General features: G+C 42.3%; 101 protein-coding genes (2 of these 101 cut by a window edge). 36 read left to right on the top strand and 65 right to left on the bottom strand.

The annotated features are described in order from the left end of the window. The 13 genes from AC4IFT_RS07765 to AC4IFT_RS07705 all read right to left on the bottom strand — a co-directional run. On the bottom strand, nucleotides 1–356 hold the 5' portion of the coding sequence (locus AC4IFT_RS07765; protein ID WP_490736315.1) for a phosphate propanoyltransferase. The gene continues 289 nt to the left of window position 1, outside the view; the window shows 356 of its 645 coding nt (coding positions 1–356); its start codon is at nucleotides 354–356; the stop codon falls past the left edge of the window. Further along, nucleotides 353–769: a BMC domain-containing protein gene (locus AC4IFT_RS07760; RefSeq protein WP_490751013.1), complete on the bottom strand. Its 417-nt coding sequence runs from the start codon at nucleotides 767–769 to the stop codon at nucleotides 353–355. Before AC4IFT_RS07760 ends, AC4IFT_RS07765 begins: the two co-directional genes overlap by 4 nt. 13 nt (nucleotides 770–782) lie before the next feature. Beyond that, a complete protein-coding gene (cutD, locus tag AC4IFT_RS07755; protein ID WP_219244683.1) occupies nucleotides 783–1,733 on the bottom strand; it encodes a choline TMA-lyase-activating enzyme in 951 nt (316 codons plus the stop codon). A gap of 77 nt (nucleotides 1,734–1,810) precedes the next feature. Then, nucleotides 1,811–5,242: a choline trimethylamine-lyase gene (cutC, locus tag AC4IFT_RS07750; protein ID WP_490751012.1), complete on the bottom strand. Its 3,432-nt coding sequence runs from the start codon at nucleotides 5,240–5,242 to the stop codon at nucleotides 1,811–1,813. Nucleotides 5,243–5,301: 59 nt separating this feature from the next. Next, complete coding sequence (locus AC4IFT_RS07745) at nucleotides 5,302–6,432, bottom strand: 1-propanol dehydrogenase PduQ (protein ID WP_490736307.1); 1,131 nt, start codon at nucleotides 6,430–6,432, stop codon at nucleotides 5,302–5,304. 8 nt (nucleotides 6,433–6,440) lie between these two features. Then, on the bottom strand, nucleotides 6,441–6,698 hold the full coding sequence (locus AC4IFT_RS07740) for a EutN/CcmL family microcompartment protein (RefSeq protein WP_490751011.1): 258 nt from the start codon (nucleotides 6,696–6,698) through the stop codon (nucleotides 6,441–6,443). 26 nt (nucleotides 6,699–6,724) lie between these two features. Further along, entirely contained in the window at nucleotides 6,725–8,338 is a 1,614-nt protein-coding gene (locus tag AC4IFT_RS07735; RefSeq protein ID WP_490736305.1) for an acetaldehyde dehydrogenase (acetylating), read from the bottom strand. Between the two features lie 69 nt (nucleotides 8,339–8,407). Continuing rightward, nucleotides 8,408–8,686, bottom strand: a complete 279-nt coding sequence (locus AC4IFT_RS07730) for a BMC domain-containing protein (protein ID WP_006658501.1) — start codon at nucleotides 8,684–8,686, stop codon at nucleotides 8,408–8,410. Nucleotides 8,687–8,700: 14 nt separating this feature from the next. Then, complete coding sequence (locus tag AC4IFT_RS07725; RefSeq protein WP_042845468.1) at nucleotides 8,701–8,985, bottom strand: BMC domain-containing protein; 285 nt, start codon at nucleotides 8,983–8,985, stop codon at nucleotides 8,701–8,703. 20 nt (nucleotides 8,986–9,005) lie between these two features. Further along, nucleotides 9,006–9,284, bottom strand: coding sequence for a BMC domain-containing protein (locus AC4IFT_RS07720; protein ID WP_004249182.1), 279 nt, complete (start codon nucleotides 9,282–9,284; stop codon nucleotides 9,006–9,008). Between the two features lie 604 nt (nucleotides 9,285–9,888). Beyond that, nucleotides 9,889–10,407 (bottom strand): FidL-like protein, encoded by a 519-nt coding sequence (locus AC4IFT_RS07715; protein ID WP_219244687.1) that lies wholly within the window; start codon nucleotides 10,405–10,407, stop codon nucleotides 9,889–9,891. Beyond that, nucleotides 10,404–11,261 (bottom strand): winged helix-turn-helix domain-containing protein, encoded by an 858-nt coding sequence (locus AC4IFT_RS07710; RefSeq protein WP_490751010.1) that lies wholly within the window; start codon nucleotides 11,259–11,261, stop codon nucleotides 10,404–10,406. Before AC4IFT_RS07710 ends, AC4IFT_RS07715 begins: the two co-directional genes overlap by 4 nt. A 58-nt stretch (nucleotides 11,262–11,319) precedes the next feature. Further along, nucleotides 11,320–11,892, bottom strand: a complete 573-nt coding sequence (locus AC4IFT_RS07705) for a TetR/AcrR family transcriptional regulator (RefSeq protein WP_273802833.1) — start codon at nucleotides 11,890–11,892, stop codon at nucleotides 11,320–11,322. 314 nt (nucleotides 11,893–12,206) lie between these two features. Between AC4IFT_RS07705 and AC4IFT_RS07700 the strand changes: the two genes are divergently transcribed. After that, a complete protein-coding gene (locus AC4IFT_RS07700) occupies nucleotides 12,207–12,767 on the top strand; it encodes an NADPH-dependent FMN reductase (RefSeq protein ID WP_490736297.1) in 561 nt (186 codons plus the stop codon). Between the two features lie 190 nt (nucleotides 12,768–12,957). Here the strand turns inward: AC4IFT_RS07700 and AC4IFT_RS07695 are convergent, their stop codons facing one another. From AC4IFT_RS07695 to potA, 8 genes are all read right to left on the bottom strand, one after another. Continuing rightward, nucleotides 12,958–14,043, bottom strand: a complete 1,086-nt coding sequence (locus AC4IFT_RS07695; RefSeq protein ID WP_490751009.1) for a T6SS immunity protein Tli4 family protein — start codon at nucleotides 14,041–14,043, stop codon at nucleotides 12,958–12,960. Beyond that, nucleotides 14,036–15,718: an esterase/lipase family protein gene (locus AC4IFT_RS07690; protein WP_490751008.1), complete on the bottom strand. Its 1,683-nt coding sequence runs from the start codon at nucleotides 15,716–15,718 to the stop codon at nucleotides 14,036–14,038. The genes AC4IFT_RS07695 and AC4IFT_RS07690 overlap by 8 nt, the downstream gene beginning before the upstream one ends. 164 nt (nucleotides 15,719–15,882) lie before the next feature. Further along, entirely contained in the window at nucleotides 15,883–16,935 is a 1,053-nt protein-coding gene (locus tag AC4IFT_RS07685; RefSeq protein WP_490751063.1) for a T6SS immunity protein Tli4 family protein, read from the bottom strand. Nucleotides 16,936–16,981: 46 nt separating this feature from the next. Then, the gene (locus tag AC4IFT_RS07680) at nucleotides 16,982–18,745 is read right to left on the bottom strand and encodes a lipase family alpha/beta hydrolase (RefSeq protein ID WP_490751007.1); all 1,764 of its coding nucleotides are present in this window, start codon (nucleotides 18,743–18,745) and stop codon (nucleotides 16,982–16,984) included. Between the two features lie 302 nt (nucleotides 18,746–19,047). Beyond that, nucleotides 19,048–20,097: a spermidine/putrescine ABC transporter substrate-binding protein PotD gene (gene potD, locus AC4IFT_RS07675; RefSeq protein ID WP_206083434.1), complete on the bottom strand. Its 1,050-nt coding sequence runs from the start codon at nucleotides 20,095–20,097 to the stop codon at nucleotides 19,048–19,050. Nucleotides 20,098–20,260: 163 nt separating this feature from the next. After that, nucleotides 20,261–21,046 (bottom strand): spermidine/putrescine ABC transporter permease PotC, encoded by a 786-nt coding sequence (gene potC, locus AC4IFT_RS07670; RefSeq protein ID WP_219244692.1) that lies wholly within the window; start codon nucleotides 21,044–21,046, stop codon nucleotides 20,261–20,263. Beyond that, nucleotides 21,043–21,906 carry a spermidine/putrescine ABC transporter permease PotB gene (gene potB, locus AC4IFT_RS07665; RefSeq protein ID WP_490734360.1) on the bottom strand — a complete coding sequence of 288 codons (864 nt, stop codon included), beginning with the start codon at nucleotides 21,904–21,906 and terminating at the stop codon, nucleotides 21,043–21,045. The genes potC and potB overlap by 4 nt, the downstream gene beginning before the upstream one ends. Next, nucleotides 21,893–23,002 (bottom strand): spermidine/putrescine ABC transporter ATP-binding protein PotA, encoded by a 1,110-nt coding sequence (gene potA, locus AC4IFT_RS07660; protein WP_490734358.1) that lies wholly within the window; start codon nucleotides 23,000–23,002, stop codon nucleotides 21,893–21,895. Before potA ends, potB begins: the two co-directional genes overlap by 14 nt. Nucleotides 23,003–23,895: 893 nt before the next feature. On the opposite strand from potA, the gene AC4IFT_RS07655 reads away from it, so the two are divergent. Beyond that, nucleotides 23,896–25,542, top strand: coding sequence for a fumarate hydratase (locus AC4IFT_RS07655; RefSeq protein WP_490751006.1), 1,647 nt, complete (start codon nucleotides 23,896–23,898; stop codon nucleotides 25,540–25,542). 114 nt (nucleotides 25,543–25,656) lie between these two features. Here AC4IFT_RS07655 and AC4IFT_RS07650 read toward each other — a convergent pair whose 3' ends face one another. The 6 genes from AC4IFT_RS07650 to AC4IFT_RS07625 form a co-directional block, all read right to left on the bottom strand. Next, on the bottom strand, nucleotides 25,657–26,622 hold the full coding sequence (locus AC4IFT_RS07650; protein WP_490734354.1) for a fimbrial protein: 966 nt from the start codon (nucleotides 26,620–26,622) through the stop codon (nucleotides 25,657–25,659). A 13-nt stretch (nucleotides 26,623–26,635) separates the two neighbouring features. Continuing rightward, entirely contained in the window at nucleotides 26,636–27,187 is a 552-nt protein-coding gene (locus tag AC4IFT_RS07645) for a fimbrial protein (protein ID WP_490734352.1), read from the bottom strand. 10 nt (nucleotides 27,188–27,197) lie between these two features. Then, nucleotides 27,198–27,926, bottom strand: coding sequence for a fimbrial biogenesis chaperone (locus AC4IFT_RS07640; protein WP_490734350.1), 729 nt, complete (start codon nucleotides 27,924–27,926; stop codon nucleotides 27,198–27,200). Between the two features lie 10 nt (nucleotides 27,927–27,936). Next, nucleotides 27,937–30,432 (bottom strand): fimbria/pilus outer membrane usher protein, encoded by a 2,496-nt coding sequence (locus AC4IFT_RS07635; protein WP_490751005.1) that lies wholly within the window; start codon nucleotides 30,430–30,432, stop codon nucleotides 27,937–27,939. A gap of 82 nt (nucleotides 30,433–30,514) precedes the next feature. Continuing rightward, nucleotides 30,515–31,072 (bottom strand): fimbrial protein, encoded by a 558-nt coding sequence (locus AC4IFT_RS07630; RefSeq protein ID WP_490734345.1) that lies wholly within the window; start codon nucleotides 31,070–31,072, stop codon nucleotides 30,515–30,517. A 204-nt stretch (nucleotides 31,073–31,276) separates the two neighbouring features. Further along, nucleotides 31,277–31,513 (bottom strand): helix-turn-helix domain-containing protein, encoded by a 237-nt coding sequence (locus tag AC4IFT_RS07625; protein ID WP_490734343.1) that lies wholly within the window; start codon nucleotides 31,511–31,513, stop codon nucleotides 31,277–31,279. A gap of 1,291 nt (nucleotides 31,514–32,804) precedes the next feature. Between AC4IFT_RS07625 and AC4IFT_RS07620 the strand changes: the two genes are divergently transcribed. The 9 genes from AC4IFT_RS07620 to AC4IFT_RS07580 all read left to right on the top strand — a co-directional run bounded on the left by AC4IFT_RS07620 (nucleotide 32,805) and on the right by AC4IFT_RS07580 (nucleotide 41,751). Then, nucleotides 32,805–33,794 (top strand): nitrilase family protein, encoded by a 990-nt coding sequence (locus tag AC4IFT_RS07620; protein WP_490751004.1) that lies wholly within the window; start codon nucleotides 32,805–32,807, stop codon nucleotides 33,792–33,794. A gap of 88 nt (nucleotides 33,795–33,882) precedes the next feature. Further along, nucleotides 33,883–34,758: a LysR family transcriptional regulator gene (locus AC4IFT_RS07615; RefSeq protein WP_490751003.1), complete on the top strand. Its 876-nt coding sequence runs from the start codon at nucleotides 33,883–33,885 to the stop codon at nucleotides 34,756–34,758. 97 nt (nucleotides 34,759–34,855) lie between these two features. Continuing rightward, nucleotides 34,856–35,854, top strand: a complete 999-nt coding sequence (locus AC4IFT_RS07610; RefSeq protein ID WP_490751002.1) for a 3-oxoacyl-[acyl-carrier-protein] synthase III C-terminal domain-containing protein — start codon at nucleotides 34,856–34,858, stop codon at nucleotides 35,852–35,854. Next, nucleotides 35,851–36,852, top strand: a complete 1,002-nt coding sequence (locus tag AC4IFT_RS07605) for an NAD-dependent epimerase/dehydratase family protein (RefSeq protein WP_490734335.1) — start codon at nucleotides 35,851–35,853, stop codon at nucleotides 36,850–36,852. Before AC4IFT_RS07610 ends, AC4IFT_RS07605 begins: the two co-directional genes overlap by 4 nt. Next, nucleotides 36,852–37,655: an MBL fold metallo-hydrolase gene (locus AC4IFT_RS07600; protein WP_490734333.1), complete on the top strand. Its 804-nt coding sequence runs from the start codon at nucleotides 36,852–36,854 to the stop codon at nucleotides 37,653–37,655. The genes AC4IFT_RS07605 and AC4IFT_RS07600 overlap by 1 nt, the downstream gene beginning before the upstream one ends. A gap of 8 nt (nucleotides 37,656–37,663) precedes the next feature. Then, complete coding sequence (locus tag AC4IFT_RS07595) at nucleotides 37,664–38,929, top strand: F390 synthetase-related protein (protein WP_490751062.1); 1,266 nt, start codon at nucleotides 37,664–37,666, stop codon at nucleotides 38,927–38,929. Further along, a complete protein-coding gene (locus tag AC4IFT_RS07590; protein WP_490751001.1) occupies nucleotides 38,926–39,537 on the top strand; it encodes a phosphatase PAP2 family protein in 612 nt (203 codons plus the stop codon). The genes AC4IFT_RS07595 and AC4IFT_RS07590 overlap by 4 nt, the downstream gene beginning before the upstream one ends. Next, on the top strand, nucleotides 39,534–40,658 hold the full coding sequence (locus AC4IFT_RS07585; protein ID WP_490751000.1) for a sterol desaturase family protein: 1,125 nt from the start codon (nucleotides 39,534–39,536) through the stop codon (nucleotides 40,656–40,658). The genes AC4IFT_RS07590 and AC4IFT_RS07585 overlap by 4 nt, the downstream gene beginning before the upstream one ends. After that, nucleotides 40,648–41,751 (top strand): fatty acid desaturase family protein, encoded by a 1,104-nt coding sequence (locus AC4IFT_RS07580; protein WP_490750999.1) that lies wholly within the window; start codon nucleotides 40,648–40,650, stop codon nucleotides 41,749–41,751. The genes AC4IFT_RS07585 and AC4IFT_RS07580 overlap by 11 nt, the downstream gene beginning before the upstream one ends. A gap of 39 nt (nucleotides 41,752–41,790) precedes the next feature. Here the strand turns inward: AC4IFT_RS07580 and AC4IFT_RS07575 are convergent, their stop codons facing one another. Further along, on the bottom strand, nucleotides 41,791–43,107 hold the full coding sequence (locus tag AC4IFT_RS07575; protein ID WP_490750998.1) for a polysaccharide deacetylase family protein: 1,317 nt from the start codon (nucleotides 43,105–43,107) through the stop codon (nucleotides 41,791–41,793). 342 nt (nucleotides 43,108–43,449) lie between these two features. On the opposite strand from AC4IFT_RS07575, the gene AC4IFT_RS07570 reads away from it, so the two are divergent. The 3 genes from AC4IFT_RS07570 (at nucleotide 43,450) to AC4IFT_RS07560 (ending at nucleotide 46,958) form a co-directional block, all read left to right on the top strand. Next, nucleotides 43,450–44,562, top strand: coding sequence for a mandelate racemase/muconate lactonizing enzyme family protein (locus tag AC4IFT_RS07570; protein WP_353242648.1), 1,113 nt, complete (start codon nucleotides 43,450–43,452; stop codon nucleotides 44,560–44,562). Nucleotides 44,563–44,753: 191 nt separating this feature from the next. After that, nucleotides 44,754–46,064: an MFS transporter gene (locus tag AC4IFT_RS07565; protein ID WP_490734323.1), complete on the top strand. Its 1,311-nt coding sequence runs from the start codon at nucleotides 44,754–44,756 to the stop codon at nucleotides 46,062–46,064. A gap of 159 nt (nucleotides 46,065–46,223) precedes the next feature. Continuing rightward, nucleotides 46,224–46,958 carry a Crp/Fnr family transcriptional regulator gene (locus tag AC4IFT_RS07560; protein WP_490734321.1) on the top strand — a complete coding sequence of 245 codons (735 nt, stop codon included), beginning with the start codon at nucleotides 46,224–46,226 and terminating at the stop codon, nucleotides 46,956–46,958. On the opposite strand, the gene exuR is transcribed toward AC4IFT_RS07560, so the two are convergent. Beyond that, nucleotides 46,959–47,720 (bottom strand): transcriptional regulator ExuR, encoded by a 762-nt coding sequence (gene exuR, locus AC4IFT_RS07555; protein WP_490734319.1) that lies wholly within the window; start codon nucleotides 47,718–47,720, stop codon nucleotides 46,959–46,961. It lies immediately after the preceding gene. Between the two features lie 239 nt (nucleotides 47,721–47,959). On the opposite strand from exuR, the gene AC4IFT_RS07550 reads away from it, so the two are divergent. Beyond that, entirely contained in the window at nucleotides 47,960–49,453 is a 1,494-nt protein-coding gene (locus tag AC4IFT_RS07550; RefSeq protein WP_490750997.1) for a UxaA family hydrolase, read from the top strand. Nucleotides 49,454–49,655: 202 nt separating this feature from the next. Here the strand turns inward: AC4IFT_RS07550 and araD are convergent, their stop codons facing one another. Further along, nucleotides 49,656–50,354, bottom strand: a complete 699-nt coding sequence (gene araD, locus AC4IFT_RS07545) for an L-ribulose-5-phosphate 4-epimerase (protein WP_353242658.1) — start codon at nucleotides 50,352–50,354, stop codon at nucleotides 49,656–49,658. Nucleotides 50,355–50,808: 454 nt separating this feature from the next. Here araD and AC4IFT_RS07540 point away from each other — a divergent pair, with 454 nt between their 5' ends. The 7 genes from AC4IFT_RS07540 (at nucleotide 50,809) to AC4IFT_RS07510 (ending at nucleotide 58,902) form a co-directional block, all read left to right on the top strand. Further along, nucleotides 50,809–51,621: a DeoR/GlpR family DNA-binding transcription regulator gene (locus AC4IFT_RS07540; RefSeq protein WP_490750996.1), complete on the top strand. Its 813-nt coding sequence runs from the start codon at nucleotides 50,809–50,811 to the stop codon at nucleotides 51,619–51,621. A gap of 213 nt (nucleotides 51,622–51,834) precedes the next feature. Then, nucleotides 51,835–52,827, top strand: a complete 993-nt coding sequence (locus AC4IFT_RS07535) for a substrate-binding domain-containing protein (RefSeq protein WP_219249519.1) — start codon at nucleotides 51,835–51,837, stop codon at nucleotides 52,825–52,827. A gap of 157 nt (nucleotides 52,828–52,984) precedes the next feature. Beyond that, nucleotides 52,985–54,502 (top strand): sugar ABC transporter ATP-binding protein, encoded by a 1,518-nt coding sequence (locus AC4IFT_RS07530; protein WP_273826821.1) that lies wholly within the window; start codon nucleotides 52,985–52,987, stop codon nucleotides 54,500–54,502. Then, a complete protein-coding gene (locus AC4IFT_RS07525; RefSeq protein WP_490734312.1) occupies nucleotides 54,495–55,484 on the top strand; it encodes an ABC transporter permease in 990 nt (329 codons plus the stop codon). The genes AC4IFT_RS07530 and AC4IFT_RS07525 overlap by 8 nt, the downstream gene beginning before the upstream one ends. 13 nt (nucleotides 55,485–55,497) lie before the next feature. Beyond that, a complete protein-coding gene (locus tag AC4IFT_RS07520; RefSeq protein WP_490750995.1) occupies nucleotides 55,498–56,532 on the top strand; it encodes an ABC transporter permease in 1,035 nt (344 codons plus the stop codon). Between the two features lie 19 nt (nucleotides 56,533–56,551). Beyond that, on the top strand, nucleotides 56,552–57,415 hold the full coding sequence (locus AC4IFT_RS07515; protein WP_490750994.1) for an L-ribulose-5-phosphate 3-epimerase: 864 nt from the start codon (nucleotides 56,552–56,554) through the stop codon (nucleotides 57,413–57,415). Nucleotides 57,416–57,426: 11 nt separating this feature from the next. Continuing rightward, the gene (locus tag AC4IFT_RS07510) at nucleotides 57,427–58,902 is read left to right on the top strand and encodes an FGGY-family carbohydrate kinase (RefSeq protein WP_490750993.1); all 1,476 of its coding nucleotides are present in this window, start codon (nucleotides 57,427–57,429) and stop codon (nucleotides 58,900–58,902) included. Between the two features lie 55 nt (nucleotides 58,903–58,957). Here the strand turns inward: AC4IFT_RS07510 and AC4IFT_RS07505 are convergent, their stop codons facing one another. Further along, nucleotides 58,958–60,301 carry a phosphoethanolamine transferase gene (locus AC4IFT_RS07505; protein ID WP_490750992.1) on the bottom strand — a complete coding sequence of 448 codons (1,344 nt, stop codon included), beginning with the start codon at nucleotides 60,299–60,301 and terminating at the stop codon, nucleotides 58,958–58,960. A gap of 513 nt (nucleotides 60,302–60,814) precedes the next feature. Between AC4IFT_RS07505 and AC4IFT_RS07500 the strand changes: the two genes are divergently transcribed. Genes AC4IFT_RS07500 through AC4IFT_RS07485 form a run of 4 tightly spaced genes read left to right on the top strand, consistent with a single transcriptional unit; the run spans nucleotide 60,815 to nucleotide 64,841 of the window. After that, nucleotides 60,815–61,567 carry a sugar phosphate isomerase/epimerase family protein gene (locus AC4IFT_RS07500; protein ID WP_490750991.1) on the top strand — a complete coding sequence of 251 codons (753 nt, stop codon included), beginning with the start codon at nucleotides 60,815–60,817 and terminating at the stop codon, nucleotides 61,565–61,567. Between the two features lie 3 nt (nucleotides 61,568–61,570). Then, nucleotides 61,571–62,554 carry a sugar kinase gene (locus AC4IFT_RS07495; RefSeq protein WP_490750990.1) on the top strand — a complete coding sequence of 328 codons (984 nt, stop codon included), beginning with the start codon at nucleotides 61,571–61,573 and terminating at the stop codon, nucleotides 62,552–62,554. Nucleotides 62,555–62,567: 13 nt separating this feature from the next. Next, entirely contained in the window at nucleotides 62,568–63,848 is a 1,281-nt protein-coding gene (locus tag AC4IFT_RS07490) for an MFS transporter (protein WP_490750989.1), read from the top strand. A gap of 12 nt (nucleotides 63,849–63,860) precedes the next feature. Beyond that, nucleotides 63,861–64,841 carry an NAD(P)-dependent oxidoreductase gene (locus AC4IFT_RS07485; protein ID WP_490734299.1) on the top strand — a complete coding sequence of 327 codons (981 nt, stop codon included), beginning with the start codon at nucleotides 63,861–63,863 and terminating at the stop codon, nucleotides 64,839–64,841. Between the two features lie 58 nt (nucleotides 64,842–64,899). Here AC4IFT_RS07485 and AC4IFT_RS07480 read toward each other — a convergent pair whose 3' ends face one another. Together AC4IFT_RS07480 and dsdC are read right to left on the bottom strand one after the other, a co-directional pair. Further along, nucleotides 64,900–65,922, bottom strand: a complete 1,023-nt coding sequence (locus tag AC4IFT_RS07480; RefSeq protein WP_490734297.1) for a LacI family DNA-binding transcriptional regulator — start codon at nucleotides 65,920–65,922, stop codon at nucleotides 64,900–64,902. An 80-nt stretch (nucleotides 65,923–66,002) separates the two neighbouring features. Then, nucleotides 66,003–66,956: a DNA-binding transcriptional regulator DsdC gene (dsdC, locus tag AC4IFT_RS07475; RefSeq protein WP_490734295.1), complete on the bottom strand. Its 954-nt coding sequence runs from the start codon at nucleotides 66,954–66,956 to the stop codon at nucleotides 66,003–66,005. Nucleotides 66,957–67,165: 209 nt separating this feature from the next. On the opposite strand from dsdC, the gene dsdX reads away from it, so the two are divergent. From dsdX to AC4IFT_RS07450, 5 genes are all read left to right on the top strand, one after another. Beyond that, nucleotides 67,166–68,503, top strand: a complete 1,338-nt coding sequence (gene dsdX, locus AC4IFT_RS07470; protein ID WP_490750988.1) for a D-serine transporter DsdX — start codon at nucleotides 67,166–67,168, stop codon at nucleotides 68,501–68,503. Between the two features lie 12 nt (nucleotides 68,504–68,515). Beyond that, nucleotides 68,516–69,850, top strand: a complete 1,335-nt coding sequence (gene dsdA, locus AC4IFT_RS07465) for a D-serine ammonia-lyase (RefSeq protein ID WP_490750987.1) — start codon at nucleotides 68,516–68,518, stop codon at nucleotides 69,848–69,850. A 1,080-nt stretch (nucleotides 69,851–70,930) separates the two neighbouring features. After that, on the top strand, nucleotides 70,931–72,349 hold the full coding sequence (locus AC4IFT_RS07460) for an NAD(P)/FAD-dependent oxidoreductase (RefSeq protein WP_490734289.1): 1,419 nt from the start codon (nucleotides 70,931–70,933) through the stop codon (nucleotides 72,347–72,349). A 124-nt stretch (nucleotides 72,350–72,473) separates the two neighbouring features. Next, entirely contained in the window at nucleotides 72,474–72,974 is a 501-nt protein-coding gene (locus AC4IFT_RS07455; RefSeq protein ID WP_206083380.1) for a RidA family protein, read from the top strand. A gap of 211 nt (nucleotides 72,975–73,185) precedes the next feature. After that, nucleotides 73,186–74,646 (top strand): hypothetical protein, encoded by a 1,461-nt coding sequence (locus AC4IFT_RS07450; protein WP_490750986.1) that lies wholly within the window; start codon nucleotides 73,186–73,188, stop codon nucleotides 74,644–74,646. A gap of 66 nt (nucleotides 74,647–74,712) precedes the next feature. Here the strand turns inward: AC4IFT_RS07450 and AC4IFT_RS07445 are convergent, their stop codons facing one another. The 14 genes from AC4IFT_RS07445 to AC4IFT_RS07380 all read right to left on the bottom strand — a co-directional run bounded on the left by AC4IFT_RS07445 (nucleotide 74,713) and on the right by AC4IFT_RS07380 (nucleotide 86,714). After that, on the bottom strand, nucleotides 74,713–75,471 hold the full coding sequence (locus tag AC4IFT_RS07445; RefSeq protein WP_490734284.1) for an iron ABC transporter ATP-binding protein: 759 nt from the start codon (nucleotides 75,469–75,471) through the stop codon (nucleotides 74,713–74,715). 1 nt (nucleotide 75,472) lies between these two features. Next, nucleotides 75,473–76,462: an iron chelate uptake ABC transporter family permease subunit gene (locus AC4IFT_RS07440; protein ID WP_490750985.1), complete on the bottom strand. Its 990-nt coding sequence runs from the start codon at nucleotides 76,460–76,462 to the stop codon at nucleotides 75,473–75,475. Further along, on the bottom strand, nucleotides 76,449–77,411 hold the full coding sequence (locus AC4IFT_RS07435) for an ABC transporter permease (protein ID WP_219244742.1): 963 nt from the start codon (nucleotides 77,409–77,411) through the stop codon (nucleotides 76,449–76,451). Before AC4IFT_RS07435 ends, AC4IFT_RS07440 begins: the two co-directional genes overlap by 14 nt. 3 nt (nucleotides 77,412–77,414) lie before the next feature. Then, on the bottom strand, nucleotides 77,415–78,383 hold the full coding sequence (locus AC4IFT_RS07430; RefSeq protein ID WP_490734281.1) for a siderophore ABC transporter substrate-binding protein: 969 nt from the start codon (nucleotides 78,381–78,383) through the stop codon (nucleotides 77,415–77,417). A gap of 356 nt (nucleotides 78,384–78,739) precedes the next feature. Next, nucleotides 78,740–79,012 carry a helix-turn-helix domain-containing protein gene (locus AC4IFT_RS07425; protein ID WP_219244744.1) on the bottom strand — a complete coding sequence of 91 codons (273 nt, stop codon included), beginning with the start codon at nucleotides 79,010–79,012 and terminating at the stop codon, nucleotides 78,740–78,742. Between the two features lie 14 nt (nucleotides 79,013–79,026). Next, complete coding sequence (locus AC4IFT_RS07420) at nucleotides 79,027–79,854, bottom strand: MrpH family fimbial adhesin (RefSeq protein ID WP_490734278.1); 828 nt, start codon at nucleotides 79,852–79,854, stop codon at nucleotides 79,027–79,029. 17 nt (nucleotides 79,855–79,871) lie between these two features. After that, the gene (locus AC4IFT_RS07415) at nucleotides 79,872–80,402 is read right to left on the bottom strand and encodes a fimbrial protein (RefSeq protein ID WP_490734276.1); all 531 of its coding nucleotides are present in this window, start codon (nucleotides 80,400–80,402) and stop codon (nucleotides 79,872–79,874) included. After that, a complete protein-coding gene (locus tag AC4IFT_RS07410; RefSeq protein WP_490734274.1) occupies nucleotides 80,402–80,890 on the bottom strand; it encodes a fimbrial protein in 489 nt (162 codons plus the stop codon). Before AC4IFT_RS07410 ends, AC4IFT_RS07415 begins: the two co-directional genes overlap by 1 nt. A gap of 11 nt (nucleotides 80,891–80,901) precedes the next feature. Next, complete coding sequence (locus AC4IFT_RS07405; RefSeq protein ID WP_490750984.1) at nucleotides 80,902–81,453, bottom strand: fimbrial protein; 552 nt, start codon at nucleotides 81,451–81,453, stop codon at nucleotides 80,902–80,904. After that, entirely contained in the window at nucleotides 81,446–82,027 is a 582-nt protein-coding gene (locus AC4IFT_RS07400) for a fimbrial protein (protein ID WP_490734270.1), read from the bottom strand. The genes AC4IFT_RS07405 and AC4IFT_RS07400 overlap by 8 nt, the downstream gene beginning before the upstream one ends. 16 nt (nucleotides 82,028–82,043) lie before the next feature. After that, nucleotides 82,044–82,796: a fimbria/pilus periplasmic chaperone gene (locus AC4IFT_RS07395; protein WP_490751061.1), complete on the bottom strand. Its 753-nt coding sequence runs from the start codon at nucleotides 82,794–82,796 to the stop codon at nucleotides 82,044–82,046. Nucleotides 82,797–82,826: 30 nt separating this feature from the next. Then, nucleotides 82,827–85,517, bottom strand: a complete 2,691-nt coding sequence (locus tag AC4IFT_RS07390; protein WP_490750983.1) for an outer membrane usher protein — start codon at nucleotides 85,515–85,517, stop codon at nucleotides 82,827–82,829. Nucleotides 85,518–85,537: 20 nt separating this feature from the next. Further along, on the bottom strand, nucleotides 85,538–86,089 hold the full coding sequence (locus AC4IFT_RS07385) for a fimbrial protein (RefSeq protein WP_490734264.1): 552 nt from the start codon (nucleotides 86,087–86,089) through the stop codon (nucleotides 85,538–85,540). 97 nt (nucleotides 86,090–86,186) lie between these two features. Beyond that, nucleotides 86,187–86,714, bottom strand: a complete 528-nt coding sequence (locus tag AC4IFT_RS07380) for a fimbrial protein (protein ID WP_490734262.1) — start codon at nucleotides 86,712–86,714, stop codon at nucleotides 86,187–86,189. Nucleotides 86,715–88,025: 1,311 nt separating this feature from the next. Here AC4IFT_RS07380 and AC4IFT_RS07375 point away from each other — a divergent pair. Continuing rightward, complete coding sequence (locus AC4IFT_RS07375; RefSeq protein WP_490734260.1) at nucleotides 88,026–88,682, top strand: 3-oxoacid CoA-transferase subunit A; 657 nt, start codon at nucleotides 88,026–88,028, stop codon at nucleotides 88,680–88,682. Then, nucleotides 88,682–89,329, top strand: coding sequence for a 3-oxoacid CoA-transferase subunit B (locus AC4IFT_RS07370; RefSeq protein WP_490734258.1), 648 nt, complete (start codon nucleotides 88,682–88,684; stop codon nucleotides 89,327–89,329). The genes AC4IFT_RS07375 and AC4IFT_RS07370 overlap by 1 nt, the downstream gene beginning before the upstream one ends. A 64-nt stretch (nucleotides 89,330–89,393) precedes the next feature. Here the strand turns inward: AC4IFT_RS07370 and AC4IFT_RS07365 are convergent, their stop codons facing one another. From AC4IFT_RS07365 to AC4IFT_RS07340, 6 genes are read right to left on the bottom strand one after another with little or no spacing between them, the layout of a single operon-like run. Then, the gene (locus AC4IFT_RS07365; protein ID WP_490750982.1) at nucleotides 89,394–90,650 is read right to left on the bottom strand and encodes an amino acid deaminase; all 1,257 of its coding nucleotides are present in this window, start codon (nucleotides 90,648–90,650) and stop codon (nucleotides 89,394–89,396) included. Nucleotides 90,651–90,672: 22 nt separating this feature from the next. Then, a complete protein-coding gene (locus AC4IFT_RS07360) occupies nucleotides 90,673–92,124 on the bottom strand; it encodes a sodium:solute symporter family protein (protein WP_490734254.1) in 1,452 nt (483 codons plus the stop codon). Between the two features lie 24 nt (nucleotides 92,125–92,148). Then, a complete protein-coding gene (locus AC4IFT_RS07355; RefSeq protein WP_206083793.1) occupies nucleotides 92,149–92,544 on the bottom strand; it encodes a RidA family protein in 396 nt (131 codons plus the stop codon). Between the two features lie 12 nt (nucleotides 92,545–92,556). Beyond that, complete coding sequence (locus AC4IFT_RS07350; protein ID WP_490734252.1) at nucleotides 92,557–93,993, bottom strand: N-acyl-D-amino-acid deacylase family protein; 1,437 nt, start codon at nucleotides 93,991–93,993, stop codon at nucleotides 92,557–92,559. 18 nt (nucleotides 93,994–94,011) lie between these two features. Continuing rightward, entirely contained in the window at nucleotides 94,012–94,638 is a 627-nt protein-coding gene (locus AC4IFT_RS07345) for a 2-dehydro-3-deoxy-6-phosphogalactonate aldolase (RefSeq protein WP_490750981.1), read from the bottom strand. Between the two features lie 32 nt (nucleotides 94,639–94,670). Continuing rightward, nucleotides 94,671–95,666: a 2-dehydro-3-deoxygalactonokinase gene (locus AC4IFT_RS07340; RefSeq protein ID WP_490734248.1), complete on the bottom strand. Its 996-nt coding sequence runs from the start codon at nucleotides 95,664–95,666 to the stop codon at nucleotides 94,671–94,673. Nucleotides 95,667–95,918: 252 nt separating this feature from the next. On the opposite strand from AC4IFT_RS07340, the gene AC4IFT_RS07335 reads away from it, so the two are divergent. Beyond that, a complete protein-coding gene (locus AC4IFT_RS07335; protein ID WP_225820483.1) occupies nucleotides 95,919–96,701 on the top strand; it encodes an IclR family transcriptional regulator in 783 nt (260 codons plus the stop codon). A 120-nt stretch (nucleotides 96,702–96,821) separates the two neighbouring features. On the opposite strand, the gene narI is transcribed toward AC4IFT_RS07335, so the two are convergent. From narI to AC4IFT_RS07310, 5 genes are all read right to left on the bottom strand, one after another. Continuing rightward, nucleotides 96,822–97,499, bottom strand: coding sequence for a respiratory nitrate reductase subunit gamma (gene narI, locus AC4IFT_RS07330; protein ID WP_206083360.1), 678 nt, complete (start codon nucleotides 97,497–97,499; stop codon nucleotides 96,822–96,824). After that, nucleotides 97,496–98,218 carry a nitrate reductase molybdenum cofactor assembly chaperone gene (gene narJ / locus AC4IFT_RS07325; RefSeq protein ID WP_490734245.1) on the bottom strand — a complete coding sequence of 241 codons (723 nt, stop codon included), beginning with the start codon at nucleotides 98,216–98,218 and terminating at the stop codon, nucleotides 97,496–97,498. Before narJ ends, narI begins: the two co-directional genes overlap by 4 nt. Then, the gene (narH, locus tag AC4IFT_RS07320) at nucleotides 98,215–99,756 is read right to left on the bottom strand and encodes a nitrate reductase subunit beta (RefSeq protein ID WP_490750980.1); all 1,542 of its coding nucleotides are present in this window, start codon (nucleotides 99,754–99,756) and stop codon (nucleotides 98,215–98,217) included. Before narH ends, narJ begins: the two co-directional genes overlap by 4 nt. Next, entirely contained in the window at nucleotides 99,756–103,517 is a 3,762-nt protein-coding gene (locus tag AC4IFT_RS07315) for a nitrate reductase subunit alpha (RefSeq protein ID WP_490750979.1), read from the bottom strand. Before AC4IFT_RS07315 ends, narH begins: the two co-directional genes overlap by 1 nt. Nucleotides 103,518–103,586: 69 nt before the next feature. Continuing rightward, complete coding sequence (locus AC4IFT_RS07310) at nucleotides 103,587–104,984, bottom strand: NarK family nitrate/nitrite MFS transporter (RefSeq protein WP_490734239.1); 1,398 nt, start codon at nucleotides 104,982–104,984, stop codon at nucleotides 103,587–103,589. A gap of 334 nt (nucleotides 104,985–105,318) precedes the next feature. On the opposite strand from AC4IFT_RS07310, the gene narX reads away from it, so the two are divergent. Together narX and narL are read left to right on the top strand one after the other, a co-directional pair. After that, nucleotides 105,319–107,046 carry a nitrate/nitrite two-component system sensor histidine kinase NarX gene (narX, locus tag AC4IFT_RS07305; protein ID WP_490750978.1) on the top strand — a complete coding sequence of 576 codons (1,728 nt, stop codon included), beginning with the start codon at nucleotides 105,319–105,321 and terminating at the stop codon, nucleotides 107,044–107,046. Between the two features lie 21 nt (nucleotides 107,047–107,067). After that, nucleotides 107,068–107,724 (top strand): two-component system response regulator NarL, encoded by a 657-nt coding sequence (narL, locus tag AC4IFT_RS07300; RefSeq protein WP_273838406.1) that lies wholly within the window; start codon nucleotides 107,068–107,070, stop codon nucleotides 107,722–107,724. Between the two features lie 12 nt (nucleotides 107,725–107,736). Here narL and AC4IFT_RS07295 read toward each other — a convergent pair whose 3' ends face one another. From AC4IFT_RS07295 to AC4IFT_RS07265, 7 genes are all read right to left on the bottom strand, one after another. Beyond that, nucleotides 107,737–108,891 (bottom strand): CdaR family transcriptional regulator, encoded by a 1,155-nt coding sequence (locus AC4IFT_RS07295; RefSeq protein WP_490734235.1) that lies wholly within the window; start codon nucleotides 108,889–108,891, stop codon nucleotides 107,737–107,739. A 14-nt stretch (nucleotides 108,892–108,905) separates the two neighbouring features. After that, nucleotides 108,906–110,069, bottom strand: coding sequence for a glycerate kinase (locus AC4IFT_RS07290; RefSeq protein WP_490750977.1), 1,164 nt, complete (start codon nucleotides 110,067–110,069; stop codon nucleotides 108,906–108,908). 33 nt (nucleotides 110,070–110,102) lie between these two features. Further along, on the bottom strand, nucleotides 110,103–111,443 hold the full coding sequence (locus AC4IFT_RS07285; RefSeq protein WP_490750976.1) for an MFS transporter: 1,341 nt from the start codon (nucleotides 111,441–111,443) through the stop codon (nucleotides 110,103–110,105). A 121-nt stretch (nucleotides 111,444–111,564) separates the two neighbouring features. After that, nucleotides 111,565–112,749 (bottom strand): thiolase family protein, encoded by a 1,185-nt coding sequence (locus AC4IFT_RS07280; protein ID WP_219244771.1) that lies wholly within the window; start codon nucleotides 112,747–112,749, stop codon nucleotides 111,565–111,567. Between the two features lie 9 nt (nucleotides 112,750–112,758). Then, entirely contained in the window at nucleotides 112,759–113,496 is a 738-nt protein-coding gene (gene fabG / locus AC4IFT_RS07275; protein WP_206083349.1) for a 3-oxoacyl-ACP reductase FabG, read from the bottom strand. 26 nt (nucleotides 113,497–113,522) lie between these two features. Continuing rightward, complete coding sequence (locus AC4IFT_RS07270; protein ID WP_490750975.1) at nucleotides 113,523–115,091, bottom strand: acyl CoA:acetate/3-ketoacid CoA transferase; 1,569 nt, start codon at nucleotides 115,089–115,091, stop codon at nucleotides 113,523–113,525. 67 nt (nucleotides 115,092–115,158) lie between these two features. Then, nucleotides 115,159–115,343, bottom strand: the 3' end of a protein-coding gene (locus AC4IFT_RS07265) for a class I adenylate-forming enzyme family protein (RefSeq protein WP_490750974.1). 1,333 nt of this gene lie beyond the right edge of the window; only the last 185 of its 1,518 coding nucleotides appear in the window; its start codon lies off the right edge, out of view; its stop codon occupies nucleotides 115,159–115,161.

The following is a 115,343-nucleotide window of genomic DNA, read 5'->3' as shown; positions in this document are numbered from 1 at the left end:
AAATCACCAGACTCCCTCACTGGCGCTTTAATCCCTAAGGCAAAGCAATCCGCTTTTGAGACCTCTAACTGGCTTTTTGGGCGTACAGGACCTAAAACTCTAACCTTACTGATTGAGCCTTTTGGCCCAACCACCATCACGCACTCCTTCGCCGCAAACTGCCCAGGCTGCTTGAGATCCTTAAACGGTGTGAGTTGATAACCTTGACCAAATAAGGCTTCGACATCCTGTTGCGAAAGGTGTACATGGCGGTTAGAAACGCCCACAGGGATCGCAATCGCAGGTTGCATTCCACTTGCAGGGTTGTAAGTTGAAAGGCGAGATAAAATTTTGCCCATCAATTGCTCATTCATCATGATTTTTTACCTTTACGCAGGTCATTTTTGGGCTCTTTAACGCTATTTTCCGTCACTTCTGGTTCAGCCTTTTCCTCGGTAACCAAATTTTCTTTTGGTTTTTCAGCTTGTTCGACGCTTTTTACTAACTCGCCTTTTTTGCTTTTTACTGTTAATAATTTTGTAATCACACTTTCTTCAGGGCGCGCAATCACCAGTGAGCCTACGCATAATTGGCTATTGCTAATTACCGCAATACCGTGGTCGACGGCGGTACGTACTGCACTGATTTCCCCTTGAAAACAAACAGAAACCAGGCCAGAACCAATTTTCCGATAACCGACAATCTCAACACTCGCCGCTTTACACGCCGCATCCGCAGCCTGTATTGCGGATGTCAGTCCCCGAGTTTCAATCACACCTAAACTTTTCATCTGTCTCTCCTACTTAGTGACGAACCAGTCGAATATCAAAATCAAACTGTTTAAAGAACGCTTCTAATTGGTCAAGCTCTTCTGCGCTATAGGTTGGGTCTTGCTTCACTGGGTAAATCATGTCCAGTTTGTCGTATTTACCGCGTCCCAACTGGTGATAAGGTAGAATATCGATACGTTTTACATTGCCGCGTTTGGCTAATTCCATCGCGTATTCAATGGCACCCGTGATGGCATCGTACGAATCGTTATACCCACGAACCAAAGGCATCCGCACCACCACGTTTGCACCTAATTCAATAAGTCTTTCAAGGTTTTGGCGTACATTTTCGTTACCAATACCAAAGATACTTTTATGCTGTGCGCTATCGATATGTTTGATGTCATACAAAAACAAATCAACAACTTGGGCGAGCTTTTCATAGTTGGCTAATGATGTTGTCCCTTGGGTTTCTACCGCGGTATTAATCATCATTTTTTTGCATTCACGCAGTAGCTCAACCGCAAAATCAGTTTGCAGACTCATTTCCCCGCCACCAATCGTGACGCCACCACCAGAAGAAATATAAAAATCATAATCTTGCATAATGATTTCCATCATTTCCGCGACCGTGACATCTTTGCCCATAATGTCTAACGCACCGCCAATGCACACCTCTTCACACTTACGGCAGCCAATACAATCAATGCTGCGATTTACACGGTGAATTTGTTCACCCTGCTCATTGGTTGTTTTGTAATGAATACCGGTAGGGCAAACATCCACACACTTACCGCAATTGACGCATTTATCGTGGGAAAACATCACTTGAAATTGGCTACTTAACCCTTCAGGGTTCGCACACCATGGACAACGAATATTGCACCCTTTAAGGAAGATCAGCGTGCGAATACCATCGCCGTCATAAATGGAATATTTTTGGATATTAAATATCCGACCTTTAATATCTGCCGCGCTCATCATTGCACCTCAAAATATGACAAAACTTATTGTTTTTATTCTGAAATGGCAGGTATGTCACCATACCTGCCGATATCGATTTAGAACTTCTCAATCACGGTACGGCTAATAATTTCATCTTGAACTTCTTTACAGAGTTCGACGAAGTAAGCACTGTAACCTGCAACTCGAACGATTAAATCACGATATTTTTCAGGTTCTTGCTGTGCTTTTTTCAGCATTTCATTGTCGACATAACTAAATTGCATTTGGCCATTACCTAAAATAGAAGCGGTTCTGAGTAAGGTAATTAAGCCGTGGCGACCTTCTGGTGTATCCAACAAGCCTTTTAAGAACTTGAAGTTATGCACCATACCGATGTTCATTGTTTCCACATTCATTTTACTGATGGATTTTATGATGGCGGTTGGGCCTTGTTTGTCTGCACCTTGTGTTGGGCTGATACCGTCTGATAATGGCATCCACGCCAAGCGTCCATTGGCACTCGCGGCAGTCAATTCCCCGATTGGGGTATTATTCGAAATCGACAAAGTCCCGTGGCTGAATGTGGAGTACAACATGTCGTATTTACGGCACTCACGCTCTGTCCACTCCGTAATATCCAGCGCATATTGGTCAACATAGTTGTCATCGTTACCAAATTTCGGCGCATTTAAGCAATCGCGACGCAATTCGTCATAGCCTTCAAAGTTAGCTAAGAGACCATCGCGTACTTGCTCAAGGGTGTAACGTTTATCTTCATAAACCAGTTTACGAATGGCGGCGAGGGAATCGACGTAAGTCGCAAGACCAGAGAAAATCAAACCCGGGCCGTGGTTAACCATCGCACCACCTGCCGCAACGTCTTTACCTTTTTCCATACAGCCTTCCACCAGCAAGGACATTAATGGTTTTGGCGCAACATCACGGTGTACACGCTGGCTAATCACCGTACCGACAGCGGATAAACGGACAATATGGGCGATTTGTTGTTTCACCGCACGGTCAAAGTCTTCGAAAGTTCTCAAATCACGCAGGTCACCGGTATCTAAGCCTTGGTAACTATCAAACAACACCATACGACCACGGTTTAGTACAAACTCAATGGCGATTGGCCACTGGGTATAACCTGTTGATGTCCATTGATAAATTCGGCCTGATTTTTGTGGTTCAACGCAGCCCATCAAGCAGTAGTCACGCGCATCTTCAAAATCAAAACCTTTGCGCAGCATCATTTTGATGTGGGAATCATCGAAGTGGCAGGCAGGGAAGCCCATACCGGCTTTAACCACATCGACAATTTTTTCCATGTATTTCTGTGGTGATTGGTTATGGATACGGCAAGCCAGTGATGGCTGGTACACTTTAACAAAGCGCACTGCGTCCATAATTAAGTAGGTCAGGTCATTACACGCATCACCGCCTGAGCGTTTTTGCCCGCCCACGGTTAAGTTGATAAACGGCTGGTAACCCGCAAAATATTTCGCCCCTAACTCACTGGACATCCACATTAATTCAGCACATTTGATGATAAACGCCTGCATCATTTCCAGTGCTTGGTCTTGTGTTAAGCGGCCTGTTTTGATGTCGTTTTCATACATCGGCAAGCAATATTGGTCGAGGCGCCCTAAAGACAGACCCGTTTGGTTTTCTTCGATTTCAAACAAGGATTCCACCGTCCAAATGCTTTGTAATGCTTCTTGCAAGGTCACTGGTGGGTTAGCCGGTACGTTTTCATTCACTTGCGCGATAGTCAGTAACTCTTCACGACGTTTTGCGTCTGTTTCTTTTGCGGCTAATTCACGTGCATGCTCTGCGATACGGTGTGCGTAAGCCACAACGCCTTCACAAGTTTCAATAGACGCTTTGTAGAAATAGATACGGTCGATATCGTCTGGGTTTTCCATGCTGAGCTCGGCCAGTTTCGCCTGTGCATCTGCCTTAATCCCATTCATACCTTTAGTGAATAATAAGACATCGTAGCCTGGGCAAGTATCGCCCCCACCGTTGATTTGGTGATAGGACAAATCACTGACGAATGTTTCGCCACTAAACTCCCACACACCTGCCTCGCGGTATTGCGCTTCACAGATTTCATCTAATGAGCGGCCTTCCCAGAACGGTGCGATATCTTCACGAATGACTTTTTTGTCTTCTTCAGAGATAACAAATGGGTCTTGTGGGCGCGTGCTCATGGTGTCGAGTTCTTCGACCACCCAGCGCCATGCGATATCTGGGGAGAATGCACCTGCACGCGGTTTTCCACATGGATGCCCAACAATTAACTCTTCTGGTTGAATTAAGATTGGTGCGGTTTCACATGCGCGGCGAAACGCTTTTGCGCGCAGTAAAATCGGCGGTAAACCTGGGTTATTTTTGACAACGTCAGTAAAGGCTAAAGCGCGGTAGATAGAGACGCTTGGACGCGCTTCCAAGTAGCGATTACGCAGGCGTTGTAAACGTGGGGTCAGCCCTTCCATGACTTTAAATTCTGTCTCAGCTTGTGCAAACGGTGCAACATAGCTGGCATTCGGTGCAGAATATTGTGGTTGCGTGCTTACTTGGCCACAATATAAGCGAACTTTTAACCCATTATTGACGGCCATGATATTTTCATGAGCCGATAACATCATAGCGGATAATTCGTTAATGCATACGCGAGGGTCGGTTAAATATACACCGCCTTTTAATGCATCAAACATTGGGTAACCATCCACCACTTTTGTCGAGCGCACTTCAGAAAGCTCCGCCAATTTCAGCCATAAACTTTCAACCACTTCATACGCTTGGGCTGGTGTTAAACGGCCTTGCTCGATGTCTCGTTGGTAGAATGGGTAAACCGCTTTGTCGAAGCCCATTGGGTTAACTGCATAGCTGCCATTTTCCAGATGCAAAATAAGCTGCAACAAATAGAACGCTTGGCAAGCCTCTTTAAAGGTTTGTGCTGGTTTAGCTGGGACATTACGTAAAATCGCTGCGCTTTCTTGCAGTTCTAAACGGCGGTATTGGTTTGATTCCACCGCAGCCATGCTTTCCGCTTTCGATGCAAGGGATTGCGCAAAATGAATAGCCGCATCACAGGCATAAATTGCGGCACGGCAGTTATTTGCCTCATCAATACTATTGCGGCTGACCGCGCTACCAATATTTCTGACGCGGTTTTCTAATTGAGATTTAATTTCTAAAAAACCGATGTTCAGTACCGCTAAATAGTCAGGGGCATCAACGGTGCTGTCCCCCGCTAAGAAGGTGTAAATGCTGTTGCTGTGAATTTCGTTTTCAGTGAAGAAAATCGCGCCACGTGGTGTGGAGGATTGGCTACCAATAATCAATTCATCTTGCGCGATAAACGCAGGGAAATGGCGAATAAATTCATAAAAACGTTGAGCAGGTTTAATTGCCTGCGGCGCACCCGAAAGTTGGTTTTCCAGTGCTTCTAAAATGTTGGCACGTTCAGTAATAATTGAGCTATTGCGGGCACTTAAGCGTTCAGCCAGCATTTTTACGCGTGGGGTCAGAGCATATTTAGTCATGTTAGCCTATCCTGATGTTCGTTTTAGTTTGTTGTTCATCACCTAACAGCTTATTGCTGTTAAAAAGATTGCCGATATAGCGTTTCAAGTTGCACTTGGTTCACATCCCGTGGATTGGTCGGAGTGCAACTATCACGCAGTGCTTGCCCCACCATTTCCCCTAAACGGGCGTTAAAATCGGTTTCATTAATGCCTGTTGCTTGAATGCCTTTTGGCATATTCATTTCATCTTTCAATACGTTGATTGCCATAATCAGGCTTTCAACGCCTTCACGTACGTTAGAAGCAGGTAAATTCAAATTCTTCGCAAGGTGCGCATAGCGCTTCGCCGCATCGGTATCACAACGCCCTTCTAATTCGGCATTAAATGCCACTACGTGCGCCATCAATAGTGCATTGGCACGGCCGTGTGGAATGTGAAACACGCCGCCTAATGCGTGAGCTAAACTGTGCGTGATCCCTAAAGAAGCATTGGTAAATGCCATTCCTGCAATACAAGAAGCGTTATGCATTTTTTCGCGAGCAAGCAAGTTGCCCCCTTCGCGGTAGCAGTCAATCAAATGACCGAAAACCAGTTGTACGGCTTTTTCCGCTAGCGCATCAGAGAAATCAGATGCGGTATTGGAAACATAGGCTTCTAATGCATGGCAAAGCACATCCATACCGGTATCTGCGGTAATCGATGCGGGGACGGATTTCACTAAAACAGGGTCGAGGATCGCCACATCGGGCAACATAAACTCATCCACTAACACCAGTTTTTCAGAGTGAGACTTAATCACTGAAAAACTGGTCACTTCAGAGCCTGTTCCGCTAGTTGTTGGGATGGCAATAAACTGCGGTTTTGCCCGATTGGCGTCATTTTTCGTGTGCCATAAGGAGTAAATAATCGCTTTCGCCGCATCAATCACAGAGCCGCCACCCAGCGCAATCACCACATCGGGATATTGCACATCCATGACTTTCATGCCTTTTACGATGGCTGAAATATCAGGGTCTGGCAGGACATCGTCATACATTGAAAACGCAATGCCTGAGTGTGTTAACCGACGAGTGACTTCCTCTGCTAAGCCAAACTTCACCATGGCTTTATCGGTCACGATAAAGGCCTGCTGAGCTTGCATCGTTGAGATGAAATCCAGTGCGTTAGCACCAAATTGCACTCGCGGTTTAATGAGAAACTGGTTCATGCTGTTGTTTACTCCTTGGTATAAACCTTTTCGACAATGGCAACCACTGACATGGCTTTGTATTTGTCTTTGTTCAACGCGAAGTACGCTTCGGCTAACACAATGTCGTTGATACCAGCGCCAACGCTGTCTACCGCCACATACGTTCGGTCTTTCAACGGTTCAAGGTCATCCCCTAGCGCAGCAACCATCAATAAATTACTTCCGCTAAGTTCTTGGCATTTTTGCGTTGCGACAACATGTCCGATTACTCTTGCCAAAATCATGGTTTATACCGCCTTATTTCAATGAGTTACTTATTTAGGCGACCGAGAACGGCCTTGATGATTTGCTCAACATTTTCCTCAGTGATATCACCTTGGGAAACCACCGCTTCCGTGATGGCCGCCGTGCTAAAACGGTTGTCTGCTGTGTTAGAAACAGGTGCAGAAGCCGTCACTGGCTGGCGAAAACGGTCATCATCTAAAATGCTAATTTGCGATTGATTCACTGCTGTTGAAACCGCAGGCTGAGCAACTGAGCACGGTTGTGCTGGCTGTCTTAAATCATCAATAGAACGCACGCCATAACCTACTTTACGAATGTTCAGCAAGTTCATTGGCCCAACGTTATCTGAGCTCGAACCGCCGCCCACTGCACCGCAACCTAAGGTTAATGCAGGTGTAATATTAGTCGTAGCCCCAATGCCACCCAGTGCCGCAGGGGTATTAATTAAAATACGGTTAACCGGTTTTTCGAGGGAGAACTGGCGGATCACATCTTCGTTTTGCGTGTGGATCACCAGTGTGTGGCCTAAACCTTCGTTGGTCAGTAAATCCACCACACGATGGCAGGCTGATTGCCAATCCTCTTCGATATACATCCCTAAGATTGGACACAATTTTTCACGCGAATAGGGGTTTTTCGGTGAAACGGTATCTTGTAACGCAATGAGCACACGAGTATTTGCAGGTACGCTAAACCCTGCGCGTTGGCTTAAAGTAATGGCATCTTTCCCAACCACTTCAGGGTTGATGGTGCCATTTGCCCGCAATAACATTGACGCCATGCGCTTCGCTTCGTCTTCATTCATAAAGTAAGCGCCTTGCGCTAACAGCTCACGGTGCACTTCGTTATAAATACAACGTTCGACGATAATTGATTGCTCAGACGCACAAATCACCCCGTTATCAAACGTTTTACTGGTGATAATGTCATTCACGGCTTGTTTGATATTGGCACTGCGCTCAATAAAGGCAGGGCCATTACCCGGACCGCCACTGATTGTTGGCGTACCCGATGCATAGGCTGCACGCACCATGCCCTCCCCGCCAGTCGCTAAAATTAAGGAAACATCTTTGCTGTGCATCAGCTCTTTGGTCGCTTCAAGGGTCAACATCGTGACGCCATCAACGATCCCGGCGGGTGCGCCAGCTTCTAATGCCGCTTTTTTAACGATGTCTAATGTGCGGAAACTACAGGCTTTGGCATTAGGATGCGGGGAGAAGACAATGGCGTTACCTGCTTTTAAGGCAATCAACGTTTTGTAGATGATGGTCGATGTCGGGTTTGTCGATGGCACCAGTGCCGTGATCACCCCTAATGGAACGCCTACATCCATGACTTTGTTGATTTTGTCATCATTAATGATGCCAACGGTTTTGAGATCTTTGATGTGTTCATAGACACGCATTGAAGCGAAGGTGTTTTTCAGGACTTTATCTTGCCACTTACCAAAACCTGTCTCTTCATTGGCCATTTTCGCCAGCTCTTCAGCGTGAAGGGCCGATTCAATAGCAATGTGTTTCACGATACTGTCGATTTTTTCCTGCGAAAATGTCGCAAAAACTTTCTGCGCTTGTTTCGCGTTTCTAACTAGCTCTCTTGCCAGTTGTCTGGATTGCAGATCTTTATCTAATGCAACCATGTCTTCCCCCGTATCGGAGTCAAAATTAACTAATTAACTTGTTGTTTTATTTACTTATCAGCCAACAACTTAGGCTTTGTGTTGCTGTGCAATTTTGCCGATATCGTTATGCGGCCTTGCGATCACGCGTGATGTCACCACGGTGCCAACACGTTTTGCGGCTTCAACACCCGACTCAACAGCTGCGTTAACCGCACCGACGTCGCCTTTCACCATCGCAGTCACCAGCCCTGAGCCGACATTTTCATAGCCAATCAGTTCGACATTAGCGGCTTTACACATGGCATCAGCGGCTTCAATACAGGCCACTAAACCTTTGGTTTCGATTAATCCAAGCGCTTCTTTCATAAGTAATTTCCTTTTTATTCCGTGACTTTATACTGGGCGACGATTTTCTGAATATCGCTGTGAGGACGTGCAATCACCAGAGATGTCACAACAGTGCCAACGCGAGAAGCCGATTCAACACCTGAATCAACTGCCGCTTTGACTGCACCAACATCCCCTTTCACCATTGCCGTCACTAAACCTGACCCAACATTTTCATAACCAATCAGCACAACATTTGCGGCTTTACACATTGAGTCAGCCGCTTCAATACATGCCACTAACCCTTGAGTTTCGATAAGACCTAATGCGTCACCCATGTTTTTTCCTCCGGAAAAAGTTATGCCTTATGTTTAATCACGATTTTGTTGATATCGTTATGTGGACGCGCAATGACTAGCGATGTCACGACTTCGCCAACACGCTGAGCAGATTCAACACCTGAATCAACCGCTGCTTTGACTGCGCCAACATCCCCTTTAACCATTGCGGTTACGAGGCCTGAACCGACATTTTCATAACCGATTAGCTCAACGTTTGCGGCTTTACACATCGCATCAGCCGCTTCGATGCAAGCTACCAGACCTTTAGTTTCGATAAGACCTAATGCATCACCCATTGTTGTTTCCTCCGAGAAGCCTTCTTCATTTTTCTTTACCGCGCTCTTTAAGTTGATGTGTCCGAATACATGTTTCTTGCAGAACCGAGGTAATCATTTACGCCAACAGTGTCTGCGCGGTGATTAATTGAACGCAGCCTTTGGCTTCAAATTCACTATAGAGGCGAAAAATAAAAACAAAATATAAATCCACAACAAGGAGATACTTAGAATATTTGACTAGTAATTAGATTTGATAAGTCTTTAATTCACATAACTGTGCTGAAAAAACCAAAAATTCACGCATCCGTCTGGTGAATAAAAAATAGTAAAAATAGATTACGGATTAATCGAGGGAGATTGTTAACAGGATATTATTAAGCTGATACCAAGGGGTAATTTACGCAATGATAATTGTGGGGCGGCTCACTGGCTTATAAGCTTTGCTCGCAAATAAAGATAGCCTTTTACATTACGGTACTTAGGCACTGAGCCAAGAAACTCACACTAAGATAGCCTGCCAATAACACGAAAGGTGCTTATCATTTCAATGGAAGTTAAAGGCAACTAGAAGGGAAAGAGATACAACAATAGGACGACTTTAATACTCTCGACAGGCATGTTGCTAATCAAATTTACTGCCAGGCTTTAATGTGCAGATATAGAGTGGGGAGTTAATTGAACTTAATAACAGCGCTTTGTCATTGAGCTTTTGGGCGTTAAGAAATAAGCCATCATGGCTATCAGACATTTCCCGCATAAAGTAGTCAAAAATCACATCGGGGGATTCATCAATGGAAGAGGCACTCGATTCCCATTGACTAATATTATAATGGCGCTCCGTTGGTGACACGCGTTTGGTCGTATAATTAAATTTCACATAGCGCTGTAAATATAACCATCCTGCTTTAGAGTCTGTATAACCCTCAACAACAATAGACCCTTTTCCATTCGCCCCAAAATTAAAGTGAATATTGCCATTGACGTTTTCGTCTTTCATATTTTCAAAACGCATAATCCCTTTGGTAGAACAAACCATTAAGCCATCTTGCTTATTAGCAAATAAAACGGATTGCGTATAAATCACCACTACAATAAAAAGCAAAGCACTCAGTAAACATAATACTTTCCCAGATATTTTCATGATGGCTTCCAAGAATAATAAAAATAGTTATCACAGTAGCTAAAAGGATTATCTTCATTTACTGCGCAATGGGCTAAAAACACACGTCCTAATCCGTTGGTTTGTAATTTATCCCCATAGAAGAAAACAAATCGCTCTTTTTCTACACAGGCAAGATTTAGGTTATTTCTCACCTTGTCAAAGTTTTGTACATAATTTTGCGCGACAGTGCCGTTAATCATTTTTTCATTTGAAAGCACATCGCAACCAGCATGTTCCAGCACCGTCATATTAATCGGTTGGGATGGCTGATTCGATAAATAAGCCATAACTAATAATAAGATAGAGCACAGCAAAAATGCACCACTGGCAAAATACCAGCACATTTCTCTTTTTGCTTTGGTGAATGGCTTGGGGGACTTAGGGGGTAGCGCAGCGTTGTTTTCTGGTTCAATTAACGGTGGCTCAATAACAGGCGATAATACAACTTCGGCGGCATCTATCTCACTCAAGCTTTTAATAAATTCTGCGGGGTGCATTTTGGCATCATTCAAACGCTCTAACGTTACCTCTGAATTAAATTCCAATCGCCCTCTTGCCACCGTAATAATAATATTTTCAATACCATATTGGCGAAATGCTTTTCTTAATAAGCTCAAATATTGGTTTAGATTACTGTTGGATGAAACTAACCCATTATCATCCCACACAGCTTTTAATACATCGTCACGGGATACCACGCCCCTATTTTGGATAAAATAATAGAGCAATGCATTGGCGGTAATAGACAATTGCGTATCCACCTCGTCGTCTTTCAAAGACAAAGTGCCATCAACTGCATCATATATAATGAAGGCATTGATTTTATATTTCACTGTCGCCCCATGTTTTTATTATATTAATGACGGTATTTTCGGTGTTTACTTATCCATATTAAGGCAGCTTTTCAAACGATATTTCTGTTAACCGACTGACAATAGCATCACGCTCTTGTTGTGATAGCGTTTCTCCCTCCGTTAACGATGACAACCACAAACCATCCGCACCATAACGCACTAGCGCCCCTAAATAGCTGTTATCGAACTCATCACCTTTAGCTAAGTGGCCCAGCACCCAATCACGCCAGCATTTACGCAATACAGGCTCATTTGGCATGGCCAAAGACAATAACGCGAGCTGGAAACTTTCATCTGACTCTTTTAGCTCGCCAATATAGTGTAAATACGCGCGAGAAAAGCGCCCATATGTATTGGTATCATTTTCCATGATGAGGCTAATTCGCTCATCCATAATGCCCAGCAATTGCAGAAATAGCGCATGGATAAGCTCTTGTTTGCTCGGGAAATGGTGCATCAGCCCCCCTTTGCTGACACCCGCTTCCCGCGCGACCGCATTAAGCGATAAGGCAGAAATACCTTCCCTGCCCGCGATAATACGAGCCGCTTTCAGTAGCTCCACTTGGAGTTTGATAGGGTCTTTTTTTCTGTGCTGCGCTGTTTTGTTCATGCAATGGATGATACCGACCAGTCGGTATGTTTCATTTTGACCAAAATCAAGTAACCCTGTTTTGTTCAAGGTTAAATCAAAATAGTGGAATGGGACTCACAATATCCATTTTAGATAAGCCATATACCCATAATTAATTGATAATTTAAAATTATTTTGTGTTTTGATTTTATTGTTTTGGCTGACTTTATATTTAACTTAGTTTTGCACCGATTCGAGTTATGATGTTTAATAATAGATGCGAAATAAAATTCTGACAAAGTGCAAATTATTTGTCACATTCGTCATCAACCGTCGATAGAAGAGGTTTTACCATGTCAAAACAATATAATATTGGTGTTATTGTGGGTAGCTTGCGTGCGGATTCTTACAACCTAATCGTCGCTAAAGCCATGACTAAGCTGTTCCCTGCAAATTTTTCATTCAAATTTATCAACATTGGCGACCTTCCTCTCTACAATCAAGATGCTGACCAAAATGTGCCTCCTGTCGTTGCCAATTTTAAATCCCAAATTAAAGCCTGTGATGGCATTATTTTTGCCACTCCTGAATATAACCGCTCTATTCCCGGTGTATTAAAAAATGCCATTGACCAAGGCTCTCGCCCTTGGGGTGATAACTCGTGGAATGCAATTCCTGCGGGGGTTTTAGGTGTATCCATCGGTAATATCAGTACGGCAATTGCCCAACAACACCTGCGCAACAGCCTTGCCTTTTTGAATATGCCAACGATGAACCAACCTGAATGTTACCTGAAATGGTATGACGGTATGGTGGATGAGCAAGGCCATATTTCACCGAAAAGCAAAGATTTCTTGCAACCGTGGGCGGATACTTTTGCTCAGTTTGTGAAACATAATGCTGTGAGTAAATAAGTTTATAGTGCCTCCCCGCTGGGTTGTAGAGCTTGGCGGGGGTTTTGGATGAAACTCGCTATTTTTTTCGAGATGAGATTACATCCAAAAGCCCTATTCCCCGTTGTAGTACGTCAGAAGACTTATTAGAAATAACCGCATTTGTATAAGCTTTTTTGCTCACTGCATGATGGTTGCCGTACAAGGCACATCAAAATGCATTCGATTTATAACGCAAAGTGCCTACAATTCGATCCCAAATTTCGACTAATTGCCATTGGCTATATTGCGTGTTTTTATCTGCATTATTTAACCCAATGTATAACAAAGGTTTCTTCGGGTCAGCAATCATTTCATTTGAATACATAATAAACTCAAGAAAATCAGTATTTTCTTGCTTATTCTGTTTTCCTATCATTAACCATTCAAGAGATGGGATCCCATTAGGTGATAGCTTTTCTTTTTTAATAGTACTTTTCTTTGATAATGACATAGCCTTATTGATTTGAGGACTCCGATTAAACAAGGTGTCATTAGAACCAATAGCCGTATTATCGGATCTAAACCCTATAATAAAATCATTATTTTCATACGTAAATGAGATGATTTCTTTATGTTTATTTCCATCATCCGCAATAAATCCATTCGGAATGCAAACACCGTTATCGATAGGAATATCTTCGTTTTTTCGTCCAGATAATCGAGATATGAGGGATTGTATAGCTGCTAATTTAGTTGGCTTCTCATTCATATCATATTCAGAGAACCCTGCATTTTCATACGTTTTCTTTCTATTCAAATACTTTGGATTAGATAAATCCAATATATCAACAGTTATAATAAAGGCTATATGATTGACATATACATGAGCCTCAAGGGTACGACTAAGATCATCTTGCCCTGAATTATTTCTATCGAAAATAACACCTTTACCACCAGGTAGTTGGATAATTTCTTTTAATACTGGGGCGTTTTTTTCACTCGTTTTTCCATTACGAAGTTCTTGCTCTCGTAACTCAATTCGTTGCTTAAACGCAGGAGGGTAGATGAATTTACTTTCAATTTTAAAATCATCAATAAAGACTTGATTATCATTCATATTGTTAAATGGAATAGGAATAGGAATATCAACGACAAATCGTCCAATACACTGTGGTTTTGCATTTTCAAAAAATGAATCTATCAAAATATAATCCTTTTCAGTTAAGCGACTTTTTTTGTCATACACAGCCAAACCTAAAAAAATAAGTGAAAAAACAAACACCCCAAGAAGTGGTCCTAAATACTTATTAATCATTTAATGGCACATCCATAACCATTTGAATAATTGCTCTTAGCGTAAATTGAATTGCTGGTCTGTTTTTTATGTCAGCAATATCATCGACCTTGTAAGCATCTTGATGATCAACATTCGTAGCTAAAATACTTTTGATTGATTGATTAGAATAAATAGCGGAAAACGACTCGACAGGCACGGTGCCATCACCAGCAGTTTTGGACGAAATAAGTTTAAACTCTTTCGCTAATTGACCTTTCTCTCGTTTTTGGCGATGTGTTGGTGGTAAATGAGGTTCTCCTTGAGAGAGCACATATGGGCTAACAGTTAACTTCGTTGGTTCCCAGCCAAGGGAGCCATCCGACTCAACTTGCTCACCATAAAAAACATAAGTATTTGGATGATATAATTTACTTTCTTGGTGATACATAAATTGACGAACTTTAATTTCCATCAGCTTTACATAGTTTTTCCAATTATTATCTACTACCATTTCGTCCTTATCTAAAATGTCCGGTCTATAAAGTTTCCACCAAACATCATTTCTAAGATAGATATCATTGAATGGATCACACTTTCCTGTTTTAGGGTCTTTTGTTTGGGGGTAACTTCCTTCCTCAGGGATAAATAGCCATGGTGACTTATAAGATGGATAAGGAAGTAATTGTAAAGGTGCTGGTGATTGAGCGAGAACAGGCATTAATTCTTTAGCTGACCACCCTAAAATTCGTCCTGCTGTATAGCCTTCTTCGCTCGCCCCTGTCCCCATCCGTCTATAGGCCGCAGGAGATCCTAAGTCAGGAATCACGCCGTGAACAACGCCTAACACTTTACTTTGGCACCCCTCAAATTCAGATTCAGGGGTAGGGTTCATCGCATATCGAGCCACTAACCCCCCCATGGAATGAGTTACTAAAATGACTTTTTCAACTGCTAAGCCATATCCATGGCACCGGTATAAATTAATAACGTTATCGATATACTCCACAAGTTTAGATGCGGACTCTGCATTATCAGCAAGCCAGTTATAGCCAAAGACATGCAGTGGAAATAAAAAACGATTAAAATGGTCGAGTTCTTTTTGGGTTAATGTCTGCTCATTCTCTTTTTCTTCCGTTCCAAATGGTTTCTCGACAAATTCATTAAGAATACTGGCATAGGGTAAATTAATATCACCTTTACTTAAAAGCTCGAAATTAAGGACATTGCTCTGCCAGTCATGAATTAATGCAGCCTGAAAAACACTCAGAAAACGCCCATAACTATAATTAAGTGCTTCCCCCCAACCTCTATCACAACGTTTGGAAAATAAATGTCCATCATCAGAAAAAGCTGTATATACCTCTTTATCTACTAAACCCCTATTATCAACTCTTGTTGTTTCAGGGTTTAATATGTTTTTTCTTTCATGGCCTGTCCTCTGCGCCCATTGTAGAAAAATTTCATACCCTGCATCCCCTCGCCACATTTCTTTTTTATCATCACCCTTCGACATTAAATTCGTTCCCATAATCCCAGGAATAAAAATAACGGGAATAACTTTGGTTGGTGGTTTAATACAGTGGGCTTCCGCATTGAGCGATTTATGTTGTGCGGTGACATCATCCCAAATAACTTCGCCATTTTTTGTCCATTTGGGTAAATGGTAGGAGATATTCTGGCATTCCCCCATATCTGGATTATCTTTATTTGACATTATGCTAATCCTTTTGACTAATCCTTAAAGAAAATAGAATAGCGTCATTTAGGTATTTGCTAAAAAGTAACATTACTAAATTGGAGCTACCGCGGCGGGGCTCTTAAGCACCCTTGTGTTAAATCAAAGCGATAACAATACAATCATTATCGCTTTGAGAAAAACTAGAATGCATTCGGTTTATAACGCAGAGAACCAACAATTCGATCCCAAATTTCGACCATTTCAGCATCACTGTATGGCGTGAATTGATCTTGGTTATGCATAAGAATGTGTAATTGAGGGACAGTTAAAGAACTAGTGGCTTCATTCGCGTAAAACGTAAAGAAATAATATGGTAAATTGGGGAGCCTTTTATTTTCCTCTTCTGAATAAACTTCTTGCTCACCTTTTATGAGCCACTCTTGAGATGGAATATGATTAGGTAATAGCTCACCGTTTTTGATTGTTTTTCGACTGTGTTGCCTTATCGCCTCATTGATCCCCGCACTTCTGCCCAATAACGTATCACTAGAATCGGCAATACTATTATCTGACTCAACCGAAAATGTGAACTCCTTCAATTCGTAAAGAAAAGCGACATCCTGCGTCAGCATTTCGTTACCATCTAAAATAAAACCATTGGGGATACAAACGCCTTTCTCTGTCGGAATTTCATGATCTAAACGCCCTTGCAATCGAGAAATTAACGATTTCATAGCTGCTAATTTTGAGGGTTTGTCATTCATTTCCGATTCTGAAAAACCTGCATTTTCATATGTTTTTTTTCTATTTAAATATTTAGGATCTGATAGGTCTAATATTTCTATAGTAATAATAAATGCGACATGACCTGTATAAACATGAGCTTCTAAAATACGACTTAAATCACTTACACCTGGAACATTTCTATCAAAAATAACCCCTTTCCCATCGGGTAATTGAATTATTTCTTTTAGCATCGGGGCATTTTCAGCACTGGTTTTCCATTCCCGTAATTCCGCTTCACGTAATGTAATGCGCTGTTTGAAAGCGGGTGCGTAGGTAAACAAACTTTCCAGTTTAAAATCACCGATAGAAATACTATCCCTAAGTTTATTATTGAATGATTCAGGTACATCAATGATATAGCGCCCAATACACTGAGGTTTCGTTTTTTCAAATAATGTTGCTATCACAGTATTTTCCTTGTCTGTAAATTCTGTCTGTGCAAGCGTTTTTTTAAAACTCCCACCAATACACAGCACTATCCCAATAAAAACAATAAAACTTCGCGTATAACGATTAATCAGCAGCACGAGTATCGACCTCTTGTACCATTTTCACTATTGCTCTTAGGCTAAATCGAATCGCATCCCGATTTCTAATATCAGGGAGGCTATCAACAGCATACGCATTTTGATGGTCGACGTTGGTTGCTAAACTACTTTTGACTGACGGGCTACTGATGATATCAACCAGTGATTCAACAGGGACAGTACCATCTCCCGCACCTTGAGAAGAAACCAATCGAAATTGGGTGTATTGATAAGAACTACTATCCCATAACCCTAAGGTATTATTTACTTCCCTCCCTCCGGAATACACAATTCGTTGGTTATTTTTGGGATTAAAAACTAAAGGGCGCTTAGGACTCACTATCAATGGAACAATTTTTTCCACGTCCCACTGGAGCGTATTATCCGATCCCACTTCGGTACCATAAAAAACGTAAGAATTAGGGTGGTATCGCTTTTTCTCTTGATGATTCATGAAATCTCTAATTTTAGTGTCCATCAATTTAGTATATTTACCCCAATTATTTTCAATAATTGAGGGCTCCTTATCTAAAATATTTGGCTCGTATAAACGCCACCACACATCTTTGCGTAAATAAATCTCGTTAAAGGGGTCGAATGTCCCTGTATTTGTATCAACCATCGAAGGATAGCTTCCCCCGCCTTCAATAGACAGCCATGATGAGTGATATCGAGGGTATGGTAGAAGTTGCAGGGGGGCTGGGGCAGCAGCAAGTACAGACATAAGTTCTTCTGCGGTCGCACCTAAGACTTTCCCTGCCATTCCTTCTTGTGCCGCCCCCACTTTCATGCGTCGATACGCGGCGGGTGACCCTAAATCAGGGATAACACCATGCACCACACCCAAGACTTTATCTTGACACCCTTGAAATGCGCCTTCTGGGGGATTCATCGCATAACGGGCAATCAATCCCCCCATGGAATGGGTCAAAATAATGACTTTTTCAATGGCTAAACCATATCCATGTCTATGCTTATAAGTCTCTAAGACCTCATCTATATATTTCGTAAGATTAGCGGCAGAGATGGCATTATCTTCAAGCCAGTTATAACCAAAAACATGAACCGAAAATAAAAACCGTTCAAAATGTATTAATTCTTGTTCAGTTAATAATGATTCATTGGTTCCGCCAATGGGCTTATTAACAAGTTGTCTTAATACTCCTGTAGACTTATCACCTTTAAATTGAATAGATTTGGTTTTATCTCTTCTCTTGATGTTAAATATATCTTGCTGCCAATCATCAAGCAAAGCCGATTGCAGAACATCCAGAAACGTCCCATAACTTAAAAAAAGCGCTTCTCCCCAGCCTCGTTCTTTTCTCTTAGGTAACATAAATCCATCATCACTAAATACCGCGTTGTCTTTGCGGTAATCAACAAATGATGAGTTATCGCTTTGAATATACTTACCGCGATTATCAACAGCTGTAGAATCAACATTCAGTATTTTTCGCCGTTCTTTTCCGCCTAAAGAAGTTAGATAAAGCGTATCCATTCCCATGTATTTATCCGCTCGCCAAACGGGATCTCCACTTTTTTTATTTTTAAGGTTAGTTCCCATAATCCCAGGAATAAAAATAACGGGAATAACTTTGGTGGGTGGTTTAATACAGTGGGCTTCCGCATTGAGCGATTTATGTTGTGCGGTGACATCATCCCAGATAACTTCGCCATTTTTTGTCCATTTGGGTAAATGGTAGGAGATATTCTGGCATTCCCTCATATCTGGATTATCTTTATTTGACATTATGCTAATCCTTTTTTGTCACACTTAAGGTAAATAACATAATGTAATTTACCTTAAGATTCTGTGCGTTCTTTCTTATTTTTAATTTCTATTACCTTATAAAATTAACATTTTTAGATTTTATATCTAAAAAAACAAAAATAAATTAATATAAAATATATATAAATTAAATAATAATTTATATTGACTGGAAGAGTCATCTAAAAACCAATTGAAATTCACTGACTAGCCAAGTCATAAAACTGCCCATAAAAAAGGGCACTTCAATAAGTGCCCTTTTATCAAAAAAAATCACCAAACCATTAACGGCCGGCTTTTAGCTTTTGGAAATACTCTTCGTACAGAATATTGGTATTCCCAACATCGCTTTGCCACTCGCCTTTTTTCAATACCTCTTCACTTGGGTAAAGGGATGGGTCATTGGCAATCTCCGCGGGTAACATCTTTTTAGCGGCTAAATTGGGTGTTGGATAACCAATGGATTCAGCAACTTGTGCTGCAATTTCAGGGCGTAATAAGAAGTTAATCAGTTTATGAGCACCTTCAACGTTTTTCGCATTTGCAGGGATCGCTAAACTGTCCATCCAGAAGATACCGCCTTCTTTTGGCCACACCACTTCAATCGGTAAGCCCGCTTGCCTTGCAACGAATGCGGAGCCATTCCACAGCATCCCAACATCCACTTCCCCTTCAATAAACGGTGTGGCGGGGTTATCCGAGTTAAAGGCTAAGATATTCGGACGCAGCTTTTGCAGCTCTTGATAGGCTTCTTCTATTTCTTTCGGGTCAGTGGTATTGCCTGAATAACCCAGTTTGTTTAATGCGACTTGGAATACTTCCCGTGCATCATCCATCATCAATAGGCTATTTTTATACTCAGGCTTCCAAAAATCTGCCCATGATGTGACGGAGCTTGGGTCAACGGCTTCACCATTAATACCAATCCCTGTTGCGCCCCAAATATAAGGCACAGAATAGTCATTATTGGGGTCAAATTCTTTGTGAATTAAATTCGGATCGAGGTTTTTAAAGTTGGTTAATTTACTTTGATCAATCTTTTGCAGCATCCCCTCTTTGCTCATTTTGGCAATAAAGTAAGTGGATGGCACCACCAAATCGTAAGCCCCGTCTTTATAGGTCTTCAATTTGGTGTACATACTTTCGTTGGATTCATAGGTGGAGTAAATCACCTTGATGCCCGTTTCTTTGGTAAATTGCTCTAATAAACCGGGGGGAACATATTCTGTCCAGTTATAGAAATACAGTACGTCTTTGTTATCGTCAGCGGCAGTCGCCGTACCAATACTTGCAGCCATTAAGCCTGCCGCCAGTAGATAGGACCATTTTTTCATGACTGAGTTTCCCTCAACAACGTGTTTTTATCCCTGCCTGCACCAAGCCGCAACTTGAATGATTTAGGGGTGATATCTTATAGGCTCAATTGGAGCCCACCCTCTCGCCTTATGGCATTTAAAAAGCACGCTAAAACAGTAATACCGTGCCATCCTATTATTTTTACTGCGCTTTTTTACCGTATTTATCCCGCATTACCCATTGGCTTAAGCAAACAAGCACCAGCGACATAATCAGTAGTACCGTTGCCAACGCATTCACTTCAGGTGAAACGCCAACCTTGACCATTGAGTAGATTTTTAACGGTAAAATTTCATAACTTGGCCCCGTCACAAATGATGACACCACGACATCGTCCATCGACAATGTGAAGCTGAGCAGCCAGCCCGCCACTATCGCAGGTAGCGCTAATGGCAGAATAATTTTACGCAAAATAGTAAATTCACCCGCCCCGAGATCCCGCGCGGCTTCCAACATTTTCACATCAAAGTCTTTTAACCTTGCATATACCGTTACCACCACAAAAGGCAGGCAGAAGGTAATGTGCGAAAACAGCAACGACCAAAAACCCAGTGAAACGCCCAAGATCATAAACAGCACTAATAACGATATTGCCATCACGATATCGGGGGACATCATCACCACAAACAACATCCCGCCCACAAAGGGCTTGCCGCGAAAACGGTAACGAAACAGTGCAACTGCAGTTAATGTGCCAATCACCGTGGCAAATGTGGCGGATAACACCGCCATGGTTAATGAATGCCCCGCCGCTTCTAATAAACTGTCATTATTACTCAGCAGTTCATACCATTTTGTTGAAAACCCTTGCCACTGAATACCAAAACGCGATTCATTGAAGGAGTTAACAATCAAAATGATGATTGGAATATAAAGATACGCATAGACGATGGCCATAAAGCCACCCCGCAAAGTACGCCCGATCATTCTTCATACGCCTTTTTATTCAGAAGCTTAGCCGCTCGGTAATACACATACAGCAACAGCCCCATCATCACGGTGAGGAAAATACTGGTTGCTGCACCAAATGGCCAATCGCGAATATTGAGGAACTGGCTTTTTATCACATTTCCAATTAACAGGTTCTTCGCGCCGCCCATTAAATCGGCGACATAGAATAAGCCCATCGCAGGTAACAGAACCAATAAACACCCAGCAATAATACCCGGCATCGTTAATGGAATAATGATTTTCACAAAGGTCTGAAATTTATTAGCACCAAGGTCTCTGGCCGCTTCTAAATATGACTTATCCAATTTTTCAATACTGGAGTACAGTGGCATTACCATAAAAGGCAATAGGATATAAATCAGCCCAAGCACTACCGCTTCAGGGGTGTACATGAGCCGCATGGGTTTATCGATAATGCCAATCCAAAGCAAAAAATCATTCAAATAGCCTTTGGTACTCAAAAACACTTTCAAGCCATAGATACGGATCAGCGAATTTGTCCAGAATGGTACAATCAATAAAAACAGCATCAATGGCTGAATACGTTTAGGTAACTTCGCCAAAATAAAGGCAAATGGATAGCCGATCACAAGGCAAAAGAAAGTAGCGATCAGCGCCATATTCAGTGAATGCAGCATCACTTCCGCGTACATGGGGTCGGACAAACGAACGTAGTTATCCCATGTGAAGATCAAATCCACTAGGTTGGTATCGCTGCGAGTTAGGAAGCTTGCCCCGATGATCATGATATTTGGCAAGAAAACGAACAAGACCAGCCAAGCGACAATCCCAGTGATGATCACATTTTGCAGGATCTTGTGTTTACGAATGATCATCCAGAACGACCTCCCAGCTTTCCACCCAAGTTACAGCAACTTTTTGATTCAAGGAGTGGTCAACATCGGGGTCGTCTTCGTTAAAGAATTCGCTCACCATGACAATTTTGCCGTCTTCCATCTCAACCACAGAGTCCAAAGTCATGCCTTTGTAGTTACGTTCACGTACGTAACCAATCAGCCCTGGATGATTTTCTGCATCATTCACTTCTTCAACGCGTAAGTCTTCAGGGCGCAAAAGCACATTAAGATGCTGCCCTTCTTTGACGGAGAGCTCAGTGAATATATCGCATTCATGGCCTTCAACATTGGCACGAATACGTTTTTCATCAATGCGATACAATACTTTCGCATCAAAAATATTAATTTCACCGATAAACTGAGCAACAAACAGGTTTTTAGGCTCCTCATAAATTTCACGAGGTGTGCCATCTTGCTCAATTTTCCCTTCACGCATGACGATGATCCTGTCAGACATCGCTAAAGCTTCTTCTTGGTCGTGGGTAACAAAAATAAAGGTAATCCCCAGCTTCCGTTGAAGGGCTTTTAGCTCATTCTGCATTTGCTTACGCAGTTTGTAATCCAGCGCAGACAATGATTCATCCAGTAATAAGACTTTAGGGCGATTCACTACGGCACGAGCGATTGCCACGCGCTGCTGCTGCCCGCCAGAGAGTTGATTAGGCCTTCGCTGCGCAAAATCTTCCAATTGCACCATACGCAGTGCCTGATCAACTCGCTTTTGAATATCAGCGGCTGGCGTTTTTTGCATGCGCAAGCCAAAAGCGACGTTGTCATAGACCGTCATATGAGGAAAAAGAGCATAGCTTTGGAATACGGTATTCACGAAGCGTTGTTCCGCTGGAATATCCGTAATATCTTGACCATCAAGAATAATTTGACCTTCATCGACATCTTCAAGCCCAGCAATAAGACGTAAAACCGTCGTTTTACCGCAACCAGAAGGCCCCAGAATAGTCAAAAACTCACCATTTCGAATGGTTAAGTCAAGTTCAGAAATAATTTGTTTGCCATCAAAACCTTTATTTAAAGATTTTAATTCGACGAGTGGTGTCAGAGAGGTTGTCTCAGTCATTTATAATACACTCTATCCCTAGGAATAATGCAGATAGAACCGCCACCGTTAAAGACTGTATAAGCTTGTCGGAGATGTACTCTTCATCCTTCCCCAGCAAAGCCCAAAACCAGTAGCGCCATTTTTCAAATTTTCAAATTCATTTTTTCAAATTCATTGAGCCCTGCATGATAAACACAGTTTTTATAAATTGAAAGCCATTTTCGACACTTCGTTTGCCTTTCATTATGAATTCACAATAAATAAAACTGTTTTTTGATAAAAATAAGCAACATAGCGATATATATTGTTACTCCACCGTTATCTATAGGTTTCACTTATACATCTAAAAACCAATCTTAAGCTAAATAGCTTGCAATTCATAAAGTTAGCCTGCCTTAGATTAATAATTAACTTTAATCTAAAAATTAATTATTTATTAAATTAAGATATGAAAAATATATCTGACCACTCGCCCATCAAATACCCCTCTGATTAAGATACAATCATCAAAAACTGAATCGTTTAAACTTACTCAAATAGCTTAAAAAGCAATTTATCGTCATGAGATACTTAAAAAGTAAATAGTTCATAATTACAATGGCAAAAATAAAAACATCATTAAATATAATTTTATGTGATTTGCATCTAATTTTTATCGTGAAGTAGTTTTTCTCTCGATAACTTTAACCAACATCATATTATCGATCGCATCCCTTTGAATATAATGGTCAAATTGGTATAATTTCAGCCTAAATTGTTACTTTTCGTGATTTCTTTTGTAGTTTTTGTTTCATTATTACACTTATAAATTTTACTTTGTTCCTTTGTACTGAATTTATTAAAGAATAAGCATAAGCCTACGGGTGATTATTTTTGGATATTCCACTGAAATTAATATGTGAGTGAGCAAAATGGCTAATAAAGAGTTTTTTTATCAAGAACCTTATCCTCTATCTGAGGATAAAACTGAATATACCCACGTTTCTAATAAATATGTTTCTGTCGAGCAATTCGCAGGAAAACCAATTTTAAAAGTTGAACCCGAAGCATTAACACTGCTTGCCGAGCGTGCAATTTATGAATCACAGTTTTTCTTAAGAGCCGCACACCAAAAACAAGTTGCGGCTATCTTGCATGACCCAGAAGCCAGCGAAAATGATAAATACGTGGCACTTCAGTTGTTACGTAATGCTGAAATTTCGGCAAAAGGCATTTTACCAAATTGCCAAGATACCGGAACCGTTGCGGTAGTTGGGAAAAAAGGTCAACAAGTTTGGACAGATTGTGATGACGAAGAGTACCTTTCTCGCGGAATTTATAACGTCTTCCAACACGAAAACCTGCGTTTTTCTCAAAATGCCCCGTTAGATATGTTTAACGAAGTGAATACGGGCACTAACCTACCAGCACAGTTTGATATTTTTGCCACCAAAGGCGATGAATATCATTTCCTGTTCGTCAATAAAGGCGGCGGTTCTGCGAATAAATCCGCGCTTTATCAAGAAACAAAAGCGACGTTAACCCCAGCTAAATTGAAAAATTTCTTAATTGAGAAAATGCGCAATCTGGGAACAACGGCTTGTCCGCCTTATCATATTGCTTTTGTTATTGGTGGAACTTCAGCGGAAACAACGTTGAAAACAGCAAAACTAGCCTCAGCTAAATACTACGATAATTTACCAACTACTGGTAATGAATATGGCCGGGCTTTCCGTGATATCGAGCTAGAAAATGAGTTATTAGAAGCTTCACGTCATCTTGGCTTTGGTGCGCAGTTTGGTGGTAAATATTTTGCTCACGATGTCCGCGTTGTACGCTTACCTCGCCATGGCGCATCTTGCCCTATCGGTTTAGCTATTTCGTGTTCTGCTGACCGTAATATCAAGGCCAAAATCACCAAAGAGGGTTTATGGCTGGAGAAAATGGAGCATAATCCAGCGCAATATATCCCTGAATCTATGCGTACCCAAGCTGAAGGCAAAGTGGTTCATATTGACCTCAACCGCCCGATGAAAGATGTTTTGGCTGAGCTGAGCAAACACCCAGTGTCGACTCGTGTTTCCCTCAGTGGCCCACTGATTATCGCCCGTGATATTGCACACACCAAGCTCAAAGAGCGTTTAGATAACGGCGAAGAATTACCACAATACTTCAAAGACCATATGGTGTATTACGCAGGACCGGCCAAGAAGCCTGAAGATATGGTATCTGGCTCGTTAGGCCCAACAACGGGTAACCGTATGGACCCTTACGTTGATCTGTTCCAATCCCACGGCGGTAGCATGATAATGCTCGCTAAAGGGAACCGTACTCAAGCAGTGACCGACGCGTGTAAAAAACACGGTGGTTTCTATTTAGGGAGCATCGGGGGCTCGGCGGCAATTTTAGCACAAGAGTATGTTAAGAGTTTGAATTGTTTAGAATATCCAGAATTGGGTATGGAAGCGATTTGGAAAATGGAAGTTGAAGGCCTACCTGCCTTTATCCTTGTTGATGACAAAGGAAATAATTTCTTTGAACAAGTTCAGAATACAAACTGCCAAAAGTGTGTAAAATAGACTCGTCGCACTATGCCAACGGAATGCGCTAACCTCGGTTAGCTTGTGTCGTCAATAAGTAGTGTAAGTAAAAGAGCAGGCAATATGCCTGCTCTTTTTTATTCACCAGTTTTATCAATAATAGTTAATTCGAACAATTGTTGAGGCATTAAAACCACCCGTTTTTACTGAGCCTGTTTTCTTCACTGTTGCACTGTAATCACGCGTTACTGATGTACTTCCTTGCGGTAAACTACCGAAAAACTGGAAGTAATTAAACTTCATATTATTACTTTTATCGTCTTTGATCGTCAGGTTCATACCATTTTTTAAATCAATCGCATACTCACCATTTAATGGATCCGTTGTTTCAAAATTGATATTCATTGAGAAATTATCCAAGCAGCCTCTTTTTACAGCTTGAATTTGAAAGTCTTTTTTAAATTCTTTGCCTTGGTTAAGATCTGTGATCATCAATTGACCAAAGTCTATTTGTTGAGATTCAGGGAAAACCTTGATGTCCGCACCGCATTTTAAAAAGCGGATCCCTTGAAGCCCTGAAATAGAGTAACGTAGGTTTTTAGCTCCTGGCGTGGTATTAATCCCCCCGCTCCCATCAAATTGGAAAACGGTAAATTGATTATCGCCCAAATAGTTACCCGAAGGTGGAACCACCCCTGTCACTTTAATGTATAAATTAAACGTCACAGTCACGGTCACATTTTGCTTACCGCTAATCGGGGGCGTGCCTAAATTCACTTTTTGCTGGTTGCGTTCAAGTTGTTCACCTTGATAATTCGCACCAAGTAGCAAGCCGGTCCCTAATTTTTGTGACGTCGGGTTAAAATACATATGAACAACGTCCACCATATTTCCCAATACGTTATCGCAATATACTGTTACGGTCATCGGGTCTGATTGCCAAATAATGGTTCCTGCTGGGGTATCCGCGGGTATAGCAAGTTGCCCAACTGGAACAGGAGGTTTAATCACAACTCCCGTCCCCTTTTCAACGCAATCTAATGCAAAAGTCTTTGGGCTGATAAAAATAAATAAGAATAAAAAGTAGAACCCATACTGCTTAATAAATTTGTGTATCATGGTTTATACACCTTTATATATAGGTAATATTTAAGGTAATTTGCGTTTTAATATTACCCACGGTTAATTCACTTCTTGCACGATAACTTTCCAACATGGAGTAGATCACAATCTGTTGATTATCATCGAAATAAACGGGGTAGTTACGGTACTCACCATTCGGTATCGTATTGCCTTGTTTATCCAATAAGCGAATGCCATAACCATTTAAAATCGTTTTTCCACCAAATAAATTACGATCTGTGCTCGCCGTTGGTTCTGAAATAAACATGATCCTAACGACAGGATCGCGGTCATCACGATCGCGTTTTGGGAAAATACAGTCATCAAATTTCAGTTTGATCTCATGTTTAGGGCTTCTATCCCCGATCTCATTGAAATAATTAAGAGAAATTGGCCCCAATTCAATATTTTGATCAATCGAGGAAAGCGTGATTTTACAAGGCAAAGCTACTACGTTGCCGGTAAAATTGAGATCGCCTCGCATCATGCTACTGTCTGCATATGCATGACTCCCAAGCAGGGATAGCATGAAAAAACCGATTGAAAAGCAACAATTTCTCATCTCTAAAATCCTATTGGTTTTCTTTTGATAGCTGGCATATCGATGCAGCGCACTGATAAGTCAACATTTTCATTCCGCCGTAGTCATCCATATATCCGGCGTAAAGCTGGCTAAAACTGGCACTTGGTACAGAAACACTTTCTTTTGATAATGGCGCTACCATGACACTCTCAAAACCTGGAAAGTTATTCTTATTGTTGTTACTTAAATAACCCAATGTAACGTAGTATTTCGTTGGGTTTTCAATCAATAACTGACCGCCAGAATGCGTAAACTTCAACTCTTTCGCCCACACTTTATCGCTGTTATTTTCAATTTGAGCTGGGCGATAAAACATTTTTAAACGGCTCTGAATCGCAATTTGCACCACATTTTCTTTATCTGAAACAGGGGGTATTTCACGTACATTTAGGTAAAACAACGATTCTCTGTCTTGGGGCAGTGCATCAATCCCTTCAGTTTTAATGATTTTAATTTGATTTTTTGCATTCGGCTCAACACGTTGCATTGGGGGCAGAACGGTAAAAGGTTCTGAAACCTTGTTCCCCTTAGCATCTTCCATCCATGATTGCGCTAAATACGGCATGGTTTTACTTTGGTTATTAATCACTAAGCTAATGGATTTATCTTTGCCCGGAAAAATAATACGGGTGCGGTCAATATTGATTGCTGCAGTGGCAACTTGTATGCCGCCAAAGATTAATGAAAGCCCGAGAGCAACTACATACTTTTTACTCATACATCATTCCTTATTGGCAAGGGATCAAGACTTTACCTTGATTTTTTTCAGTCATATTCGGTAAGTTCAAGCGACATTGATTTGCACCACTTGCCCACTTAACAATGTAGTTTTCATCTGGATCCACCCCAGTCAAATAAACAACACCACTGTCCGCGATAATGCCGACCTCCCTACCGGTATTCACTTCGATGACACTCGTTCCCAGAGGAGGATAATTACCATTACTCAAACGAATTACAGCTAAAATACGTTTTCCTTGGTTCGCTTTTATTTTTTGGTAACCAATTGAACCTTCCGTTAACGTTTTCCCTATAATGTTGTCATTCACATCAACATCATCAGGCAGCGTATTCATATCAATGTACACATCTGAATTTGAAAAACTGTTCAGGCTTGTTGCCACACCAATACCGAAGCGGTTAGTGACAGACTCACCATTATCAATCGAAATACCCGCAACGTTATCGCTATCAATCATGACGCGCGGTTCATTATTTGTGCCGTTGCGGTGAATCGCAGCGCCATATTTAGTGGCTGTCATAGAGCCATACCAGCTACCACCAAATGCACGATAATTATTCACATTTTCCGTTGCATTAACGTTTAATACGCCATACGCAGATGAACGTTGATAGCTACCACTAATATTGGGTTCTGCACGGCCAAGCTCATGCTGATCCCCCCCTACACGCATACTCCAGTAATTGTTTTGCTCATTCGGGCTGTAATAGGCGACGGATTGCCCGAAGTTATGGTCGTTATCTGCATATTGGGCGTCATAGCTTACTGACCCGCCATTTTCTAATGGAATTGAGAATGACAGATAAATTTGGTTGTCATCTGTTTCTTCGTATTTAATTTTATTGAGAGACAATGTCCCTGAGATATTTTTAAGCCGCCCAACACTAAACAATTTACTCAGGCTCATGCCAAAGTTGGTTGTCGACTCGCTGTTCCAAAATTGGTGGTGAGAAGCATTAAAATAAACAGTTAAATCCAATGGGCTGATGTATTGATTAAAAGAGGCGGTATACACGTTCTTATCACGCCTAAAATCAAGAATCCCATTGGCAGCATCAATATATTGCGGCATGGTTAAGAATTCTTTTTCAGAGAATTTATAGCCCGCAAAAGTAACTTGTGAATTCGTGGATTCGAAACGTTTCGAATAATTCAGACGATAACTGTTCCCTGAATAAGAACCAAAATGATCTAAATCTGCATGGGTACGTGTAATATCCAGCGATATTGCCCCAAACACATTCATATTTTGCCCAATTCCCAGGTTGACGGCTTGATAATTATTATTGTCGACAGTGGCAATTAACCCGCCAAAAATGGAGGTATTGCCAAATAACCCATAAGATAATTCACCCGCAATAAACCGTGGTTCGACTTTCTGAGAACGCCCAAACGGGTCCGACTGCCCCATCGTTAATTTATAAAGGAGCTGACCTTGGCGTGTTAAAAATGGCAACGAGGCCGCCGTTACTTGGTAAGTCGTTTTTGAGCCATCTTCTTCCTCGATGGTAACGTCTAACGTACCTTGCACCGCCTCTGTAATATCTTGAATATTAAAGGGACCCGGTGCCACTTTAGCTTGTTTAATCACACGCCCATTTTGGGAAATAATCACCATCGCATTAGTTTTGGCAATCCCTGTCACCTGTGGTGCATAACCACGTAATGAGGGAGGAAGCATGCGATTATCACTAAATAATGATGCCCCAATAAAACGGAAACTATCAAACAAATCTGTTTTTAAATAAGATTCACCAAATAAAACTTTAGCGCCCATTTCAGGTAATGCGCGAAATGCATAAAGCTGAGTCCAATCAAACCGCTCATTTGTTTTTCCTTGAGAACGATTGTATTGATACTGATAATCCGCACGGAAACGCCAAGCCCCTAAGTTCACGCCTGCCGTACCATTACTGCTACCACTGAACGTTTCACTGGTATTTTTAGGAGAGGTGTAATTTAAAAACAGGTTGTAGTCGAGAAATGCGCCTGCAATTCCATTTTCCCATTGGGATGGTGGAACCCAGTACGGATCGTCATATTCTAACCAAGCTTGAGGAATAGAAAATAAGATATTCTGATTCTCTTTATCGAATCGATAGTGAATATCTAATTTTTTAGATAGTTCAACACACTGGTTATTATTATTTTGCAGAAGTTCTTCCTGAACTTTCTTTTTTAATGCAAAAAGCGTGACCATCTCTGGCGTAACACAGAGTGTTGAATTATCTTTACTCTCTTCAATAAATTTAATTAAATGTTGACCCGCTAATTTTCTACCATTCAGTGTAATATCGGTAAGATATTCGCCCGCAGGGATAAAATCAGGATTTGAAAACTGACTTAAATCAATATTATCTCTGTCCTTTGCATCAATAATATTCATATTAAATTCGACTGCATTGGTCATTCCTGAAAAAGAGAATGCCAAAACAATAGAAAATAATATTTTATTCATTTTAAACTGAGGCAATAAAGACATGGTATTCCCTGTCAAAAAGATAAAAAATCAAAATAAAAGGGGAAATAACAGGCAATAACATGCCTGTTATTTAAGGTGTAGATTAGAGGTAATTTAAAGCGTAAGTCGCTTGAGAAATAATGCTACCAGTTTCTACTTTGTTACCATTTGCTTCTACACGTGCACTGAATGCTAATTTATTAGGGCCGTCAGCTAATGGCATTTCAACGCTTGTATCACCAACTTTCATTGTTGCGCCATCAGCATTGATCAAACGAACACCAACACCTTTAGAAGTACCTGTGTTTGCTAACAGTTCTTTTGCAGTTGTATCTGGCGTACCTGTGAAAGTCACTTTAACTTTGCTAACTGCTGGGAAAATAACTGTGTCTGAAGCATCTTTAACTTCACCTAAATCACAGTTTTCTAATTGGATATTATATTGAACGCTTTGGCTAAATTTATTACCCGTTTCTAATACTTTATTAGCAACTTGGCCGAGGTCAACGTTAATTGTACCATCACCTGGAAGTGTGCAAGGTGCATTGATAACTTTACCAGTAAAGTTGATAACACCACTACCTTGGTCTACAGGTGCTGCATGTGCAATACCAAATGAAGACGCGATAATTGTAGCTAATGCAATTTTAGTTAATTTCATTTATATTTTCCTATAAAAAGACGACAGATGTACCAATCACTTAATAATTAATATAATTATTAAGTTGATATTTTTTGCTGATAATGTAATAAAAACAGCCATTCTATTATTTAAAATAAATAGCTATTTAATTTTTTATTTCATTTATTATATTAATGAATTGATTTTTACATTGGTAATTAGATTATTCTTAATAGTTTTATTTTAAATATTTTCTTTACTTAAGAATACATCATCAATAAAAAAGCAAACCATTTCTGTTTCTAGTGCATTAGCTAGAACATGTAAATTTTCGATATTAATATTGCACTCGCCTCTTTCATAACGAGAGATCTGTTGCTGACTCACTCCAACAAGATTCGCGAGTTCAATACCTGAAAGCCCTAAATGCTTTCTTCTTTTCCTTATTTCTCTACCTACGATACGATTTACATTTATCATCAACTATAGCCCAAAAAAAACGTAAAATGTTAAACGGCTAAACTATATAACAGATCAAAAACCTTTAGCATATCAAAATTTATCTTTCCGAATGAAAATTAAAATATAGCTAATCAATGAAAACACGAAATTTGAGTTAATTATAATTTTCAAGATATAAAAGTAAAACTGTTTCTAACGATCAATAAAATAGATTAAAGTCAACCAAACCTATCAAAATTAAAGCAATTCAGTTTTAATTAGTTAATAACTCAAAACCATCAAATTAAATTGTAATTTAAATTATTATCGACAGCATGAAATAATAACTAACTGTTTGATTCATTTTAAATAAACCTATATTACCACTATTGATGGTAATATAGATAAATGGCAATCTATTTATATTTAACGCAATTAGCTTCCAATTATTTATTATCTATTATTGAGGTATTGATTAATAAGCATTTTTACAAAAAATATGCGTAAATTAATTTTTTATTTACATTATTTTATTATATACCAAAAAAACCACTTAGAATGGTTTTTTCGTTTTTAAGAGTTACTCATAAGGTAGGTATAAGAATTTTTATTAACACATTAAACGAGTGCGATATATATGAAATTGATATCAGAACCAGCAAACTAACTTAAAATGTGTAAAAATAGCATATTATCGTCTTTTTAGATGGCAATGTTAACGATATCATTAAATAGGCAACTTATATCAAAATTAGTCACGCAGAGAAATTAATATATCCCTTAAATAACATACAGTTGTATTTGTTACTAAATGTAACGATTGCATAAATATTATTAATGAAATTAAGAAAAAAATAATTCTTAACAAAAATAAAACACAATAATTATGTAAAGATAATACAAATCACGTGTAAAATAGTTACTTATACTTACGTTTAGACCAATTTGCAGGTAAAAACACTCCCCTCAATAGAACATAAGACTCACCTGTCCCTTTCAGTTTAGCGGAGATTTAAGTATTCAATCGCGCAAATACAACGTTCTTTTTCGGCCTATTATGCTATTTTGAGGTTTTTTAGTTAAAAAATTAAGTATTAATCAATAGGTTACTTTTTTCACCTTTCGATTATATAAGAAGATTTCACCTATTAAGAGGTTTTTTTTCGAAGAATATAATGCATCTCAACTTTTTTTTTATCTGAAATCATCAATTGCAGTCCATTTTTTCTCTGAAACACACTTTGATAACCAATGGTTATTGAAAAGAAAAATAACTCATTATTTTTTATCTAAGCAACATGTTCTTATTTCTCCTAACTAAGGAGATATGATGAAAACACAACCATTACTTCGTGTTGCCACAGTACAATTCCAACATAAGGCGGGAGATAAAAATAATAACCTAGCCTGCATCCACAACTTCATTACCAAAGCTGCGCAGCAGAATGTAAAAATACTCGTCTTACCCGAAATGTGTATTACGGGATATTGGCATGTCCCTAAACTCCCTGCAGAAGAAGTCTATCAGCTCAGCGAAACCTTACACGATAGCCCCTCATTAACACCTATTCGCCAACGTGCCACTGAATTAGACATGATTATCGGGGTTGGGTTAATCGAAAAAGGGTTAGATGGTAAATGCTATAATACTTGGGTGGCTTGCATGCCTGATGGGCAGTTACATGCTCATAGAAAGCTGCACGCTTTTGAACACCCAGTCATTCACAGTGGCGATAGTTACACTGTATTTGATACTTCTTGGGGTGTAAAAGTCGGCATATTGATTTGTTGGGATAATAATTTAATTGAGAATCCACGAGCTACCGCATTGCTTGGTGCAGATATCATTCTTGCTCCCCATCAAACTGGCGGAACAAACTCCAGTAGCCCATATGGTATGAAACGAATACCTCTAAATTTATGGGAAAACAGGCAACGAGATCCTCAAGCGTTAATTGATGCTTTTCAAGGGGAAAATGGTCGTAACTGGTTATTACGTTGGCTACCATCTCGAGCTCATGATAACGGTGTTTTTTATGTGTTTAGTAATGGTGTTGGTCGAGATGATGATGAGATTCGAACCGGAAATGCCATGATAATTGACCCTTATGGTCGAGTTATACAAGAAACAGCTGCAATTGAAGATGATATCATCGTCGCTGATTTAGACCTTAGCTTGCTCCCTGATTCCAATGGGCGACGCTGGCTAAGGGGGCGGCGCCCTGAACTCTACCAGATACTAAACACCGCTCTGGGTTACGAAACAGATATTCATCAGGTTCGTTTCGCATCTCAATCAACCCCTTTTATCAAAAAATAGATTAGACGCCAGTGAAATAGTGAATGCTATAGTGATTTATTCATTGTATAGATACTATAGCGTTTATCATTTTATGTAAGAGGTAAACATGGATACTCGACTTTTACGTGCCTTTATCGCCCTTGCAAAAACGAAAAACTACCGAGAAGCCTCAATCCATTTATGCATTAGTCAGCCTGCCTTGACTAAGCAAATTAAGCTGTTAGAAAATCAATTAGATTTAAGGTTATTTGAACGAGGACGCCATGGTGCAGAGCTCACGGAGCAAGGCCTAGCCTTATTACCGAGTGCAAAACACGTTTTAAATGATGTGGAGGAGTTACTAAACCAAGCCTCATCGCTCAATGAAAAGCCCCCTCAGGTTCTAAATGTCGGCTTTGGTATTTCGACTTTTCAAGAAGCCTCTCTATTTGTTGCCCACTTACGCGAGAAACTCCCAAATGTTTCCATTGTGTTGGACGACATGCCCTCACATTCGATGCGAGAAAAGCTAAAAGAACATAAACTTGATATCGCTTTTGCCCGTCATGACAGCCAATCTACAACCGAAAATCTGTTTAGCCTGCCTTTAAAAAATGAGGTACTCGCTCTCGCGATTTCGAATGACTATCCAAAAAATCATTCCATTCAGGATTATTTAACGCAATATCCACTACTCATGTTACGTGCAGAACGTGGCCTTGGTCTTTATCAACAAATTCAACATTACCTACAATCAGAAGACTTACATATCACGCCCTTACAAGAAGCAAGGGATATTCAGACACTCATTGCGCTGGTTGCCGCAAAAGTCGGTGTAAGTCTGGTCCCTTACAGCGCAAAATATATTTCGCAAGAGGGTGTCCACTTTATACCTCTCCACCACAGCGAGGCCGCAAAGTGGCAAATAGATGTCGTTTGGCATACTTCATTACCGAAGGCATGGCAAAGTACTTTTCGCAATTTGATTCATAAAAAACCATGAATCACTAGTTATAAGAATAACTCCGTAATTCCTATATATTAAATAAATGAACTCTGATATTTATTGTTGTTATCTTGGTTAGATAGGCACTTTATATATGTCCGGCAACAGGTCAATTGCTCCACTTAAAATCATCGCTTCTGGCGTTGCTTTGCCTGAAAATAAAATTTACTCCTCAATGCTCGATGAAAAACTCAATAAAACAAAAGGCTTTGTGGAGAAACATTCAGGTATCGAATATCGCTATCATGCAAACCATACTGACTCACAGGCGCAACTTGCGGCGCAAGCCATTGAAAATGCATTACAGCAAAATGGGTTGTTACCACAAAGTATTGATATGCTAATTAACGCCTCTGCGATCTCTGTTCAAGCATTGCCTTGTTCTGCGGCTCATGTCCTTGAACAATCAAATTTAAATGATGGCATTGCTTGTTTTGATATCAATTCAAGTTGCATTAGCTTTATTACAGCGCTGCAAGTGGCTGCGGGTATGCTAGCGACCAGTCAATACCAGCGCATTGCCATTGTTTCTGCGGATATCGCTTCTCGCGGGATTGACTGGCAGGATAAAGAATCATCCCTCATTTTTGGTGATGGCGCAGCATGTGTGATCGTTGAAAAAGGCGATGGTACCAGTGGTATTCTCTCCTACACTCACACTACGCATGTCGAGGGAATTGATTTTTGCGAAATTCGTGCAGGCGGAACACGGAGAAACCCGCGCTCGGGAATGACAGAAGATGATTTTCTGTTCCACATGCAAGGTAAAAAACTTTTCCGCATGGCGTCTGCCCTAATTGAAGAATTTATGCAGCGCGTCTTCACCGAGTCAAACTTACAACTCGAACAAATTGATACAGTCGTGCCTCACCAAGCCAGCCATCTATCATTAGAACATATGCGCCAACGTGTTGGGGTCACGCCAGACCAGCTCATTGATATTTATCGCCACCGCGGTAACCAAGTTGCGGCCTCGATTCCATCGGCTCTGCACGAAGCGATTATCACAGGCCGTTTTTATGAAAAACAAAATGTGATGCTGATTGGCACTGCCGCAGGGTTAGCCCTGTGCGCTATGGTGTTAGTACCATGAGGGTTCTCGTCACAGGCGCCACGAGTGGCCTTGGCAGAAACGCGAGTGAGTACTTACTGGGGAGAGGTTGTGACGTCGTCGCTTGTGGCCGAAATCCGCAAGCGGGAGAGCAACTAATCAACTTGGGTGCTGAATTTATCCCTTGTGAACTGGCGGAACTTTCTTTGCAACAGGCCAAAGAGATGATGGCTGGCTGTGATGCTATTTGGCACTGTGCCGCACTCTCTTCGCCATGGGGCAAACGCCAAGACTTTGAAAATATTAACCTTCATGCGACGCGGATATTGGCCACCGCGGCTGGGGAGCTAGGAATCACGCGCTTTATCCATATTTCGACCCCTGCCATTTATTTTAATTTCAGTCATCAACGTGATATTGCAGAAACCACCCAAAACACTCGTTTCGCCAACCAATATGCGAAAACAAAATATTTGGCAGAAACTGCGATTCAACAATGTGTTAAGCAATACCCCAACACGCGCTATACCCTGTTACGACCGCGCGGATTATTTGGCCCCCATGACCGAGTGTTACTCCCAAGGTTACTGGCGCAAATTAAATCTCGTCATGGTAAGTTAGTACTTCCTAACGGGGGAAATAACCATTTTGACTTAACCTATGTGGGGAATGTGGTTCACAGTATGCAGCTTGCTACCCATAAAGAAGGGCTACTAAGTGGTGCCGTATATAATATTACCAACCAGCAACCACAAGCACTGAAAAACACGTTGCAACAGCTCTTCCATGAGCTTCAACTCGAGTGTGAAATTCGTTCCGCGCCTTACCCGCTATTATATGGCATTGCTATGTTGCTAGAGGGCATTGGGCATCTCACAGGGAAAGAGCCTCTTCTCACCCGTTATAGCCTTGGTGCCGCTTATTTCACTATGACCCTTGATAACCAAAAAGCCCAACAAGAATTAGGTTATTACCCGTTATATTCCATGGAACAAGGAATTCATTTAACCGCTAACTGGCTAAAACAGCAGGAGAATTGATGCTAACCATTCACCAATATGAAGTCGGGTATTGCACGCATCCTGGCTGTGTCGCCCTTAAAGGTGCCAGTTTTAAATCCTGCAAATTCCCTGCTCGAGCATGGTTAATCGAAGATGAACAGCAACGCTGGTTATTTGATACGGGGTATGCCACCCATTTTTATGACCATACACGCAAAGGCATCATGCGGTTATACCGCACGGTAACCCCCGTTTATTTCGACAGCAAAGATGCGCTCATCAACCAACTCGCAAACGACGGCCTTAAACCCAAAGACATTCATGGTGTGATTTTATCCCATTTCCACGGTGACCATATCGCAGGGCTGCGGGACTTCCCTGAGATGCCAATTATTTGTTCCGGTGATGGTTGGGCCAAAACACGCCCGTTAACAGGTTTTGCTGCCCTCAAAAATGCCTTTGTTAGCGGCTTATTACCCGATGATTTTGAACAACGCACCGTATTTTATGAAGGTTTTGAACGTGTTGCCCTACCCAGCGAATTACAAATACTGGGTGAAGGTTATGCTGTGAATAAGTCAAAAAGCTTATTGATCGTACCGCTACCCGGCCATGCGGCAGGCCATATTGGCCTGTGCGTATTAACGGATGCGGGATGGGTACTACTTGCAGGGGATGCAGCATGGTCACCCACCAATTACCGTGAATTACGTGGCCCGATGGCTATCGCTAATATCATCATGGATGACAAACAAGCCTATTATGAAACGCTGAATAAATTGCATGAAATTGATAAGCAAAACATTGTTATTCAGCTTTGCCATGAGGGTGATTTACAGTGATTTTGTCGATGCTCTGGCACTATTGGCGAGCACGCCGTTTGTCATTCAAAAATCGTGCAGATTTAGAGGATTACCAACAAAATCGCTTGGCTCAATTCAAACGCAAAACGCTGGCAAAAAGCCCTTATTTTCGTGCCTATATCGACCGCCCCCTACATGAATTCCCCATCATGAATAAACCCATCATGATGGAAAATTTTGACCAAATGAACACCGCTGGCTTATCAAGCCAAACACTTCTCGAATGTGCACAAAAAAGTGAGCAATCCCGAGATTTTGCGCCGAAAGTGGGCCGTTATAGCGTTGGGTTGTCCTCTGGCACATCGGGGCGGCGCGGCGTATTTGTGGTGAGTCCACAGGAGCAAAATATTTGGTCTGGCAGTATGTTAGCGAAAATGCTCCCCAATGGTTTATTCCACGGTGAGCGGGTAGCCCTCTTTCTTCGCGCCAACAATAATTTATATGAAAGCGTGAATAACCGCTGGATATCCTTACGGTTTTACGACCTTTTTGCCGATTTTCAACAGCAATTAGCCGCCCTTGAAGCCTATCAGCCCTCGATTATTGTCGCGCCTGCGCAAGTGTTGTGTGCCATTGCCGATGCCATTATCCACCAGCAAATCCAGCTAACCACCCATAAAGTGATTTCAGTGGCGGAAGTCCTTGAACAACAGGACAAAGAGAAGCTTAAGCGCTGTTTTTCACAAGTGGGTGAAGTATACCAAGCCACAGAAGGCTTTTTAGGTTGTACCTGCTCACACGGCACGTTGCACTTAAATGAGTCATTCCTGCATATTGAACCAAATTGGCTAGATGAAACGCGATTTTCACCGATAATCACCGATTTTACTCGCCAAACACAACCCATTGTGCGTTATCAACTTGATGATGTGTTAGTGATCAAGCAAGCTCCCTGCCCTTGTGGCTCCCCAGAGCTTGCCATTGAACGTATTGAAGGCCGCTGTGATGATTTACTTCAACTTCCTGATCAACAAGGTAATATAATCACCATTTTTGCCGACCCTTGTGCAAGAGTCATTGTGAATCATTTGCCCCTCACCGCTGATTTTCGGCTTACCCAACAAGGTCATCACCTGTGCTTACAAGCCGAGTGCAGCGAAGAAGAACTTGCTCATTGTCATCAACAACTTGAAAGCTACTTAGCCAATCAACAAGTGGATATTCAACAGTTACATTGGGAATTATTAGCCGAACCCATTGAGCAATCACTTTCCATCAAAAAACGCCGAATTACCCGCAAGGAACCCCAATGAAAAGCAACGTCTTATTCATTCGCTTAATCTATTGTTTGATTGGCTGGGGAACTGTTGGCATTGTGTACAACTACACGGGGCAAATTGTTGAGAATGCCAATTTTTTAACCCCAAGCGCCATTGATAACGCCGTGCAATTTTCCCCGAATGCGGTGTGGTTTTATCTGTCGTTCTTTTTATTTATCCCACTCGGCTATTTTTGCAGCCCGATTGAGCGCGCCCGCTTATTAATGTTCGCCATGCAATTATGCGCATTGGTTTCAGGCGCAGTTTATTTGCTGTACCCCACCACAATGCTGTATCACGAATATGATTTAACGACATTTTCTGGTCATGCATTATCTGCATTAATCGATATCGACAGCCCACAAAATTTATTACCTTCTCTACATGTCTCATTGACTCTTGTAGTGCTGAATGCATTATGGTCAGTAAAATATAAATTCCGCACACTGTTTTATTGTTTATGGGCCACCGCCATTTGTGTGTCCGTATTGGTGCTAAAACGCCACTTATTTATTGATGTTGTCACTGGAGCAGTAACGGCTTGTTGCGCACTGTGGGTTGTCCACGCCGCAAAATACCGCTTAGAGAGAAAACGCTCATGAATGAATTAACCTTTCCCATTATTTTTATGTTAGCGATCGTTGTCGCAGAAGGCTTAGTGATCGCCAAAACACAAAAGGGCACAGTAAGCTGGCAAGAATTGGTTTTTAACCTGAACTCTGGCCATATTATGTTGTGGTTATTTAGAGGGTTAGAGATTTTTTGCTATGGGTTTGTGGTCACTCACTACTCGTTCAATCTTGTCGAAAGCTGGCCAACAGCGTTAGTCTGGATTTTTACCATTTTAGCATGGGACTTTGGCTTCTACTGGCTGCATCGATTGCACCACACCTACCGAGTATTGTGGGCGGTGCATGTTGTTCACCATCAAGGGGAACATTATAACCTGTCATTAGGGGTGCGAAATTCTTGGTATTCATCCCTCACATCAATCCCTTTCTTTATGTTATTGGCGTTAATGGGGATCCCGCTAGAGGTTTTTCTCACCGTCTCCATTTTGCACTATACCATCCAGTTTTTTAACCACAGTGCTCTGATCCCGCGTTTAGGCTGGCTAGAAAAATTTATGGTAACGCCACAGCACCACCGTGTTCACCATGTGAAAGAAGGGCACTATTCCAATCGTAACTTTGCGGGAAGCTTTATTTTTTGGGATAAACTGTTCGGCACGTTTGCCAAACTCCCTGAAACTGAACATCATTTTGGTATTAAAGGGACACCAGCTTCTGAAAACCCGTTTATTGACAGCAACTTACCTTTCTGGCGGATTATAAAACGCGCTAGTCAGCCAGCGCAAAAACCGACACCGCTATTTCGCGTCAACCAAGTAGCCCTGGTAATAGGCACGCTTCTCTTATTTACGCTGGTTATCGGTTATGTCTACCTTTATGGCTATGGCTACCAAGGTACGACACTGCAACAGGTGGTTTTATTTGTGCTGTTAGCCTTAGGAACCGTGGCATTATCGGGGATTTCTGATGGGCGAAAATCAGGGCTAATGAGCTGGTTTTTTATCGCCTGCTTATTGCTGATTTGCGTGGTATTTATTTGGCAATGGACGACACCATTCTGGGTCATTTTTACCAGCGCATTATGGCTACATAGCTTATTGATGCTAATTGGGATTGGCCGAAAACCAATAGCGGTGGCGAATGTCGCTTAAGCCACTTAGGCCTCTCAGTTACCAGCACCGCCATGATCAAGACTTCCAAAAAGCCTTGAACAAGGCGGCTAAACAATATTTGCATGATAATGCCGATCACCGATTTGCTGACGGATGTTTTTATGCCAAAAGCGCCGTATTGGTATTATGTTGTTTAGGCAGCTATTTTGCGGCATTGTTTCTCAATGCATCGTGGGCCTTTTTTGTTTTTTATCCCAGTTTTATCTGCTTCGCCTTATTATTGGCGATTAATTTAGTGCACGACGCCTCGCACAATGCAATTTTTAAACACGCCAAAGCCAATTACTGGCTCAACTTTTGGGTCACCATCCCCCTTGGCTTAGACCCTGAATGTTGGCGCGTGCGGCATATTATTTTTCACCATGCTCACACCAATATTCGCCATTATGACTTGGATATTGAAGAGAATTTTGTCTTACGCCAAACCCCTTACCAGCGCTGGTATCCTTTTATGCGAGCCCAGCACCTGTATTGGCCATTGATTGCAGCAATGACATTCCCTGCACTTATTTGGTTTTTTGATTGGATGGATAGGTTCCATTTTACCCGCGTAGCCCCCCATATGCGTCATCAAGGGCAACAAGGTATATTGGCGTTTATCATGGCAAAACTGTTGCATTTGGTGATAGCCATTGTGATCCCCGCTATGGTTTTGCACGATATCAGCCTTGGCATGCTGCTCTTGACCTACATACTCAGCCAAATGTTTGCATCATTAATATTTGTTGTATTGATACTTGGTACCCATTGGGCAAAAGCCACTTTTTATACCCCACCCAAAGAAGGCAACATGCCCCATGGCTTTTATACCCACACATTTTCAACCACTTATGACTGGCAAACGACACCACGTTGGTTAACCTATTGGCTTGGTGGGCTAAACCTTCACCTGACTCACCACTTATTTCCCAACTGGAATCATCGTCATTACCCTGCTCTGGCTAAAATTATTGAGCAAACCGCGAAACAATTTTCGATGGATTACCACTGCATTAGTGCCAAAGAGTTGTTTGTCTATCAACAACGTTTTTTAAAAGAGATGGGATCAGGCAAACAGGCAGATGAGCATTGAGTTTTCGTTTTGAAAACCCAATGCGTCAAGAAGAGCTGGCTACTTATCAACAATAATATTTTGGTTCACAACGCTTTGCTCGCTGTTACCCACCATTTGGGCAAATTTATCCAGTGGGTCGGTACGAAACGCATATAAGCGTTTTAAGGCAAATGGGTTATCCCCTAGTTTCACTTTTCCTTGGATCGTCGTCACCGCGATATGTAACCCTGCCTCTTTCGCGGCTTCCATCGCCGATGCGTTATAGCCACCAAACGGGTAAGCTAAGTAACGTTGATCCGGCTCGAAGTGACTCAAAATCTTCATCGATCGTTTAAAATCCAACATGATCGTGTGTTCTTTGCGGCTAAATAAAATAGGCGAGTTGTGGTTGTCTAAACGGTGTAAAAAATGCGTATGAGACTGGATATTAAAAACATCTTGGCTATTTTTAATCTCTTGCTTGCTCATAAATTGCAACGAGTCTGCCGACCATTTTTGTGGTTGCGTTTTAATCCGTGAGGAAATCACAAATAGTGTCGCTTGCTGCTGGTTCTTCCTTAAAATGGGCAGCGCATAGCGGTAAACCGATTTCAAACCATCATCAAAAGTGAGTACCACGGCTTTACCCGGCAGATTGGCCGTTTTATTCAAATAATCTTCCACATCTTCTAGAGACAATGTTTGGTAACCCGCCTCTTTAAGGTAATTCATTTGCTCACTGAATGCCTCAACGGATGTCGTCGTCGAGGTATTGCGGAAGTTTTTATTTTCGCTATCTTGCAAAATATGGTGGTAGGTTAAGATAGGAATGCCTTTATCCAACGCCACATCCTGTAATTGAACATATCCCAAACGATCCCCAAGGCGAATGGTTAGCCATGCAGTTTTCTCCCCTGTTTTATCTGTTTTAATCATTCGAGCCAAAACAGGGTAGCGCAAGTTATCCCATAAAGAGGCAATTTGCGGGCTATTGCTGTCGGTTGTACGGTAAACAGGGGTTTTTTGGTGGGTGATCAAATAATCATAAATCGGGTTCTGCAAATCATTCAATCGGTCCACTTCTGGCACGTAGCGAGGCTTTTTGTTGGTAAAAGATGAGGTTTTCACAAAAGCATAATCATTGCCAAATTGCATTGCACAGTAATCCCCTGCGGGGGAATAAGCGTAAAAACCGTGATCTGCATTTAGCTCAGCAACTGCTCGCATTTCACCTGCAATTGGTGAAAAGATAATTTCTGACGCTTTGGTCTGCACTAATTTTGGCGGGATATCGGCAAGTTTCCAATCATCGGTGCTGTTTATCTCGGTCGCCAACGATTGCGAAATTGAATTTACCAGTAACACGCAAAACAGTAAAAAAAATCGTTTACACATTTGTCATCCATCACCCGCTGAGTTTTACCGCGATTATTCTAAACCTACTCAATAATTAACCCTATAGCTTGATAAAAATTTTTATTTTTAATTAAAATCAATAAATTAGCCTTGCTATTATTAACTCCTCAAACTTTTCCCTTTCAAATTAAATGCGTCAACTTAAGTTGTTATACCAATTTGAGTATTTATTTATGAGTTATCATACAAAATAAAGAGATCTAGCTCATATTTATTATTAAAAAACGGTACATCGGCACAATCTGTAAATCATTTGACAGTTAATTCCAATTCTCACTGCTAGATTGGCTCTCAGACACTTTTCAACACCTGGGAATAGCAATGAAAATAAAAGAAATTAGCACCTTTATCATGCACGTACCGGTCACCAATGACCTGATCGGCGATTCAACCCATAGTATTACCCACTGGGGAATGCCGGGTGTAATGATTAAAACAGAGTGCGGTTTAGTGGGTTATGGCCACACTGGCACGCACGCAGACATTACAACAGACCGTTTAATTACCACCATCATTGAAGATGTATTTGGCCCTATGTTACTGGGTGAAGACCCGAACGAAGTGCGTTATTTGCACCGTAAACTCACTCGTAGCTCCACCAATATTTGGGTGGGACGTGGAGGGTTAATGCAAATGGCAATCTCCGCCATTGATATCGCACTGTGGGATTTAAAAGCCAAAGCGGCGCAGCAGCCTCTGTGGCAATTATTTGGTGGTTCAAAGCACAATAAAGTGAATGCGTATAACACCGACTGCGGTTGGTTAGTGCGTAGCCAAAACGACCTTGTTGATGACTGTAAAAAAATGATCTTCGAAGAAGGCTTTAAAGCTATCAAGATGAAGATTGGTAAACCCGACCCACGGGAAGATTTACAACGTATCGAAGCCGTTCGCAACGCAATCGGCGACGATATTGACTTAATGGTTGATGCGAATGGTAAATGGGATATCAGCATCGCTAAACAATATGGCCACCGTTTGAATGATTTCAATATCAAATGGTTTGAAGAACCACTGTGGCACGATGATGTGGCGAGCCATAAGCAATTAGCGGCTTATATGGATACGCCAATCGCTTTAGGTGAGTTACTGTATCACAATGATTCATTTAAAGAATTTGTACTTGCTGGCGCAGTTGACTACTTACAACCGGATGCAACCCGTTGTGGTGGCTTAACCGCAGTGTGGGAAATTGCCGACCTCGGTATGGCATTTAACCTGCCAGTCACACCGCACCATGGCGATATGATGCAGGCACAATTGCATCTCGTAATGGCGCACCCTGCCTGTTCATTATTGGAATTTATTCCATGGACACTGGACTGCTTTGTTGACCCAGTGGAAGTGGTTGACGGTGTGTACAGCACCCCAACCGCACCGGGCGCAGGCACAACGTTAAAACCAGAAGCATTAGCAAAATTTAACGTGAAATAATAAAAAATCCCTTTCCTGATATTTTAATTATTCACAGCAAGGGAAAGGGAAATAAATAACAAGAATTATTCATTTAAATTACCTATTTAATAGCTCTATACTCTACTCTGCTGATTTTTCAGTGGTGGGCTAAACACGTAATAAAAATGAATAGATAACATCATTACCTTATAAAAATACTGGGGTGAACCATGTCCACCAATATTGACCACTTATCATCAGCAACCAGCAAAGCGATACGAAAAATAATACCGATGGTGGTATTAATGTTCATATTAGCTTACTTGGACCGCTCGAATATTGGCTTTGCTAAACAAGAATTTCAGCTAACAACAGGGTTAAGCGACGCCGCTTATGCATTCGGCGCAGGGATTTTCTTTATCGGTTACGCATTATTTGAAGTGCCGAGTAATATCTTGTTATACCGCATTGGTGCGCGCGTTTGGCTATCGCGCATCATGGTCACATGGGGGTTAATCTCTGCGGCAATGATGTTTGCCCATGATGAAACTACCTTTATTGTCTTACGCTTTTTACTCGGTGTCAGTGAAGCCGGCTTCTTCCCTGGGGTTATTTTATATTTAACCTTCTGGTTCCCACAAAACATCCGTGCGCGAGTCACAGGCTACTTCCTGTTTGGTGCACCACTCGCATTTATTATTGGCGGACCATTATCAGGTTCATTGCTGGCCCTAGAAGGTTCATTCTTTGCCTTTGGGTTATATGGCTGGCAGTTAATGTTCGTTGTGGAAGGTTTATTAGCTTCCATCGTCGGGATTTGGGTATTCTTCTACCTTGATGATCGCCCGGAAAAAGCCAAATGGCTAACGGATGACGAGAAAAATGCCCTTGCTGCGAAACTTGCATTAGAAGAAGACGCGAAAAAAGGTCACAGCCCGAAAGGTGCGCTGAGTGCCCTGCTAGATATGCGCGTTCTGTATCTGTGCTTGATTTGGTTCACCGTTCAAGTATGTGGATACGGTATTTATTTCTTCTTACCAACACAAATCGCGACATTATTAGGTAGTAAAGTAGGTGTGTTAGTCGGCTTTGTAACCGCAATTCCACCACTGTGTGCCGCTATCGCAGTTTACTATGTACCACGTATTTCTGAGCGCTTAAAAGAGCGCCGTAAAGTCGCTGCCATTACCTTTATGTTAGGGGCTGCGGGGATTGCAGTATCAGGCTTATTCGATAGCATTCCAGTGATTGCCATCATTGCACTGTGTGTGGCAGCCGCGGGTCACTTAGCGATGCAACCTCTGTACTGGAGCTTCCCGTCTGCTTATTTAGGCGGAACGGCGGCTGCATCGGGTATCGCTTTAATTAACTCAGTGGGCAACTTAGGCGGTTTTGTCGCACCAAACTTAAGAGTCTGGGCAGAAACCACCTTTGAATCCGCGCGAGCTGGCTTGTATTTCATTGCCTTAGTTGCCTTTATCGGCGGCCTGTTAATCCTTACATTGAAAAAACTCGGCATCGAAAAGAAATTTGAAGACTAATTTCGTTTGATGTGAAACCTTCCCGAGTCATCATTGATGACTCGGGATTTTCTATTTTTAGATCAAACCCATTGAATTACCTGTTGCTGTTGTTCATGATTGAACATAACCCTACCTAATGCCATGATAAGGCTTATGACTCATGCAGGGAGCATTCAAATGAACATTGCTGTACAAAACAGTCAGTTGGTTATGACGCATGCTGAAGTGCTAGACGTTTTACAAACCAATAGCTGGTTCAGTAACTTACCCGATTATTTGAGTAGCGCTCTGATGGAGTGCGCCACGCTGCGTTTTTATCATGACAGTGAAATGGTTCACTACCAAGGTGACCCCGCTCGCGGGTTGTATGCCGTCATCCAAGGTTCAGTAAAGGTCAGTTCTATCTCCACTGACGGGCGTGAATGCGTGTTTCGTTACCTTTCCCCCGGTAACTGGTTTGGCGAAATTGCCATGCTGGATAAATCAGCACGCACTCACGATGCAAAAGCCATTAGCCCAACAATCTTGCTGACCATTTCCCCAAAAGATCTTTCTCAGATCTTGGAAAAATACCCGGTTTTCTATCAGTTTTTAAATATTCTGCTCTGTAAAGTGATCCGCAATGCATTCACGATTATCAATGACAGCGCCCTGCTTTCGGTTTCTGCAAGGCTGGCAAAACGCCTCTTAAGTTTAGCGGAAGGCTATGGAGAGCCCCATGAAAAAGGCACTCAGTTGAGTTTATACCTCACTCAAGATGACCTTGCGACGATTATTAATACCACTCGCCAAACCATCAATAAGCGATTGGTAGCATGGGAAAAATTAGGCTGGATTGATGCAAAATACGGGAAAATTGTCTTAGTAAACCTTCCCGCATTAAAGCAAATTTCAGAGGATGATGAAGACTAGCTAGTCCTTTTGGTCAACCGGTGGGCTATCCGCAAAGAAATAACGATCCATCGTAAATTCGAAGTCATCACTGGTGGCGTTAAACAACATTTTTTTGGTGTTTTCTAAGTGCTGCCACATGGCTTGCCTTGCGCCTTTTGGGTCACGACGGGCTAATGCCTGTAAGATTTGGTCGTGCTCATCACACCAGCTTTCAATCGAGCGGTTATCGATGTGCTCATGAAGTTTTAACCAATATGGGTTACGCAACCGTTGGCTCCACATTTGTTCGACAATCACTACCATCGCGCTGTTATGAGTTGAAGCCGCAATTTGCATGTGAAATGCCAGATCCCACGCAGAATCACGAAAACGGTCTTCTTTGCGTGCATTTTTTTGAATTTCAAGCAGTTTTAAAATATCTTCTTTGGTGGCTTGAGTCGCGGCAAACTCCGCGATGTGGCTTTCGATCAACTGCCTCGCTTGCAATAATTCAAACGGCCCACAGCGGCTAAACTCTAAGCCACCCTCAGTATTGACAGAGTTATTAGACCGATTGCTGATAACATGTATACCAGAGCCTTTCCGAACATCCACATAGCCTTCCACTTCTAACATAATAATGGCTTCGCGGATCACAGTGCGGCTGACATTCATTTCGTCTGCCAATAGCCTTTCTGCGGGGAGTTTAGTGCCAACAGGGTATTCATCATTTTCAATACGTTCTTTAACCAGTGCGGCTACTTGCTGGTACAGGCGCGGTTCGCTCTCAGCTGAGCTCATGATTTTCTCCTTTTGCAGTATGGCCTAACTTGGCAATGCTTTTATGGCTTTAGTATAACGAAATTACCCAATGATGGGGAAGCGAGAATATGAGCCAGAAATAATTTTATCAAAAAATTGGTATAACACCTTTTAAAGATATAAACCAGACCGTATAATGCATGAAAATTAGGCAGAAAAATTGAAAATAATCACCCAACTGATCTTTTCAGTCCGATGCACCGCTCAGGGAGCAAAACATGCAAAAAGAAATTATAAAAATACATACTCATGACAATGTCGCCGTCACACTAATCGATAGGTTCGCTGGGGATACATTCACCATTGAAGATCAATCAATTACCTTAAAACAAGATGTGAGCCGTGGGCATAAGATTGCCTTAACTACCATTGAAACAGGCAAAAATGTCATGAAATATGGGGCGCCAATAGGCCACGCCACCGTCGATATTAACATTGGGGAGCATGTACATACCCATAATACCGCGACCAATCTTAGCGCATTAAATGACTATGAATATCACCCTGAGCATAATGCGATTTCGGCAACCGTAGCGGATCCTGATGTTCAACTCTATCGCCGTGCCAATGGTGAGGTGGCGATTCGTAATGAGATCTGGGTGATCCCAACAGTGGGTTGTGTCAACGCCCTCGCCCGTAAAATGATCGAGCGGTTCCAAAAACAAAATAGCAATGCCGATGATATTGATGGCATGTATTTATACAACCATACCTTAGGTTGCTCCCAATTAGGGGATGATCACTTAACTACCCGCACCATTTTGCAAGATATGGTAAAGCACCCGAATGCAGGGGGCGTATTAGTGATTGGACTTGGTTGCGAAAACAACCAAGTTGCTGCCTTTAAAGAAACTCTCGGTGAATTTGATGCAGACCGCGTTAAGTTTATGGTGTGCCAACAATTAGAAGATGAAATTGAAGCAGGCGTTGAGCATCTTAACGAACTTTATCAAGTTGTTAGGCAAGATAAACGCGTTGCAGGCAAACTCAGTGAAGTGAAATTTGGCCTCGAATGTGGCGGCTCCGATGGATTATCAGGGATCACCGCAAACCCATTATTAGGCTGTTTTTCTGACTTTTTGGTGAGCCATAATGGGACGACGGTATTAACCGAAGTGCCTGAAATGTTTGGTGCAGAACAAATTTTGATGAACCATAGCCATGACGAAAATACCTTCGAAAAAACCGTCGAGATGATCAACGACTTCAAACAATATTTTATCGCCCATGATCAGCCAATTTATGAAAACCCATCACCGGGTAATAAAGCAGGTGGCATTTCGACCCTTGAAGAAAAATCCCTTGGTTGTACGCAAAAAGCGGGCACCAGCCAAGTCATGGACGTCTTAAAATACGGCGAGCGCCTGACAACATCAGGGTTTAATTTATTGAGCGCACCAGGTAACGATGCGATTGCAACCAGTGCGTTAGGTGCAGCTGGCTGCCATATGGTGTTATTTACCACAGGCCGTGGGACGCCGTATGGCGGTTTCGTACCCACCTTAAAAATTGCAACAAACAATGAGTTAGCCGCTAAAAAGCCCCACTGGATTGACTTTAACGCAGGCGCACTGTTAAACGGTAAATCCATGAACCAATTACTGGATGATTTTATTTCGCACGTCGTCAAAATCGTCAATGGCGAACAAACCAAAAATGAAATCAATGATTTTCGTGAATTAGCGATTTTTAAAATGGGCGTCACGCTTTAATTTCAAACGCATCCCTATTGTTTTGTTATTTTGAAGTAATAGGGATTTTTTAATCCACTTTTTTAATATAACCATTCGATACCAAGGTCACGATTTTTAAATTATAAACATCGTGTATAATTGTTATTATAAAATAAAATAGCCACATAAAATATTTATTTGTGGCTATTATCATTGTATTTAAATATGAATTATTGAAAATTTACTTTTGACCATAATACGCATTTTTGCCGTGCTTACGTAAATAATGCTTATCTAACAGTTCTTGTTGCATTGCCCCTACCGCAGGCTGTAATTGGCGAGTAAATAAATTCATATAGGCAATTTCTTCCAGAACGACCGCATTATGCACGGCGTTGTCAGGGCTCGTTCCCCATGCAAAAGGGCCGTGGCTATTGACTAATACCGCAGGAACATCTTTTGCTGTAATGCCTTTTTCTTTAAAGGTTTCAATGATGACATTGCCCGTTTCCCTTTCATAATCACCGGCAATTTCACTTTCTGTCATTAAACGCGTACACGGAATTTCACCATAAAAATAGTCAGCGTGTGTGGTGCCTAACGCACTTAATGGTTGCCCTGCTTGCGCCCAAATGGTTGCGTGGCGAGAGTGAGTATGCACAATGCCACCGATTTCAGGAAATGCCTTGTAAAGGGCTAAATGGGTGTCTGTATCAGAAGAGGGACGGTATTTCCCTTCCACCACTTTCCCCGTTTCTAATGAAACGACGACCATGTCTTCTGCCTGCATAGTTTCATAGTCCACACCCGACGGCTTAATCACCATCAGACCCGCTTCACGGTCAATCCCACTGACGTTACCCCATGTGAACGTCACTAAGTTGTGTTTTGGTAAAGCAAGGTTCGCTTCAAAGACGTGTTGTTTGAGTTTTTCTAACATAATGATCCCCTAGCTATAAAATTTGCTTAAATATCAACAACAAAAATTTATTCTCTGGGTATGTTTTGTGTGTTGATAACCTGTCTCTACCTATTAAGGTAAACAGATTTTGCTGATTTAAAAAGCAGTCACATTTACAAACTCGCAACAATTCAGGCTAACTCAGTCACGCTCGGGCATATTTAGTCATCTTTAGTCAATTCTAGCGTGTGGTAAAGTGACCGAGTTAGACCAATCTTTTTTGCTTCCTATGAATAACGCGGAAAGATAAGGCAAATAACGAGATTTAAATCACATATTGAATGCAACAAAACCAACTAAATTTCAAATATAGCCAATTCAGATCACTTTAAAATGCTTTGTTTTTTTCAAAAAGGGATTACTTGAATCCAGTCACGACAAAAAAAAAGTAACGCAGGCAGAATAAATATCGTGGAAAGAATAGGAGCTAAAAATGTTACAAGCCGAACGCCATAAATTAATTTGTTCCCATGTTGTGCAAAATGGTTCGGCGTTAGTGCGTGAATTAGCTCAGTTATGCTTAGTTTCCCAAGAAACGATCCGTCGCGATTTAACGGTGTTAGAACGCGAAAATCGTATCATTCGTAGCTTCGGTGGTGCTGTCGCCATTGACCAAGAAGAAATGCCGATGGTCAACGTAATACCATCCTCGGTCAAACTCAGTCAAATGGTTGATGGTGCAGAGTCTTTTCGCAAAAGAACCGAAGAGCACCCTGATGCGAAAATGAAAATTTCCAAAGCTGCGCTGAAATTTATCCAGCCCGGCGACTGTATTATGTTAGATAACAGCAGTACATGCTGGTTTCTGGCAAGGCAAATTCCAGACATCGATATTACGGTGGTCACGAATTCCGTCAAAATTATCCAAGCATTAGCGTGCCGCGACCGAGTTCGTGTTATTGGGATTGGCGGCGAATATTCAGAACGCCATGATGACTTCCATGGCCCGATTGCAGAAAGCATTATTCGTAGCTTCCAAATTAAAACCTTATTTTTATCATGCCAAGGTTTTAATATTGAAAATGGTATTCGTGATGGTAGCGAAATAAACTCAAAACTAAAAAACATTATGTTGCAGGTATCTGAAAATACCGTTTTGCTCGCGGATAACAGTAAGCTTGGAAAATATGCATTTAGCCAAGTTTGTACATTCGATGATATTAACGTACTCATTACCAATAAGCTGAATGATACTAATTTTCAAACGAAATTTCCAAATTTGAATATTATCGAGTGCGATAAGTAATTTATTAAAATATAAAAAGTCCGTAACCGTGATGTAAGTAAAATAATAATCGTTAATTTATTTTCTGTATTAAAAAAGTGCAGGGATATTATGTATCCATAATTCCTAAGCACCTAATTATAGGCATACCTAAATTCGATAATACCATTGACCCTACGTTGATGAGATAGCCGATTTTAGTATCCATCTACACTAAGGAATACAACTATGAACATGAAGAAGCTAGTTTTACCTTGTTTAATGAGCGTTGCACTGTTTTCAAATGTTGCGATGGCTGAATCTCAAAAAGCACAAAAACCATTTACCATGGGCGTTGTGGTGAAAGTCGGTGGTATTCCTTGGTTTAACGTGATGGAACAAGGGATTACCGAAGAAGGTAAAAAACTCGGTGTGAATGCATTCCAAGTTGGTCCAACAACAGCTGACCCTGCGGAACAAGTTCGTGCAATTGAAGATTTAATCGCGAAAAAAGTGGATGTGATCGGTGTCGTGCCAAACGATGCAAAAGTGCTTGAGCCAGTACTGAAACGTGCGCAAGAAGCGGGTATCAAAGTTATCACCCACGAATCACCAAACCAAACTAACGCAGACTGGGACTTCGAATTACTCGACACCCAAAGCATGGGCGCTAACCATATGAGAGATATGGCGGCCTGTATGGGTGAAGAAGGTAAATACGCCATGTTTGTTGGTAGCTTAACCGTTCCTCTGGTAAATGAGTGGGCAGATGCCGCTATCGCTTACCAAAAAGCTAACTACCCGAAAATGCAAATGGTCGATGACCGTTTCGGCGTCGCTGAATCCGTTGATGACTCAATGCGTACCGCTAATGACCTGTTATCCAAACATAAAGACCTAAAAGGCATCATGTCATTCGGTTCACAAGGCCCTATCGGTGCGGGTCGTGCTATCGATAAACGCCGTAAAAATGCGGAAACTTGTGTATTCGGTACTTTCACCCCAGGCCAAGGTATCAAATTACTGGAAAAAGGCGCAATTGATGGCGGCTATATTTCCAATCCAAAAGTGGCAGGACAAGTTTTCGTTCAAGTTGCAACTGCAATGATGAATGGCGAAGAGATCAAAGATGGCGTTTCAATCGGTGATATGGGTGAAATTAAAGTCAGTGGCAACACCATTTTAAGTGATAACCCAGTCAACTTGAATATTGAGAACACCAAAAAACTGGTTGAAGTCGGCCTGTAATTACTCGCTGTAAAATGTCATATAAAACAAAAAAATAAGATTTACCCAGATTTTAAATTTTCTGTTTTCAAATCGTTCGAGTTGCCCCCAATAGCGCGGCAGCTCGAACGCTGAAGAACAAGCCAACACCAATTTATTTGCAGTAGGAATTGTACTTATGACAACCACCTCAAAAGCAGACAAATCCGATCCACTCATTACCTTGCGCGACCTTTCCAAAAGCTTTGGCGGCCACCGCGCGCTACGCAATATCGATTTGACGCTCAACAAAGGTGAAGTGCACTGCTTAGCGGGCACGAATGGGTGCGGGAAGAGCACACTGATCAAAACCATTAGTGGTGTCTATGCCCCTGATGACGGTAGTAAAATTGAGATTGACGGCAAAAGCTATAACCGTTTAACGCCAGACAAAGCCCGTGAATTAGGCGTGCAAGTTATCTACCAAGATTTATCGTTATTTCCGAACTTAACCGTTGCGGAAAATATCGCTTTTGAGCTGAATCTCAAAGGCTATTTTGGCTGGTTTCGTAAAAAACAACTGCGTGAGAAAGCGTTAGAAATCCTAAACGAGCTGTCTTTTACCATCAATCCAGATACTCCCGTGCAGTTTTTACCTATTGCCCAGCGCCAGCAAGTGGCAATTTGCCGTGCATTAGTCGCAGACGCACGTCTAGTGATTATGGATGAACCAACGGCGTCATTAACCCGTACCGAAGTAAACCAGCTTTTATCTACCGTTAACTATTTAAAAGATAAAGGTATTACAGTCGTATTTGTTAGCCACCGTTTGGAAGAAGTGAAAGAAATTTCAGACCGCATTACGGTTATCCGTGATGGGCAAAAAATTGGCACATGGCCCGCTGAAGGCCTGACTACCCGCAAAATTACTGAACTCATGACGGGTTTAGACATCGTCCATGAGCGTAAGCCACCGAATAATGCCGAAGACCGCCGTTCAGTGTTAGAGCTGAAAAACTTAAGCCGTGCGGGGCAATATAGCGATGTGTCACTGAACTTAAAACGCGGTGAAGTACTGGGTTTATGTGGGTTACTAGGCTCTGGCCGTACTGAGCTCGCCTTATCATTGTTTGGGATCACCCACCCAGATAGCGGTGAAATGAACATTGAAGGCAAGCCCGTTAAGTTAAAAAATAATACCGACGCGATTAAACACGGTATTGGTTATGTCTCTGAAGACCGCCTGACTTTAGGCGCGATTTTGCAACAATCCATCGCGGACAATATGGTGATTTCAATTCTGGATCGCCTCAAAACTCCGCTGCATTTAATCGATGAAAAACAGTGCCAAGACATTGTGCAAGAGTGGATTGCCGACTTAGACATCAAAGTCACTGACCCGAATAACGCCCTCTCAACGCTATCTGGCGGTAATCAACAAAAAGTGGTACTGGCGAAATGGATTTTAACACGCCCTAAAGTGTTGATTCTCGATTCGCCAACTGTTGGGGTCGATATTGGTGCAAAAGACAGTATTTATAAACTGATCCACCGTTTATCCGGTGTCGGAATTTCCATTTTGTTAATTACCGATGAAGCCTCCGAAGCTTATTACAACTGCGACCGAATTTTACATATGAAACAAGGCTCTATCGTCAAAGAAATTGTGACGGATTCCATCAATGAGCAGCAATTGGAGGAAATCATCAATGGCTAATTGGCAAAAACTTCGCCCCCAATCTGTTGAAGGTTGGTTAACGTGGGTCATCTTGATTATGGTGGTTTTCTTCACCACTATGAGCCCGCAATTTTTGACGATCCAAAATTTACTCGACCTGAGTGAAAGCTATGCAGTCACCGGTATCTTTGCTTTAGGGTTATTTGTTGTTCTAGTCACGGGCGGGATTGATATTTCCTTTGCTGCGGTGGCCTCCGTCGTTCAATACGTCATTGCTACGTGGCTGCTGCAAGGCTTTATTGCCAGCCCCGCATTAAGCATCACGCTGGCGATTATCATCGGGATCACTTTCGGCTTAATCAACGCGATTTTGATTTACTCGCTGAATGTTGTGTCGATCATTATCACTATCAGTATGCAATCTCTACTATTCGGTATGTTGATGTGGCTAACCAACGGGCACAGCATTTATGACTTGCCTGATTGGTGGGTCGACCCTGTGACTATCTTACCTTTCGAAGTAGACGGGGAATATTACCAAATTGGCTTGCCACTGATTGTCATGTTGGGGATCGCCTGTTTAACGTGGATTTTAATGAACAAAACCCATATTGGCCGCCAACTTTATGCAGTAGGAGGTAGCCAAGAATCGGCATCTCGTATCGGTATTCGGGTATGGGTCATCTACCTGTTTGCGTACGGTTATCTCGGTGCAATGGCAGCCATTGGTGGCATGTTGCAGACCTACCGTATGAGCGAAGTCGTGCCAAGTGCCCTCGTTGGTGGTGAGTTAGATGTGCTCGCAGCGGCCGTATTAGGTGGCGCTAGCTTATCGGGTGGGCGTGGAAGCGTTATCGGTACGCTGATGGGGGTATTCCTCATCGGTATCTTGAAAAACGGCCTTAACCTGATTGGTGTCTCAAACTACTTCGTCAATATCGTCATCGGTATGGTTATCCTCATTGCGATTTGTATTACCCATTATAAGAAACGCAAAGAGACGGACGTAGGTTTTGTTTAACAGGAATATCACCATGAAAAAACAAGCTTTTTTTAAAATTGATGGCTCTGTTATCGGACTGCTTTCAATCTTTGTACTGGCTATCGCGGCCTTCAGTATCGCTATGCCGGGGCACTTTTTCACTCAAAATACTTTTTTGAGTATTACCTTCCAGCTCCCTGAGTTGGGCTTACTGACATTTGCCATGTTCGTGCCTATGTTAAGCGGTGGCTTGAACCTTGCGATCATCAGTACTGCCAACTTAACAGGGTTATTTATGGCGTGGGTGTTCATTAATTACCTCCCCGTCGATGCAGGTACTGGCACGCAGATTATGTGGCTGGTGATTGCATTAGTGGGCGCGACCGTGATTGCCGTGATTATCGGTAGCTTAACGGGGTTAATGATTTCCCATATCGGTGCCCACCCTATCCTTGTGACCTTAGGGACAATGACCATCATCAGCGGTATTGGCGTATATCTAACCAAAGGCGCGGCGCTCAGTGGGATGCCACCGATTGTACGCGCTATCGGTTCTGATACCGTCTTTGGTGTGCCGATTGCCATGATTATCTTTATTGTCACCGCTATTTTATTGGCGCTGTTCTTAGGCTGCACCCGCTTAGGCAAAAATATCTACATGAGCGGCAGCAATATCAACGCAACGTGGTTCAGTGGCATTCGAACTGATCGTGTAATGATTGCGATTTACACCATTTCAAGCCTGCTGTGTGTGCTGGCAGGGCTGATTATGATGGCGCGCTTTAACTCGGCGCGTATGGGATACGGTGATTCTTATTTATTACTGACCATCCTTGCCATCGTATTAGGCGGAACTAACCCATTCGGGGGAGTTGGTAAGGTGAGCCGTGTGTTCTGTGCGCTCTTGGTTTTGCAGGTGATTGCAACGGGTTTAAGCCTGCTCGGTATCAGCTTGCACTTTAACCTTGCGGTTTGGGGTATCACCTTAATCTTGGCGTTAGCGTTCAAATTCTTCAAAGAAAAATGGAGCACCAAACGTGCTATGACCCGTAACCAAAAACTCAATAAAGCATCGTCACAAAGTTAAATTTTTCAGGGAGATTATTATGCGCAAGCATCCGATTGGAATTTACGAAAAAGCCTTACCGAAAAACAACAGCTGGTTAGAAAAGTTAGCTATAGCCAAAGCCGCGGGATTTGATTTTGTTGAAATGTCAGTAGATGAAACTGACGAGCGCCTTGCCCGATTAGACTGGAGCCAAGCAGAACGCTTAGCGCTCGTCAAAGCCATGCAAGATACTGGCGTTCGCATCCCAAGTATGTGTTTGTCTGGTCATCGCCGCTTCCCGTTTGGTAGCCACGATGAAGCCACTCGCTTAATGGCATATACCTTAATGGAAAAAGCCATCAAACTGGCTCAAGACTTAGGTATCCGTACTATCCAGTTGGCTGGATACGATGTGTATTATGAAGAACAAGATGCCCAAACCATTGCAAATTTTGAAAAAGGTATGCAGTGGGTGAGTGAAATCGCCGCCGCTTCCCAAGTGATGTGTGCGGTGGAAATCATGGATACGCCATTTATGAACTCCATTAGCAAATGGCAAGCATTGTCCGACAAGATTCGCTCGCCATGGTTCAGCGTTTACCCTGATGTTGGCAACCTGACCGCTTGGGGCAATGATGTGGAGCAAGAATTCACAAAAGGTATTGAACATGTTGCGGCCATTCATTTAAAAGATACTTATGCCGTTACAGACACCTGCAAAGGGCAATTTCGCGATGTGCCATTTGGTGAAGGCTGCGTCGACTTTGTGAATTTATTCAAGCTATTAAAACGCCTAAATTACCGTGGTACTTTCTTAATTGAAATGTGGACGGAAAAAGCGGATGAGCCACTCGTCGAAATTATTAAAGCACGTCAGTGGATGGAAGATAAAATGCAGCAAGCGGGTTGGAACAACGCGTAAAGGAGCCCAAAATGAGCACATTTTTTATGGGTGTTGATCTCGGCGGAACCGTCATTAAAGCGGGGATCTACACGCCTGAAGGCCAAGAAATTACCGTTGCTGAGCACCCGTTTCCAACAGAAAGCCCAGAGGCGGGCTTCAGCGAACGGAATATGGACGAACTATGGCAAGCCGCTTGCCATGTTATCCGTGATGCCATCAAAAATAGCCGTTTAAATGCATCCCAAATTGCAGGGGTCAGCTTTTCCTCACACGGAAAAGGCCTGTATTTACTGGATAAACACGGCCAACCTGTTCGCAAAGGGATTGTGTCCTCAGATTCACGGGCTCAAGCCATTGTCGATGCATGGCATCAAAATGGTACCGCAGACAACGCTTATCCGCTGAGCTTACAGCAGTTGTGGGCTTCCCACCCTGTCGCATTATTGCGTTGGTTAAAAGAAAACGAGCCCGATAACTACCGTGATACAGGCCATGTTTTGATGGTGCACGACTATATTCGTTACCGCCTAACAGACCAAATCGCTTGCGAAGAAACCAATATTTCAGGCAGCCAGCTGTTTAACCAAATCCAATCGAGTTATGACCCTAAACTTTGCCAACTTTTTGGCATTGATGAGGTGAATGATAAGCTTGCTCCTGTTATCAATTCCGCAGAACTTGCAGGGACGGTGACACGTCAAGCCGCTGAAGAATCTGGTCTTGTGGAAGGAACGCCCGTATTTGGTGGCTTCTTTGATGTGGTTGGTGCGGCATTAGCATCTGGTGTCAGTCAAAAAGACAAACTCAGCGCCGTTGCAGGGACATGGACGATTTCTACCCGTGTTTTCGACGAAATTGTTCCCTCAGACTACCCGTATGTTTGGAGTAAATACTGTATTCCAGGCACCTATTTTGTCCACGAAGGCAGCCCAACATCAGCCAGTAATTTAGCGTGGTTTACCCGCCATTTCTTCAACCAACGGTTGCAAAACTATGACGTGCTGAACCATTGCGTCGCTGAAGGGGCAACACGGAAAAATGACATATTATTTTTCCCATGGCTGTACGGCTCGAACTACCACAGTAACTTGCATGGCGGGTTATTAGGGTTGAGCTCACACCATACCGACGCTGACATTGTGTACGCCATTTATCAAGGCATCGTGTTCTCGCATTTACTGCACCAAGACCGCATTGTGGGCCTTGATAATGCCACTGAGTCCATCCGTTTCACGGGAGGGCCAACACAATCGCCACTGTGGATGCAAATGTTCTGCGATGCGAGCAACTTGCCGTTAGATGTCGTGAACGTGCAGCAATCAGGCTGCCAAGCTGCGGCACTGTGTGCTGCGGTGGGAACGGGGTATTATTCAGGTTTTGATGCGGCGATTGCAGCGAGTACGCCAAAAATCACCACATACCAACCTAATGCGCTAGGTCACCAACAATTACGTGATAAATTCGCCCGTTTTAAAGCAGTCGCGGATGCATTGAGCTGTCATTAAATACACAAAAATCATAAAGGCAGCACTTAATATCAGCGCTGCCTTTTTTGTTCCATTAATCCGCAATAATTTTTGTGTGAAGGGTTGCAGGGGAAAGTACCGTATCCTGCGGTAAACTGTCATATTTCACAAATTCATCTCGTGGGAAAACAAACACATCGATGTCTTTTTCAGGTGTGATGGTGTCAGCGACAATACTTTTTGCTGGCGATGTCAGGTTCGTTTCAACCCCTAGCCAAGACGCAAAGTAATCAAATAAATTCCACTCACTTAATGTTTCATCACGGAATTCACGCTGTGTATCGTCCGAATTCATCACCACTAATGGAATTTGATATGCCCCTTTCACCAGTTGTCCGTGGCGTAGATACAAGTTGCCTTCTTTAATGAAGCCTTTATATTCTGCCTCCAAAGCCGCAACGTGTTGCTTATTCGCTTTCACTAAGCCTTGCCCATGGTCAGCAAAGTACAAAATAGAGAATGGGTTTTCGCCATTTTTATTGTTTTCTTGCAAAATGTTATACACATCGCCAATAAAATCATCACTGAGTTTTATCCCTGACACATAACAATTCACCAAACTGCCCCACCCTGTATCAAACTGCTCAGGATTGATGTTGTAGTTCTCTTTGATAAGCCCACATGCACCTTTTGGCCAGCCATCATGATGCGGCCCCCACATATGCACAAAAATGACTTTTTCTTTATCTGACGGGTTATTTAACGCGGCTTTAAAGGCGGGCAGCATTTTGAAGTCATTAGTCAGTTTATTCACACTGTCATCAACCGTAAACTTCTCTTGCACAAACAAGTTGTCAAACCCAGCTTTACTATCCCTTACCGGTAAAAAATAATTGGCTTTTAAAAAGTAATTTGTGAAGCCGATTTCATCGTCCCCAAAGCTACCATTATTGCCAATATAGTAGGTTTCATAGCCCGCTTGATTAGCAAGGTCAACAATGGAATTATTGTTGTAGTAAGGCTTTTCGTGGTGCTCCGTGATAGTGCTAAGATCATTTTTAGCTAATGCACGCGTCAGCGTTGGCACGGTATTCGACGCAGCGCTGATAAAGTGGTTAAAAAAGCGGCCATTGACTGAAGACAAAAACGGCGTGTTTTCTAATGGATAACCATAGGTGTGCATATAGTTTTTATTAGTACTTTCCCCGATGATGACGACTTTTACCTTGTATTTGTCCGCATTTTTCTTGGTAATTTGAATATCCGTTTTGCTATTCACGCCATAACAAAGGTCGGCGTTGGATTTTGCTGCTTGTATTAGTTCAGGCGTACATGCTTTGGTATACACCCCTGCATTTTCAGAGGTATTCGCCTGTGCCCATGAAACCGTAGTCAGTAACAGCGTGCTGTAGAGTGCGGTGGTATTGATTAATTTCATCTCCAGATCCTTCATTTTTATCGTTTATTTTTTCTATACTGGTGAAGCAAACCGATAAAATTTTTTGCATAGCTTTTTGCATAACGCTTTTCCACGCTCTTTGTCATGACGTTATGCACCAAAATTTCATCTCTCAATTAATATATTGAAATAATATTTCATTAAAAGCGCTTGGTTAAGAAATTGGGATACAAGTAGCAATAAAAAATATCTAATATGGAATAAAAAAAGAGCTTATTTGTATTACCACCACCTTTAACCACCTTTTAATTTTCTTATTAAACAGTTAATTACTGATTTATAACCGCCCCCTATTGGCAATTTCCTTCGATTGCATTCATTACATAAAGAGTTGTGATGGAGATCGGTAATTCAGCGTTTACCAAGCACGGATTAGTGATATAGCTCTGATTTTCGATTTTCCTCGCTAGAAACCAAAATGGAACCGATTCCATAATAAGTTATTCGCAGTGGCAATAGGGTTCATCCCCGCCAAGAAGACAGAGGAAAGTCATGAGCAAAGAGATTATTGTCGTCACCGCCGCCTACGGCGCACAAACCGTAAAACAACTTGGCGGCCAACACGCTTTATTTGATGCTATTCAAGGAGCAAACGCTTATGGCATCGAGATCCGCCAAGAGTTATTACAGCCTAACGATAACCTTGATAATATCGCTAACGGGCTACAAACAAGGCAACTTAGCGCGGTCTATTCTGTGCCAGATACCTTATTTCAGCATCATGCACCGATTGAAATCTCAACACTCCAGCGTTATTTCGACGATGCAAAAAAATTAAACGCCCGTTTTCTTAAACTCTCGTTAGGTGATCTACCAGAACATTATGATTTAACGGACGTTATCAACCTACTCAAGCATTATTCTACCCAACTAGTTATCGAAAATGACCAAACTGAGGTTGGTGGGCACATTGCACCACTCAAACGCTTTTTTGCGGATGTCGTAGAAAAAGAGCTGCCAATTAAAATGGCATTCGATATGGCCAATTGGTACTGGCTCGGTGAAGATCCTGTCGTTGCCGCACAGCACTTTGCCCCTTTAGTCGCTTATATCCACGTAAAAGCCTGTCAGTTACGTGCAGATAATAAACGTATTGCTGTTGCTCTTGATGATAGCGACGGGTCATGGAAAGCCGTCTTAAACTTACTTCCTAGTAACGTTCCCCGCGGGATTGAATTCCCGCTTGAGGGTGATGACCTACGTGCGGTAACCGAACACTATGTTTCTCTGTTAAAGGAGATTTAATTCATGAAAAATCAATTAGATGTTGTAACTCTCGGCGAAGCCATGATGATGTTTGTGGCGACAAATACGGGCGAGCTCCATGAGGTTGAAAGCTTTGTTCGCCGTGCCGCAGGCGCAGAGCTGAATGTGGCGATAGGCCTTTCCCGTATCGGCTTAAAAAGTGGTTGGGTAAGCCGCCTTGGCAATGACTCTTTTGGACGTTTTATCCAAAGTACATTAGGTAAAGAACACGTTGATCATCAATGTGTTAAATTCGATGGAAATTACCCAACGGGGTTTCAGCTCAAATCTAAAGTTGAAAATGGAACCGATCCCAAAGTGGAGTATTTCCGCAAGGGCTCAGCAGCAAGCCACTTAGATCTCACTGATTTCAATGAAGATTATTTTTCCTCTGCCCGCCACTTGCATTTAAGCGGTGTCGCCGCAGCGATTTCTGCCACCAGCTACCAATTATCGCTATATGCAGCAAAATGGATGCGAAATGCGGGGAAAACATTATCTTTTGACCCTAACTTACGTCCATCATTATGGCGCAGTGAAAATGAAATGGTGGCGCAATTAAATCAGTTAGCCTTTCACGCCAATTGGGTTTTGCCGGGCTTAAAAGAAGGGAAAATTCTCACCGGTTTTGACCAACCCGAAGCCATTGCCGATTTTTACCTCTCTCAAGGGGTAGAAGCCGTGGTCATCAAAACGGGTGAGCAAGGTGCTTATTATAAAACATCGAATAATCAGCAAGGTATCGTCCCTGCTTACTTAGTCAAAAATGTGGTAGATACCGTGGGCGCAGGCGATGGCTTTGCCGTTGGGGTTATCAGCGCGCTTCTTGAAGGGTTATCTTTACCTCAAGCCGTCGAAAGAGGAAACTTTATCGGTGCAAGAGCTATCCAAGTGATTGGTGATAGTGAAGGCTTACCGACGAAAGCACAGTTACAGCAAGAAATGATGGCATTTTCCCCCTCAACTACCGCAGACGCTGCGTGCTAAGAAGGAATAGATTATGACAACCAGAGCTCCTGCGATGTCACGTTGGTGGCGCATTATGCCAATCGTGTTTATCACTTACAGCCTTGCTTACCTCGACCGCGCTAACTATAGCTTTGCCGCTGCCGCAGGGATCAACGCTGACTTAGGGATCACCAAAGGGATATCCTCCCTGCTCGGCTCCTTATTTTTCTTAGGGTATTTTTTCTTCCAAATCCCCGGGGCTATCTACGCGGAAAAACGCAGTGTTCGCAAACTAATTTTTGCCTGCATTTTCTTATGGGGAATATTTGCCAGCTTAACGGGGATGGTCAGCAATATCCCGATGTTGGTGATTATCCGCTTCAGTTTAGGGGTTGTTGAAGCCGCGGTTATGCCCGCGATGCTTATCTACATCAGTAACTGGTTCACCCAATCCGAACGGTCACGTGCCAATACCTTTTTAATTTTAGGTAACCCCGTGACAGTGTTATGGATGTCAGTGTTATCGGGTTACTTAATTCAAGCCTTTGGCTGGCGTGAAATGTTTATTATTGAAGGGGTTCCCGCGGTTCTATGGGCCTTCTTCTGGTGGCGAACAGCCCGTGATAAACCAAGCCAAGTCAATTGGTTAAGTCAGCAAGAAAAAACTGATTTAGACAAAATTCTCAGTGATGAACAGAAAAATATCAAGCCCGTACGCAATTACCGCGAGGCGTTCAAATCCCGTAACGTTGTATTGTTGTGCGCTCAATATTTCTGTTGGAGCATCGGGGTTTATGGTTTTGTGCTATGGCTACCTTCAATTATTCGCGGTGCATCAAACTTAGGCATGGTGGAAACAGGCTGGCTCTCTTCGGTGCCATATCTTGCCGCCACGTTAGCGATGATTTTGGTATCATGGGCTTCAGACCGTATGCATAACCGTAAATTATTTGTCTGGCCAATGCTCTTAATTGGCGCAGTGTGCTTCCTTGGCTCTTACATGCTAGGCAATTCAAATTTCTGGTTATCCTATACATTACTGGTGATTGCAGGTGCAGCCATGTACGCACCTTATGGCCCATTCTTTGCGATTATTCCTGAGATGCTACCGAAAAACGTCGCAGGGGGCGCAATGGCTCTGATCAATAGCATGGGTGCCTTGGGGTCATTCTTCGGTTCATGGTTTGTCGGTTACCTCAATGGTGCTACAGGCAGCCCAAGCGCTTCCTATATGTTTATGGGTCTGGCATTGTTAGCCTCAGTGTTCTTTACGCTAATTGTGAAACCCAACCAAGAACCGAGCAGCGGTTCTGCTATCGCCAAACACGCTTAATAAGGGGCAACCATGAAAAAGAATGTTATTTTGTATAAAACAATCCCCGATACGCAACTTGCTCGCTTACAGCAGCAATTTAATGTCACTGTTTTTGATGAAATTACGGACGAAAACAGGGCAAGCTTCCAACAAGCGCTAAGTACCGCAGAGGGTATTATTGGTGCAAGCTACCCGATTACGGCAACAGAGCTCGCCCTTGCACCACAGCTAAAAGCGGCATCAACCATTTCGGTAGGTGTTGACCAGTTTGACATTGACGCAATGAATGCGCGGAAAATTGCCTTGATGCACACCCCCAATGTGCTCACAGAAACCACCGCAGACACCATTTTCACCTTAGTACTTTGCAGTGCCCGCCGCATTATCGAAATGGCGGAAATGGTGAAAAACGGTCAATGGACTAAAAGCATTGGCGAAAGTGATTACGGCAGTAACGTGAATGGCAAAACCATCGGGATTTTAGGTATGGGCCGCATTGGCTATGCAGTCGCGAAACGAGCCAATGCAGGTTTTGGCATGCCCGTTCTCTACTACAGTAACCACGAACATGCAGAGGCAGAAGCCAAACTCAATGCCCGACGCTGTGATTTAGACACCTTACTAAAAGAGTCTGATTTTGTTTGTGTCGTGGTGCCATTACTGCCATCCACTGAAAAACTGATCGGTAAAGCCGAACTGGCGAAAATGAAACCGAGTGCGTTTTTAATCAATGGTTCTCGTGGGAAAATTATTGATGAAGCGGCGCTAATAACCGCATTAGAAAATGGCACGATCCGCGGCGCAGGCTTAGATGTGTTTGAAGTTGAACCACTCCCTGCGGACTCTAAACTGCTCACCTTACCGAATGTTGTTGCCCTACCCCACATCGGTTCTGCCACCCACGAAACGCGCTATGCCATGGTGGAGTGTGCAGTCGATAACTTAATTGCCGCGCTAAATGGTAACCTTAGCGAAAATTGCGCTAATTTAAGCGCGATACAAACACACTAGTTTCTATCGACAATACAAAAGAGGGGCGCTGCTATGCCCCTCTTTGTTCAATTCTATCCTACAGCGTGGTTGAATTTCTCACGACTAACTCCCCATGGAACAGGTACTGTGTTGGGGCTTTTTCAGGGTTTTCCAGCTTTTCTAATAAACACTCAACGGCTTTGTGCCCCATTTCAGCGGTGGGTTGTGAAACAGAGGTGATCCCTTGCCCAGCAAAGGCTGCCCATTCGAGATTATCAAAACTGAGAAAACCAATATCCGCCCCCCAACGTAGCCCTTGTTGGTTCATCACATAAGCAAGCTGCAAGGTTAACACACCATTTGCCGCCACAATCGCTTTGCGCATACCGCGGTGAGATGTACAAAAATTAGCAACGATGGAGTCTAATTGCGCGGGGTCTGGTAAGGTAATTTGGTGAAACTCACCTTTGACTTGGCCTTGCTGGTTCAGTAAACGTTGGAAGGTTTGCAGACGTTCTTTACGCGCACTGTTATATTCAATGGGTTCAGTCACAAAGCAAATCGCCTCAAACCCTTGCTCTATCAAGTGGTTAAATGCCATTTCAGCCGATGCGGGGTTATCTAAACCAACCATATCACACGGGAAATCCTCAATTTTTCTATCGAGCAAAACGAAAGGTAGAGTGGTTTGCTTCAGCACATCAATAAATTGTGCATTCACCCCCGCAGAGTTGATAATTAACCCATCGACGCGATAGCCCTTTAATAACTGAATAAATTGGCATTCCAGTTCAATGCTATTGTTTGCATTGCACACCACCGTCATAAACCCTTGTTTGATGGACTCTGACTCGACGCCTTTGAGCACTTCCACCGAAAATGGGTTACCGATATCGGCAATAATCAACCCTATCAACCCTGTACGGCCATGCTTTAAGCTACGCGCCATTTGGTTCGGGCGATAATTCAGTTCTTGGATTGCGGCTTCAATACGTTGGCGCATGTTATCTGACAGCAAATGGAATTCACCGTTTAAATAACGTGAGATACTGGTTTTCCCTGCCTGTGCTTTGGCAGCCACATCTTTAATTGTTGCTACTTTTTGAGTTTTCGGTGCCATCGCGCGCGTTTTTTCCATCTGCTGAAAAGAAAGGCTAATGCCTTATCTTACTCGAATTAACAGCAATTTACTTGCCATATTCATCTAACTTGCTGTTTTAACCACTGAATAAAAATATCGGCTTTGGGGTTACGTTTTTCATTTAACATCGCAAAATAATGGCGCTGTTGGCACTTGAGTGCAATATCCCCAAAAGGCATCACCAGCTCTTGGCGCTTAATGCGTTTTTCAACCAATTGTTTACGCCCCATCGCCACACCTGCGTGGTTCATAGCTGCCACAATTGCCAAATCTGAGCGATCAAAACACAGGTTCCGACGGTGCGGAAATAACGATAACTTGTAGTGTTCGCTCCACGCTTTCCATTCATCATAGTCGGAGTTACTGCTCCAAGCCTGCCTGTCATGCAACAAGGTACAGTTTTTGAGTTGGTGAATATTGTCCATCAAATCGTGCTGTTTGGCATATTGTGGGCTGCATACAGGTACAATAGATTCAGGCATTAAATCTTCGCAATATAAGTTAGGCCGCGTAATATCATCGTAATAAATCGCGACATCAATACCATAACCACGGAAATTAACGTCATCATTTCCCGTCAATAAATTGAGCTGAATGGAGGGATATTGGTTAGTAAAATCCGCAATTTTGGGGATAAGCCAACACTGGGCAATAGAAGGCCGTGAATACACCGTTAATTCCCCTGAAATTTCTTGGTTTTTAATGTCTAAAATTTCTTGGTTGATATCATCCAAATTTTTACGCAATGCCCAATAAATTCGCTCGCCGTCAGCAGTTAACTCTATACGCCGATGAAAACGCTCAAATAATTTAAACCCTAACTCCTCTTCAAGAGTATTGATTCGGTGGCTGACGGCGCTGGGCGTTAACGCCAATTCTTGTGATGCAAGGGCAAAAGAGCGATGACGAGCCGCCGCTTCAAAAGTATGTAAGCGGGAGAGCTGATGGCTCGATAACCGTTTATGCCATTGAATAAAGCCTGATTGCTCAAAGGGATTATGATTAGGTGACATCGAACCTCCTAGGTCAGTCCTATATTTTTTCAGAATAACGCGTTTAACATGAATTGATATGATGCAAACCGGTAAATCACTCTTTTTTATGACCAACATCACGCCATTGAGTTAATTTAATTCACCTAAGACTTAAGTTTCATCGTTTGTCACCCCTGCGTATTTATTATCCAATAGAGGCACAACAACAAAATGATTAGGGGTAGGATATGGACTCTACAATGTGGATGCTCGGCACGCTGGTTATTAGTATCTTGCTGATCATCGTTTCGATTATTAAATTTAAGTTTCACCCTTTTTTAGCACTTTTACTCGCCAGCTTCTTTGTCGGTATCTCCATGAAAATGAACCCATTAGAAATGGTAAATGCCATTGAAAATGGGATTGGCGGTACACTCGGTTTCCTCGCTGCCATTATCGGGCTGGGGACTATCCTCGGAAAAATGATGGAAATCTCAGGGGCAGCGGAACGCATCGGTGTCACCTTACAAAAAAGCCGCTGGTTAACCCCCGATGTCACGATGGTGTTAATCGGTTTAATTTGCGGTATCACCCTGTTTGTTGAAGTCGGTGTGGTGTTATTGATCCCACTGGCGTTTTCTATTGCCAAAAGAACCAATACGTCATTATTAAAACTCGCCATTCCGCTGTGTACCGCCCTGATGGCGGTGCATTGCATCGTTCCACCACACCCTGCAGCGCTGTTTGTCACCAATGAATTAGGGGCAGATATTGGCACGGTGATTGTTGCTGGACTTGCAGTGGGGCTTGTGGCTTCGTTAGTGGGTGGACCATTATTCCTAAAATTCTTAGGTGAGCGCTTACCGTTCAAAACCGTACCAGAGGCATTTTCAGACCTCGAAGTACGTGACGAAAAAGATTTACCCTCTTTAGGTGCCACATTATTTACCGTTTTACTGCCAATTATTCTCATGTTGATCAAAACAGCCGCTGATTTAAACATGAGCAAAGAAAATCAGTTATATACCTTATTACAGTTTATCGGTAACCCAATTACCGCCATGTTTATTGCCGCGTTTGTCGCGTATTACATGCTGGGTATTCGCCGTAACATGGGCATGAGTGTATTACTCAGTAAAACCGAAGAAAGCTTTAGCTCTATTGCCAATATCCTACTGATTATTGGTGCGGGTGGTGCATTTAACGGTATCTTAAAAGGTAGTGGACTGAGTGATTCCCTTGCGCTGGTGCTGTCTGGTATCGACATGCACCCAATCTTACTGGCATGGTTAGTCGCGATTATTCTGCACGCAGCAGTCGGCTCTGCCACCGTTGCTATGATGGGTGCCACCGCCATTGTGGCACCGTTAATGCCAATGTACCCACATATCAGCCCAGAAATTATGACATTAGCCATTGGTTCTGGTGCGATTGGTTGTACTATCGTCACAGACTCTCTGTTCTGGCTGGTTAAACAATATTGTAATGCCACCTTGGCTGAAACATTCCGTTTTTACAGTGTCGCCACCCTTATCGCATCCCTCGTCGCGCTGGCAGGCACCTTTGCACTTTCATTTGTGATTTAAAAGAGAGTAATTATGACTCAGATAAACGTGAATAAGTTAATTGCTGACTACCCTTTAGTTCAGGACTTAATCAATTTAAAACACGTGGCGTGGTTTAACCCTAATGCCACCACCACAGAAGCGGGTTTACCTTATGTGGGATTAACCCTTGAGAATGTTCAAGATGCCGAAGCGCGTTTAAACCGTTTTGCACCGTACTTGATGAAAGCGTTCCCAGAAACGCAAGCCACTCAAGGGATTATCGAATCCGACGTGGTGGCAATCCCCAATATGCAAACCGCACTCGAAGCCCGTTACCTAACGCCAATCACCGGGAAAATGTTATTAAAGAAAGACAGCCACTTGCCAATTTCAGGCTCGATCAAAGCGCGTGGGGGGATTTATGAAGTGCTCACCCACGCCGAAAAACTGGCACTTGAGGCAGGGTTGTTATCCATTGATGATAATTATGAGGTTCTATTTTCCGATAAATTCCGTCAATTCTTTAGCCAATACAGCATCGCGGTAGGCTCAACGGGTAACTTAGGGATGTCTATCGGCATCATGAGTGCCAAGTTAGGCTTTAGCGTCAGCGTGCATATGTCTGCGGATGCGCGCCAGTGGAAGAAAGACAAACTACGCTCACACGGCGTGAATGTCGTTGAATATGAACAAGATTACAGTATTGCCGTTGAACAAGGCCGCAAAGAAGCAGAACAAGACCCGAACTGTTTCTTTATTGATGATGAAAACTCCACGACCTTGTTTTTAGGTTATGCTGTCGCGGGATTGCGTCTGAAAAAACAATTTATACAACAAGGTGTTATTGTTGATAAAGACCATCCGCTGTTTGTCTACCTGCCTTGCGGCGTAGGCGGTGGCCCTGGTGGGGTTGCCTTTGGATTAAAACTGGCGTTTGGCGATGCAGTGCACTGCCTGTTTGCAGAACCAACGCATTCACCGTGTATGCTTTTGGGCGTCCACACTGGGTTACACGATGGTATCTCCGTTCAAGAAATTGGTATTGATAATATCACTGCCGCAGATGGACTTGCTGTAGGCCGAGCCTCTGGTTTTGTCGGTCGTGCGATGGAGCGGTTAATCGACGGGTACTACACCCTTGATGACCCAGAAATGTATAACCTGTTAGGGTTACTCAACCAAACAGAAGCCATCAAACTAGAACCGTCAGCCCTTGCGGGTATGACAGGTTGCGTGCATGTCACACAAAACACCGATTACCAGCAATCTAAAGCACTCGGTGCGCAGCAGATGGCAAATGCCACACACCTTGTTTGGGCAACGGGCGGCGGCATGGTACCGAGTGACGAAATGGAAAAATATTTAGCACAAGCCAAACTGAGTTAATCACGCTTCCCCCTTCAAAGCGTTGGAGGGGGTTTTCATCAATTACTGCCCTGGTAGTGGAACTAAATCACTTTCAATATAGCGCCTTACCAGCGTAGCTAATGCTAATAAGCAAAACTCACAATTATCCTCCAACAGGTTCAGGCCGAGGATTATGCTAATTTTTTCGCTCAAATTCCCACGGGAAATGAATATATCGCTAATAATTGACCTCAGTACGGTGTATATCCACTAATAAAGTAAAATAACTGAATAATATACACCCTATTATTAGATGGCTATTTAACAATCTATTTTATAGGTAATTAAAATATCAGAATTTTTATTGTGAACTATATCTCAAAAATATAATTAATTTAGGGATCGATTAATTACACTTACTGAAACAATTTGATTTTTAATTTTTCTCTGCTCCCTCTACCCCCATAATTCTGATATATCTAATTGCCTAATTAAATAAACATTCTATTGGGTATATTTATTTATCACCCTAAAATAAATAATTTAAAAATGATTTAGCATCATTAACCTTAATTAATATAGGTTATTACAATCAAACAAATAAATCATTAAAAATGTTAATTTTCAATGTGATGTGAAAAATAAAAAATCAAATCATGCTTTTAATGTATTAACCTCAGAAAGATAAAGTTTGTTGTTTAATTCACCGTTAGTTGAACGAAATAAAAACAAATTTTAACAAAAAGATTATTTTTATATTATCCAGCCCCTTGTTCAACTTAACTCATATTTAGCATTTTCTTCTGAAATTCATTATTCTCACTTTTCATTAATGCAGTACAGAAAAAAAACACTTAAGTAAAATAACAAACTTTACACCCGTACACTTTTAATGACACTTACATTTCAAAATTATTAATTAGCTAATAAATAAAATAGAGAAATCTTCGACAAACCCTTTACAGCACTGACCACACCAATTTACGTTCACATTCATTTCATCGACTTTTATTAACAAATGCTACCCCCACTTAACAATTTCAAAATATATGATAAGATCATCATCTCAATTTGAAATTATTTACTATATAAAAAACAAGATTGTTATTGAGGTTATAGATGAAAATCTCGAGAAGAAAGCTATTATTAGGGGTTGGTGCTGCTGGTGTTCTGGCAGGGGGTGCAACAGTCGTTCCGATGATCCGTCGTGAAGGCCGTTTCGAATCTACACCATCGCGCGTACCAGCTGTTGCTGGCACTGAAGGCAAATTACCTGAGTCTGCAGATGCAGTCATCATCGGTGCTGGCCTTCAAGGGATCATGACAGCAATTAACCTTGCTGAAAAAGGTCTGAATGTTGTTATCTGTGAAAAAGGCGTTGTCGGCGGTGAGCAATCAGGCCGTGCATACAGCCAAATCATCAGCTATAAAACCTCACCAGCGATTTTCCCTTTACACCACTACGGAAAAATCCAATGGCTCGGTATGAACGAAAAAATCGGTGCTGATACTAGCTACCGCGTTCAAGGCCGTGTTGAAGTTCCTTCAAGCGAAGAAGATTTAGAAGTTTCAAGAGCTTGGATCAAAGCTGCGTCTGAAAACCCAGGTTTCGATACCCCATTACGTACCCGTATGATCGAAGGTACTGAACTGGCAAATCGTCTGGTTGACGCTCAAACTCCATGGAAAATCGGTGGATTTGAAGAAGATTCAGGTAGCCTTGACCCAGAAACCGTTACCCCTGCAATGGCGAACTATGCAAAATCAATCGGTATCCGTATCTATACCAATTGTGCAGTACGTGGCATTGAAACAGCAGGCGGTAAAATTTCTGATGTTGTGACTGAAAAAGGTGCTATCAAAACCTCTCGTGTCGTTCTGACTGGTGGTATTTGGTCTCGTCTGTTTATGGGCAACTTAGGTGTTGATGTTCCAACACTGAACGTTTACCTGTCACAACAACGTATTTCAGGCGTTCCGGGCGCACCAAAAGGAAACGTCCACTTACCTAACGGTATTCACTTCCGTGAACAAGCTGATGGTACCTACGCGGTTGCACCACGTATCTTTACCAGTTCTGTCGTTAAAGACAGCTTCCTGTTAGGCCCAAGATTCCTGCACGTATTAGGCGGCGGCGAATTACCATTAGAATTCTCTCTTGGTAAAGACTTATTTAACTCCTTCATGATGTCGACATCTTGGAACTTAGATGAGAAGACACCATTTGAAGAGTTCCGTACGGCAACCAATACACCAAACAATGAGCACTTAGACGGCGTTCTGGAAAGACTGAGAAACGAATTCCCAGTATTTAAAGAGTCTAAAGTGGTTGAGCGTTGGGGTGGTACCGTTGCACCGACAGATGATGAAATTCCAATTATTTCAACAGTCGAGCAGTACCCAGGTTTAGTCATCAATACCGCAACAGGTTGGGGTATGACTGAAAGTCCTGCGTCTGGTCGCTTAACGGCTGAATTGTTAATGGGCGAAACACCATTTATCGACCCAACGCCGTACAAACTTTCTCGTTTTAACTAATAAACGAAAAAGTCGCGTTTTTTTTTACTGGGATCTCTCTGTCAATGGAATTAGACTAAACTAAAATTTAGTCTTAAGTGAAACCGATAGATCCCGTTTACTTTGATAATGTTAAGGAGTTTACATGCGCTATAAAACTTTATTGCTTTCTTTGCCTTTAATTTTAGGTGTAGCGAGTGCGAATGCAGCTGAAGATGTTAAACGCGTTCCAGTGAAAGGATTCCCTATCTCTGAATCAGTAGAAATCAGCGCGGGCAACCTTATTTTCCTAAGCGGAAAAGTACCTTCTAAAATCTCTGCAGATGCAAAAGAAGGCGTTTTAGAGTCTTACGGTAATACCGAAGCACAAACTATCAACGTGTTAAAACAAATCCAAGCTAACCTCGAAGGTATGGGTTTGACCATGAACGACGTTGTTAAAATGCAAGTATTCTTAGTTGGTGGTGAAGAAACTCAAGGTACTATGGACTTTGCTGGCTTTATGGCTGGTTACAACAAGTTCTATGAGTCTGAGAAAGTCACTAATCTGCCAGCTCGTTCAACTTTCCAAGTCGCTAAACTGGCTAACCCAGCTTGGAGAGTGGAAATTGAAGTGACAGCGGTTCGTCCTGCTGCAAAAAAATAAGTTATTCTAGCGAATAGCAAATCGATAATGGGGCATAGCAATATGCCTCGTTATATTTTCCCCCTCGCCCTTCCCTCGCAACACTTTTTCATTGTCTTTCACAGACTGTCATTATGATTTCCGCTATTTTATTGTTTTAATAAAACCGTGTTATGCTTCGATGACTAATAAGCATGTCAAAAAACATAAAAAGTCCCAGTAAAGGCGCAATATGATTAAAGAATCTCTCAAGATCCACGGAAAAAAACAGTTTGAAATCAAACAAAAGGTTTTATTTCCACGCAAATCTAAAGAGATCCGCTATCAAGTTGAAACGTTTTTCTTTTTACCCTCATCATTACAAGTCAACCCCGACTTATATGTTCCCTCTAGCCTTCAGCGTAGCCTCAAAAACTATATTCGTCTCAGCCCACCGACGGTAAAACTCTCAGCCTTACCTGAGGAAAATGGGGAGTTAAACGAATTAAAGCGTTGGTTGGAACAGTGTGACCCGTTAAATCCGCCTTCTCTAGACGAATATGAAAATAAGCTGAAGCGCTATGCACTCACCATTAAGAGAACGGTACGTATTAATGTCAAAATGGTGAGCCAAAACCCACAAAGGCAAAGCGCGGAATACCTAACAGATCTCATGACCGATATTGGGAAATGCCTCAATGCGTACCGTGCATTACTCCCCCTCGCGACGAAAGTAGAGGAAGCCATTCACTCCAATGCTTTTTCTTATTGCGATGAGTTTATGACTTACTACACCATTAATTACTTACGTGATTTATTGGCTGATAAGCAGATACCACTTCGCGAAGAAATACGCCATTTTTGGTACCAAGAAATGCGCTATTTAAAGAAAAACTATCCCGACTGTTTTCCAAGTGACGAAACGGATGTAGAACTAGTGACCTATCGGCGCAATTTATTGAAAAAATATATTAATCGCTATCTCTATTTAGAAATTCGTCATAAGCGCGGTTTACCACTGCTCCTGCACTCTATTTATGGTATTGCGGCTGCAATCTCGATGATTTTTGCCACCCTGATTGCATTCCTTTGGCAGGGAAAATATGGTGCGCTAAGTGCTAACCTCTTTTTAGCGATGGTCATTGGTTATATTTTCAAAGATAGACTAAAAGAAATCGGCCGCGAACAGCTATATCGCATTTTTCAAAAATGGATACCTGACCGCCAGCTACGTATTTACCGTGAAGGTGTAAAGGCTCCAGTGGGGATATGCAAAGAGTCGTTTCGGTTTATCAGTGAAGGTATGCTTTCCCCCGATATTCGTGAGATGCGCCAACAGTCCCACTGGGTGAATTTAGTGAATGTGCAGCGCGTGGAAGATATTTTGTACTACCGAAAAGATGTCCTGTTGCACAATCGCCAAGCGGTGTTTGAAAAGAACCAATCGTCGATAGCAGATATCACCCGCTTTAATATTTCAGATTTTTTAAAATACATTGATATTAGCTATGAAGAATTAACGGTGAATGATGAAGAACCCGCCATGATAGGTGAAAAGGTCTATCACATTTATTTATGCCGCCGCGTGACAATGGATAAAAAGACCTACAATGAGCTAGCGCGCTTAGTCGTTAATGCTGACGGAATTAAACGCTTGGAAGTGCTTCAGTCGTTAGATTTGCTGAATATAGAAGAAGATATTGACGTTCTATAGCTAACAATTTCACAAATATGAAACTCTCCCCGTCAACTAACGGGGAGAGTTTCTGAATTAGTGATATCAATAATACAACGCGATGAACTGATTATCCACCTGCTTAATCTCAACTGGCGTATCAAAAATATCCTCAATAATTTCGGATTTCATGATCTCTTCGGGTTTGCCATGATAAGACAATCGTCCGTTTCTAAGTGCCACAATGTAGTCTGAGTAAACAGAGGCAAAGTTGATATCGTGGATCACTAAAATAATGGTTTTCCCCAGCTCATCCGCAGCGCGGCGCAATAACTTCATCATGATCACGGCGTGCTTCATATCGAGGTTATTTAAGGGCTCATCCAGCAGCACATATTCGGTATCTTGGCATAAAACCATTGCGACATAAGCGCGTTGACGTTGCCCGCCTGACAATTCATCTAAATAACGGTGGCGTAAATCAGATAAATTCAGGAAAGACAGTGATTCGTCAATTTTCTGTTTATCTTCAAGGTTTAAACGCCCTTTAGTGTAGGGATAACGTCCAAAACCAACTAGCTCTTCCACCGTTAAACGGCTCGCAAACTGATTTTCTTGGCGCAGAACCGATAAACATTTGGCTAACTTATCACTTGGCGTTGTCGAAACATCTAGTTCATTGACCTTAACATAGCCACCTTCATCAGGCGTTAATAAGCGCCCAATAATCGACAATAAGGTTGATTTTCCCGCACCATTAGGCCCGATAATCGAGGTGATACCGCTATTTTTGATCGTTGTTGTGACGTTATCTAAGACTTTAGTATCCTGATAACTTTTCGATATCTGACTAATTTCAATCATACTAAAACCTTCTTAACACCATGTAAATAAAGAATATTCCGCCAACAAACTCAATAACAACAGACAACGTTCCCGCCATATTTAAGCCATATTCAAGGACGAGTTGCCCGCCAATCAGCGCGATAACACCTAATAAGAAAGAAACAGGTAATAAATAGCGGTGTTGGCTGCTACCACTAATAAAGTAAGCAAGGTTTGCCACCATCAACCCTAAGAAGGTTAAAGGCCCAACCAAGGCGGTTGAAATAGCCACTAAGATGGAGATCAGCAGTAAAATAACGGTAACTTGCTGGCGGTAATTAATCCCTAGATTCACGGCATTGGCTTGCCCTAATGCCAAAACATCAAAGCAGTAACGCATCCGCCATAAGAGAACGCCAACCACAACGGTAATCAGCAAGGTAAAGAAAATAAGCTCGGGCGTACCTCGAGTGAACGTCGCAAACATGCGGCTTTGTAAAATGGAAAACTCATTTGGGTCCATTAAACGCTGGAGTAACGTTGCCACACTGCGAAATAAGGTGCCTAAAATAATACCAACCATCAATACAAGGTTGATATTCATTTTTACAGAAATAAACAACCAGCGGTAAAGTAGAACCGAAAACAGCACGAGCAACGTCGATTCCAACAGGAATTTACCAATATTTAACAGCCATGAAGCGGGGAAGCTATCGGTATAAAAAATAAAGATGGTTTGCAACAAGACAAACAGAGCTTCAAGCCCCATGATTGATGGCGTCAGTATTTTATTATTTGCGATAGTTTGGAACAGTACCGTCGATACCCCCGCGGCAAATGCCACAACAATCATGGTCAGCACAATATAGCCACGATGCGGCAGAATATACGCAAGGTTATTGCCTAGATTGATTGTCATATAAAGCACAATGGATAGCAGCGATAAGGCCAGTAATACCCATATTCTTTGCAGTGGCGTTAACCCTTTTTTAGGTTTTGCTAACGCAATTGCGGAATTAACTTTTTGCATAACGTTGTTGCTTCAACAGTAAATATAAGAAAATAACCGCCCCAACTACCCCTAAAATCACACTTGCTGGGATTTCAAATGGATAGCGGATTAAACGCCCAATAATGTCGCACAGTAAGACTAAACCGCCGCCCGCAATACATATCCATGGGATGGTTTTGCGAATGTTATCCCCCATCACTAAGCTCACAAGATTTGGAATAATTAAGCCAAGGAAAGGTAACGCGCCCACTACGACAACCACCACTCCGCTAATCAGAGCAATAATGGATAAACCGATGGTCATGACTTTACGGTAATTGAGGCCTACGTTAATGGAAAATTCACGCCCCATACCTGCAACGGTAAAGCTATCGGCAATCCAGCAGGCAATTAACGTTAGAATGCCCACCAGCCACAATAATTCGTAGCGGCCTTGAATGATGCTTGAAAAGTCACCGCTCATCCATGCGCCAAGGGACTGGAGTAAATCAAAAGAATAGGCAGTGAAAATAGTGAGCGCACTGATAACCGCACCTAACATGATCCCCACTAATGGCACTATCAACGCGGATTTTAAAATGACACGGCGCAATAACATCATAAACAGCATCGTACCAACTAAGGCAAATCCGCTGGCAACCACCATTTTTGTCATGATACTGGCAGCTGGAAACAAGATCATCACGGCCAATAAACCTAAACTGGCAGACTGTGTGGTACCCGCAAGAGAAGGCTCAACAAAGCGGTTTTGGGTGAGTAATTGCATGATAAGCCCTGCAACGCTCATGGCACTGCCGGCTAGAATTAAGGAGACGGTTCGAGGAATTCGGCTAATAAAAAAGATGTCTTGCATCTCTGGGTCGGTAAAAAGCGAAACGGGTGACACGTCACCCGCTCCTACAAACAAGCTTAATACCGCTAAAACCAATAACGCGATAATTCCACAAAAAAGATAAAGCGTTTTCATCGGTTATTTTGCTTGGCTCTTCTCTAGTGCAGTATTGATATCATCCATTAATTTGGAATAGGTTTGGATACCGCCTGCGATGTATACCGCGGTTGGGTCAAGGTAAGTAATTTGGCCTTTCTCCCAAGCGGCTGTTTTTCTCACTAATGCGTTATCAAGAACTTCCGCAGCAGGTTGCGCATCTGCTTTGCCAATCGCGCTATCGCGGTCAATCACAAACAGCCACTCTGGGTTTAATTTTACCAGTAATTCAGCATTGACGATGTTGCCGTGGCGACCCGTGTTTTCTTCAAAGACATACGCAGGCTCGAAACCTAACACGTCAAAAATAAAGCCAAAACGTGAACCTGGGCCGTAGGCTGAAATCTTACCGCCACTGACTAAGATCACCATTGCTTTACCCGCAGTCGGCGCTTTAGTTTTGATGCCATCAATTTTGGTATTGAAATCGGCAATCAATTTTTTTGCTTCTTCTTCTTTACCAAACAGGGCGCCAAGCTCGTTAGTGCGCTCAGTTAAGCTGCCGATAAAGTTTTTGTTGTCGATATCTAAAGAAATTGTTGGTGCAACGCCGCTCAGTTTGTCGTACGCGTCACGGGCACGGCTGCCACCTAAAATCAGGTCAGGTTTTGCATTACTTAATGTTTCATAAGCGGGTTCAAACAAGGTTCCGCCATTGACATATTCAGAGCCACTGTATTTGGTTAAAAATTCAGGAAAGCGGACGTTGGTTTGTGGAACACCTGCAACTGGCGCACCTAGTGCATCCATGATATCCAGTGTTTCCATGTTCATCACAATCACTTTCTGTGGATGGCGAGGAATTTCAGTTTTGCCTTGCACATGTTCAATCGTAATGGTTTGTTTCTCTGCCGCTTGGGTTGTCTCTGGCGTTTCTTTTGTGTTATCACAACCCGCTAAAACTAAAGCAGATAACAAGGCAAGGCCTGAAACTAATGATTTTGCGAACATCTCATTTCCTCCATCCATCTATAAAAGTGCTGACGATAAAATATCAACGTCTCGAAGAGGAGGTATCTTACACGTTATTAAGCGCTAATGATATTAGTTTGCATTTGCATTTGCCAAAAAGGTGTTTGAACGCACAAAATCACCAATTCAATGAACGGAGGGCCAATAAAGATAAGGATATTTATGGAATTATTCGAAAGGAAACTATTGAAATAATGGATATTCACTGCCCTGCTGTCGGGCAAAAATAAATAGGCTGAGTCTTCAACTACACTTGCTTTCTGACGGGTTAATTACAACGAACGACAGAAACTATAATCCCAGCCTATTTATCATTAATAGCAATTTAAACCTCATTAATGAATATCATCTAGCTGCCCATTTTCGGTGAGCTGCGAGCTGATATCTTCTAGGAACCAATCAATCGGTGTTCCCATCAGAAATGAAAGCTTAAATAGATGGAACAGGTCAATTTTGATCTTCCCTCTTTCATAACGAGAGATTTGTTGCTGGCTGACACCTAATAGTTGAGCCAATTGAAAGCCGGTATAACCCAGCTCTCTGCGTTTTTCTAAGATCCTTTGACCGACCATATAATGGATTTTTTCACTACCGTTTTCTGAATACATATTTTCACCATTTATTAAGGTACAGTTAGAATAAGGGCGGCACCACCTCTAAAAGCTCCGGGTTGAACGCGCCCATTAGTGCCTAGTTTTGCTTTAAGTTGTATAGTATTTGTCGCCCCCCCGGGTACATATAAACTATAACCATTTTCACCAGGTGTATTGTAATCCCCTAAAGTCAAATTAGCATATAAGCTACCATCACTACGTAGGTTTTCTCGGCTATTTGTCCCTGAAACCCCTGTAGCAATCACCAATACACTCATCGGTAGGTTACAGTAGACACTAACGGTCACCTCTCTAGTTTGCCCTGCTAACTCTGCTTCGCTAATTGAACCAAAGCTGAGGTCTGGAATATTATCATTGATTTTACAAGCCCCTACTGGTGGCGGCGCAATACCACATAAAGAACCCGGTATCATATAACCGCCAGCATTTACTGAGGTCCCTTGAGTTGGCTGGAAAAATAATCCAACACACTCTTGGTTTGAGTTCAATGCATCACCGTCGTGACGTGTTTGGTTTCTAAAAGGTAAAGCATGCACCCTTAAAAAGGCATTTCTGACATCATTCATTGTTGCCAGTCCTGTCACATTCACTGCTTGAAATGTTGATACTCCTGGAGTTCCGGAAGCAGTATGCTTATGATTAATCGTGACATAGCAAGTAGGATAATTACACCTATAAGGAGTATTCGGTGGATATTCATCCCAACGCGCAATTTCAAAGGTGTACGTTGCGTGAGCTGATGTCCCATCCGATTCTGTTATATAAGAAAAAATTGCCGCTGATGCAGATGATGAAAATATGACTGCACCGAATAACACTGATAAAAACACTTTCATAGTAATTCACAGCCTTATTATTCATAATCGAGTTTAAATGTTGCCACCGCACTGTAAGGCCCAACCTTAATTGACTTATTTGCAATCGCGTCTGGCTCACCTTTTAAATAAGCGTAAAAACGTAATTGGTTTGATCCGTCTTGTAAGGTAATTTTGGCGCCCTTATCTTCCATTTTTAGTGGCGATTTGTCTGCACTTTGTAAACCAACGGCAAACCCTGAAGCTACACTACCTGTTGATAATGCGAGAAAACCTGGTAGTGCAATGCTTTGAGTTCCCGAAAAGGTCACTTCTACCCATTTGCCAATACTGGTGTCGCAATCAGCCAATTTAATCACGAATTCTTTACTCTGGGTTTCTCCGTATGCGTAGAAGTTTTTTTCTGGTGTATCAAAAAAATCCATCACAATACTTTCATCCCCAGGTAAAATCGTACAAGGTTCTTCCACTAAGTTACCTGTAATTCTTAAATTATCTGGTATTGCTAACGCAGCACTGGCATTAACAAGCAAAGCACCAGCGAATGTGACCGTAATTAGCTTATTCATTATTGGTACTCCGCGAGTAATGTCCCTATTGCGCTAAAACTACCCTCAGGCAATGTCACACCCAGTTTTTTCACAGGAACAACCTCCAAAATAGGTGGTTGCCCATAAGTAATTTTAATTGGCTTATTCAGTTCAAAACCTTGGCCATTTTGCATAATACGCATACCAAGATTGGGAATATTGGTTCTCAATGCTGAATCATCAAATGATGATTTATCTCCTTTAATCGTCAGCATTAAATCCCACCCCTTTAGATTGTCATCACACTTAAGCTCATAATTAATGGGTTTTGTAAAATTAATGCCATCAACCTTATGTAACCCAATGTCTTTATATTCAATCAAGTGGACTTTATCTTCAAATACCGTGCATGGTGGTGGAATAAGCAACGTTCCTGTGAATTCAACATTATCAGCAGCAAACGCTATACTGACTGGAAATGTACATAAGCTAAATATCAGAGGAAAACTTTTCATTTTTTTATGCATTGTCCATTTCCTCACTGATAATCAAGTTTAATCGTAACACCAGCTTGAAAAGGGCCACCGATGTTCAATACTGTCGACATATCACGAACAGGCATAGCATGAAATTGCGGTGCATTCGGGTACACAAACTTCACTTCTTGGTTTAATCGCAAGCGATTTCCGTTATACGAAAACCCAACACCTAAGCCAGAAATATTCGTTTTCACCGCACGGGTTGGATCAAAATTCGCAGGATCCCCCACCAATGTCATTTTCATTTGTTCCGTCGGTCTTTTATCGCACACAATGTTGTAATTAATCGGTTTACTGTATGCTACGCCATCGATACGGGTACTCATGACTTCCTCAAAATCTACCTTAATCACTTTGTCGCCATTAATTTTACAAGGCGGTGGTGCAAGTACGTACCCCGTTATTGGCACAATCACCATACCTGGAGTTGCACGTGTATTCGCTAGAGGCTTTGTGCGTGATTGAGGTAAATCTGCATACGACACCGATGTCAAAAGCATTCCAGCGAGGCATGATGTCAACAAATACCGCGGCTTATTAAAATCAATCATAATCCACCTTAAAGTCCATTACCGCGCTGAAGCTTCCTTCCGTGAGCTTTTCCGGTGTTCTCACTGGTGTGACAAAATATTGAAGAGAGCCTTGAGGCGCATCGAGAAACTGAGGCCGTCCTTGGCTACCTAGTCGAATGTCTTCTCCTTGTGCATCAGTCACTTCCAAAGCTAGACCTGATACGCCTTTAACACTTAACATTCCTGGGTAGTATTTATTGGATACCGCAACAAAAGAGACAGAGACAACTGGCTGGATAGCATCCCATGTTGGAGTATCAGTTCTGACATCCGTCAATCGACTTTGAGTTCTAATACAATTACGGAACTCTAATTCGAAAGAAACTGGCTCAGCTCTATCACCCGGTTTACGCAGCGAAGAAGAAGGGATCTCCCCCAGAGACACTTCTTGGCGCATTGACTTCGTCACATCCATCGTACAAGGTGCTTCTGTCATCATGCCATTGACTGTCAATGTTCCATGTAAACCATCTATATCAAAAGAGTCAGCTCCAGCTGTAAATACAGGTGCTAAACTAAATACGATAGCGTTAAACAGGAGAGTCCTTTTCATGTGCTAAGCTCCGTTATTAATTTGTCGCTGATTCAACTTTGCATGAGGTACCAGCACAGCTAAACGTCAATTTTGGTCGGCCGCCGTAGTCGTTGATATACGTTAGAACAGGTTTTGCTCCCATCGCACTGGCACTGCCTTTAAGCGTTCCACTGGATTTAGGTGATACCATTAGCGGTTCAAATTTTCCGACTGTATCGCCACCAACTTTTGAGCTTGCATCTACAATAGTGACAAAATAAGCGGTTGGATTATTAACCTCATAGGCATCACCCTTACGTGTTAAGGTGATCTTTTCTTGCCATGGGTTTTCTAAATCAGTTCGAGTTGCATATAACGCTTTTGGTCGATAAAACAATTTAATACGCGTTTGTAGAGCAATTTGTAGAACATTTGGCTCTGTACTGCGAGGTGGAATCTCACGCAGGTTAAAATAGTAAACACTCTCTCTATCCTGTGGTAATCGAGCAACGTCAGGAAGAGATTGAATTTTAACTTGGCTACTTTCGCCTGCCTCTACACGTTGTACTGGTGGTAAAACCGTTAATGGTGACTCAATTTTGTTACCATCAACATCTTCAAGCCAACCTTGTGCAAGATAAGGCAAATCCTTGTTTTCATTTTTAATATTTAAACTGATGGTTTTATCACCACCATTAAAAACAACACGTGTTCTGTCCAATGCAATAGCGGCTAAAGCTTGGCCACACAAGACAGCTGACAACGTAAGTGTTGTTGTAATAAAAGCAATCTTTTTAATATTCATAATTACCAACTCTTTAAAAATCAAATAACTCGGTTACTCAAATAAATCAATATTTTGAACAAGCTCTGGTGGCTTTAATAACCAACGTTGACTAGGCTCTACTCCCTGTTGAATCGGGGCTGGAGCTACCCGTTTAGCAGGTTGTCCGACCGGTACGCTTTTCGCTGGAACAAAACCAGTTGCTGCACTCGGATTATTTGTACATGGCAGTAATAGTGAGTTGAAATCAGCAGTTTCAATATTTTCAGGCACTTGTACCTGACACTGAACACTACCATCCCAATACACATCTAAAACTTCATTCGCTTTCACACCTGAGAGATAAATAGAGCCATTATCGGTAACGATTCCCATCTCTCTATTTTTCTCATTTTTTACTGTTGCACCAAACGGAGGATGGCTTCCATCTGCTAACGCCAATCTCACCATGGTTTTTAAACCAGCTAACACTTCAAACTCACGATAAGCAACCGCACCTTCTGTGAGAGTGGCTTGTTGAATCGTTCTTATCGCCTCAACATTATCAGGCAGTTTATTAACATCAATTTTGGTACTTGTACGGTAATAATCACTCACATCTGCAACAACTGCTTTCCCGAAGCGGTTCGTTCTGGTTGTTGGGCCAAAACCTTGTACAGGTACATCAACAGCATCTTCCGTGCTTACCATGATACGGCTTCCACCTGGGGAGTTGATGCGATGCAATGCTGCTCCGTAACCAGTTACTGTCGCACCACCTTGTAAAGAGAATGCTGCGGATGATGTGTCTCCATTGATATAACTGGTACTCGCTGTCAGACTTGCCATATCTGCATCACGGTTATAGTATGCATCAACAGTTCCACGACCACGGGTACTCACCCCTGAGCCCACTCGGTAGCTACTTTTATCATCAATACGGTCGTAGTAACTGACGGTATGTGAGTTACCATCTCTCGAAACATAGTTACTGTAGTTGACAGTCGCTGCATCCGCCCAAGGCATAGACAGGTTCATATACATACCGTCATCATTTTTACTATTATCGAATTTGTTACGGAACGCGGATAAACTTAAGTTGATGTTTTTAAAACGGCCAATATCAAAATATTTTGCAATAGAAAGGTTGTAGCGTTTCGCCGCTGGTCGACTCCAATAAGTTTCATGGCTATAGTTGAGGTATGCCGTTAAATCTGCCGTAGTAAAGTATTTATTAAACGTAATGGTATACAGCTCTTTACTATTATCGAACGTGACGCCTCTATAACGGCGGTCTAAGTATTGGTTCATACTCATAAAGTCGCGTTCAGAGAATCGATACCCAGCGAACGTTACCTGGCTGTCATACTCTTCGAAACGTTTTGAATAGCTCAGTCGATATGAAGCCCCAGAATAAATTTTGTCTTCCGTTTTCAGTTTTGCTCGTGATTCAGTGACATCAAAAGAAATTGCACCAAAAGCCAGCAAATCTCGACCAATACCTAGTGATAAGGCGTTATAGTCGCCTGCACCAAGTGCACCACCAAATAATGACCAACCATTGGAAACCCCCCAACTGAATTCACCCGTGACAAACCCTTGCCCTTCAGTTTTGTGATCCATATTGTTGGGACGACCACCCGCGATTTTAAATAACACTGAGCCAGGTCGAGTCAAATACGGTATTGAGGCCGTATTCATTTGGAATTCTTGTACAGAACCATCTTGTTCTTCTACACGAACATCAAGTTTGCCGCTAACCGCATCACTTAAATCTTGAATACGAAAAGGCCCTGGAGCAACTTGAGTTTCATACAGCACTCGTCCTTGCTGTGATACAGTCACTTTCGCATTTGTTTTTGCCACCCCAGTGACTTCAGGAGCGTATCCACGTAGATTTGGTGGCAGCATCCTTTCATCAGAAATTAAGCTAGCCCCCATATAACGGAAAGAATCAAACAATCCGGAACGCAAAAATTGCTCACCCATTGTTAGCTTTGCGTTAAGTTCTTTTACCGCTCGGTAAGCGTAATATTGGCTCCAATCCCAATTTTTATCCGTAGATTGCCCATTAATGCGATTATAACTTGCTTGCCAATCGGCACGGACACGCCATGCACCTAGGTTAAAACCTGTTGTCCCATTACCTGTCAACGAGTGTGAGTTAGCAGAATCGGTCGGTCTTTTAACGTTAGCATTCAAGTTATAGTCAAAAATTAGGGCTGGTACCCCTTCATCCCATCGAGATGGAGGATCCCAGTTGTCAGAAGTAAATTCGACATACGCTTGTGGGACAGTAATAGAAATTGTTTCTTTTGGTAAAGAGCCATTTACTGTCATTCCAGGGATGCTTTCTATATTTAAGCATTGTCCGTTATGAGCAAATTCAACATTCTTTTTCCATTCACTACGTAATGAAATATGATCAACAATTTCTGGTGTTAAGCATGGTTCAGTCATACTTTCATCACCAGCAATTGGCATATACTCAACGTCGTAAATATCCGCAAGATCACGGTTATTTAAATTGATCTTAAATGGGTATTTCCCCGGCATCACATATCCAGCGCGAGAGAATTCACTTAAGGAAATATTGCTTTTATCCTGAAGGTCTAAAATATCAGTGTTAAACTCAATACTATCATTATTCGCATTAGCGAAATTAATATGAGCAATCGCAAAAAACACCATAGTAGCAACAGGTGTCAAAAAATAGCTTACTGAGTTATTAGATACTTTATTTTTACTTTTTAATGACAGAGCCATAATAGTCCCTTAGTAATAACTCAGTAATAATCCATCTTGAAACGGATAGTGGTCTGATAATTCCCTGGTTTTAAACGTTTATTATTAGATACAACACGAACGTTATAATTTAGCGTGTTCGAGCCAACTTTAATCGGTAAGTCAGGCATCGCTTTACCAGGTATTGCAACATTTCCATTAGAATCAGTGATTTTTACTGATAATCCATTTGCATGTCCGAAAACATCAAAATTGCGGCCATCAGTTGGACCATCAAATGTAATATTGAAAAATTGCCAATTAGGTTTTCCAGGAGTTGCCGGTGTTAAGACACAATTGATAAGACGGATAGAAAAGTCACGAGTCGGGCTTTCTCTATCTTGTATTATCTGACTAATAGGCACAGTAGTTATACTAACTGATTGATCTCGACTATCTGCATCGATTGCACAAGGGGTTTCAATAATTGACCCACCCATGCTTACTCTTCCATCTATAGGTCCCGACGCTCGAGAAATTTGATTTTGCGCACTAACAGTTGGGGCAAATATTATCCCTGAAAGCACCATGACAATTATGCCAAAGTGATTCATAGTGACTCCATTTCAGCTTAATGGTTAGTTTTGACTTAATAATTAGTTTCAACTCATTAAAATTAGTGCCCATACATCCTTGTACGGGCGATACCAATTACTGGTAGCTTAGAGCAAATGTTGCAATTGCATCGAAGTCACCTGGTACAGCTGCATTAGCTGCATCACCTTGCAGGTAAGCAGAGAAACGCAGTGTGTTATTACCAGCAACTAACATTTGGTCAGCTGATTTGTCACCCAGTTTGATTTGGTTGCCACCACGGTCAGTAATCACGATAGCTGCGTTTTTAGCAGTACCATTGATTGCTAATGAACCCGCTTTGATTGCGCTTGGAGCACCAGTGAAAGTTGTGTTTACAGATTTCAGAGTTGTGATATCACAACCTTCCAGTTCGATATCAAAGTTACGTGGAACACTTGATTTACCTGCGTTTAACAGGACAGTTGAGATAGCGCCGATTTGTACTGCTTTTGCGCCACTTAAGTCAGTGTCTTTGATAGAACATGGTGCATCAATGATGCTACCTTGGAATGTTACAGTACCTGTTCCTTGGTTTGCAGAAGCAGAGCCAGCAGCAACAGCCAGACCAAAACCTAATACTAAAGCAAGTTTATTTAATTTCATTTTATACATTTCCATTAGATAAAAAGACAACACAAATTAAAATAACGAGTTATTATTAATCTGATTATTTTAATTTTTTCTTAAACTATGTTTGGTTAGTAAACATTAAGGATTGATACTATAACCTTTCCTATTTATCAAACTCCGTCAATAAACCAGATAATTAAATAGTGTATCAATGCGGAGCCATTATTATATCTCAATTTAATTATGTCAAATCACAGCAATAATTAAACTCTCATTACGTAAGTTAGTGAATTATATATAATAACCCCAAAAACCTTATCGACAAATACTCTATTACAGGATAAACAGACAAATAAACCTCAATACAAATGCTATATTTTCAATAAAAAACCACAAAATAACATCATTCAATAATAATAAAGTTTTTTATACTCATAAAACGGGTTTCTATTAGTGAAAAAAAATGAATTTAAAGATTTTATATTTCAAGATTAAGTACAATTAATTAAAAAAATATTAACCCATTTATTTAATAAGAAATATCTCAATTTATATATTTAAACAATGTCATAATATTTCTTATTTTACTTTTTGTTACATATCAACGGAATAAAAAAATAAAATAAACATATAAATTACAGTGAGTTAAAATAAAAACAACTCTAAAAAAAGGAATGATGGCTTAGATACAATAACGGCTACCAATAACTAATCACAAACAGAAATATATTGTAAAAACAAAACAAAAACACAATAAACCATCAAAGAAAACACATGATAATAATCAATAAGAGTATAACAAAATAGCAAAAGTTATTTCAAAACTTTTCATTTAATGTTTTTTTGTAATTTTCTATATTAAAAATAAAGTACATGCCACACTTAATTTATAAAAGATCGTTTTGTAAAAATACACATGACAATGAAAAATCAGTATACTTAAGGTATGTAAAATTATATTACCGCTCTTTCTTTCTTATTATTAATGAAAAACACCTATTTAGAGTAGTGATTATTAAATGGAATTCACTAATTACACTATTGAAATATCCAGCATGATTATCACCCCTACAACTAGGAGAATTTACTTAATTATAAAGATTCAATTGTTCATTATCATCCTCATATTAATGGCTATTAACTTCAAGTCATCTTTTTAAGTTCACCCTCCCCCCCCTTGATTTAGGTCAAAGCAATTCACTACCTGTATAATAAACACCTAATACATATACTGAATTTATCAATGAATAACTACAAAATATCAAAACCTGCCAGCATCTGTGTAGGTAGGAACTGAAATACCTCCAGTATCTTAAAGTACCTTTCTTGATATGGAAGTAGCGAATGAAACACAAAATCATCGAAAAGAACGCCATAATGGACTATTTAACTGATGGTATCAGTGTCATGTATGGCGGCTTTATGGGACAAGGCTGCCCTCCCTCTCTTGTTTCACTTATCTTAGAGTCTGGTATAAAAAACCTAACACTTATCGGTAGTGATTCCAGTTTGCCCAATACGGGGATTGCACGCTTAATCGAAGCAAAACGAGTTAAACGAATTATTTGCTCTCATATAGGGCTATTACCAGAAGCAGCGAAGCAAATTCGTTCTGGAGAACTGATGGCAGAGTTTATTCCACAGGGCACCTTAATAGAGCGTATTCGCTGTGGCGGAGCTGGCTTAGGCGGTTTTTTAACGCCAACAGGTGTTGGAACACTCGTTGCAAAAGGAAAACAGCACTTTAAAATTGAAGATAAAGACTATCTACTTGAACTTCCCTTACGAGCAGATTTAGCCATCATTCATGCTGATAAAGGTGATAAAGCAGGTAACCTTTCATACCACTTAGCTTCTCGCAATTTCAATCCCCTCATCGCGTTAGCAGCGAATACTGTTTTAGCTGAGGTCAAGCAACTGGTGAATGTGGGTGAGCTTCATCCTGACTCGATTATGACCCCTGGCCTATTAGTCACAGGCTTATTCCAAGGAGAACAATAATGGAGATAAAAAACCGAATTGCTCGCCGAGTAGCACGAGAACTTCATGATGGAGATGTTGTTAACCTTGGTGCCGGGATACCTACACTTGTCCTGCAATATCTTCCCCATAATGTTGATGTTTTATTTCACTCTGAAAATGGCATTCTTGGTCTTTGTTATGACGACTCTACCATTTTATATCCTGATTTAAGTAACGCGGTTGGACAGCCTTGTTCCATTATTAAAGGTGGGATGACCTTTGATAGTGCATTTTCCTTTGCCTTAATTCGAGGAGGGCACCTTGACGCATGTATACTAGGCGGCCTTGAAGTCGACCAACAGGGTAATTTTGCCAATTGGATGATCCCAGAAAAAATGAAGCCGGGTATGGGAGGTGCAATGGATCTTGTCGTAGGAACGAAAAATGTGATTGTTGCAATGGAGCATTGTACTAACGCTGGTAAAGCGAAAATTGTACGCCAATGTCAATTCCCCCTGACCGCCGAAAAATGTGTTACCACAATTGTCACTGAGTTAGCTGTTTTTCGCTTTATTGATGGACAGCTGACTTTAGTTGAACATGCAGCAGATACAGATATTGAAACCATCAAAGCCTGTACTGAAGCTGAATTTGTGGTTGCTGATGGGTTACAAAAAAGACCTTAGTGCAATGATTAAAAAATCAGCCACTTAAAATGTGGCTGATTTTAATTCATTGGAAAAATATCGTTTAGAAATATGTAGGCATCTCTTCTAGCACTGTGTATTCATCATCAATCAGATAAATGACTTTCCACTTATCGAAAGTAATACAAGGATGCGAAGTCCCAAAGACTAAGATGTCTCCTACTTGAAAACGGCAACTTTCATCAAAAGATAAAATGGCATGTTGATCCATTAAACCTGTTGTATTTGCGTTCCCTCGTTGAAAAGAAAGCCGTTTACTATCACGATAGTGTGCTATCGGTTGGGGCAACCCAGCATCAAATGCGACGTCTCTTTTACCAAAATTAACAATTGCCCGTCCTTTTTCAGGAACTGACTGCACTAATGCAACAATTTCCATTGCAGGCATCAAGTCCCCCTCTAACTGGCAAGCGATACTGTCCCTCGCTTTGAGGGCTTGTTGAGCCTCATCATAAATGCCATGGTCATGTGTAATATAACAACCAGGGCGAATAACAAAACGAAAAGGCTTTGAAAAGGTAAAATCAGCCACTTTTTTACTCACAAGGTCATACCAAACAGAACCCGCCCCTGTGAGTAGTACCTCATCCTGACACCTATCAAACGCCCCCAAGCTATCGAGTTTTTGGCTCGTCACTAAAATTCGCTGTAAGAATTGCTGTACCTCATTAATGTCTTTTTCTGCATCATCGCTATGAATAACACCTTCATAAAATTCAATTCCAGCAATGACTAAAGAGGGTAATGCTTTTAATTCTTCAGCTAGCAACAGAGCCTCACCTTCTGTGCGGCAACCACAACGCCCACCATTCACCCCCAGCTCAATCAAAATATTCAATCTTTGGTTTTCGCGGGAAAAAACCTCGGCAAGTTGTTTCGCATTTTCAATACTATCTACACAACAATACAAATTAGCCTGATGGAGTTTAACCAGCTCCGCAAGTAACTTAATATTGGTTTTACCAACAACCTGATTAGCAATAACGATATTCTTAATACCTGATTCAATTGCCACTTTTGCTTGATAAACCGTTCCAACACTTAAGCCCCAAGCGCCGTGTTCGATTTGGCGTTTAAAAATCGTAGGGGTCATCGTCGTTTTACCGTGGGGTGATAACGACACATTGGCAGTATTCGCATAAGATTGCATCCATGCAATATTATTCTCTAACTCACGCTGTTTCACGACAACAGCGGGTAAACACACATCTTCGTGAAGAATATTTATTGGCAAATTCTCTGAATTAGGCAACTTCGTCGACTTATGCTTTATCGCTTCGAGAAAATTATGTTTAGTCATTTGCATCTCTCAATTTGAAAATTTATTTACTTTTCGCAGTGTTTTCTCTTTCGTGAGTAATGTTTTCTAAAACTTCTTCACGGCTGAGTTTATTTTTTGGTGTCACTAAGGTCACAACCACCGCACAAACCAAGCTAATCAATAATGCAGGGATTACTGGGTTACCTAATTTTGCTGACCATTCTGGTGATAAGATAATCGTTAACGATGTTGAACTTCCTGCTACCAGCGCTGCAATACAACCTTGCCAGTTAAAGCGATGCCAGAATTTACCTAATAACACCGTGACGCAGAGACCTGACATAATCATTGAAATCATTTTAGTGATATAGCCAATAATGTCATTTGAGGTTAATGCGAATACCAGTGCAAGCAAGATAACGCCAAGTAAGAAGATCCGAGATAAGTTAATGGCTTTCTCTGGTGGAGGCATTTTCCCTGTCACCATCGTATAGATATCACGTAAGATTATTGAAACACCTGCGATGGCATCTGAACTACCTGATGACATATTGGCGGACATACCTGCAATCAATACTACCATTGCCAGTACATGCGGTAATGCATTGGTCGCATATAAGAATGCAAAGCTGCTATTTTCTAGATTAGGCTCCATCACATGAGTTGCCATACCGATAATGGCAGGCAAGAACGAGAACCCCATATACAAGACGCCAGTAATAATGAATGATTGACGAATCGCTTTTGTCGATGCCGCTGAATAAATACGCTGGCGATATGAAGGGGTCGCCAATACACCGATGCCAATCACGATAGCCAGTGAGATTGCAGGTAGCATACCAAGCTTACCAATCCCAAAAACAGTAAACGCTTTCGGATCTGTATTTTGCACCACAACATCCCATCCACCTACATAGCTCACTGAGGCAACTGCAAGAATAATAAACCCAAGGAATAAGACGATAGATTGTAAGGTATCAATCCATGACACGGCTTTATAACCGCCAATACCTACATAAAATACAAACCCAACAGCAATAATGATCTTCGCAACCGTGATATCAATGTCTGCAGCCCATGCCAAGTATAAACCGCCACCAAGAATGTGCGCACCTAACCAACCAATTGATGCTAAGAAAATTAATATCGCAACTAGGTTTTTAACTAAGCGGCTCCCACCTGTGTAGTAACAAATTTCCTCACTCATTGTCATAAAGCGATAGTTTCTCACGGGCGCAAATAACCACGCGGTGAGTAAGATCCCTGTCGCTCCACCGATACCATATAACATACCGGCCCAACCATTCGAATAACCGAAACTCACCGCACCAATACTAGACCCTGTTCCCACCATCGTTCCGACAGTCGACCCTAAGGTGAGTAACATCGGTAATTTTCGGCCACCAAGAATGAAGTCTTCACCCGTCTTTTGATGCCTCGTCACATACCATCCAATGAACATCATGACGAACGCATACAGTAAAAACCACATTAAGAAATTATTATGTTCCATAATAGCCCCCTATCGTCTCAGCGATTAAGATTTGAACTTGCTGTTAAAGCAGGTGATGTCCACTTCAACCATGCAATCAACCACAAGGTCTGCGACAAAACAGACTCTTGCTGGTGGATGCTCCGCAAAGAATTGCTGAAACACTTTATTAAAGGACTGAAAGTATCGAGCATCACTCAAAACCACTTTCATATGCACAATATCTTGGCGCTCAAATCCCGCGTCCTTCATGATGTTTAAACAGTTTTCGATAGCTAGTTTTGATTGTGCAATGATGCCGCCATCAATCACTTCGCCATCAACCATCGGTGTTTGCCCTGATACATATAACCAGCCGTCAGCCAGCACAGCTTTTGAAAAAGGTAATGATTGCCCACCAGTCCCTTTTGAACCTTCAACGCCAAATCGTTTAATCATTATTATTTCTCTCTTTTATTTATTTCTTTCTAAGAATTTACCTGCTCTATCCCCAGTCATTTCTTTTGCGGTATAGGTCAGAACACCATTAACAAAAACATATTCAATGCCATCTGCTTTCTGCTTTGGATCTTGGAACGTCGAGGTTTCATTGATTTTTATTGGGTCAAATAAGACGATGTCTGCAAAAAAGTTTTCTTGGATAAGCCCTCTATCCTTCAACGAAAAACGCTGAGCCGACATGCCCGTCATTTTGTAAATCGCGGTGGTCATTGGGAACAGTTTTTCATCACGGCTGTAGTGGCTAATAACGCGTGGAAAGGTGCCCCATAAACGTGGGTGTGGATTAGGGTCACGAGGTAAGCCATCGGAACCCACCATGCTGCTTGGGTGCTGCAATACGCGGCGAACATCGTCTTCATGCATTTGAAAATAAATAGCCCCCGCAGGAACAATTTTTTCCGCCACTTGGTAAATATCGATATTCCACATCGCAGCGATATCTTTCAGTGTTTTACCTGCAACATCAGGGAATGGCGTTGACCAAGTCACTAAAATGTCATAATCCTCAGTGACTTGAGTGATATCTAAATTGGAAGAGCCCGCTCTATAAGGGTAACAATCACAATTAATATCTTGCATTGCTTGATATTTTTCGATTAGCGCAAGAGTCTCTTTAGTGCGTCCCCAGTTTTTCGCCCCAGCACACTTGTGGTGAGAAATTTGCACCGGAACTTTTGCATGACGGCCAATATGAAAAGCTTCATGCATTGCATCAATTATTCCGTCATATTCGGTGCGCATGTGTGTAGTGTAAATGCCCTGATGCTCTGCCAATAATTCAGCCAGCTCACAGATTTCTTCTGTGGATGAATTGATGGCATTACCGTAAGACAGCCCTGTGCTTAACCCTAAAGCCCCCTCGTTTAACGCAGATTCTAAAACTTGTTTCATCTGCTCGATATTGCTCTGGGTCGCAGGTTTTAATAAATCCGAAACACAGTTATTTCTTAATGTGGTATGGCCAATCAATGTCGCCACATTGACGGTTGGCGCGATTTCATTAATTTTTTGTTTATAACTGGCTAAATCGGAGAAATTAAATTCATTTAATTCTCCCAGCAAATTAATTGGGTCAGGTACTTCATTTTTTAACGTAGCGCATGCTGCACTAATTCCACAGTTACCAACAATAATGGTGGTAACACCCTGTGATGTTTTTTCAATATATTCAGGTTTATCTATGACAATTAAATCATCATGTGTATGAACATCAATAAACCCTGGAGATAAAATCAATCCTGTACAATCAATTATTTTTTCAGATTCTTCGTTAATATTTTCAGCGATTTTAATAATGCGGTCATCTTTTATTGCCACATCGCTGATAAATTCACTTTTCCCACTGCCATCAATAACAGTGGCATTTTTAAAAACATAATCGAATTTCATTTTAATATCTCTTTTAACTTAATAATTTTGATTTTTAAATGCGATATATGCAGATATAAATGCTTTCGCGTTTTCTCTGGTTTTCTCTGGTGTTTGGCCTACTCGGTAAAGGTCATTCCCAAGCCCTGCGCCATAACAGCCAATGCTTAGGTACTCGTGTAAGTTTTGTGGCGTCACGCCACCAACGGCATAAATAGCTATCTCTTTAGGGATCACTGACATCAGTGACTTAACGTAGTTAACTCCTAGCGGTGCGGTTGGAAATATTTTTAAGTTACAGGCACCTGCATCAATCGCTGTAAATGCCTCAGTGGCTGTTGCACAACCTGGGTATATTTCCATCTTGTTTGCTAAAGATGATTTGATCACCGAAACATTAATATTCGGCGTAACAATAATCTTTGCGTTCATTGCCGCTAATTTTTCAACATTTTGTTGATTCAAGACGGTTCCTGCGCCTATTTTTAATTGGTTTCCATGATGTTGAATAGCCAATGGAATACTTTTTTCCCATTCAGGGGAATTCAATGGAATTTCTATATATTTAAAACCTTCCTCAGCCAATATTGAAACATGATCTAAAACTTCTTCGGGTTTAATTCCACGCAATATTGCAATTAAAGGAATTTCATTTTCAAGATTCATACAATCACCTAATAACAAATTATTAAAAATGTTTATCTATATTCTGTGAGGTTTAATATTGAAATTGCTCCTAACCCAGAATATGGCTGTTCCTTTTTATCTTTTAATACGCTGATTTCACCCGTGAAATAGCTATCGTTTTTAATTAATAATTGAAGCGCATTCGCTAAGATAGGTTTTCCACTAATCACAATTTTTATATCGTTAGTCACACATAAGGCTTGGCTGTTTTTTATCGCAAGCAAATCTGATGCTAAAATCGCGCCTAATAAAAAACTCGATTTTTGGTCAAGTGTGGCCTCAGTGAAAAGGTCTAATAATCTGACTGAAAAACAACTTCTCGCGATCCCCACTTGCTGGCTTAATGTGGCGCCTTTAAGTAAATATTCATCGTCAATTTGCTCAGCAAACTGGTGCTCTAATGAGCTGGCGAGTATCGTTTGATGCGTCAGCGTATCGAAGATTTCGCCGGCCATCGTGGTTGCCAGTGCAATCACATTTTTATTGTCATCAATGCGAACAAACTTTGAATGCGAACCTGGTAAGATAACCAACGAAGCACCTAAATCTGGCTGCTGCGCTAAGATACCGAAGATCTCAGCTTCTTCACCACGCATTACATCCATACTTTCAATGGAATCAAACGTTAACTCCGTGGTTTGATTTTTAATTCCTGGTATAAAAATAATGGGTTTTTCGCTAATTTCGCTTATCACACACGCGCTAACCTTTTGTGCGAGCTGTTTCATCGAAACAGGCGTGACTTCATGGGGCAAATGGCATAACCCAATTTCTGAAGTAATCATACCCGACGCGACTAAGCGATAATTTGCCCTTTCTTCATCACTAAATTTTGCCAAAAGCTGTGCCAAAAGCGTTTTTATTGATTGAATTAAACGCGCATTACTTCCATTTTTCGCACAATCCCGAATCCCGACTTCCGCGCTCAGCTCCCCCACAACCGTATTGTTTCGCCATGCTCTCACGCGGGTATTTGTTGTCCCTGTATCAATGGTCACTATCAACATATTTATCCCTTTAAAATAATGGAACGCTGTTCCTTTTTAAACAACATACATTAAAATATAGGAATGTCGTTCCGTTTTTATGCAAATGACGATCGAGATCACAATCAATAACGTAAAGGCAAGATTTATCAATTAATTACAAATCACCTGTTTTTACGCACAAAAATGGTGAGTGTAAGGAGAAAATGGAACGACGTTTAATTCACATGAAATTATGCGTACAATGACCCCAGCGCATGTAAGGAGCCAACAATGACGAAAGACAGCCAAGCAAACTCATCAAACATCGATAGAGTACTGACCATCCTTGAAGAAATAAGTAATCATTCCGATGGAATTTCATTGGCAGAATTGGTGAAAAACACAGGGATCGCCAAAACAACGGCGTTTCGGATATTAGAGACGTTAAAAGAACGCCAATATGTCAGCATCGATCACCTTACAGAGCGTTACAACCTTGATTTAAAAAGCCTTGAACTTGGAATTAAAGGCTTAATGAATGTTAATTTAGTTGAAGTTTCAATCCCTTACTTAAAAACACTATCGAGCTCAACATTCGAAACCTGCTTTTTGGGAGTCTATAACAGTGGGCATGTGGTGTATCTGTATAAAAGCGAAGGCACCCTATCGATTCAAACAACTGCAAAATTAGGGGCAAGGCTACCCGCCTACTGCACAGGGATTGGGAAAGCGCTTTTAGCGTTCCAGCCTTTGGAAGAAATTGATGAGGTTCTAGATAAACCGCTAGTAAAATTCACGGAAAAAACCGTTGTCGATAGAATGAAGCTGTATGAATTGTTGGCCGATATTCGTTTGAAAGGCTTTTCTTTAGATGATGAAGAAAACGAAGAAGGGCTAACATGTGTTGCAAGGCCAATATTTAACTATACTGGGAATATTGTTGGGGCTATCAGCGTTGCAGGCCCGACACACCGTATGTTGCCCAAAATAGACAGGGTCAATGATGAACTTGCCCATGTTTGTTTGCTTATTTCTCGCCGCCTTGGCTATATCGAACCCGCCGTCAGCAAATAAACACAAAAAAACCCCATCTAACATGTTAGATGGGGTGCCAAAATAGCCATATTTGTTGTTTACACAAGAATCAATTACACAAGAGCAATGTACTGGCTCACTTCCCTGTGAAACCCGAACTTAGTGGCGATTTCTCACCAACTGATACCGACGACTTAGGTATTCGATAGGTGCACTCCAAATGTGCACTAAACGGCAGAATGGGAAGAGTAAAAATATCGTCATCCCCAACACGATGTGTAACTTGAACACGATGCCAACGCCTTCAAGATAATTCGATGCGCCCCAATGGAATGTCACCACAGACTGTGCCCACCCCACTAATTTCAACATTTCGCTGCCATCCATATGCTGCGCAGAGAATGGAATAGTGAGTAGCCCTAAACACACTTGCACCACCAGCAACACCATAATCATGATGTCACCAAAGGAAGATGTGGCGCGAATACGTGGGTTAGTCAGTCGGCGTTTCAATAACATCGCGCCACCAATTAACATCATCACCCCCGCGGAACCGCCCCCAATCATCGCCATCAACTGCTTGATATGCATTGGCAGGAAAGATTCATACATCCAATGTGGTGTTAACATACCCAAAAAATGGCCGACAAAAATCCCAATAATCCCCAAATGGAATAAATTGGATGCCAGACGCATATTCTTTTTATCTAACATTTGGCTTGAACCCGCACGCCATGTGTATTGGCCGTAGTCATAGCGCAACCAACTGCCGACAATAAACACAGTGCCCGCAATATATGGGTAGATGTCGAAGAAGAATTGATTGAGAAAATTCATTTTTGCACTCCTACATGGCTGCTTGTGCCGAGATCCAAGTATTGTGGCGTGACGGCATTAGCAAAACGGTGTTGATGTGCGGTGACTTCTCCACCGCAGGTTTTCTCATCCGCAAAAAACTTCACTTGTTCCTCTTCCCACACCGCATCAAGGGCTTGAGGCGTGTCATCCCGCGCTTCTGATGCCACTTTTTCGCTAAGTTGCTCAGTGGCAATTTCGCTATTGGATAACTCAAGCAATATCTCAAACAAGCTCGCAAAGCGGCTTTCACGCTGTTTTAATCGTTCCCCTAATAACGCTAAGATTGGCGCGATATCGTGTAAGCCCCCCACCGTTTCTTGTGGTGGTAAAACAGTGAGATACTCCAAGTAAATGGGCAAATGGTCGGGCAGCTCTTTGCAATCGATTTGCAAGCCATGTTGCTGGTACTGCCCCATTAAATCGACCATCGCTTGGCCGCGGTCGCGGGATTCCCCATGAACATGTTCGAATAACAGCAACGATGTCGCGCGTCCTCTATCAAACAGCTCACAATATTGCGCCTGCATATCCAGCAAGTTTTCATTGAGGTATTCACGCACAAACATCATCAGTTGAACCGCACGGGTCACGGGTAATTCATCCGCCTGCTCTAACGCCTCGATTAACTCATCACGGTGCTGCCAAAGCGCCTCTGAAGGGTACTCTAACAACCGAGAAATCACTCTTAACGTCATCATAGTGTGTTCTCCTGCGCCGTTTTTGGTGTTACATCAATGGCATCAATACGTCTGCTATTAAACAGGTTGGTTTTGCTATCGCTACCATGGCAGCCATCGCCAAAACTAAAGCCACAAGCTTTGGCTTCTGGGAACGCTTCACGCGCTAATTCACGGTGGCTGGATGGGATCACAAAACGGTCTTCATAGTTAGCAATCGCTAAGTAACGGTACATTTCTTGTGCTTGTGATTCCGTTAACCCCACTTGCTCTAACGCACTGGTATCACACTGGTTTTCTACGGTTTCAGCACGTTTATAATGACGCATCGCTAGCATGCGTTTTAGTGCTAACAGCACAGGTTCCGTATCCCCAGCGGTTAATAAATTGGCGAGGTACTGCACTGGAATACGCAAGCTTTCCACATCAGGCAATACGCCATTGTTTGCCAATAAACCCGAATCAGCGACAGATTGAATAGGTGACAAAGGTGGCACATACCACACCATCGGTAATGTGCGATATTCAGGGTGCAGCGGCAGCGCTAGCTTCCATTCCATCGCCATTTTATACACTGGTGATTTCTGGGCAGCATCGATCACACTTAATGGGATCCCCTGTTTTTGCGCCTCTTCAATCACTTTAGGGTCGTGTGGATCAAGGAATACATCGAGCTGGCTTTGGTACAGATCTGTTTCTTTTTCCACACTCGCCGCCGATTCAATTTTATCGGCGTCATACAACAACACACCTAAATAACGAATACGCCCAACACAGGTTTCCGAGCAAACTGTTGGCATGCCAGATTCAATCCGTGGGTAACAGAAAATACATTTTTCTGACTTACCGCTTTTCCAGTTAAAGTAGATTTTTTTGTACGGGCAGCCTGTTAAGCACATACGCCATCCACGGCATTTATCTTGGTCAATCAGGACGATACCGTCTTCAGAGCGTTTGTAAATCGCACCACTTGGGCACGTTGCGACACACGCAGGGTTCAAACAATGTTCACACAGGCGTGGTAAATACATCATGAATGTATTTTCAAACTGGCCGTACATCTCTTTTTGGATGTGCTCAAAGTTTTTATCTGCGGCACGCTTCGCAAATTCGCCACCGAGGTCATCTTCCCAGTTAGGCCCCATTTTCACGTTGCTCATCCGTTCGCCGGTGATCAACGACCGTGGACGCGCAGTCGGAACATGTTTGCCTTCTTTGGCATTTTTTAAATGACCATAGTCATAATTAAATGGCTCATAATAATCATCCAAAGCAGGTACATCAGGGTTAGCAAAGATTTTAGACAGTACGCCGACTTTGTTCCCCATGCGTGGAACTAGCTTGCCTTTAATGGTACGGATCCAGCCACCCTTCCATTTATCCTGATCTTCCCAGTGATGGGGGTAGCCGATACCTGGTTTAGTTTCGACGTTATTAAACCATGCGTATTCAACGCCTTCGCGACTGGTCCAAACATTTTTACAGGTCACTGAGCACGTGTGGCAACCAATACATTTATCGAGGTTTAGCACCATGCCGACTTGAGAACGAATTTTCATTATGCTTTCTCCTTTCCGCTCAGGGTCTGCTGATAGGCATCGTTTTCCCCATCCAGCCAGTCGACCTGTTTCATTTTGCGAACAACCACAAACTCATCACGGTTAGAACCCACGGTTCCGTAGTAATTGAAGCTATAAGCCAGATGGGCGTAACCACCAATCATATGGGTCGGTTTCGGGCAAACACGCGTTACGGAGTTATGGATCCCCCCACGTTGCGCCGTAATTTCTGACCCCGGCAAATTGATCAACCGCTCTTGCGCGTGGTACATCATGATCATGCCATCAGGGATCCGCTGACTGACGATCGCTTTTGCCGTCAATGCCCCATTGCTGTTAAACGCTTCAACCCAATCGTTATCTTCAATACCTAACTCGCGGGCATCGTCCTCACTGAGCCAAACCACAGGGCCACCACGACCGAGCGTCAACATCAATAAGTTGTCACTATAAGTGGAGTGAATGCCCCATTTTTGGTGTGGCGTCAGGAAATTCAGCGCTTTTTCAGGGTAACCGTTGGATTTTTTCCCCATTAATGGCTGAGCCGCACGCGTATCGATTGGCGGGCGATATACCACAAGGCTTTCACCGAAAGCACGCATCCATTCATGGTCTTGATATAACTGCTGACGGCCACTGAGTGTACGCCACGGGATCATCTCATGAACGTTGGTATAACAAGCGTTGTAAGAAACATGCTCATCTTCTAAACCTGACCACGTTGGGCTGGAAATGATCTTACGCGGTTGTGCCACAATATCGCGGAAGCGAATTTTCTCATCTTCTTTGTAGCGTGCTAAATGCGTATGGTCACGCCCTGTAACCTTACTTAATGCATCCCACGCTTTCACGGCCACTTGCCCATTCGTTTCAGGGGCTAAGGTTAAAATCACCTCAGCTGCATCAATGGCGGTGTCAATTTTAGGACGCCCTGCATTAGCCCCTTCTGGCTGGGTTTTGTTCAGTTTTTTCAGGAAATCAATTTCATCTTGTGTATTCCAACTAATACCTTTCCCGCCGTTCCCTAATTTGTCCATTAATGGGCCAAGGGAGGTAAAACGCGCGTAAGTATTGGGGTAGTCACGTTCAACACAAATAATGTGCGGTGCCGTTTTTCCGGGGATCAGGTCACATTCGCCTTTTTTCCAATCTCTCACATCAAAAGGTTGCGCCATTTCGGCTTTACTATCGTGCTGGATAGGCAGTGTGACGACATCGGTTTCTTTGCCTAAGTGACCGACACTGACGTCGGAGAAAGCTTTGGCAATACCTTTGTAGATTTCCCAGTCACTTTTCGACTCCCAAGCAGGGTCGACTGCGGCTGACAATGGGTGAATAAACGGATGCATATCCGAGGTATTCATATCGTCTTTTTCATACCAAGTGGCTGTCGGTAAAATAACGTCTGAGAACAGGCAGGTGCTCGACATTCTGAAATCGAGAGTCACTACTAAGTCCACTTTCCCTTGTGCCGCTGTATCTTGCCATTCCACCTCTTCCGGTTTCACGCCACCTTGTTGACCTAAGTCTTTGCCTTGAATACCATTTTCAGTACCCAGCAAATACTTCAATAAATATTCATGGCCTTTCCCTGCGGAACCCAATAAGTTTGAGCGCCAAATAAACAGGTTACGTGGGAAGTTTTGCGGGTCATCTGGCTGTTCTGCTGCAAAACGAATATTACCGTCTTTCAATTGCTTAACCGTGTAATCCACTGGGGAAAGCCCCGCGTCTTGTGCCTGTTTAGCAATATTAATTGGGTTAACACTTAACTGCGGTGCTGATGGCAACCACCCCATTCTTTCGGCACGCACGTTCATGTCCACTAAGCTGCCGCTAAATGCTTTTTTATCCGCTAAAGGTGAAAGTAACTCTTCCGTCCCTACGGTTTCATAACGCCATTGGCTAGAGTGGTTATAGAAGAACGATGTGCTGTTCATGTGACGTGGTGGGCGCTGCCAATCGAGGCCAAAAGCCAGTGGCATCCAACCTGTTTGTGGACGCAATTTTTCTTGCCCAACATAGTGTGACCAACCGCCGCCACTTTGACCCACGCAGCCGCAGAAAATCAGCATGTTGATAATGGCGCGGTAAGTCATGTCCATGTGGTACCAATGGTTGATACCTGCCCCGACAATTACCATGGCGCGACCGTGCGTTTTCTCTGCGGTATCCGCAAATTCACGGGCGATACGAATGATATCTTGGCGGCTCACCCCAGTGACTTTTTCAGCCCATGCAGGGGAATACGCTTTCATATCATCGTAATCAACAGCACAGTTTTCATCACCGAAACCACGGTCAATGCCGTAGTTAGCGAGCATCAAATCATACACGCTAGTGACCAGTGACTCGCTGCCATCAGCAAGCTGAATACGTTTCGCAGGTAATTTATGCAGTAAGACGTCTTTCAGTTCAACACTTTGGAAATGCTCGCTTTCTAAGCCACCAAAGTATGGGAAACCAACCTCAACAAATTCATCGTGCGAGTCCGCAAGGCTGAGTTGCATTTTGATCTGGTGCGCATCTTGCCCTGCACGCGGTTCTAAGTTCCATTTTTGGCTGTCATCCCAACGGAATCCCATCGAACCTTGAGGCGCACACAGTGCCCCAGTTTCTTCATCAATCGCGATAGTTTTCCATTCGGCATTTTTCTCTTCGCCTAAAGAATCAACCAGATCCGAAGCGCGCAGCATGCGACCAGCAACATAAGCACCATTTTCGTGTTTATCGAGCATCACCAACATCGGCATATCGGTATAGGTGCGAACATATTCACGGAAATATTCTGCTTCACGTTTGACGTGGAACTCATTGAGGATGACATGCCCCATCGCCATCGCCATCGCACTGTCTGTCCCTTGTTTTGGGTTCAGCCAATGGTCACAGAATTTGGTGATTTCTGCGTAATCTGGCGTGACAGCAACCGTTTTTGTCCCTTTGTAGCGGACTTCAGCAAAGAAGTGGGCATCTGGCGTACGGGTTTGCGGGACGTTCGAGCCCCAAGCAATAATGTAGGATGAGTTATACCAGTCCGCGGATTCAGGCACGTCCGTTTGCTCGCCCCACGTCATTGGGGATGCAGGCGGTAAGTCGCAATACCAATCGTAGAAGCTCAGACAAGCCCCACCGATGAGGGATAAATAACGGGCGCCTGATGCATAAGACACCATCGACATCGCTGGGATTGGTGAAAAGCCAACAATGCGGTCAGGGCCAAATTCTTTAATCGTCGCCACGTTAGCGGCTGCAATTAACTCGTTCACTTCCTGCCAACTGGAGCGCACAAAACCACCGCGGCCACGGGCTTGTTTGTAACTCTGTGCTTTTTCTGGGTCGCTAATGATGGATAACCACGCCGCAACAGGGTCTTGGTGCTCCGCTTTTGCATCGCGCCATAATTTCAGTAAACGCTTGCGCATCATCGGGTATTTCACGCGGTTTGCGCTGTATAAATACCATGAATAACTGGCACCTCGCGGGCAACCACGTGGTTCGTGGTCAGGTAAATCTGGGCGAGTACGTGGGTAGTCAGTTTGTTGTGTTTCCCACGTCACAAGGCCATTTTTGACGTAAATCTTCCAGCTACATGAACCGGTGCAGTTAACGCCGTGGGTAGAACGCACGACTTTATCGTGCTGCCAGCGGCTGCGGTAACCATCTTCCCAATCACGATTCACATTGAGCTCTTGCCCATGACCGCCTGCGAAGGTATCACCCAGCTGCTTAAAATAACGAAATCTGTCTAAAAATTTGCTCATTCGGATTGCCTCCAAAGAGACGGCGACCGCCGCCGTACATTGCTTAAAAAGGGTTTTTATTACTTGTTATTATTTGTGGGTACGCCCGTAGACTAGCCACGTGATAAACACACAAGAGAGATAAAATACAAAGAACACTTTCATGGCATCAGCGGGCGAACCCGTCAGGGTTAAAGACGTCCCAAAGGCTTTTGGAATGAAAAAGCCACCAATTGCACCAATGGCAGAGATAAACCCAAGCGCTGCCGCACTTTCTGTTACTGCTTCTTTTTGCGCTTCTTGTTCTGAAGCACCTCTTAATAGGGCTTTGTCCATGGTTAATTTACGAAAAACCACAGCGATCATTTGGAATGTGGAGCCACTGCCTAACCCTGCCGTTAAGAACAGCACCATAAATACGCCATAAAATGCACCGAAGGAGCCGCCTTGGCCGTTTTCTGGCAAGGTGAAGAACAGTAAGCCTGAGAAAATGGCCATGGCGATAAAATTCAAGAAAGTGACTTTGACGCCGCCAAAACGATCAGACAGCATGCCACCGAGTGGGCGTGCTAATGCGCCAAGGAATGGGCCAAAGAAAGCAAATTTCAAGATAACGATATCGGGGAACTGGGTTTTTGACAGCATGGCAAAGCCCGCGGAAAAACCGATAAATGAACCAAATGTTGAGAGGTATAACAGGCTTAAAATCCACAAATGTCCACGTTTCAAAACAGGAAGTTGCTGTTTTAAAGACGCTTTATTGGCAGCCAAATCGTTCATGCCAAACCACGCCATCACCGTAAAAAACAGCAAGAATGGTACCCAAACCCACGCCGCATTTTCCAGCCACAGCACTGAGCCATCAGGCTGAACCGCCCCGGTTCCCCCTGCAAAAGCAAACACGCCTACACCGACAATAAACGGTGCAACTAGCTGCATCACGCTAACGCCTAGGTTTCCTAGGCCACCATTTAAGCCCAGTGCGCCACCTTGGCGAGCTTTAGGGAAAAAGAAACTGATATTCGCCATACTTGATGCAAAGTTTGCTCCCGCAAAACCACAAAGCAGGGAAATAATCACAAACACTTGGTATGGCGTTGTTGGGTCTTGAATCGCATAGCCCAGCCAAATACACGGAATAATCAGAAATACGGTGCTAATTGCCGTCCAACGGCGACCACCAAAGATAGGAATAACAAAAGAATAAGGCACCCGTAATAATGCGCCTGAAACGGAAGGAAGTGCGGTTAATAGAAATAATTGGTCAGTGGTAAAATTAAAACCCACTTTATTTAAATTAACGGCAACCGCGCTAAATAACATCCATACACAGAATGCGAGCAACAAACACGGAATTGAAATCCACAAATTGCGCTTAGCAATTCGCTGGCCCGTTTGCTGCCAAAATTGGCTTTCTTCAGGGCGCCAATCCTGAATAACCCCTTTTGCCTGCGTAGCAGTATGATTAATACTCTCTCGTTGAGACATAACTCACCCCGATAAATACGATTTTCTGAACGCAGTGTGTGGCGAATAAGCCTCCATGAAGCTGATCTAAATCAAGGGAGATTTAAATCAAATTTGCCATGAAACTCAGACCGTCCACCAGAGGAGTATTAGGGGTATTTTCACTTAATTATTTGAATATAAAGAAATAATATCATTCATTAAAAACATTTATTGATGAGATTTTTAGCAAAAATACTCAGTGAGATATTAGGGAGTAATACCGAAGTGGCATATTCAATTTTGTCGAATAGAGGAACAATAATAGCGTTATAAAAAATAGTGAATAATGATGTAATGGAATTAAGGATTATGTATGCCAACTGCGAATCGTCGATTTTCAATCATTAACCAAGTTATTGGCTTAATGTTATTGATTGCCGTACTCGGTATTATTGGCATGACAATTTCCAACCAAATGATTATTAGCGTGCAAGGGAACGCTCACGCAATAAATAAATCAGGGTCACTAAGAATGCAAAGTTATCATTTGCTTTCATTAACGCCACTCAGTACCTATTCGGATGTTTATCTGAATGAACTTGAACGTGATTTATTAAGCCCTGAATTAACTCAGGTAGTCGAAATTGAGGATTTAACTCACCTATTTAGCGAGCTTCACCAATATTGGTTAAGTGATTTAAGGCCTGCACTAGCAAGAGCCTCTTCCCCAAATGATGCACGCTTTGAAGTCATCAATTTTGTTAATAAAATCGATGAGCTAGTAAAAAGTATCGACGAAAAAACAGAACGTAAAATGACCTATGTCGCCATGACGCAAATGGTATTTATCGGCCTCGTTTCCCTATTATTACTCTTCACCATTTGCCATTTTAGGAAGAAAATTTATTACCCTTGGCTAAAACTGTTAAATATGGTGAATGCGATCAGTCATCGGGATTTTAGCCAACGTTACCCGACGTATAAAAAACACGATGAGCTTAGCGCCCTTGGACAAACATTAAACCAAATGTCTGACGAATTAGCACAAAGTTACCACCAACTAGAATCTCGCGTCGAAGAAAAAACGGCAGACTTACAGAATAAAAACAAAGTATTGCTGTACTTGTATCAATCAAATCGTACCTTGCATTCTATTGACCCATTAGCGGTACGACTGGAAAAAGTACTGGTGGAGCTGCAAAACCTGACACCGCTTAAAAATATCAGCTTGCGGCTATATGAAGAAAATAACGATACCTATTTTCATGACATCCACTGTGGTGAATTTCCAGCCCCTGAAACTGTGGAACATCCGACAGTGTTATCGTGGGATATCTCCGATAATTTACACCGCTATGGGGCTATTCTCGCCGAAATACCAATAGATAAGCCTTTATCTGATGAACAAAATAATTTAGTGCTGATGTTGGTCAAACAAATCACCGGCATGTTAGCAATGGCACACCAATTAGAGCAGCAACAACAATTGCTAATTATGGATGAACGCTCGGCAATCGCCAGAGAACTTCATGACTCTATTGCCCAATCGCTATCATGTTTAAAAATGCAAATTAGTTATCTGCAAATGCAACCTGAATCATTGCCCAATAAACAACAAGATTTACTCAATGAAATGCGCAATGAAATTAATTTGGCATATAGCCAATTACGTGAATTATTAACTACCTTTAGGTTAAAACTCACTGAACCGGGTTTATTACCCTCTTTGGAAAGTACTATCAGTGAATTTAGCCAACGTGTTGGCTTTGAAATAAATTTGAATTACCAACTGCCAGCGAAAAGTATTTCACCACACCAATCTATTCATATCATACAGATAATCCGAGAAGCCTTGAGCAATATTCTCAAGCACGCCAATGCAAATTGGTCGCAAGTTTCATTATTCGAAAATTCAGGTGTCATCACCGTCACCATTGAAGATAATGGTGAAGGCATTCAACCTCAGCCCACAAAAAATAACCATTATGGGCTGATTATCATGAGGGAAAGAGCTCTGAGCTTAAACGGGGAGTACCAAATTGCACCTCGCGTTCAGGGGGGAACGACCGTCAGTGTCACATTCCCACTCGCTGTGGCTTAATTAAATTGGAGTTACGTGTTGATGGAAAGCAAAAATATCACGACTGGGCAATCCACTATTTTACTCATTGATGATCATCCTATGCTGCGTAATGGCGTTAAACAGCTAATCAGCTTAGAACCGACCTTGCAGGTGATAGGGGAAGCTGATAACGGCGAAACAGGCATTAGACTCGCCGAAGAATATGATCCCGATTTAATCCTATTAGATTTAAATATGCCGGGAATGAACGGGTTTGAAGTTCTCAGTAATTTACGCAGCCGTGAACTTTCTGGTCGCATTATTTTATTCACCGTCTCTAACTATGGTGAAGATTTAATTAATGCGCTAAAACACGGTGCTGATGGCTATTTATTAAAGGATATGGAACCCGAAAAACTGATTATTGCATTGAAAGAAGCCGCCAGCGGTAAAATGGTAGTCAGCCCAACATTAGCCTCTGTTTTGGCCGAATCATTAAGAGATAACCGCGCATCGACGGATCATAATTTAACGGCACTCACCCCAAGAGAAACCCATATATTGGATTTAATCTCACAGGGTTTATCCAATAAGCAAATTGCCAATAAATTAACTATTACAGAAAGTACCGTTAAAGTGCATGTGAAGCATTTGCTGAAAAAACTCAATTTAAAATCGCGCGTTGAAGCCGCAATTTGGGTTTTACAGCAAAAGTAACCTATCGACTTATTAGGTTAATGCATCTAACCATGGCTGCTGTTTTGGATAACGACGACGGTAGCCATGCATTGCCACGGACAATTGAATTAAATCGGTGAATTTTGTCGGGTCGAGCCCCGTTTGCTTTTTAATTTGTTGTAACCGATAACTTAGCGTGTTGCGGTGAATACCCAGCTGCAAAGCGGTATTCCCAATCTCACCATTTTGCGATAAAAACAGCTCTAACGTTTCTAACAAGCTCTCCCCTGAATCATGCAATAAAATCTTGTTGCAGATATCCAAGAAGAAATTAAATAAATAGCTGTTTTCTAACTCATTAAATAAACAAAATGAGGCCATTTCTTTAAATAAGAAAACCTGTTTTTCAGGGACAGTTTGGCGACCAACATCAATCACTGAGCGCGCAAAATGCACTGCATCACGCACATGTTCTTCACTATCTGCTTGCACACCAACGCCAATATAATACTGGCTCAATTGGCTATCTAAAATAAAGTGTAAGTTAGGGATAAACGACTCATTTTGATAGTGTTTTGAGGGAAATAACATCAACACTTCACGGCTGTTGAGTAGCAGGACATCACTTTTTTCCATCGCCGATAATTCGGTAATAATGGTATCTAGAATTTCGGGGCGATACTGAATGGCTTCAATATTAATAATCACAGGGATAGTCGGTAGCGAAAACGAAAAACCGGAATTATGCAGCTTTAATAACGCACTTCGCCCCTGAATGGGTGTGTTGCTTTCAATAAATTGAACAAATAACATATCCCGCAAACGGTGCTGCCAATTGATACTGCGGCGTTCAATTTCTTGCTTAATCAATAGCTCTGCGGTGAGAATGGCTAGCTCTGCATAACGCTGAATAACTACAGGGTCGCCGCTAACACCAATCACTAACTCCACTTTATCTGCCACGATAATCGGGTGGTTAATCCCCGGTGCAACATTGGAATATGCGCGCGCTTCATTTTCATTGTAAATGGTGATCCGTTTGCCGCAGCGGATCACCTCCACTGCGGCTTCATGAGTTTCACCAATACGTTTTTTTTCACCTGAGGCGATAATCACGCCCTGACTGTTAATCACATTGACGTTGTGATGGATGATCCCCATTGCACGCGTGACAATATCATTGGCTAATTTTTCAGTCAGTAGCATGTTACCGCCTCATCTTATTGTTTTACAAACTTCTTTTGGCTTGATAATACCGTTCTTAGCAAGTTTTCAGCGGTATCCGCCAAGTAGCGTTCTCCGTTAACCATCGCTTGCTCTAAAGACACAGGGCCTGGGCACAGTGACCACATCGCGGTGATGCCGTGTTGGTACAAAATTCGGCTATCTTCACTGTATCCACCGCATAAAGCGATTGTCGGCACGCCATAGCGACTCGCCATACGGGCAACACCGACAGGGGCTTTACCATTGGCACTTTGACTGTCCATTCGCCCTTCTCCAACCACCACTAAATCGGCTTGTTGAATGTAGGCCTCTGCCCCCAATAACCCCAAAACAAGGTCGATACCTTTTTCGAGCTTGGCATCCACGAACCAACGTAGCCCAGCCCCTAAGCCCCCTGCCGCCCCACTCCCTGCCTCGGCAGAGACGTCTTTCCCTAGGGTATTCGACATTAATTGAGCATAGTGCGCCATACCCGCTTCCAGCTGGTCGAGCATTGCACTATCAGCACCTTTTTGTGGACCATAGATATACGTTGCCCCATTTTTACCCAGCAACGGGTTTTCTACATCACAAGATACGTTAAATTCAACAGCCGCCGCACGGGGATCAAACTTATCCAACCCAATTTTTACGATATTAATGAGATCCTCACCATTTATTGGCGAGCTCATTAATTGATTATTTTTATCGTAAAATTGAGCGCCTAGTGCTTGGGCAAAGCCCGCCCCGCCATCGTTTGTTGCACTTCCGCCAATACCAATAATAATGCGGTTGCACCCCAAATCGAGGGCGTATTTAACCATCTCCCCCAAACCGTATGTCGAGGCTTTTTCGGCATGACGAAATTCAGATTTGACGAGCTCTAAACCGCTGCTTTGAGCCATTTCAATAAAGGCGGTTTTTCCTTCCAATACTAACAACCGCGCATCAACTTTGCTGCCATAGGGCCCAGTACACGTCAATATGTAAGGCGTTACACCAGATAAAACCGGACTATGCTCCAGTGACTCCAACAGGCCTTCTCCGCCATCAGATATGGGTAATAATGTCATATCCAAATCGGAGGATACACGCTTGAAACCCTCAGCAACGGCTTGGCATGCAAGCTGTGCTGAGCAACTTCCTTTAAAGGAATCAAGTGCGATAACAATTTTCATGTAGACTTTCCTATTGTAAATGGCGATGTTGCGTTATTTCGCTTGTACCGATGCTGGCGTTTCTACCTTTTCACTATTGCTCATGCCGTTAGTGTTCACCTTTGAAGCGATAAGTGTGCCAATAACCAACAGACCAACACCAAACCATAATCCAGAGGTAGCTGTACCCGTGTAATCTTCAAAGAACCCTAAAATAAATGGCCCCAAGAAACCGCCAAACAACCCTAAACAGTTCAGTAATGCCAAACTTCCTGCCAGCATACTACCACTCATATAAGTCGGTGGGAGCGAGAAAATGATGGACTGCACCACGAAAAACATAAAGGCGGTTAAGCAAAAGCCAATTAACCCAACGACTGGCCCACCCAAAGCGCCGATAACTAAGCCAACAGCCATCACCGCATACCCTGAAACTAAGATGCGGGATGAGCGACGTGGCGTATTGGCTTTTCTAGCCACAAAAATACCGCCAATAGCTGCTGAAATCCAAGGAATTGCCGTTAATAAACCAATTTGAATTGGCGTTAATTTGCCGTATTCACCAATGATAGTCGGTAAGAAATAACTCAAGCCGTATACTGAGAATTGGTGAGTAAAATAAATCGCAACAATCATCATAAATGCTTTGTTTTTAAACGCGGCTTTTAATGAGAATTTGTTATTGCTGACGCTGATACTATTTTGGTCTTGTTCGTGCTTATATTTAATATAATTCCGATCGTCTTCATCTAACCATTTTGCGTCTTCAGGTTTATTCGGTAAAACAAACCAAACAACAAACGCGAGAATAACCGCAGGTAAGCCTTCAATCACAAACATCCACTGCCAACCATGGAAGCCTAATAAGCCATCCATACTTAACAATAAACCACTTAATGGGGCACCAATAATATTGGCAAGGCACACACCTAATAAGAATAACCCCGTCGCTTTAGCCCGTTCCTCTTGGCTAAACCAGTAAGTCATATACAGGATCACCCCAGGATATAAACCCGCTTCTGCCGCCCCTAATAATAAACGCAGAATATAGAAAGACGTTGGCCCTGTGACAAATGCCATTGCAGCAGATAAGAGTCCCCACGTGATCATGATCCGCGTGATCCAAAAACGCGCACCGACTTTTTCCATGATCAAGTTACTTGGGATCTCAAGAATTGAATAAGTCAGGAAAAATAACCCCGCACCAATCCCAAATGCGGTTGCAGATAATCCGAGGTCAATCGACATCGCATTTTTTGCCATACCAATATTGGTACGGTCAATAAAGCTAATAATATAAGCCAAAATCAATAGCGGCATCAGGTTGCGATATATCTTTGCGTTGGTCTTTTTACCCTGTGCCGCATAATCTAACTTTGCATTTGTAGAAAACATAGATAAGATCCTCATGTTGCAGTGAAACAGGTTTGGTGCTTCATAACGTTACCAATACCTGTTGTTATTACCTCAGCAACAGCCCGACGCCCCACGTCGGGCTTTTTGCTTGCAGTATTTCTTATTCTCTTTCGAACAACATTGATATCCCTTGACCACCACCGATACACATCGTCACTAACCCTGTAGCAACCTGACGGCGTTCCATTTCGTACATTAATTTAACCGGTAAAATTGCCCCACTCGCCCCAACTGGGTGGCCTAAAGCAATCGCCCCGCCATTCACATTGACCCGTGAACTATCTAATGACAAATCATTCATAACAGCTATCGCTTGAGCAGCAAAAGCTTCATTTAACTCAATCAAGTCAATGTCTTTGACATCCATCTTCAATTTTTCCATCAAGCGGCGTGTCGCGGGTGCAGGACCAAACCCCATAATGGCAGCTTCACAGCCCGCAACCGCCCAATCCACCACTTTCATTCGTGGTTTCAAACCGCGTTTTTCGGCCTCTTCGCGGCGCATCATCACCAATGCCGCGGCGCCATCATTGATCCCTGACGAGTTCGCTGCGGTAATCACACCATCGGCTTTAAATGCGGGGCGCAATTTCGCCAATTTTTCTCTTGGTGTGTCCCGAGGGTGTTCATCCGTATCAAAAATACGCGTTCCTTTGCGCCCTTCTTGAATTTCCATCGGCAGAATTTCATCTTTAAAATAGCCAGCTTCGATAGCTTTCAATGCTTTTTGCTGGCTATCCCATGCAAAATCATCCATTTCTTCGCGGGAAATATTAAATTGCTCCGCAACATTTTCCGCCGTCATTCCGTTGTGATACGGGCCTTCAGGCCAAGTTAAAATCGACGTCAACCCATCTTCTAAAACATCATTGCCCATACGGTAGCCATAACGCGCTTTACGCAAGTAGTACGGCAGCATGGTCATATTTTCGGTTCCGCATGCCACAACCACATCCGACTGCCCTGTCTGCAACAACATCATGCCATCTGCCAGCGCTTGTAGCCCCGATCCACACTGGCGGTTAACGGAATAAGCCGTTGTTTCTTTTGGTAAACCTGCACGTAATTGGCAAATCCGTGCAATAAAACCGCTTTCTGCGATTTGCCCCACGTTTCCGACGATCACTTCATCCACATCTTCTGGCGCGATCCCTGCACGTTTTACAGCTTCGCGGATCACTTCAGCCCCTAAATCGTGTTGGTGCGTGTTCGCAAAACTGCCACCCATGGTACCGATCGCTGTTCTTACACCGCTAACAATCACAATATCATTTGCGTTTTTCATTCTGTTCTCCTACAGCACCATGCCGCCGCCAACGTTAATCACTTCGCCATTGATATAGCGCGCTTTATCTGACGCCAAGAACGCCACACATTGCCCAACGTCTCGCGGATCACCTGCAAAACCTGCTGGGATTTTGCTGATCATGATGTCCCATACTTTTTCAGGCACACCACGGGTCATATCGGTATCAATAAACCCGGGACAGATAGCATTGACGGTGACACCTTTACGTGCCAATTCGCGGCAAGCGGTTTTCGTTAAACCGATAACACCGGCTTTTGAAGCAGCATAGTTAGCTTGCCCCACATTCCCTAACCAGCTCGCTGAAGAGATATTCACAATACGGCCGCTACCTTGCTCGCGCATCAGTTTGGCCGCTTCTTGCATGCAGTTAAACGTACCTTTCAAGTTAATGTCGATAACCTTATCCCAGTCATCGTCACTTAGTTTATGCAGCATGCCATCACGGTTGATCCCTGCGTTATTCACAATCACATCAATGGCGCCAAAGTGTTCTTTAGCTTGGGAAAACAGCGCGTTGACTTGTTCGCGTTTGGAAATATCACACGGGATAAACACGGCTTCAAAACCTTGATCCTGTAACTGTTTTGCACTTTCTTCGCCAGAGGACATGGCGAGGTCAGAAATCACGACTTTGGCGCCTTCTTCTGCCAGCACCTGTGCGATAGCAAAACCAATACCTCTTGCAGAACCTGTGACGATGGCAACTTTGTCTTTGACTAACATAAATAAATCCTTCTTTAATATTGAAACTATAAATACGAAACCAGACCAAAAGGGGCTTCTTCAAATAATGAAGACGACATCACTTTTAAATCAGGGGAGATTTCTGGCACAAAATCCATATGGGCAAGAATGTCGCGCTCAAGGTCAATACCCGGGGCGATTTCAACCAACACAGGCACTTTCCCACCCAAGGTAAATACCGCGCGCTCCGTGACAAAATGCATGGTTTGGTTAATCTGGCGTGCCACATCTGCGTTCCAAGAAACCTGCCTAACGTTGTCTACCAATTTACGAATATCCCCTTCACGGATAATCTTTAACTGCCCATTTTCACAGCGAATATCTAACCCTTTTGCAGTAAATGTTGAGCAAAAAACCACGTGACGCGCATTCTGCGTGATATCAATAAACCCACCCGCTCCCGGGCAGATATTGCCAAGTAAAGTGGCATTCACATGGCCGTTGGCATCCATTTCCCCAGCCCCCATATAGGTGATATCTACCCCCGCCCCGTTGTAGTACAGCATTTGGTCTTGGTGGCTGATCATCGCGGAAAGGTTGCGCCCAATACCAAAATCAATCCCACCCGCTTGAACGCCGCCCCAAATGCCCGATTCCACTGTGATATCAACGCGCTTGGTGGCCTCTTCTTCTTGAATAATTGAACCGATGACATCATTCGGGATCCCTGTCCCTAAATTAATCACACAGTTTTCAGTGAGGTAACGGCAAGCGATACGCCCAATCAACTTACGAATATCGAGCGGCAATGGTGTGGTTTGCTGTACAGGCGTGCGGATGTCACCGCACAGTGTTGGGTCAAAGAACCAACTTGAAGACTGGCGGTGGTCTTCTTCTGGGTTATCGCAAATCACGATGTGGTCAATAAAACTGGCAGGAACAGTAACGCGTTTCGGGTGCAAAGTGCCCTCTTCCACGCAATACTTCACTTGAGCAATCACTTTCCCACCGAAGCGTTTTGCCGCTAACACTGCGTGCAACACTTCCAACGACATCGCTTCTTCGTCGGTGGTCAAATTGCCTTTACTGTCTGCATGCGTTCCGCGGATCACCACAACATCCAGTGGAATTTCGGGGTACCACAACCAATCTTCCCCTTTGAAATTCACTTTTTCGACTAACGGTGGCAATGCTAATGTTTTCGCATTCATGCGACCGCCTTCGAGTTCAGGGTCAATAAATGTCCCTAAACCGACTTTGGATAAACGACCGGGAAGGCCCGCCGCCATCGCGCCATATAAATGCACCATTTGGCCTTGTGGTAAGCAGTAGGCTTCAACTTCATTGTCATTAATCATCTGCATCCAGCGGGGTGCTAACCCCCAATGAGAGCCAATAATGCGCTTCACCATGCCTTGGTGAGCAAAATGTTGATTACCGCGAATACGGTTACATTGCCCCGCGGCATGCACTAGCGTTAATTGTTTCGGTGAACCTTCAGATAAAAAACGCTGTTCAATGGCAGACAAAATAGATTCTGCTGCGCTGGTTAATGTCATTCCCACAGTACAAATCGTATCGCCATCATTAATTAATTCAGCGGCTTCTTGTTTAGAGATAAACTTATTATTCATGATAAAACCTACCTAAAGGCTAATATTTCATAGCCCTTTATTTGATGAATTAAAAACGAATTAGCTGTTAGCTATTTAAAGAGTAATATCGTTGTTTTAAATCTTTCTTACTTATTTTCCCATTCCATGTTCTTGGGAAATTACGGGTAAACATAATTTTCACAGGAACTTTATAATTCGGCACTCGTTCTTTTAGCCATTCCATAATTTCTTTACTGGTTAAGCAAACTTGGCTTTCTGGAATAATAAACG

The sequence above is a fragment of the Providencia sp. UF-183 genome, from assembly GCF_058246155.1.
Note: the sequence above shows the minus strand (reverse complement) of the source record. Positions and strands in the feature narration are given on the sequence as shown.

Bases quoted from the DNA above. Each gene is read 5' to 3' on its own strand.
- AC4IFT_RS07335 (WP_225820483.1), top strand. From the start codon at position 95,919: ATGACGAAAGACAGCCAAGCAAACTCATCAAACATCGATAGAGTACTG.
- narI (WP_206083360.1), bottom strand. From the start codon at position 97,499: ATGAATTTTCTCAATCAATTCTTCTTCGACATCTACCCATATATTGCG.
- AC4IFT_RS07375 (WP_490734260.1), top strand. From the start codon at position 88,026: ATGAAACACAAAATCATCGAAAAGAACGCCATAATGGACTATTTAACT.
- AC4IFT_RS07425 (WP_219244744.1), bottom strand. From the start codon at position 79,012: ATGTATTCAGAAAACGGTAGTGAAAAAATCCATTATATGGTCGGTCAA.
- AC4IFT_RS07315 (WP_490750979.1), bottom strand. From the start codon at position 103,517: ATGAGCAAATTTTTAGACAGATTTCGTTATTTTAAGCAGCTGGGTGAT.
- AC4IFT_RS07550 (WP_490750997.1), top strand. From the start codon at position 47,960: ATGCAAAAAGAAATTATAAAAATACATACTCATGACAATGTCGCCGTC.
- AC4IFT_RS07615 (WP_490751003.1), top strand. From the start codon at position 33,883: ATGGATACTCGACTTTTACGTGCCTTTATCGCCCTTGCAAAAACGAAA.
- fabG (WP_206083349.1), bottom strand. From the start codon at position 113,496: ATGTTAGTCAAAGACAAAGTTGCCATCGTCACAGGTTCTGCAAGAGGT.
- AC4IFT_RS07720 (WP_004249182.1), bottom strand. From the start codon at position 9,284: ATGGGTGATGCATTAGGTCTTATCGAAACTAAAGGTCTGGTAGCTTGC.
- AC4IFT_RS07405 (WP_490750984.1), bottom strand. From the start codon at position 81,453: ATGATTGATTTTAATAAGCCGCGGTATTTGTTGACATCATGCCTCGCT.
- AC4IFT_RS07485 (WP_490734299.1), top strand. From the start codon at position 63,861: ATGAAAAAGAATGTTATTTTGTATAAAACAATCCCCGATACGCAACTT.
- AC4IFT_RS07605 (WP_490734335.1), top strand. From the start codon at position 35,851: ATGAGGGTTCTCGTCACAGGCGCCACGAGTGGCCTTGGCAGAAACGCG.
- AC4IFT_RS07450 (WP_490750986.1), top strand. From the start codon at position 73,186: ATGATTAAAGAATCTCTCAAGATCCACGGAAAAAAACAGTTTGAAATC.
- AC4IFT_RS07595 (WP_490751062.1), top strand. From the start codon at position 37,664: ATGCTCTGGCACTATTGGCGAGCACGCCGTTTGTCATTCAAAAATCGT.
- AC4IFT_RS07510 (WP_490750993.1), top strand. From the start codon at position 57,427: ATGAGCACATTTTTTATGGGTGTTGATCTCGGCGGAACCGTCATTAAA.
- AC4IFT_RS07385 (WP_490734264.1), bottom strand. From the start codon at position 86,089: ATGAATCACTTTGGCATAATTGTCATGGTGCTTTCAGGGATAATATTT.
- AC4IFT_RS07570 (WP_353242648.1), top strand. From the start codon at position 43,450: ATGAAAATAAAAGAAATTAGCACCTTTATCATGCACGTACCGGTCACC.
- AC4IFT_RS07525 (WP_490734312.1), top strand. From the start codon at position 54,495: ATGGCTAATTGGCAAAAACTTCGCCCCCAATCTGTTGAAGGTTGGTTA.
- AC4IFT_RS07630 (WP_490734345.1), bottom strand. From the start codon at position 31,072: ATGAAATTAACTAAAATTGCATTAGCTACAATTATCGCGTCTTCATTT.
- AC4IFT_RS07370 (WP_490734258.1), top strand. From the start codon at position 88,682: ATGGAGATAAAAAACCGAATTGCTCGCCGAGTAGCACGAGAACTTCAT.
- cutD (WP_219244683.1), bottom strand. From the start codon at position 1,733: ATGATGAGCGCGGCAGATATTAAAGGTCGGATATTTAATATCCAAAAA.
- AC4IFT_RS07635 (WP_490751005.1), bottom strand. From the start codon at position 30,432: ATGTCTTTATTGCCTCAGTTTAAAATGAATAAAATATTATTTTCTATT.
- cutC (WP_490751012.1), bottom strand. From the start codon at position 5,242: ATGACTAAATATGCTCTGACCCCACGCGTAAAAATGCTGGCTGAACGC.
- AC4IFT_RS07400 (WP_490734270.1), bottom strand. From the start codon at position 82,027: ATGAAAAGGACTCTCCTGTTTAACGCTATCGTATTTAGTTTAGCACCT.
- AC4IFT_RS07505 (WP_490750992.1), bottom strand. From the start codon at position 60,301: ATGAAATTAATCAATACCACCGCACTCTACAGCACGCTGTTACTGACT.
- AC4IFT_RS07340 (WP_490734248.1), bottom strand. From the start codon at position 95,666: ATGTTGATAGTGACCATTGATACAGGGACAACAAATACCCGCGTGAGA.
- AC4IFT_RS07280 (WP_219244771.1), bottom strand. From the start codon at position 112,749: ATGAAAAACGCAAATGATATTGTGATTGTTAGCGGTGTAAGAACAGCG.
- narL (WP_273838406.1), top strand. From the start codon at position 107,068: ATGGAAAGCAAAAATATCACGACTGGGCAATCCACTATTTTACTCATT.
- narX (WP_490750978.1), top strand. From the start codon at position 105,319: ATGCCAACTGCGAATCGTCGATTTTCAATCATTAACCAAGTTATTGGC.
- narH (WP_490750980.1), bottom strand. From the start codon at position 99,756: ATGAAAATTCGTTCTCAAGTCGGCATGGTGCTAAACCTCGATAAATGT.
- AC4IFT_RS07575 (WP_490750998.1), bottom strand. From the start codon at position 43,107: ATGTGTAAACGATTTTTTTTACTGTTTTGCGTGTTACTGGTAAATTCA.
- AC4IFT_RS07540 (WP_490750996.1), top strand. From the start codon at position 50,809: ATGTTACAAGCCGAACGCCATAAATTAATTTGTTCCCATGTTGTGCAA.
- AC4IFT_RS07625 (WP_490734343.1), bottom strand. From the start codon at position 31,513: ATGATAAATGTAAATCGTATCGTAGGTAGAGAAATAAGGAAAAGAAGA.
- AC4IFT_RS07690 (WP_490751008.1), bottom strand. From the start codon at position 15,718: ATGTCAAATAAAGATAATCCAGATATGGGGGAATGCCAGAATATCTCC.
- potD (WP_206083434.1), bottom strand. From the start codon at position 20,097: ATGAAAAAATGGTCCTATCTACTGGCGGCAGGCTTAATGGCTGCAAGT.
- AC4IFT_RS07760 (WP_490751013.1), bottom strand. From the start codon at position 769: ATGAAAAGTTTAGGTGTGATTGAAACTCGGGGACTGACATCCGCAATA.
- AC4IFT_RS07655 (WP_490751006.1), top strand. From the start codon at position 23,896: ATGGCTAATAAAGAGTTTTTTTATCAAGAACCTTATCCTCTATCTGAG.
- AC4IFT_RS07640 (WP_490734350.1), bottom strand. From the start codon at position 27,926: ATGAGTAAAAAGTATGTAGTTGCTCTCGGGCTTTCATTAATCTTTGGC.
- araD (WP_353242658.1), bottom strand. From the start codon at position 50,354: ATGTTAGAAAAACTCAAACAACACGTCTTTGAAGCGAACCTTGCTTTA.
- AC4IFT_RS07360 (WP_490734254.1), bottom strand. From the start codon at position 92,124: ATGGAACATAATAATTTCTTAATGTGGTTTTTACTGTATGCGTTCGTC.
- AC4IFT_RS07270 (WP_490750975.1), bottom strand. From the start codon at position 115,091: ATGAATAATAAGTTTATCTCTAAACAAGAAGCCGCTGAATTAATTAAT.
- AC4IFT_RS07700 (WP_490736297.1), top strand. From the start codon at position 12,207: ATGTCAAAACAATATAATATTGGTGTTATTGTGGGTAGCTTGCGTGCG.
- AC4IFT_RS07490 (WP_490750989.1), top strand. From the start codon at position 62,568: ATGACAACCAGAGCTCCTGCGATGTCACGTTGGTGGCGCATTATGCCA.
- potC (WP_219244692.1), bottom strand. From the start codon at position 21,046: ATGATCGGGCGTACTTTGCGGGGTGGCTTTATGGCCATCGTCTATGCG.
- dsdX (WP_490750988.1), top strand. From the start codon at position 67,166: ATGGACTCTACAATGTGGATGCTCGGCACGCTGGTTATTAGTATCTTG.
- AC4IFT_RS07435 (WP_219244742.1), bottom strand. From the start codon at position 77,411: ATGAAAACGCTTTATCTTTTTTGTGGAATTATCGCGTTATTGGTTTTA.
- AC4IFT_RS07415 (WP_490734276.1), bottom strand. From the start codon at position 80,402: ATGAATAAGCTAATTACGGTCACATTCGCTGGTGCTTTGCTTGTTAAT.
- AC4IFT_RS07535 (WP_219249519.1), top strand. From the start codon at position 51,835: ATGAAGAAGCTAGTTTTACCTTGTTTAATGAGCGTTGCACTGTTTTCA.
- AC4IFT_RS07580 (WP_490750999.1), top strand. From the start codon at position 40,648: ATGTCGCTTAAGCCACTTAGGCCTCTCAGTTACCAGCACCGCCATGAT.
- AC4IFT_RS07295 (WP_490734235.1), bottom strand. From the start codon at position 108,891: ATGCTACTGACTGAAAAATTAGCCAATGATATTGTCACGCGTGCAATG.
- AC4IFT_RS07730 (WP_006658501.1), bottom strand. From the start codon at position 8,686: ATGAAAGAAGCGCTTGGATTAATCGAAACCAAAGGTTTAGTGGCCTGT.
- AC4IFT_RS07725 (WP_042845468.1), bottom strand. From the start codon at position 8,985: ATGGGTGACGCATTAGGTCTTATCGAAACTCAAGGGTTAGTGGCATGT.
- AC4IFT_RS07410 (WP_490734274.1), bottom strand. From the start codon at position 80,890: ATGCATAAAAAAATGAAAAGTTTTCCTCTGATATTTAGCTTATGTACA.
- AC4IFT_RS07650 (WP_490734354.1), bottom strand. From the start codon at position 26,622: ATGATACACAAATTTATTAAGCAGTATGGGTTCTACTTTTTATTCTTA.
- AC4IFT_RS07620 (WP_490751004.1), top strand. From the start codon at position 32,805: ATGAAAACACAACCATTACTTCGTGTTGCCACAGTACAATTCCAACAT.
- AC4IFT_RS07345 (WP_490750981.1), bottom strand. From the start codon at position 94,638: ATGAATCTTGAAAATGAAATTCCTTTAATTGCAATATTGCGTGGAATT.
- AC4IFT_RS07610 (WP_490751002.1), top strand. From the start codon at position 34,856: ATGTCCGGCAACAGGTCAATTGCTCCACTTAAAATCATCGCTTCTGGC.
- AC4IFT_RS07705 (WP_273802833.1), bottom strand. From the start codon at position 11,892: ATGAACAAAACAGCGCAGCACAGAAAAAAAGACCCTATCAAACTCCAA.
- AC4IFT_RS07680 (WP_490751007.1), bottom strand. From the start codon at position 18,745: ATGTCAAATAAAGATAATCCAGATATGAGGGAATGCCAGAATATCTCC.
- AC4IFT_RS07565 (WP_490734323.1), top strand. From the start codon at position 44,754: ATGTCCACCAATATTGACCACTTATCATCAGCAACCAGCAAAGCGATA.
- AC4IFT_RS07365 (WP_490750982.1), bottom strand. From the start codon at position 90,650: ATGACTAAACATAATTTTCTCGAAGCGATAAAGCATAAGTCGACGAAG.
- AC4IFT_RS07350 (WP_490734252.1), bottom strand. From the start codon at position 93,993: ATGAAATTCGATTATGTTTTTAAAAATGCCACTGTTATTGATGGCAGT.
- AC4IFT_RS07455 (WP_206083380.1), top strand. From the start codon at position 72,474: ATGCGCTATAAAACTTTATTGCTTTCTTTGCCTTTAATTTTAGGTGTA.
- dsdC (WP_490734295.1), bottom strand. From the start codon at position 66,956: ATGTCACCTAATCATAATCCCTTTGAGCAATCAGGCTTTATTCAATGG.
- AC4IFT_RS07290 (WP_490750977.1), bottom strand. From the start codon at position 110,069: ATGAAAATTGTTATCGCACTTGATTCCTTTAAAGGAAGTTGCTCAGCA.
- AC4IFT_RS07715 (WP_219244687.1), bottom strand. From the start codon at position 10,407: ATGAAAATATCTGGGAAAGTATTATGTTTACTGAGTGCTTTGCTTTTT.
- AC4IFT_RS07480 (WP_490734297.1), bottom strand. From the start codon at position 65,922: ATGGCACCGAAAACTCAAAAAGTAGCAACAATTAAAGATGTGGCTGCC.
- AC4IFT_RS07495 (WP_490750990.1), top strand. From the start codon at position 61,571: ATGAAAAATCAATTAGATGTTGTAACTCTCGGCGAAGCCATGATGATG.
- AC4IFT_RS07600 (WP_490734333.1), top strand. From the start codon at position 36,852: ATGCTAACCATTCACCAATATGAAGTCGGGTATTGCACGCATCCTGGC.
- AC4IFT_RS07645 (WP_490734352.1), bottom strand. From the start codon at position 27,187: ATGAGAAATTGTTGCTTTTCAATCGGTTTTTTCATGCTATCCCTGCTT.
- exuR (WP_490734319.1), bottom strand. From the start codon at position 47,720: ATGAGCTCAGCTGAGAGCGAACCGCGCCTGTACCAGCAAGTAGCCGCA.
- AC4IFT_RS07310 (WP_490734239.1), bottom strand. From the start codon at position 104,984: ATGTCTCAACGAGAGAGTATTAATCATACTGCTACGCAGGCAAAAGGG.
- AC4IFT_RS07530 (WP_273826821.1), top strand. From the start codon at position 52,985: ATGACAACCACCTCAAAAGCAGACAAATCCGATCCACTCATTACCTTG.
- AC4IFT_RS07500 (WP_490750991.1), top strand. From the start codon at position 60,815: ATGAGCAAAGAGATTATTGTCGTCACCGCCGCCTACGGCGCACAAACC.
- AC4IFT_RS07285 (WP_490750976.1), bottom strand. From the start codon at position 111,443: ATGTTTTCTACAAATGCAAAGTTAGATTATGCGGCACAGGGTAAAAAG.
- AC4IFT_RS07520 (WP_490750995.1), top strand. From the start codon at position 55,498: ATGAAAAAACAAGCTTTTTTTAAAATTGATGGCTCTGTTATCGGACTG.
- AC4IFT_RS07740 (WP_490751011.1), bottom strand. From the start codon at position 6,698: ATGATTTTGGCAAGAGTAATCGGACATGTTGTCGCAACGCAAAAATGC.
- AC4IFT_RS07560 (WP_490734321.1), top strand. From the start codon at position 46,224: ATGAACATTGCTGTACAAAACAGTCAGTTGGTTATGACGCATGCTGAA.
- AC4IFT_RS07735 (WP_490736305.1), bottom strand. From the start codon at position 8,338: ATGGTTGCATTAGATAAAGATCTGCAATCCAGACAACTGGCAAGAGAG.
- narJ (WP_490734245.1), bottom strand. From the start codon at position 98,218: ATGATGACGTTAAGAGTGATTTCTCGGTTGTTAGAGTACCCTTCAGAG.
- potB (WP_490734360.1), bottom strand. From the start codon at position 21,906: ATGATCATTCGTAAACACAAGATCCTGCAAAATGTGATCATCACTGGG.
- potA (WP_490734358.1), bottom strand. From the start codon at position 23,002: ATGACTGAGACAACCTCTCTGACACCACTCGTCGAATTAAAATCTTTA.
- AC4IFT_RS07745 (WP_490736307.1), bottom strand. From the start codon at position 6,432: ATGAACCAGTTTCTCATTAAACCGCGAGTGCAATTTGGTGCTAACGCA.
- AC4IFT_RS07420 (WP_490734278.1), bottom strand. From the start codon at position 79,854: ATGAAAGTGTTTTTATCAGTGTTATTCGGTGCAGTCATATTTTCATCA.
- AC4IFT_RS07460 (WP_490734289.1), top strand. From the start codon at position 70,931: ATGAAAATCTCGAGAAGAAAGCTATTATTAGGGGTTGGTGCTGCTGGT.
- AC4IFT_RS07695 (WP_490751009.1), bottom strand. From the start codon at position 14,043: ATGATTAATAAGTATTTAGGACCACTTCTTGGGGTGTTTGTTTTTTCA.
- AC4IFT_RS07590 (WP_490751001.1), top strand. From the start codon at position 38,926: ATGAAAAGCAACGTCTTATTCATTCGCTTAATCTATTGTTTGATTGGC.
- dsdA (WP_490750987.1), top strand. From the start codon at position 68,516: ATGACTCAGATAAACGTGAATAAGTTAATTGCTGACTACCCTTTAGTT.
- AC4IFT_RS07390 (WP_490750983.1), bottom strand. From the start codon at position 85,517: ATGGCTCTGTCATTAAAAAGTAAAAATAAAGTATCTAATAACTCAGTA.
- AC4IFT_RS07380 (WP_490734262.1), bottom strand. From the start codon at position 86,714: ATGAAATTAAATAAACTTGCTTTAGTATTAGGTTTTGGTCTGGCTGTT.
- AC4IFT_RS07445 (WP_490734284.1), bottom strand. From the start codon at position 75,471: ATGATTGAAATTAGTCAGATATCGAAAAGTTATCAGGATACTAAAGTC.
- AC4IFT_RS07585 (WP_490751000.1), top strand. From the start codon at position 39,534: ATGAATGAATTAACCTTTCCCATTATTTTTATGTTAGCGATCGTTGTC.
- AC4IFT_RS07515 (WP_490750994.1), top strand. From the start codon at position 56,552: ATGCGCAAGCATCCGATTGGAATTTACGAAAAAGCCTTACCGAAAAAC.
- AC4IFT_RS07430 (WP_490734281.1), bottom strand. From the start codon at position 78,383: ATGTTCGCAAAATCATTAGTTTCAGGCCTTGCCTTGTTATCTGCTTTA.
- AC4IFT_RS07440 (WP_490750985.1), bottom strand. From the start codon at position 76,462: ATGCAAAAAGTTAATTCCGCAATTGCGTTAGCAAAACCTAAAAAAGGG.